This window comes from Pedobacter sp. MC2016-14, from assembly GCF_020991475.1.
In the GTDB taxonomy this organism is placed as follows: domain Bacteria; phylum Bacteroidota; class Bacteroidia; order Sphingobacteriales; family Sphingobacteriaceae; genus Pedobacter.
In genome coordinates this window covers 576,714-692,056 of record NZ_JAJMPA010000001.1, presented here as the reverse complement: position 1 = coordinate 692,056, position 115,343 = coordinate 576,714, and the positions used below count along the sequence as shown (strand labels likewise).

Genomic DNA, 115,343 nt, shown 5'->3' with positions numbered 1-115,343 from the left:
ACGTAGAACCACACGTCGGGTTTTTTGTTTTTAATCCACAATTTGCTTCTTTAATTAATTCATACAATGAACACTTACAAAATTAATACAACGTTTAAAAAGCAACTGGCAGATACCACAACGCCGGTAAGTATTTATTTAAGGTTGAGGGATGTGTTCCCAAATACCATCTTGCTGGAAAGTTCGGATTACCACAGTCGTGAAAATTCTGTAAGTTATGTTTGTGCAGAGCCTGTTGCGGGCATTATGCTTAAAGATGATCAGCTGACTGCTTATTTTCCGGACGGTACCACACTTGAAAAAGATAGTTTTGTGCTTTCAGAAGAAATAGAATCTTTTAAATCCAGATTTGTTCCGGACGTTGTTCCTGAGAAGCGGTACATTTCTAGTGGCTTGTTTGGTTATTTTACCTGGAATGCCGTGCAATATTTTGAAGATATTCAGTTTTCTGCAAAATCTCCCGAAGATCAGGAGATTCCATTGATGCAATACCATTTATATCGCTACATCATTGCTATCGATCACTTTAGAAATGAGGTTACGTTATTCAAAAATAACTTTAACGGTGAGGGGAACGGCGACCTGGAAAAAATTGAATACCTGATCCAGAACAAGAACTTTCCGCAGTACAGTTTTAAAATAAATGGAGAGGAGCAATCTAACTTAACGGACCTGCAGTTTACGGACATGGTTGTAAAGTTGAAAAAGCACATCTTAAGAGGTGATGTTTTTCAGATTGTACCTTCCAGGGCATTTAGCCAGGGCTTTTTGGGTGATGAGTTTAATGTGTACCGCTACCTCAGATCTATCAATCCATCTCCATACCTGTTTTATTTTGACTATGGCAGTTTTAAATTGTTTGGTTCATCGCCGGAAGCGCAAATCACCATTAAAAATAATGTTGCTAATATTTTTCCGATTGCAGGGACATTTAAGCGTACAGGAAATGACGAGGAAGATGCCGAACTGGCGAGGAAACTGGAGCAGGATCCTAAAGAAAGCGCAGAGCATGTAATGCTGGTAGATTTGGCAAGAAATGATTTGAGCAGGCACTGCAGTGGTGTGGAAGTAAAAGCTTTTAAAGAAGTGCAGTACTATTCTCATTTAATTCACCTGGTTTCTAAGGTGAGTGGTAATCTTCAGGAAAACGTACCACCATTTAAAGTTGTTGCAGATACCTATCCTGCGGGTACTTTAAGTGGGGCGCCAAAGTATCGGGCCATGCAGTTGATTGATGAAAATGAAGGACTTGGACGGAACTTTTATGCGGGAGCCATTGGTTATATGGGCTTTAATGATGAATTTAACCACGCCATTATGATCCGTACGTTTATGAGCAAGAACAATCAGTTGCACTACCGTGCGGGTGCGGGGATTGTGGCAGATTCTATTCCGGAGAATGAATTGAATGAAGTAAATAACAAAATAGCAGCCTTAAGAAGAGCTATTGAGATGGCTGAACAAATATAAGATGATGAAAGAAAAAGTATTAGTAATAGACAATTACGATTCATTTACGTATAATCTGGTGCATTTGGTAAACGAGCTTGACCGTGATGTGGTGGTGTGGCGTAATGATAAGTTTGCCCTGGAAGATGTGGCTGCTTTTGACAAGATCATTCTTTCTCCGGGGCCTGGGATTCCGGAAGAAGCGGGTTTGTTGCTGGATGTCATCAAGGCATATGCACCACATAAAAGTATTTTTGGTGTTTGTTTAGGGCAGCAGGCCATTGCCGAAGCTTTTGGGGGCAGTTTGCTGAATCTGGGTAAACCTATGCATGGTATTGCTACGCCAATTGAGGTATTGGATGCCTCTGAAATATTGTTTAAAGATTGTCCAACCGAAATTAAAGTTGGGCGCTACCATTCCTGGGTAGTTAACGGCGAAGGTTTGCCTGAATGTCTTACCATAACGGCTACAGATGCGGATAATGAGATTATGGCCTTGCGTCACAAGGAATTTGATGTAAGGGGGGTACAATTCCACCCCGAAAGTGTACTTACCGATTTTGGTAAACAAATGATGAAAAACTGGTTAGAAAAATAGACATGAATATTTTAGATAAAATTGTAGCCAGGAAAAGGCAGGAAGTAGAATTGGCAAAAGCTGCTGTATCCATTAAACAGCTGGAAAGCAAGGCTTATTTTAACCGTACACCTTTTCTTTTTGAAGATTTTTTACTGGACGAAGCGCGCAGCGGGATCATTGCCGAGTTTAAACGCAAATCTCCTTCTAAAGGGATCATTAACGATCGGGTTTCAGTTACAGAAATCACTAACGCTTATGCTGCGGCCGGTGCCTCGGCTTTATCTGTCTTAACAGATACTGATTTTTTTGGTGGTACACTCGCTGACCTTTTAGCCGCAAGAGCGGCAAATAACATTCCCATTTTACGTAAAGATTTTATAATTGATGAATACCAGATCATAGAATCCAAAGCAATGGGGGCCGATATTATTTTGCTCATCGCGGCAATTTTAACACCAGATGAAATTGAGAATTTTGCAGAATTGGCTAAGTCCCTTGGTTTAAATGTATTGCTGGAAGTACACAATCTTGATGAACTGCAGCAAAGTATAACACCAGACCTGGATGCTATAGGGGTAAATAACCGGAACCTTGGCGATTTTTCTGTAAATATTCAGACTTCCTTCGAGCTGGTGGATCAGATTCCTGATGAGTTTTTAAAAATCTCTGAAAGTGCAATCAGTCATCCAGATACCATAAACGAACTGGCCGAAGCAGGCTTTGATGGCTTTCTGATTGGCGAAAGTTTTATGAAAACAGAAGACCCAGGAGCGGCAATGCGGGAATTTGTCAGTAAATTGAGTTAATTGAACACGGTATAACTTTTGTACCTTTGTGTAATCTATGGGAAAGCAGAAATATTACGATACAGCGCTTAAACCCGAACGTGCGGTTCTGGTTGGCGTAGTTAGACCAGGAGAAACGCCTGAGGAAACGAAAGAATATTTGGATGAACTGGCATTTTTGGTGGATACTGCCGGAGGTGTGGTTGAACATTCTTTTACACAAAAAATGCTGCGCCCGGAGCGTGCTACATTTGTGGGGACAGGAAAATTGGAAGAAATAGCCGCCTATGTGAAATCTGAAGAGATTGATATGGTGGTGTTTGACGATGAGCTGTCGCCATCGCAATTGCGTAATATTGAGCGGGAATTACAGGTTAAAATTCTTGACCGTAGTAACCTGATCCTGGATATATTTGCCGGAAGGGCCCAAACTGCGCAAGCTAAAACACAGGTAGAGTTGGCACAGCTTCAATACCTGCTGCCGCGCTTAACCCGGTTATGGACCCACCTTGAGCGACAAAAGGGTGGGATTGGAATGCGCGGGCCTGGAGAAACGCAAATTGAAAGTGACCGTAGGATGATCCTTGAAAAAATCTCGCTGCTTAAGGGACGCTTAAAGTTGATTGACAAGCAAAATGAAACTCAGCGAAAAAACCGTACTGCCCTGGTTAGGGTTGCCTTGGTAGGTTATACCAACGTGGGCAAATCTACCATTATGAATATGGTGTCCAAGTCTGAGGTGTTTGCAGAAAATAAATTGTTTGCCACTCTGGATACAACAGTTAGGAAAGTGGTGATTGAGAATTTGCCATTTTTACTTTCAGACACGGTAGGGTTTATCCGCAAGCTTCCCCATCATCTTGTAGAATGCTTTAAATCTACACTGGATGAGGTTAGAGAGGCAGATATTTTGATTCATGTGGTGGATGTATCTCATACCAGCTTTGAGGACCAGATTGGCGTAGTTAATGAAACCTTAAAAGATTTAGGCGCATTGGATAAGCCAACCATAATGTTGTTCAATAAGATTGATGCGTATGTAAGTCCCGAACCCATTGCCGCGGATGAAGAAAAGGTAACCATGACGCTTGAGGAATTTAAACGGACCTGGATGGCCACTAATAATGCGCCGGCATTGTTTATATCCGCTTTGCACAAGGAGAATTTAGAAGAATTTAAACAGTTATTGTACGATAAAGTAATTGCTTTGCATACGGAGCGTTACCCTTATGATAAACTGCTATATTAATAAAAAAGATTATGGAAAGTAAACGTCAGCAAAAATTTGCCGGAGTGTTGCAAGAAGAATTGGCTGCAATTTTTCAGCGCGAAGCTGGGGCATATTTGCCCAATACACTGGTTACCATTACACGTGTTCGTGTGTCTCCGGATTTAGCGGTGGCTAAGGTTTATCTGAGTTTTTTAAGTACAAACAATACAGCGCTGTCTATTGCGACGGTAAATTCACATAGCAATGAAATCAGGTATAAGCTTGGCGCACGTATCCGTCATCAGGCACGTGTAGTTCCTAGTCTTACTTTTTTTGTGGATGATACCAATACCTATGTAGAACACATGGATAAGATCTTCGACAAGATTTCAAAAGACCGCGATGAAAATGGTGAACTTGATGAAAATGGAGAACGTGTGGAGCGTGTTATGCCTATAGCTGATAAAACAAATGATTAGGTAATACTCCTTGTTTTTTGTATATTGGGGCTATGAAAGGGCTAATAACTTCAGTATTTTTATTTATTGGGTTTTGTGTGCAGGGACAAGAGATCAAGGGGGGACTGGAATCTTTTATCACGCAAAACACAATTTACCCTCCATACTCTTTACAAAATTGTATACAGGGCATCGTTAACATCAGTTTTAAACTCAATGCTGCCGGAGAAGTTTACACTTCCAGGGTAAGTAGCGGAATTGGTACCGATTTGGACGATGAGGCTTTGCGGTTAATCCGTTTGAGTAGCGGAAAGTGGAAGATGCCCGAAGGATATGATACGGCAGTGGCGCTGTATGTTCCTGTAAACTTTCGTTTATCCGGATACAATTGTGACCTTAAAACCCCTCAGGATATTCAAAAGGCTATAGCGGCTTACAAAGCAAACGAAGGTTTAAGTAATGCGGTGCAAAATTTTTACCGCAACAAAGAAAAGGGAATTTACAATAAAGCTGACGAGCCGAAAATGGACTTGTTGAAACAACAGCTAGGTATTGACGAGGAATATCTTCAAAGTAAGATCAGTGATGGTAAAGCCAAATTGAAACAAAAAGACAGGCAGGGGGCTTGTGAGGACTTTTTGTTTGTTAAGCATATGGGTTCCACACTGGCAGATGAATTGCTGAGTCAATATTGTAAATAGTAGAGTTTAAACTATAATACTGATCGCATCAGGGATCAATTGAGCTTCTAACTGATTTACTTTGCCCATGTACTCGCCGTCTACTTGAAAATGTGCCCTGTGTTTCGTTTTAATCTTTAATGTATTCGTTTTAAAGGTTTCTATTTTCTCCGGATCAAAAGGAAGGTTGGTGAACCTGATTTTAAGGATCTCCAGGACGGAATATTTTTTAACCAGGATCACTTCAAACACATCATCGTCTAAAACCCCATCGGGATTAATTTTAACGCCAGTTCCGTACATCGTAGCGTTCGCAATCACTACCATTGCCGCTTCAGATTTGATCTTGTCTTGGCCTATCACGAATTCTACATTCATTTTATGATGGTTCCATATGGCATGCCAGGCTGCTTTGGCATAACCCAGCATTCCCCGTTGGGGCAGGTCGTCAAATTTTTTAACAATGTAAGCGTTGAAGCCTATGTCGGCCAGGTGAATGCACAATTCTCCATTGACCATTACTACGTGAATCTTTTTAGGAGTTCCATGAACTGCGGTGTGCAGGGCTTCTTCTGGAACTGTAGATATGCCCAGTTCTTTCGCCATCCCGTTGGCAGAACCGGCCGGAATGATGCCTATAGGAGTATTTGTATTGAGCAGGCAATCGGCCACAAGCTTTAAGGTCCCGTCGCCACCAACAGCAATAACCCTATCCGCCGCGGAACTTTGGATCTTCTCTTTTATTTTTTCTACTGAACAGTTTGCAGGTAATTCATAAATTTCAAATTCCTGTTTGCTTGCCGAAAAGTATTGCTGAATGATTTCACTATAATTGTCTTCCTTGCTTCCGGAGCCAGGATTGACCACAAATAACAACTTTATAGCTAGCGTATCTTCCATTTTTATTTACCTTACAAACAACTTAAGGTTAACACTGTTTGAATTAAGATGAATAATTCTACAAGTGTTAAAGTTTATCATGGTTACGGGCATACACACAACCTGGTGGTATATGGCCATGTATTTAAACATAAAGCTAAAACTAACCAGGTGTACAGCAATAATGTTGTGGTAAACACCGTGCATTTACTTAAATTATTCGTTTTAAGACCTTACCCCTTCGCCAAAGTACGCTTGTATTTTCATGAGCAGGTACTGGAGCAAACTGCAGAATATGATGGCTTTTTCAAATTTGAATGGGATGCTTCAAAAGCAGGCATGCAGGATAGGAATGTAGCGGCAGGCTGGCATGAAGTAAGGGTTGAGGCGATGGATGAAAATTCAGAGGTGTTGAGCGAAGGAAAAGGAATGGTGTATGTACCTCACATCACACAGTATGCCTTTATATCAGATGTAGACGATACCGTAATGGTTTCACATTCTGCTACCGTTTTACGGAGGCTAAGGTCATTGTTGTTTAAAAACCCACGTACGCGTAGAACCTTTAAATCTACCCAAAAGCATTATCAGCTCCTGGCTCAGGCGCATACGGAGGCCAATCAACCTAATCCTTTTTTCTATGTTTCCAGCAGCGAATGGAACCTGTATGATTATTTGGTGGAAATGTTCCGGTTTAATAAGTTGCCCGAAGGCGTGTTTTTATTGAATCAGATTAAGCGTTGGAAGAGTTTCTTCAAGACTGGTAAAACCGGACATGAAGGCAAGCTGTTGCGGGTGATGCGGATACTGGATGCTTTTCCAAATCAGAAGTTTGTTTTTTTTGGAGACAATTCGCAGCAGGACCCCGAGATTTATACATCTATTGCAGTTAAATATCCTAAAAATATAGTGGCGATCTATATTCGTAACATCAGGAAATCCAAGCAGGCCGAGACCCTCGTTACCCTTGCTAAAGCAGAAATTAGAGGGATTAGCACGCTTTTATTTAAGAATAGCGAAGAGGCGATTGCCCATTCCAGGGCGCTTGGCTTGATCGATGAGGTCTAAAATCGTTAATTTGTAAATGATATTTCAGCTTACAGAAGAACTCATCTTTCCAAACCCTTCGCTTTCTGAGCCTGATGGATTGCTGGCAATTGGCGGCGACCTGAGCAGGGAAAGGCTGATTCTTGCTTATCGGCATGGTATTTTTCCCTGGTTTAGTGAAGGTGATCCGGTTTGTTGGTATGCCCCTAAGGAACGTTGCGTGATCTACCCCAACAAGGTGAAGGTGAGTAAGAGTATGAAGAAGGTGTTAAAAGATAAGTCCTTTAGTGTCACTATGGATACCGCCTTTGAAGATGTGATTGTAAATTGTGCTGCAACTCCCCGCAAGGATCAGGATGGAACCTGGATCACCAATGAGATGCAGGAAGCCTATATCGATTTGTTCCATGCAGGCTGGGCACACAGTGTAGAAGTTTGGCAGGATGATGTTTTGGTGGGTGGTTTATATGGTCTGCAAATTAACCGTGTGTTTTGCGGCGAAAGTATGTTTAGCAGTGTTAGTAATGCTTCCAAAACCGCACTGATCTGGTTGTGTAAACATCTGGAATATGAATTAATAGACTGCCAGTTGCCCAATGAACATTTAATGAGCATGGGGGCAGAAATGATTTTAGCCGAGGATTTCCTGAATGTCCTCCTTGCTAAGTGATTTTATAAAGCTCTCTTCTGTGGTAATGAGTGAGCTGGCCAAGCGCTTCTTCCGGTTTTGCAGGGCAAGGATTTTCTCTTCTACCGTGTCTTTGGTGATAAACTTGTAAATGAATACTTTTTTGTTCTGGCCAATTCTGTGACTACGATCTATCGCCTGTTGCTCCACCGCAGGATTCCACCATGGATCCAGAATAAATACATAATCAGCCTGGGTAAGGTTTAAGCCCACCCCTCCGGCTTTTATAGAAATCAAAAAGACTTTAAGGTCAGTGTTTTCCTGGTACTCTGATACTACTTCTCCCCTTTCTTTGGTGCCTCCGTCCAGATAAGCATAAGGGATATTTTCGCTGTCAAAATACTTTCTGAAAATGGAAAGGTGTTTAACAAACTGAGAAAATACCAACACCTTATGGCCACCTTTAAGCACATTGTCTAAGGTATGGATAACATTCTCAAACTTACCAGAGTCTGATGCATACTCTTTATCTACCATAGCAGGATGGTTGGCCAGCTGGCGCAATGCCGTTAAACCCTGTAAAAGCTGCACTTGCTTTTTGGCAAAAGTGCCATCGTCCATACTGCTCAGCAAGTCATTACGGTAGGCCGATTTCGTTTTCTCATAAGTAGCGGCCTGGTCTTCGGTCATATTACAATAAATTACCTGTTCCGTTTTTGGAGGTAATTCTTCTGCTACCTGCTCTTTTGTCCTTCTAAGCACAAAAGGTTTAATAATGGCTTGCAATTTACGGGCTTTGTCTTCGTCTTTTCTTTTTTCTATGGCTTGTACATATTCTTCGTTAAAATAAGCCTGTGTGCCCAATAAACCAGGATTTAAAAAGGTAAGCTGCGTCCACAGATCACTTACAGAGTTTTCTACCGGGGTGCCGCTTAGCGCAAGGCGATGACGGGATTTTAGAATCCTTACCGCCTTAAAAGATTTAGAAGAAGGATTTTTAATGTTTTGGCTCTCGTCCAGAATGATGTAATTGAAATAGAAGGTACTTAAAATGTCTATGTCAACCCTGGTAATTCCATAAGTGGTAATTACGATGTCATAGTTGATAAAGTGGCTTATATTTTTATTTCGGTTGCTGCCTGTGTGAGCAAGGATTTTTAATTTGGGGCTAAACTTTTTTGCCTCGCTTAACCAGTTGTAAATTAAAGAAGTAGGCATAACAATAAGCGAGGTGCTGTGTGTAGCCGCTTCTTCATCCTCTTCCTTTATTTTTTGCAACATGGCCAGGGTTTGTATGGTTTTACCCAAACCCATATCATCGGCCAAACAGCCGCCAAAGTTGTATGTTCTTAAAAAGCTAAACCAGTTGTACCCCGCTTTTTGATAGCTCCGCAGCTCCCCTTTAAAATGTATGGGCATACTGGTCTCTTCAATGTTTTCAAAGTCGTTTAGTTTTTCCAGCTTCCTGGAGAGGGTAACATTGGTGATGCTATCCTCTGCAAGGTCATTGATCAGCCCGATATGGTGCTTTTTCAATTTTAGTGAATTTCCCCCTTCTGCAAGGCTAAACAGGCTTCCAAACTTGCTAAACCATTTGTCAGGAAGAATGGCAATGGCGCCGTTTGGTAAAATAAATTCCCTTTTTTTATGCAGGATGTGTTGCTTTAAGGCGATAAATGGAACCGCCTGATCGCCAAAATAAACTAAAGCATTGATGTCAAACCAGTCGTTCTGTTCCTTTACTTCGAAATCTATTTTTGCAGATGCAAACAGGAAACGTTTGTTTCCGCTACTTTGTTCTATTTCAAATCCTCTTCCGGTAAGCTCATCCAGGTATTCATTTACCCAGTTAATGATGCCATAAGAAAGGTCTGTGTCACCTTGTTTATCATTCAGCTCAAGGTTATGAAATAAAGGGCTTACTTTTTTGAGCCCCAGTTTAATGAGTTCTCCAAACTTATTCTTTTCCCAGTCTGCCGCCCGCCTGATGCGGGTAAAAATATAATTGTCCTCGTCTCTAGCCACCCTAACGGTCACTTTTTGATCATTGCCCATCCCAAAAGCATAGGCCCCATATTTAAAATAAAGTTGGATCTGAGAAATACCGCCTTCTACATAAATGACTTTTAGTACAGGAACAGGCTCGTGTTTTTCGGTATTAATGTCAAAGCCTTCTGCATACACATGATATTTTTCAATCAGTGGCGCTACAAATTTTTCAAAATAGGTCTCTTCTGTAGCTTTCGGAATGGTGATATAACGCTTGTTTAAAAAAGGGTTTAATTTTTTGCCCTCAATGTCCTGTTCAAAAAAGTAGAGTACATCGTTAAGTAATAACCAGGCAGGCTGGTTGCTGATTACCTGAGCATCTTTGAACATAAAGTCTATCCGTAAGCCCTGGTATTTTATGGTCGGGAAATACCTTGTTTCGGTTTCATTGCGCCTAAAATGAAATAAAATGGTGGCCGCTTCGTCAGCAATTTCAATTTTTCTTTCTGCCGGCCATCCGTCTTTATCCATCAGGTATAAGCCTTCCTTGATTTTCAGGTTGTTTATGACCTCTGAAAACTTCTTCTCTATCTTTGGCCTGATGGTATCGTAAAACTTTTCGTTGAAAAACTTGCTGAAAAACTCGGTGGGCCTTATGGGCTTTTTATGGTATTTCTTAATGATAAAATCCTGCTCGGTCTCGTCCAGTATTTTAATGAGCTTAAAATCTGTATCGGAAAGATGCTTTGCAAATTCTTTCGCCGTATGACTAAATAAACGCTGGTAGGTTAAGGAAAAATCTCCCTGGGGATTAAGTTGAACGATGTGTGGTTCAATTAAATAGCCGAAAAATTCATGTTTGCACAATGAATATACAATTTTGCAGGGTTTTGAACTGTCTACACGTAACATTAGTCAAATATTAAATTTGCGTTGGCTTCAGCTAGTAAAAACTTTAAACATACATCAATTTGGCCTGCTTTCAAAAAGATGAAGGCTTTATTACAAAAATTCTCTTCCTGTTTGTCGAAAACTTTTGGGCGTTTGTCGGATTTTAACTGTTTATGGTATAATAGGAAGTTTTCTGCTGCAACGTTTTTACTTTGACGATGTCTTATCTACAAACAATTTAAAAACTTAAATAAACTCAATATGAAAACTTTAGTACAAAATTTATTCGCCTCAAGCTTATTCGCCATTGTTATAGCTTCAACAGCATTTACTGCAAATGCGTCAACCTCTGCAGACCATTCTACTACACTTCGCACACCGGCAAACGGAATTTTAAAAGTAGTGGTTAAGGGTAATGCAAAAGTAACGTTGGTACAGAGCGAGAAGGAAAGTGTTAAAATTATAGACGCCTATAACGATGAGAAAACTTCGGTAAAAATGGAAGGCGGCACTTTGGTGATCAACTCTTATGAGGCTTACCCCATCAACATTACCGTTTTTGTAAAAAATCCCTTTAGGATTGAAGCTTCAAATACAGCATCGGTACAAACAAAAGGAACTTTTAACCTTCAGTTTTTGCAGGTGATTTTAAAAGATAAAGCAAGCGCCGACGTGAATGCCTGCACCAAAGGATTATATACCCAGGTGCGTGACAAAGCGAATCTAAAACTTGCAGGTTCTTCTGATGAGCACATCATCATCCGCAGTAAAGTGGCTAAATTACAAAAGGAAGCATTTGCCTGTGTAAAAACCAATGAATCTTACGATGAATTTGCTAACAGTAGCCTGGCAATTGATTCAGTTAAGACTGTAGCGGTAAGTACAGAAGTACTGAAAAGTAAATAAAAGCATTAGTTCCATAACAGGAAAAAGCTGATCATTTATTGCAGTCTGGCATCTGTTAGACGCGAAAAGCGCAAACAGCGCCTAGGCTTGCGACAAATGATCAGCTTTTTTTATGCGTGTTACAAATCAAACTTTATACCCTGGGCAAGGGGAAGCGTATTTGCATAATTTATCGTATTTGTTTGCCTGCGCATGTATCCCTTCCAGGCATCAGAGCCACTTTCTCTGCCTCCTCCAGTTTCTTTTTCGCCTCCAAAAGCACCACCTATTTCTGCTCCTGAAGTACCAATATTTACATTGGCAATACCGCAATCAGACCCAGAGGAAGATAGAAATTGTTCTGCTTCTCTGAGGTTTAAGGTCATGATGGCCGACGATAAGCCCTGGGGAACATCATTTTGTAAAGCAATGGCTTCATCAAGTGTTTTGTATTTGATCAGGTATAAGATTGGGGCAAAAGTTTCATGCTGCACAATTTCATAGCTATTGTCTACTTCTGCAATGCAGGGCTTAACATAACAGCCCGATGCATAGTCTGATCCGGTTAAAACGCCACCCTCAACCACAAAATTAGCACCTTCTTTTTTACCTTTTTCAATGGCCTCAACGTAAAGTTCTACAGCAGCTTTATCAATCAGCGGACCTACGTGGTTGTTTTGGTCTAAAGGATCGCCAATGCGTAATTGACTATAGGCCTTAACGAGGCGGTTTTTAAAATTCTCATAAATGTCTTCGTGTATAATTAGCCGGCGGGTAGAAGTACAACGCTGGCCAGCTGTACCCACTGCGCCAAAAACGGCGCCGATAATGGACATTTCCAGATCTGCATCTTTAGAGATGATAATGGCATTGTTGCCACCAAGCTCCAGGATGCTCTTGCCAAATCTGGAGGCTACGGAGCTAGATACAATTCTTCCAACTCTTGTAGAGCCCGTGAAGGATAGCAAGGCCACACGCTTGTCGTTACTCATCAGCTCACCAATAACGGCCTCACTAATTAGTAATGAACTTACACCCTCAGGAACATCATTTGCTTTAAGCACATCAGCAAGAATTTGCTGACAGGCAATTCCGCAAAGCGGGGTTTTAGCAGAAGGTTTCCAAACACAAACATTTCCACAAATTAAAGCTAATGCTGCATTCCAGCTCCATACTGCAACAGGGAAATTAAATGCAGAGATGATCCCTACTATTCCCAGCGGGTGCCATTGCTCATACATCCGATGGTTTGGCCGCTCAGAATGCATAGTTAATCCATACAATTGTCGGGACAGACCAACAGCAAAGTCGCAGATATCAATCATTTCCTGAACTTCTCCAAGTCCTTCCTGTAAGCTTTTACCCATTTCATAAGAAACCAGTGTGCCCAAATCCTGTTTTTTGATCCGCAATGCATCACCCAGCTGGCGTACAATGTCTCCCCTTTTGGGTGCAGGAAATTTGCTCCATATTTTAAAAGCCTGTTCCGCAGTTTTAATCACAACCTCGTAGTTATCACCATCGGCAAGGCAGATGTCAGCAATCTTTTTACCATCTACAGGAGAGTAGCTTTCAGATTTTTCTGCATTTTTTCCAGTGCCCCATTGGCTGCCTGTACTGTAAGCAGGATTCAAATCTTTGATTCCCAGGTTTTGTAAAATGGCAGTAATGTTGTTTTTCATGGTCTGTTTATTATTGTTATGCTGTGTGATTTACTAAAATAAAAGCTGTACAAATCAACACAAAATTAGCTAAAGTCCTGACCTGAATTTTACCATTGCTAACATTAAGTTTCGTTTCTTTGTAAAGAGGTTAAATTAAAACTGAGCATACAGGTAAGTTTTATACATTCTTGTTGCATGATTTTAATGGCGCTAAAATTAATATTATCAGGGTATTAAAGAGGTGAATGTTTGAATGTTGAAAATTATTTCTTTCGCATAGCTATAAATAACGTAAACTTATAGTATTGTAGTTTGAAATAGAGATCAATTATTAGGAATCGAGACATGGAAGAGGAATTTAACTTTGATTTTAATGAGGAAGAGGCTCAACAGAATGTTGACCGTTATGAAGAGATGGTGCGCAATCAGGATCAGTATTTCTTTGATGCCATGGCTTTTGAGAATATCATTGACTATTACATCGAAAAAAGCGACCCCATCAGGGCACTTCAGGTTGTTGATTATGCATTGAACCAGCATCCTTTTGCCGCAGTGTTTTTGATTAAACAGGCGCAATTGCTGTTTATTACCAATCAGCTGGACGGCGCATTCGCTGCCTTGGACAAAGCGGAAATGCTGGAGGCTTCTGAGCCCGAAATCTATGTGCTAAGGGGCAACATGTACAATGGACTTGACCGTTATCAGGAAGCGCTTGAAAACTTTCATAAGGCGCTAAGCCTGGCAGAGGTTACGGATGAGATTTTATTACAAATTGCCTTCGTTTACCAGAACATGCTGGACTACGAGAATGCAATAAAATACATCAAACAAAGCCTGGAACAAAATATGGAGAATAAAGACGGTTTGTATGAACTGGCTTTTTGCTATGACATTCTGGATAAACAGGAAGAAAGCATCCAGTTTTATACTGAATATATCGACAGCGATCCATATTCTTATGCCGCCTGGTACAATCTGGCCAACGCTTATCATAAACTGGAGCTTTTTGAGAAGGCAATAGATGCTTACGATTATGCAATTTTGATTAAAGACAATTTTGCTTCTGCTTATTACAATAAAGGCAACGCATTGGTACAGCTGGATAGGTATGCTGAGGCTATTGAAGTATATAAACAGACTTTTGAATATGAGCCACCTAATGCAGATACTTACTGCGCTATTGGAGAGTGCTACGAAAAGCTGGAGCTGATGGATACCGCAAGATCCTATTATAAAAAATCGGTAAAGATGGATCCTTCTCTGGCTGATGGCTGGTTTGGAATTGGTGTGACCCTCAATTTTGAAGAACGTTATTTTGAGTCGCTCCATTTTTACAACAAGGCTATAGAACTGGATGATGAGAATGCAGACTTTTGGTTCGCTACTGCAGATGCGTATTATAAGCTAGGGAAAATAGAGCTTTCCGTTCAAGCCTATGAAAAGGTGTTGGAATATAATCCACTTGATGTAGAAGCCTGGTTAGATTTTTCTACCGTTTTATATGAGCAGGGAAGGTTACTTGATGCTTCGGAAACTATTTCTGAGGCCATTAAGAGCAATCCTGATAGTGCTGAGCTTTATTATAGGATGGTAGCCTATTTATTTGCGCTTGGTCAGCATAAAGAAGCTTTGATCTATCTGGAAACGGCCTTGTCTACGGATCCTGATAAGCATCATATTTTATTTGAGTACCTGCCGCAGTTGCAGGACAATGCGGCAATTATTCAGGTTATCAGTAAATACATTAAGTAAACGGCATAAATTAGAGCGGAAAAACAAACCTTAAATTATTCCTGATTTTTTTCCACCTTTGCAGCATATATGAATTACCCTTTGAATAATATTCCTGAACGTCCATCAAAACCACGCCAGTCTGGCTTAACAATGGTGATGGACAAAGGACTTAGCTTGAGACAGACAGAAGATTTTATAGATGTTGCAGGTATCCATTCAGACATTGTTAAATTAGGTTGGGCAACTTCATTTGTTACCCCGAAGTTGAAAGAGAAACTGGATATATACCGTAGTGCCGGCATTCCTACTTATTTTGGAGGAACGCTTTTTGAAGCTTTTATAGTTAGAAACCAGTTTGAAGATTATATACGCGTACTAGAACAATATGGAATGGGCTATGCAGAAGTTTCTGATGGTTCTATCGAAATTGAGCATGATCTGAAATGTGAATATATCCACAAATTATCCAAATATGTTACCGTAATTTCTGAGGTAGGTTCTAAAGATGCCACAAAGATCTTTGCCCCTTATAAGTGGATTAAACTGATGAAGGCAGAGATTGAAGCCGGCTCATGGAAGGTAATTGCTGAAGCAAGAGAAGGTGGGAATGTAGGGATTTATCGTGGTTCTGGTGAGGTGAGAGAAGGTCTTGTAGATGAAATTTTAACAGAGATACCGGAAGAGACCATTATTTGGGAAGCCCCTCAAAAAGAGCAGCAGGTATGGTTTGTAAAATTAATTGGTACCAATGTTAACCTGGGCAATATTGCCCCTGCAGAAGTGATTCCATTGGAGACCATTCGTTTAGGGTTGAGAGGTGATACCTTCGACCACTTTCTTAACTTAAGTAAATAGCGGGTTTTGAGAATATTCGGATTAATTGGTTATCCTTTATCGCATTCTTTTTCTAAGAAGTATTTTAGCGATAAATTTGAAACAGAAGAAATTCCGGATTGTCAGTATGAACTTTATCCTCTCGCGCAGATCGCTGAAATAGAAAATCTTTTTTCTAATCCTTCTCTAAACGGACTTAATGTTACCATTCCTTATAAAGTTGCTGTGCTGCCATTTTTAAATGAACTTGAAGAGGCAGCGGAAGAAATTGGCGCGGTAAACTGCATTGCTGTCACTTATAAAGAAGGGAAACAATGGAGAAAGGGTTACAATACCGATGCCTATGGGTTTGAGGAATCTTTAAAGCCTTTTTTAAAGCCCAGTCATACCAAAGCTTTGATATTTGGTGATGGCGGTGCTGCAAAAGCTATAAAATACTGCCTCAGCAAGCTTGGGATAAGTTATTTAATTGTAGGCCGCAAACCTGCGCCAGGCGTATTGTTGTACAGCGAGGTAACGGAAGCGTTGCTGGAAACACACACCCTGCTCATCAATACCACCCCGGCAGGAATGTATCCTAATGAAGAAACTTTTCCTGAGATCCCTTATCATAGCCTGGGCGCACAACATTTAGCTTATGATCTCGTTTATAATCCCGAAGAAACTTTATTTTTACAAAAGGTAAGAATGCGTGGCGGCGCTGTTAAAAACGGATTGGAAATGTTGTATCTTCAGGCAGAACGCTCCTGGGAAATCTGGAACCCTTAAAATGAAAAATCGATACCTGGTTTTAGCGTTGTTATCAATAGCTGTATTTTATGCTTGCACCAACAACAGTTATACACCAAAACCAAGGGGTTATTTTAATATTGACTTCCCAAAAAAGGAATATGTGCCGTACAACAGCAATTGCCCTTTTACTTTTGATTACCCAAAATATACACGGATGGAAGCAGATAATGGCAAAGGTGGTGGTGATTGCTGGAATAATCTTAACTTTTACGGTTTTAATGCCAGGCTCCATTTAACCTACTACAATGTATTGTCTGCGAAAGAATATCAGGATCTGGTAGAAGATGCCCGTACACTGGCATTTAAACATACGGTTAAGGCGAGTGCTATAGATCAGAAACTGATCAATTATCCGGAAAAGAAGGTATATGGCATATATTATGCTATTGAAGGAAATACGGCCTCTTCTGTGCAGTTTTTTTTAACTGATAGTGCAAAACACTATTTTAGAGGTGCATTGTATTTTAATGAAAGGCCTCAGTACGATTCAGTTGCGCCAGTTATAAAATTCATAAAACAAGACATTGATACCATGATCAGGTCTTTTAAGTGGAAAAACTAAATTATAGTTATGATTAATATTAAGCAATTTACCTTTAATCCATTTCAGGAAAATACTTACGTCTTATACGATGAAAGCGGGGAATGTGTAATCATTGATCCGGGTATGTATGATGGGGCGGAACAAAATGAACTGGTTTCGTTCATCAAGGGAAATAACCTTAGTCCGGTATTGCTGCTGAATACCCATTGCCATATAGACCATGTATTTGGCAACAAGTTTGTATTTGACCAATGGGCTTTAAAACCTCAGTTCAACAAGGGAGAATTGTTGGTGTTGCAGGCTATTCCCGGATATGCTCCGCAGAGAGGATTAAAGTATGAATTGTCTCCGGAGCCTGAAGTGTTTTTAGGAGAAACGGGAAGTGTTACTTTTGGGAACTCAACATTGGAACTCATTTTTGCACCAGGGCATTCTCCCGCACATTTGTGCTTTTATGCAAGAGAGCAGAACTTCTTAATTGGCGGAGATGTATTGTTTTACAACAGTATTGGACGTACAGATTTGCCAGGTGGAAATCATGAACAGCTGATTAATAGTATCAAACAGAATTTGTTTGTACTGCCTGATGACTGTAAGGTTTATCCTGGTCATGGTCCTGCCACAAGTATCGGCTTTGAAAAGTTAAGCAATCCTTATTTAAGATAGTCTTTGAATACCCCATTTTATATCGCCCGAAGGTATCTTTTTGCTAAAAAATCTACCAATGCCATCAATATCATTTCTACCATTTCTGTAGTTGGGGTATTTGTTGGCAGCGCGGCTTTAATTATCATCTTATCTGTATTTAACGGCTTCGAAGAGGTAGTGTTAAAGATGTTTAATACCATTACCCCTCAGCTGGCTGTATCTCCGGCAACAGGAAAGACATTTAACCCGAATACGGCCTACTTTACCGAACTCAGGAAAAATCCTCAAGTTTATGCTTACACCGAAGTATTGGCAGAAAATGCGCTACTGAAATATGGCGACAGGCAGTCTGTTGCGATGATAAAAGGTGTAAGTGACGATTACCTGAAAAATGAGAAGTTAGACAGTACCATTGTGCAAGGTAAATTTATCCTTAGAAATAGTGCCGGCTCCTGTGCTATTATAGGCTCTGCTATACAAAATTCGTTATTGGTAAATGTCAATGATCCTTTTGTGCCATTGCAGGTTTTCTCGCCCAAAAAAGGCATAAAGGCAAGTTCTATAGATCCAACTAACGATTTTACCATTCTATCTATTCCTGTATCCGGCATATTTGAAGTCCAGCAGGATTTTGACAACATGACCATTGTTCCTTTGAGCTTCGCCAGGCAGTTGCTTGAGGAAGAAACAAATGTATCTGGCATAGAAATTAATCTAAAAAAAGGTGTGGATGCAGACGAGTTTAAGGAAGAGATGGAAGCAAAGCTGGGTGGTTCATTTTTAGTCAAGAACAGGATTCAGCAAAACAAAGTATTGTATAATATTTTAGGAAGCGAAAAATGGGCCGTCTACATCATCCTCACTTTTATTTTAATTATCGCCATTTTTAACATTATTGGCTCCTTAACCATGTTGGTGCTGGATAAATTGAAGGATATAGCCATTCTGAGCAGCTTGGGTGCAGGGAAACGGCTGATAAAAAATATCTTTTTGATTGAAGGGATGATGATCACCATGGCAGGCTGTGTATCTGGCTTGCTGATAGGTTTTGTATTCTGTCTGCTACAGCAAAAATTAGGGCTGGTAAAAATGTCAGAAGATAATCTGATGATGTCAAATGCTTATCCTATAGCACTTAAGTATGAAGATTTCTTACTCGTGTTTTTAACAGTTGGCGTATTTTCTTTTGTGGCATCAGCTTTGTCATCCAATCTCAGCGTGAAGAAGATAAATCAAATCAATCAAGACCTTTAATCATGAAATTTCTTAGAAGCAGTGTAGTATTATTATTTGTTGTTTCCATTTTAGCTGTTGCCTGTCAGCAAAAGCAAGAAGAAAGTAATCAGCGAAATACTACCCTGGTGAAGGGATTGTATAGCTATGGCCCCGAAATTAAATCCTTTACCGATTGTGGCGAGGGTAGAGAGTATTGGGTAGTTGACAGTGCCAAAACACTGGAGTTAGCCTATAATAAACTTAATTTCGAGAAGCCTTATGAGCCTGTTTACATTGAAGTAGAATGCCATATTGTCAAATCTGACAGTGTAAGGGTTGCGGCAGATTTTGATTCTACTATGGTGGTAACCAGGCTAATTAAGCTAACAAAGGAAATTCCTGACGGTCCCTGTAGCCAATAATTTAACCCAGGTAAATCTGGATGTCATTTTTTGGGATCAGGCCCTTTTCCTGCGCCATGCTAAATAACAGGTCTATCGCTTTTCGGCCTTCTGCACCGTGATCTACGGAGTATTTATTTACATAAAGATCTATGTGTTTATACATCACTTCTTCCTCCATTTCCTGCGCATGCTGACGGATAAAATCCAGGCCAGACTTCGGATTTTGAAAGGCAAATTCAACAGACTTCCGTATCAGTCGGTTTACTTTATGCTGAACTTCCAGGTCAATTTTTCTGTTGATGACAATGCCGCCCAGGGGGATAGCACAGCCCGTAAGTTTTTCCCAATAGTTACCCAGGTCCATTACCTTAAAAAGCCCCTTTTCCTGGTAGGTGAATCTGTTTTCATGGATAATTAACCCAAGGTCAATTTTATCGTCCAGTAAGGATTGCTCAATTTCAGAAAATACCAATTCCTGTTTTTCTGTTAAATGCGGAAAGGCTATGCCTAAAAGAAAGTTCGCTGTGGTTAACTTACCTGGAATGCCTACCCGCAGGTCTTTTGCAAGGTTGTCCGGATGGTTGGCCAGGTATTCATTTTTAGAGATGAGCAGCGGGCCGACACCAAATCCTAAAGCACTGCCCGCATCAAGTAAGGCATACTGGTTAAGCACATAGGCAAAAGCATGAAAGCTCAATTTGGTAATGTCCAGTTCGCCATTAACAGCCTTCTGGTTCAGCGTTTCAACATCGTGAAAGCATACGTCAAATTCCAGGCCTTCTGTATCTATCTTATGGTGTATGAGGGCATCAAAAATAAACGTATCATTAGGGCAGGGAGAAAATCCAAGTGTAAGTTTCATGGGGTAAAAATAAGGGCAAAACAGCGCAGCTTGGTTATGTGGTTGTCAAAAAATCGATAGCCCATTGGTTAAGGTTCTGAATTGCCAGTCCAATCTTCCAGCTTTCTTTATTTCGTTCTTCTACATAGTTGGAAATTGACCTTACCTGTAAACAAGGAATACTAAGTTGTGCGCAGGCATAAAATACAGCTGCGCCTTCCATACTCTCCGTATGTGGCTGTAGTCTCTCGTATATGGCTGCAATAGTTTTTTTATGGCCATGAACTGTATTTACGGTAATGCCCTTCGCAGGAATCAGTTGGGCAACTAAAGGAAGGTGCTGCGGGTTATTATTGCGATACATGCCTGCGCCAAAGCCAAGTTCGTCAATCGTTAAAAACTGGTCCTTATCTTCTGCACCAAGTTCAGCAAATGTATCTTCGGTAACATTAACAAGCTGCCCTAAGGCAAGCTCCTGTGTAAAAGCACCAGCGATCCCCAGGTTTAAAACAAGATCATAAGCGGCTGAGAGGTGCCTGCCTAAGGCAAAGGCGGTAGCTGTCATGCCTACGCCGGTAATTAGTACATCAATATCCTTAGTTTGTACAAAAGCTTCAATGGGCCAGTTAAAGTGCGCAAATAAGCCGGATATTTCCTGATAAGTGGCAGCCACTACTAATGTTTTCATGTGCTAAAGTTAACCTTTCTACTTTAACCTTTCTGCGTATATTTGCAGTCAATTCTATTATAATGATTTATATAACACGCAGAGAATCCTTTAATGCAGCGCATAAATTATCCCGGGCAGATTGGTCTGAAGATAAAAACGCAGAAGTATTTGGGAAATGTGCCAATCCAAACTGGCATGGTCATAATTACCAGCTTTACGTTACCGTGAAAGGCGAGATTAACCCTGAGACTGGATTTTTAGTTGACCTTAAATGGCTAAAAGTACTCATCAATACACACGTGGTGGATAAGCTGGATCATAGAAACCTGAACCTTGATGTAGATTTCATGGAAGGAAAACTGGCTTCTACAGAGAACCTGGCAATTGCCATTTGGGAGATCTTACAACCGCTTATTGAAGAAAGTGGTGCATATTTGCACAGCATAAAAATTCATGAGACCGAAAACAATATTATTGAGTATTTCGGATAACAGCTAAAACTAATGGAGAATCATACAAAAGATGCTTTTGACGAAGAAAAAGAAGGTTATGTTAAGATAGACCGGTACAACGGTGCTAAAACAGAACTTATTTCCAGTCATTATGCAGATATATTAAGCCAGCTTGGCGAAGATCCTGAGCGTGAAGGACTTTTAAAAACACCTGAACGCGTAGCTAAATCTCTGCAATACCTTACCCATGGGTATGATCTTAAACCTGCAGAAATACTTAAATCTGCGATGTTTAAAGAGGATTACAGCCAGATGGTGGTTGTCAAAGACATAGAAGTGTATTCTATGTGCGAACACCACATGCTGCCATTTTTTGGAAAAGCCCATGTTGCTTACATTCCAAACGGGCATATTGTTGGACTAAGTAAAATTCCACGTGTGGTAGATGCTTTTGCAAGAAGATTACAGGTACAGGAAAGACTGACCAATGAGATCAGAGATTGTATTCAGGAAACCTTAAATCCGGCCGGGGTTGCTGTGGTGATTGAGTGCCAGCATTTGTGTATGGCCATGAGGGGTATTCAGAAGCAAAATTCTGTAACCACTACCTCTGCTTTTACTGGTGGATTTGCAAGTGATAAAACAAGGGCCGAGTTTTTGCGGTTGATTACAGCAAAACTGCACTAGAAAGTCTATAAGGAATAAAGAGCAAAAAATAAAGATTAACAACGGGGTATCCCCCTTTAAGAAAACAATAAATTTGATTGAGTTGCGAGGTCTCATTGATCCTTGTTTCTTGATCTTTGATCAATAAGTATGAAAGCATATATATTTCCGGGGCAGGGTGCTCAATTTTCAGGAATGGGAAAAGAGTTGTATGAGAATGAACTGGCAAAAAGCCTTTTTGAAAAAGCAAATGAGATTATTGGCTTCAGGATTAGCGACATCATGTTTGGTGGAACTGAAGAGGAACTTAAACAAACTAAAGTAACACAACCAGCCGTTTTTTTGCATTCGGTAATTTTGGCTAAAACGCTGGGTGCGGAATTTCAGCCGGATATGGTTGCCGGACATTCATTAGGCGAGTTTTCTGCATTGGTAGCTGCAAATGCGCTATCTTTTGAAGACGGATTGAGGTTAGTGATTGCACGTGCCAATGCAATGCAAAAGGCCTGTGAATTGCAGCCATCTACTATGGCGGCTATTCTTGGTCTTGCCGATGAGGTAGTAGAAAACATTTGTAATGATATTAATGAAGTTGTGGTGGCGGCAAATTACAACTGCCCTGGCCAGTTGGTGATTTCGGGCAGTATTGAAGGCGTTGATCTGGCTTGCCAAAAACTTACTGAAGCGGGTGCTAAAAGAGCACTAAAGTTAAATGTTGGCGGTGCCTTCCATTCTCCGCTAATGGAGCCAGCAAGAGTTGAGTTACAAGAAGCTATTGAGCAAACCACCATACTTTCACCTGTATGTCCAATCTATCAGAATGTTGATCCTGTTCCCAATACAGATCCTGAAAAGATTAAATTAAACCTGATTAAGCAACTTACCGGCGCTGTACGCTGGACCCAAACTGTTGAAAAAATGCTGGCCGATGGTGCAACTGATTTTGTTGAGGTTGGACCAGGCAACGTACTACAGGGTCTGGTAAAAAAAGTAAGCAGAGAAGTTAAAACAAGCAGTGCAACTGTAGCTTAATGAGCATTGGAGGCAAAATAAGGTTTTTGTTGCTTATTTTAGGGATGTGCTGTATTGTAACCGCAATTTCCTTAAAACATTCCGTAACCAAAAAAGACTTATTGGCCCATGAAGCAGCACTGCTTCAAAAAAACCTGAATGCCAGCGAAAGGCTGGTTCATAATTTTCTTTCTAACAAAAGTCAGCTTACTATGGCAAAGCAGCTTCACGTAAATGAAGCTGCCGCCATGCAATTCATCAACAGTTATAGGGCTCAGGGTATCAATCTCCTGGTTTATGAGCATGGGGAGTTGCAGTTTTGGAGCAGTTATAAGGCTGTAATGCCCCTCCCTGATATGGTTAAGGAGGGTACTTCATTTTTACAGTTGGCCAATGGCTGGTATGAAGTCATCAAAAAAACTCAGGGTAATTTTGCTTTCATTTTTCTAATTGATGTTAAAAATCAGTTTGTAATTGAAAACAGGTACCTGAAAAATGAAATTGACACAAAACTGTCCCCTTCCGGGGCACTTACCATGGCCTCCTTTACAGACGATGAGGTATACGGCATTAAGAGCGCGGAAGGAAAATTGTTGTTTGAAGTAAAGCTGAATGCAGCTTATTCTACTAATTTATATGCTTCTGTCGAATTTTGGCTCTGGGTAGTCGGGCTTTTTAGTTTCTCTCTTTTTGTAAATTCTTTTTGTGCATGGCTTGCAAAAAGAGGGCATCATACGCTTGCTACCCTGCTAATGGCTGGTGTTTTTGTCCTCATCAGACTTACAGATTTGCAGTTTGGATGGTTCAATCACCAGTTTAACCTAGCAATCTTTAAGCCCTATATTTATGCAGAGAGCTTTTTTATGCCCTCCCTGGGAGATTTCTTGCTTAACGTTGTTGCCATAACCTGGATAACACTTTTTATGTATACCTATAAAGATGGTTACCGTTTGCCTCAAAGGTTAAGGGAAAGCAAAGTTGCCGCCTGGATAATCCAGCTTTTATTACTTATTGCGTTTAGTGGCCTTGCGTTTGTATTGGACAGCATATTTTTTGGTCTGGTGTATAATTCAAAGATCAATTTTGACATCACCAATATCATCAACCTGGACTGGATCAGCTGGGTCTGTATTGTTATTTTATGCCTGGTCTGGTTTAACATTTATCTTATTGCCAGCATCTTTTTGCAACTCTCGAAATCCTTGAACACGACGAACAGGGAACGGCTTATTTTGTTTTTGACGGCTTTTCTGGCCTATTTCATATATCGTATAAACACTGAGTTTACGGTGTTTTTTATTGCTTTTGCTTTGTTTATCTTATTAATGGGATACAACCGATATGTGAAGGAAGATAAGTTTTCTATAGGGGTTTATGCGGCTTTATTTTTCTGTATTGCTTTAATTTCTTCCATTAAATACCAACGGTATAACGATATTAAGGAAAGAAACCACCGGTATCTTATTGCCCAGAAGTTGCAATCCAGTGATGATCCTAAAATTATTAATTCTGTAGAGAGTTTAGAAAGGGGATTGTCTTCTGACCCCTTTATTGTCAGTTACTTTAAAAAGCCCCTTCCAAACAGGAACAGGGTATTGCAGAACTTTATAGACAAAAAGTTTTTAGATGGATACTTATCGCAGTTTGAGTACAATTTGTATGAGTTTAACAGTCAGGATTCTTCTATTAAAAATAATGAGAGAGTACCGCTGAGCCATTACAAAAGTTTAGTTAAGGCAGGATCAGTTAAGGTTTCCAATTTCTTTTATCGGCTAAATGATACGTTTGGATACCAAAATTATTTTGGTATTGTACCTGTATTTGAACATAACCGCGTGTTAGGAACAATGGTAATTGAATTTAAATCGCAGCAATACAATTACAATAGTCAGTTTCCGGAATTGTTAATGGATGGCAAAATAAAAAGCGATGAAGATTATGACAAGTATTCCCTGGCGTTTTATAATAACGGACGTTTAATAGGGCAATCAGGAAAGTTTACCTATAAGCTGGATAACACAGATTTTAAGCATACACCTGGCGAAGCTTTGTACCTTGACGATACTACCGGATATAATCATCTGGTTTACATGCCAAGTTCTACAAAGGTGATTGTGATCAGTAAAGAAAAAACCGATTATGTAGTGAGGTTAGCCACCTTATCATTCTTTTTTCTGGTGTTTACGCTGTTTTCCGTAGCCCTTTACATCTGTATCTGGCTAATGAGAAATATTGACGAAAGCTGGGGTGGTTGGTTTAACATCAACAGGTCTTTGATGATTAACGCAAATAAGATCCTGTATAAGACACGCATCCAGTTTTCTATTGTACTGTCTGTAGTGGCAACGCTTTTAATTGTTGGTTGGACTACTTTTTTCTACATTAGTTCAGAATACCGGAAGCAACAAGATGATTTGGTGAAGGAAAAAATAAGAAAGGTGCAGCTTTCGTATGAAAAACAAATCTTTAATACAGGAATCCCTGCAATCACGGAACAGTCAAAAGTAGATTTTAATCAGTTTGCTAATGTCAATGCCTCCTTTTTAAACCTGTTTGATATCAATGGTAATTTGCTGTACACCTCTTTGCCTAAAATGTTTGAATATGGCATTATATCACCTAAAATGGGTCCAAAAGCCTATGTGTACCTGCACCAGGTACAACGTTCAGATTACCTGAACCCTGCAGAGAAAATAGGCTCATTTATTTATTCTTCTGCCTATGCGCCGATTAGAAATGCACAAAACCAGACAGTAGCATATGTAGGCCTTGCCTATTATGGTAACGAGGCAGACTATCAGGCTAAAATTGGCTTATTTATCAATACCCTGATTAATATTTACGCCCTGGTATTTGTAGCTATTGGTGTACTGGCTGTGTTTCTGGCCAATCAAATTACCAATCCGCTTACTTTTATTCAGGAGAGCATCAGAAAGACTAAGCTCGGACAAAAGAACAAGCCTATCCAATGGGCACGCCATGATGAAATTGGTGCGCTGGTAAAGGAATATAATAAGATGATTGCTGCACTGGAGGAAAGTGCTGCTCGCCTTGCGCGGTCAGAGCGGGAAAGTGCCTGGCGTGAAATGGCTAAGCAGGTAGCGCATGAGATTAAAAATCCGCTTACACCGCTTAAACTTGGTGTGCAGCTGCTGGAAAAATCATGGCGGGAGAAGGATCCTAATTTTGAAAAGAAATTTGAACGCTTCAATAAGTCTTTTATTGAGCAGATTGATACCCTGGCTAATATTGCTTCGGAGTTTAGCAATTTTGCAAAGATGCCAGACGCAAAGCTTGAAAAACTCATGCTCCTGCCAATTATTTCCCGCTCTAAGGATTTGTTTGCAGATGAACCTGCGGAAATCAGGATACTCAATTTAACTGATCGTGTGCCACATATTTTAGGTGATAAGGATCAATTGGTGAGGAGTTTTAGTAACCTCCTCAAAAATGCAATTGAAGCTACAGTAGAAGGGGAAAGTATAATCTCTATCCGGATTAACAATGATAAGGACACCGTATGGGTGGAGATCAAAGACAATGGCAAGGGTATTGATCCGGATTTACAGGACAAAATCTTTGCACCTAATTTTACCACCAACTCTTCAGGCACTGGATTAGGTTTAGCATTTGTGAAACAGGCGATAGAAAATGCAGGAGGTACAATTGATTTTAAATCAGTACCCGAAGCAGGGACTACTTTTTACCTGAGTTTTCCCTTGGTCTAAACCTATTTTAAAATCACAGATGATTTGCCCATTGTAAATCCATCTGCATAAAGAATTACGGAATAGCTGCCTTTGATGAAAGGAATTGGGTTTACCCAATCTATTTTATAAGCCGTATTGTCATTGTTGTAAGAAATGCTAATCATATCGCTATACTGCATTTCCTGGCCATCTGCCACAAACATATTGTTCTCATTTGCAATCAGGTTACCCGCAGGGTCAAATACCCTGAGGTAAATGTTGTGGTAATCTTTTTCTGCCAGGGTATTGGCTGCAATGTTAAAGTAAACCGTAAGTTTTTTAGCAGTGCTGGCTTTGGTAACTTCCACATTTTTACCACTACTTTTAACTTTGTAAGCAGTAGTAATTACATTATAAGCCTTAAGGGCAGCGCCACTTTTTACTTTTGCGTTAAGCTCGGAGTTTTTTTGCGCAAGTTTTTCAGCGCGTTCATTTACCGCAGATACAGATTTGATCAGGCTGTCTCTCTCCGTTTTCAGGAACAGGTTCTCTTTGTTAAGCCTGGCTATTTCATCATTAAAGTTTTTTACAAATTCTTTGAGCTGTTTTACCTCATCCTGAGCTTTAACAAGCTCACCTTTTGTCAGCTGTCCCTTTTCAAGTGCAAGTTTTAACTCGGCTATTTTATCTCTGGCCAGTTTTTGATCACTGATGAGCTTCTCATTTAAAGAAACATTAATGATATTAACACGCTCTAGTTCAACTTCAATTTTCTCCACCTCAAGCTTAAGACGATCTTTTTCAGTATTGACCGTAACAAAGCGTTCACTTTCGTGTTTGTCTTTGAAAAACAAATACGCATTGGTACCTAATAAAGCAGCAATTACAACTATTAGAAAATATATTTTATTGCGATCACCTCTGTTTATAGCATCTTTTTTCTCTAGCATTTCAATCAAAATCAGTTATTACGCCTTAAATTCTTTATTTTTTCCTCCCTGAGGGGGGCGAACATAGTGTAAAAAAAATAATAATTAACAAAAAATCGTCTCAAATTGTATCAGACACTAAAAAAAATCGTTACTTGCTGTAGATACACAAATAATCCTATCGTTCACCAAACATCTTAAAATGTTTAAAAACATTGTTTATGCAGCTCTTGTTGCAACAATTTCTATCACGACTTCTTTGTATGGGCAAATGCCTGCAAAAATTAATCCAAAACGCGAATTCAGAGGCGTTTGGGTAGCAACCGTAGCAAATATAGACTGGCCTTCCAAGCCCGGCTTATCAGCTGATCAGCAAAAACAAGAATTAATTGGGCTGCTTGAACTGCACAAAAGCAATGGTATGAATGCCGTTATGCTGCAGGTTAGACCCACCGCTGATGCTTTTTACAGCAAATCCAGGGAGCCCTGGAGCAGGTATTTGATGGGTAAACAAGGTGTGGCCCCGGCTCCCGGTTATGATCCATTGGCTTTTGCAATTAAAGAAGCTCATTTCAGAGGGATGGAATTGCATGCCTGGTTTAATCCTTACAGGGCAACTATGGGTGCAAATGAAGTGGTAAGTCCGGACCACATGACCAATAAAAGGCCAGAGTTGTTCTTTACCTATGGTGGCAAAAAGCAATTTGATCCCGGATTGCCTGAAGTTAGGGAATATATTGTGCAGGTAGTATTGGATGTGGTAAAAGGTTACGACGTGGACGGGATCCATTTTGACGACTACTTTTATCCTTACCAGATTGCTGGACAGCGCATCAATGATGCAAATACCTTTAGTAAATATGGTGCTGATTTTGCAAATATCGCCGACTGGCGCAGGAACAATGTTGATGTGTTAATTAAAACGTTGGATGATAGTATCCATCACTATAAAAAGCATGTCAAATTCGGTATTAGTCCCTTTGGCATCTGGAGAAACTTTAGGGAGGATAGTCTGGGTTCAAAAACAAGCGGAATGTCTAATTATGAGGAATTATTTGCCGATTCAAGGAAATGGGTAAAAGAAGGATGGGTAGACTACATCAATCCGCAGGTATATTTTAGCTTTACCAGAAAAGCCGCTCCTTTTGATACTTTGGTAAACTGGTGGAGCAACAATACATTTGGAAGGCATTTATACATTGGGCAAGCTGCTTATCTGGTTAACCAGAAAGCGGAAGCAGCATGGCGTTTACCTGCTCAGATTCCAGACCAGATTCGTTACATCAGGAACAATAACCGGGTACAGGGAAGTGTGTTTTTTAGCTCAAAATCGTTTACCACAGTTGCCCGCGCACTAAATGACTCCTTAAAAAATAACCTTTATAAATACCCGGCACTGCCCCCTCAAATGCCCTGGCTGGATGATGTGGTCCCTAATGCACCGCAAAGCTTTAGCGCAGAAGTAATGAAGGATGGTGTTCATCTGAAATGGGACCAGCCTTTAAAAGCTAAAGATGGGGAAACTGCCTCCGGTTATGTAATTTATAGATTTAACGAGGGTGAAAAGCCTGGTATCTTAGACCCCAGGTATATTTTGAAAATTAGCTTTGAAGATTTTACGTCTTTTATAGATACCAGTGTAGAAAAAGGTAAAAGGTACAACTACCTTTTAACGGCATTAGACAGGTTAAAAAATGAGAGCGATCCAAGCGGCCCGGTTGGTGTACAGTTTTAAGTTTACTTAACAATATTGTATTCCAAACTTGCTTTATCAGGTAACAAATATATCATGTAATTAATAATTGCAACCGATTGCAATTCTAAAAAATTAATCCTACTTTAGGCGTACAAATATAGAACGGGGAAACTCTTGTGCGCATGCAAAAAAAGGAAATCACAATTTATGATCTGGCAGAGAAGCTGAATATCTCTGCCACTACCGTAAGCAGGGGTTTACAGGATCATCCTGCTATTAATAAAAAGACAAAGAAAAAGATCTTTGATCTGGCAACGGAACTGGGCTATCGCTCTAATAAATTTGCGAGTAATTTACGTAAGCAAAAAACAAATACAATAGGTGTAATTGTTCCACGCCTGGACAGTCTTTTTATCTCCTCTGTTTTATCAGGAATAGAAAAGCTTTTGAACAATTCAGGCTATAATCTCATCATTAGCCAGTCTTTTGAACATGAAACCAAGGAAAAGACAAATGCTTTGACCATGTTTAACAGTCGTGTAGATGGCCTTATTGTTTCTCTGGCTGCTGATACCAGAGATTATAGTCATTTTGATACGATGATCAGCAAAAACATTCCTGTTATTTTCTTTGATCGTATTGCAGAAGGACTTAAAGCAACTAAAGTTGTGATCGATAATTTCAAGGCTGGCTATAACGCAACTGCACATCTATTGGAGCAGGGTTGCAAATCTATCTTGCACCTTACCGGTAATGTAGAAAGGAATGTTTATAAAGATCGTTTTGAGGGCTATAAACGTGCTTTGCAAGATCACAATATTGCATTTGACCCGGAATTGTTTATCTCAAATGAACTAACGGAGCAGGCTGTACAAGAGGCGATATCGGAGGTGTTGAAACGTGATAAATTACCTGATGGCCTATTTACAACCAATGATTCTTCTGCTGCTTTTGCCTTAACTTTATTTAAGGCAGCCGGGCTAAGGGTTCCTGAAGATATTGCCATCATCGGTTTTAATAATGACCTGATTTCACGGGTTACAGAACCTGCCATCAGTACCATTAACTATCCCGGTAATGAAATGGGAGAAAATATCGCCAGAATTTTAATCAATCATTTAGATGGTCAGGGAGATTTGAGCTTTACCAGTACGGTTATTCTTAATACGGAACTTATAGTGAGGGCCTCTTCCAGCAGAAAAAAATAAATCATCATTAATTATTAGGAGATCCATGAGTACGCAAATTGCTATAGTAACAGGAGGTGGCGCAGGTTTAGGTCTTGCAATTACAAAAAAATTAGTGGAACAGGGTATCCAGGTTCTTGCTATTGGTAGAAATGAGGAAAAGCTAAAAGCAGCCGCAAATGAATTTGGAGAATTGTGCAGTTATAGGGTGGCGGATCTCCAGGATTTGTCTGCTATTCCGGCATTAATTGACGAGATTAAAGAAAACTATGGAAAAATAGACATCCTGGTTAACAATGCGGGGATCAACATGAAAAAAGCTTTTGTAGAGGTGACTGACGAGGATTTTTCCAGTGTTATACAAACAAATCTCTCTTCAGTATTTGCTGTAAGTCGGGAGGTTGTGAAACACATGCTGGTAGCCGGGAAAGGAAGTATCGTAAACATCAGCTCTATGGCGGCGCAATACGGCATTCCGAAGGTAATTGCCTATTCTGCCGCTAAAACGGCCATAGAGGGCATGACCAGGGCTATGGCAACGGAACTATCGCCATTAGGAATCCGCATCAATTGCGTAGCGCCTGGATTTATAAAAACAGCTATGTCTGCAAAAGCGCTGGATGCAGATCCTGAAAGAAAGAATAAGGTCTTTTCCAGGACCCCAATGGGTAAAATGGGGGAACCGGAAGACGTAGCCGAAGCAGTTTATTTTTTCTGCTCTCAGGCGTCAAAATATGTGACTGGCGTAGTGATGCCGGTTGATGGAGGGAACTCTATAGGATTTTAAAGATCAATAAGATGAAAAGAACCACCGTTACGGCAACTTTGCTGTTGGGGTATGTACTTAGCTTTGCAGCAGTAACGGACCCTTTTATCGCCAAAAAATACAGTTCAGGTAGTTTTACCGTAGCAACAAAAGGTAGGGTTAGCCCTATTGTGATTAGTGATAACGAGTGGCCTGGCGTTACCCGGGCTGTAAGGGATCTGCAAACAGATTTGCAGAAGGTTACCGGACTTACCCCAGAGCTTTTAGTAAACAAGAGTGCTGGCAAGGCCCTTATTATAGGAACCATTGGCCAAAGTAAGGTAATTGACCAGCTGGTTGCTAACCGTAAAATAGATGTTGCTGGCATTGCCGGAAGCTGGGAGCGTACTTTAATTGAAGTGGTTATAAATCCAATGCCCGGTGTAGATAGTGCCCTGGTAATTGCGGGCAGTGATAAGCGTGGAACAATTTATGGAATTTATGAGTTGTCTCATCAGGTTGGGGTATCACCCTGGTATTATTGGGCCGACGTACCGGTAAAAAAGAGCGAAAATTTATTCGTTATTGGCGGGAGACATGTCATTGCCTCGCCTGCGGTTAAATACCGGGGCATATTCTTAAACGATGAAGCGCCTGCTTTATCTGGATGGGCTAAAATGCAGTTTGGTGGCTTTAACCATCAGTTTTACGAAAAAGTATTTGAGTTGATCCTGCGTTTAAAAGGTAATTACTTATGGCCTGCCATGTGGGGAAGTGCATTTAATGATGATGATAAGTTGAATCCGGTAATGGCCGATGAATACGGAGTGGTTATGGGTACATCACATCATGAGCCGCTAAGCCGGGCGCATGACGAGTGGAAAAGATATAAGGGTGGAAAATGGAATTACGACCAGAACCCGGAGCAATTAAAGGCTTTTTGGGAAACTGGCTTAAAAAGAATAGCAGATAAAGAACAAATTATAACAGTGGGTATGCGTGGTGATGGCGATGAGCCAATGGCAGAAGGTACAGCTACCACCTTACTGGAAAAAATAGTTAAGGACCAACGCAGCATTATTGAAAAGGTGACTAAAAAACCAGCCTCGCAAACACCTCAGATTTGGGCATTATATAAAGAGGTTCAGGATTACTATGACAAAGGGATGCGTGTACCAGATGATGTTACCCTTTTACTTAGCGACGACAACTGGGGAAACATCCGTAAGCTGCCGAAACTTGGAGAACCTGCCAGAACTGGCGGATATGGTATTTATTACCACTTTGATTATGTGGGGGACCCAAGAAATTACAAATGGGTAAATACAAACCCTATTCAAAAGATTTGGGAGCAGATGAACCTGGCCTATGAACACAATGCAAACCAAATTTGGATTGTAAACGTGGGCGACCTTAAGCCGATGGAGTTTCCGATAGAATTTTTCCTGGATTATGCCTGGTCACCCGATGCCATTCCTGCGGAAAAGTTAAAACAATATGGTATAGATTGGGCAGCAAGACAATTTGGAGAAACCTATGCCATAGAGATAGCCGCAATTCAGGATTTATACCTCAAATACAATGCTAGAAGAAAGCCTGAGTTATTGGATGAAAATACGTATAGCTTGCTTAATTATCAAGAGTTTGAGCAGGTGGTTACAGATTTCAATGTATTGGAAGAGCGTGCGCGCTTAGTATATAACCGCATTCCTGCAGATCAGAAAGATGCGTTTTACCAGCTGATTATGCATCCTGTTGAAGCAAGTGCTAACTTAAATGCATTGTATTTGGCTGTCGCCAAAAATCACCTATATGCTAAACAGGGTAGAAGTGCAACAAATTTACTAGCTGAGAAGGCCAGAAATCTTTATCAAAGAGATGCGGAGATCAGCAACTATTACAATAAAGTAATGGCAAACGGTAAATGGAACCACATGATGGATCAGACGCATATCGGTTACACGTATTGGCAACAACCTGATTCCAATTCCATGCCTAAAATTTTTACCATTGCAGCTGGTAAAAATGCAATGGGATTATCTATAGAAGGAACTGATCTTGCCTGGTTTGGAAAAGCTAAGGTTAACATACCATTCCCAACTTTTAATTATTATTCCAATCAGTCACATTACCTTGAGCTCTTTCATACAGGGGTGGGCAAGCTAGGCTATGATATTAAAGCGCCGGCTTACGTTACATTAAATGCGTTAAAGGGTACTTTGGATACTGGAAAAAGGATTTGGTTGAAGGTTGACTGGCTGAAGGCTCCTCCAGGAAAAACAGAAACGTCAATTTTAGTAACCGGCAGTGATGGTTCTAAAATTACGCTGCCCGTAACGATAGACAACAATAGGTTTGCAGATCAAAAAATCAGCGGCTTTGTAGCTCAAAACGGATATGTTTCTATGGAGGCAGTACACTATTCAAAAGCGGTAAATTCAAGACCAGTATTTTGGAAAACTATTCCAGGTTATGGCAAGACCGAAGGGGGTATGATTGCAACGCCAGTTACTATACAGCCGCAAAAGCTTGATTCCAGTTCTGCACACCTGGAGTATGTTGTTTATTTAAATCAGACCGGGACATTTAAGCTGCATAGCTATATATCTCCAACAATTGATTTTACAAATACAGATGGATTAAAATTTGCCGTATCTGTAGACGATGCCACACCCATTATGATTAACATTAGTGCCGATTACAAAACCCCTGCAGCATGGGAGAAGTCGGTAGCCAATAGCATCAAAATATTTGAAACATCGTTGACAATTGATAAACCTGGGAAACATGTTCTCAAATACTGGATGGTTAATCCCGGTGTTGTTTTGCAGAAGCTGGTGCTGGATCTTGGTGGCTTGAAACCATCTTACTTGGGTCCGCCGGAAACCTTTTATACAGAAACCAATTATAATCCTTAATATATGATGAATCAATTGAAGCAATCTGGCATATGGATGGCCATGGCTATCGCCCTAACAAGTGCTTGTCAGCAAAGTAGCACTAAAACCGTGCAGACGGTTCAAAAAGATACTGTAGTTAAATCTAAGTTTCTTTCTGAGCCACTAATTAAAGAGATATATACCGCAGATCCATCTGCTCATGTTTTTGATGGCAAGATTTACATTTATCCATCGCATGACGTGGAATCTGGAATTACGGAAAATGATAACGGAGATCATTTTGACATGAAAGATTACCACATTCTTTCTATGGATAGTATTTCCGGAACCGTAAAGGATCATGGTGTAGCATTAAGTGTTAAGGATATTCCCTGGGCGGGTCGTCAGCTTTGGGCTCCGGATGCGGCTTATAAAAATGGTACGTATTACCTATATTTTCCCGTTAAGGATAAAAATGACGTATTTAGAATTGGCGTAGCTACAGCTAAAAATCCTGCAGGCCCATTTAAAGCGGAACCTAAACCTATGGAAGGTAGTTTAAGTATAGATCCGGCAGTGTTTACCGATACGGATGGCAATAGCTATATGTACTTTGGCGGTATCTGGGGCGGACAACTTCAGCGTTGGAATAATGGAAAATATGACGCGAATGGATCTAAAACAGATTCAGGAAAAGAAGAAGAGCCTGCAATTCCGGCTAAGGTGGCCAAGCTGAGTAAAGATATGTTAAGTTTTGACGGTGGCGTAAAAGACATTCAGATCCTGGATAAAGCTGGTAAACCATTGCTGACTAAAGATCATGACAGACGTTTTTTTGAGGGCAGCTGGATGCACAAGTACAATGGTAAATACTATTTTACATACTCTACAGGCGACACTCATTTTCTGGCTTCGGCAGTAGGAGATAGTCCTTACGGCCCTTTCACTTATCAGGGAACCTTTATGAATCCTGTGCAGGGCTGGACCACTCACCACTCCATCATAGAGGTAAAAGGCAAGTGGTATATTTTTTATCACGATACCGAGATCTCCAATAAAACACATTTAAGAAATATCAAAGTAACTGAATTATCGCACAATGGGGATGGCACGATCAAATTGATTGAACCAATAGTAAAATAATCTTTGCATTTTGTAGGCCTGACTAACTCACGTTAGTCAGGTTTTTTTATTTATAAATTATTCATCTCCACTGTAGTCAAGCCATTTAAAAGAAGCTTTATTTGTCGATGGTTGTCCAGATGAGGTGGCATACAACGCAAATAGGGAGCCAACAAAACCACCCGCCGTTTTGGTACTTAAAAATTTGCCATCAACTCCTTCTTTTAACGTTTTCCATTGCGTAGGTGCAGTTGCATAATAAAAATTGTACTTATCATTTTTGGCTTCAATTTTTAATTGAAGCTCCCCTATGTGTTTTTCAATGGCTAATTGACTCAGCAAGTCCATTGATTTGGTCTGCGGGCTTCCTTTATAAAGCTGCAATACCTCAAGTCCTTTGTCTACTGATTTGCAGAGGTAATAGAAATGATATTCATTCTGGAAGATGAGCATTCCTGCTTTTTCACTTTCGTTTTTTGGGCTAAAGTTCAATAAAGTGCTGGCTGTGCAAACCTGGTGTTGCTGGCGTTTTCCAATAAAGGCAGGATTTCCTGTACCCATGCAGGTTTCTGGCAATAGATTTAAAGTTAATCCATTACTTTTATCCAGCTTATACCAGCTGCTGTCTATGGTTCTTAAAAATAAAAGTGCAGGATCCAGGGACGATTTAAACTCAATCCTATAACTGAAATTCCCATTCTGCGGAGCTGTATTTTTTTGTTTTACTTCTTTAAATGGCATAGGATAACTGTACTGCAGTGCCTCGAAGTCGGGATTTATAACTGGCCATCCCTTTGTCCATTTTACTGGTGCAATAAATGTTTCTCTGCCTGTGTTGTAGAAGTCACCTTCATATGGTCTTACAGCTAAAAATAAGGCATAAGTTTTCCCATCCGGTCCTTCCACAAGTTCAGCATGACCAGCAGAAGTTATGGGGTTTTTACGGCTGGGATCTAAATTTCGCTGGGTTAGTATTGGGTTGTTTTCGTAGGGAACATATGGTCCTGTGGCTGATTTACTTCTAAAAATTACTTGCGAATGGTTTACGGATGTACCACCTTCTGCAGCACATAAATAATACCAGTCGGCTCTTTTGAAGATGTGTGGGCCTTCTATCCAAACAGGTTTTTTACTTAAGTCTACCCCACCATTTACCAACTGTTTTTCTTCGCCTTTAACTTTTAATGTTGTGAGGTCAAATTCATATGCCCTTATGGTGCGGTGTCCACTATATAGAGGCTTGTTATCTGGGGCGTCGCTGTTGTAAACAATGTATGCCGTGTTGGTGTCAAAAAACAAAGAGGGGTCAATTCCTTTTACCTGGGGCAGCCACACGGGATCACTCCAGGGACCAGCTGGATTTTTTGCGGTAACTACAAAATTGCCCTTGCGGTCAATCAGTGTACAGGTTACATAGTAAGTTCCGTTACGATAGTTGATGGAAGGTGCAAATAAGCCCCTGGTAACCGCATCGCCCAAAAAATTCATTTGTGTTGGCCGGTCTATAACGTTGCCAATCTGCTTCCAGTTTTTTAAGTCCTTACTATGGAAAACAGGAATGCCGGGAAAGTAGGAAAAGGTAGAGTTGACCAAATAGTAATCTGGGCCTACTTTGGTTACGCTCGGGTCTGGGTAGAACCCTGAAAGAACAGGATTTATAAATTTAGACTGTGCTGAAGTCTCAAATGTTAAGCAAATAAAAAATAGTAAAAAGCAGTTTCTCATGGTTGGAGATCATTTGGTTAGAAGCTGAAAGATAGAGAATCAAAATTAAAAATGCAACCGATTGCAATAACTATTATTTTTCCTATTTTAGTACTCTATTTTAATAGAAAACTGAGACCTAACCAAATAAGATCATGATAAAAAATTCTTTCCTTTTGTTCATCTTTCTGCTTTTTTCGGCAGCAAACTTATTCGCTCAACCCTATTTAAAAGTTCAGGGGAGTACCAGACAGCTTTACGTGGCAGACAAGCCCTATCTAATTTTGGCTGGTGAACTGGGAAACTCCAGTTCTTCTAATACAAATTACATGAAACCGATATGGGGCAAAGTAAAGAGCTTACACGCCAATACCATTTTGGCACCAGTTTACTGGGAACTGATAGAGCCGGAAGAAGGAAAATTCAATATGGATCTCGTTAATGATTTGATTGTAAATGCCAGGAAGAATGACATGAAGCTCATCTTTTTATGGTTTGGCGCCTGGAAAAATAGCATGTCTTGTTATGCGCCTTATTGGGTAAAAACAGATCAAAAAAGGTTTCCCCGGGCAACCGATAAAAATGGTATTGCACAAGATATATTGAGCCCGTTTTCTGAAAACAGTTTAAACTCGGATGTAAAGGCTTTTGAGGCGTTAATGAGTTTTATAAAAAAGGTGGACAGCAAAGAGCAGACGGTGTTGATGATTCAGGTAGAGAATGAAATAGGGATGTTACCGGAAGCCAGAGACCATAGTCCTCTGGCTGATGTTGCTTTCAAAAAGCCTGTACCCCCTGCTTTATTCGATTACCTCAAAAAGAACAGAACGGCCCTGATGCCTGAGTTTAATTCATTATGGGCAAAAAATGGATCCAAAACCGGGGGGACATGGGAAGAGGTATTTGGGAAAAGCCTGGCCACCGATGAAATTTTTATGGCCTGGTACTATGCTGATTTTATCAATAGGCTTGCGCAGGCAGGGAAGAGAAAATATAACTTACCCATGTATTTAAATGCTGCACTGAACTATAAAAGGGAAGCAAAACCTGGAGAGTACCCCAGTGCAGGACCGTTACCGCATTTAATGGATATTTGGAAGGCTGCGGCAAAAAGTATAGATATGTTATCCCCTGATTTTTATAATCCGGATTTTAAATATTGGAACGACCTCTATGTACGCGGAGGCAACACCTTATTTATTCCCGAGATTAGGTTTGAACAGGGTGTTGGAGCTAAGGCATTTTATGCCATTGGGCATTACGATTCCATGGGGTTTTCGCCTTTCTCCATTGAAAATGGCGATGAAAAAATGAATGCAGATATTTCTGGTGCTTATAAGCTTCTGGAGCAGTTGGCGCCAATTGTTCTTGAACACCAGGGTAAAGGAACAATTAACGGAGTGCTTTTCGATAAAACGAATACCAAACAAGAGCTTCGCTTAGGAGATTATATTTTTTCATTCTCCCACGATTTAAATTTGGGCTGGTCGGCCAAAGCTAAGGATGAGGTCTGGCCAATTACTGGCGGATTAATTATTCAACTTGCTGCCGATGAATTTATCATTGCCGGAACCGGTATTGTAGCCACTTTTAAGCCTTTAAAGGAAAAGTCCAGAGCTGGAATTGCCAGTATAGATGAAGGCGTTTTTGAAGAGGGAAAATGGATGCCAGGTTTAAGGATGAATGGCGACCAAAACCATCAGGGAAGACATTTGAGGATTCCTGAAGGAGATTATAGTATTCAAAAAATTAAACTTTATACCTATCAATAATGAAAATCTGGACATTAGCCGCTATTTTATTACTTAGTAACGCCATTAGCTTTGGACAAATAAAATTACCAAAACTGATCAGTAACGGAATGGTTTTACAGCGAAACGAAACCATTAAAATCTGGGGTTGGTCGGCACCAAACGAGCGGATTTCTTTAAAATTTAATAAAAAACAATACTTAAGTCAGGCTGATAGAAATGGCAGCTGGGTAATACAGCTTCCTCCTCAGAAAGCCGGCGGGCCATATGAAATGATTTTTCAAGCAAGCAATCAGCTTGTACTTAAAGATATTTTATTTGGAGATGTTTTTCTTTGCAGTGGTCAGTCTAATATGGAGTTGCCTATGGGGCGGTTAGCTGATCAATACCGGGATGTAATTGCCAGAAGTGAAAATACTAATATCAGACAGTTTTTGGTGCCAGATGAATATGATTTTAATGTACAACGAAAGGACCTTTCAAATGGTATCTGGCAGTCTGCAAACCCTCAATCGGTTTTAGAGTTCTCTGGGGTAGCGTACTTTTTTGCCTTAGAGATCAATAAAAAGTATCATATTCCGGTCGGGATTATTAATGCCGCATTGGGAGGCTCGCCTGCACAATCCTGGATGAGTGAAAATGCAGTTAAAAATTTTCCAGGTTATTATGCCGAACTTCAAAAGTTTAAGGACGATCGGGAAATAAAAAAGATTGACTCCACCGATCAGGCATTGTCCAGAGCCTGGTACAGAAATTTAAATACCAAAGACGAAGGCCTGAAAAAACATTGGAAAGCGGATGTAGATGATTTAGACTGGAAAGAAATGTCAGTTCCTGGCTATTGGGTAAACAGCACTTTGGGTAAAGCCAATGGTGTAGTTTGGTTTAAAAAGGATGTTAACGTTCCAAAATCCATGACCGGCAAACCTGTGAAATTGATTTTAGGAAGAATTGTGGATGCAGACTCTACATTTGTTAATGGTCAGTTTGTAGGTACAACCAGTTATCAATATCCTCCTCGAAGGTATCTCTTTAATCCAGGTATTTTAAAAGAAGGAAAAAATACAATTACAGTTAGGATCATTAACAATTCTGGAAATGGTGGTTTTGTAATGGACAAGGATTATCAGCTTATTGCGGATCGGGACACCATTGATTTAAAAGGGTCATGGAAATACATATTGGGCGCAAAAACGGAAGCTGCTCCATCGCCGACATTTGTAAGATGGAAACCTTCGGGCTTATACAATGCAATGATTGCCCCATTGAGGGATTATAAAATTAAAGCGGCGCTCTGGTATCAGGGAGAGGCGAATACGGGCAATTCAAAAGAATATTATGACCTGATGCAGGTGCTGGTTAAAGATTGGAGGACTACTTTCGGTATTGGTAAACTTCCTTTCATTTACGTTCAATTGCCTGGATTTATGGGCCTGAAGGCCATGCCTACGGAGAGTAGCTGGGCTGAACTGAGAGAACAACAGCGTAAACTGTTGGCACTTGAAAATACCGCCATGGCGGTAGCTATAGATTTAGGCGAATGGAATGACATTCATCCATTAAATAAACAAGATGTTGGGAAAAGAATAGCCTTACAAGCTGAATCTCTGGTTTACGGTGACCGTAAAATTGTGCCTACTGGTCCTTCGTTTAAATCGGTGACTTTAGATGGCAATAAATTAGTGTTGAGTTTTGCTGATGTAGGAAAAGGACTTGTAGCTAAAGGTGGTACTGAATTGAAATATTTTTCTGTTGCCGGTGCTGATAGAAAATTTGTATGGGCAAAAGCTGAAATTACCGGCAATAAAATTATGGTTTGGAATGCCGCCGTTCCAACACCTTTCTATGTTCGTTATGCCTGGGCAGATAATCCAGAAGGTGCCAATCTCTATAACGGTGAAGGGTTACCAGCCTCTCCGTTTGAGGCTGCGGTTAAATAAAATCTGCTGCAAAAAAAACGGGGGCAGCCAAAACTTTGGAAGCCCCCGTTTTCTTACTAAAAGAACATGGTTATTGACCTTTCAATCCCTTGGCAAAGCCAGAGAAGGCGGGTTTCTTTCCATAGGTAGCGTTAAATAACAATGGCGCATCATTCTGTGCCAGGCTAGTCGTTATCCAACTATCACTATCAGCAACTCCCCATACGGTGATTCCTCCGCGTTGCGCTTCCGGAACATATTTTAAATACGATTTAGCTACATAATTGTACATAGCTGCCTGGAGGTTTTGCAACGCAATTGATGCACCTACATTTCCAGTTTTGTTGGAAGGGTTTAGCCTGATGTCTAGCTCAGAAACCCTTACTTTTAATCCTGTTGCCGCCAGTTTTTGAAACATGTTGTCAATCTGGGTATATGATGTATTGATATTGCAATGCATCTGGGTTCCAACACCTGTTATACCCGTGTTGGCGGCTTTCAGTTCTTTAGCAAGTGTTACAAATGCATCTAACTTAGCTGTGCTTGCTTCCAGGTTATAGTCATTCATGTATAGGTCTGCTGTTGGATCTGAGGCCCTTGCATAGGTAAATGCTTTAGCGGCATAATCCCTGCCCAGATAGTTTTGCCAGACAAAAATGTCGGTTCTACCACTTGGTACTGGCGTATTCGTATTGTTTCTTAATTCTGCCGCATCACTAAATGGCTCATTAATAACATCCCAGGCCGTAATTTTCCCTACGTAGCGACTTACTACCTTTTGAATATGGTTTTTCATGGCGTTATCTACTATAGTAGCTAATGCTCCGCCACTTGGCGGTGCCACGATGGAAGCATCAGTTATGCTCACATCATCCAGATAAAGGGTATTTTGTGTTCCCCCTAAATCAAAAGCCAATTGCATTGCGGTTACGCCTACAGGTACCGCATAATCATATGACACCTTTGCGTAAGAAGTTGTAACCGGCTTACCACCCTGATAGTTTACTGAACCAGCAGTTGTGCCTGAGTAAGGCCTGATTTCAAATTGGACATTTTGCGCTGTTGCTCCTTTGATATAGTAAGAAATGGTATACGTTTTACCAGCGGTAACCGGAATCTGAGCTTTGGTAATCAGCTGGGTATTGTAGTTCTGTCCACCCGCAGGGACATTAACTTGCAGCGCTTTTGCACCCCCGTTAACATTCGTACCGGTACTTACAAATTGGCCAGCTCCGTTTAAGACCGACCATCCGTCTGCGGGTTCTGCTGTAGTTGCAACTGTTGTAGTTTCGAAACCGGGGTTAACTACCAAATTTGTAGGCCCAGAACCACTACCACCACCGCCAATTAAACTATTGTAGTAAGATGCTCTTTGTTGAGAATGCCAAACCAGGGTATGACCGAAGACCTTTATTCCCGCTGTTGTAGCCAGGTTTAAAAAATTGTCTGCTCTGGTAAAATCGTAAGTTCCGTCACTTTTAACAACTGCATCATTTTTGAGCTCGTTGCCAAAAGTAATCCAGCCCGCTTCTCTTTTAACAACTGACCAATAACTGTTATTTGTAGATGACAAGGGATATTCTGCAGCCATTCCTAATGGAAAAGACACTAAGGATTTTAAAACAGCTGTACTGTCCGTGAATTGCAGTTCTGCCAGACTATTAGCCCCGTTATAGATGTCTTTTTTGCAAGAACACATCCCTGCTGCTGTTAACAACAGCAAGCAAGATATAATTAGTTTATTTTTCATTTTAATCTTCTTAATCAATTTATCAATAATAACCAGGGTTTTGATACTTGTTTCTGTTTGGATCTCCAGTTGGATCTACTATACTGAATATCTGGTCTTGCGGTATTGGTCTTAAATTATGAAAGTCCTTGACGTTTGGTGCTCCATCTGGATTATGAGGAGTGCTTGTGCCTTGATTTAGCGTCTTAACTCTTTCTACTAGCTTTTTTCTAACAGCAAGATCCGGCCAGCGCACACTTTCTCCACATAGTTCTCTGCTTCGTTCATCTAGTATAAAATCAAGATTAATCTGCGCTAAAGTAATCGTCATCGCAGCCTTTCGTGTTGCGAGATCTGTTGCAGATATATTGGCACGAAAAGCTGCCCGCTCTCTTAATGTATTGATAAGAGGTACGGCATCAATTGGATGACCATCTTGCAAAGCTGCTTCAGCGGCTATGAGGTATACTTCTGATAGCTTAGCAACGATAAATGGCCTGCCTGAAGCATCTTGAAAGTTGTTGCGGACACTGTCATCATATTTTTTTAAATTTGGATATAACTGGTTGGTCTTATTCTGATTTGACCAAAATTCTGAGGGGCCTAAAATTTTATACTTTTTACCCGCATTTTTTAGTTGTGTAGCTCTGGCATCAGTTGGCGCTAAATAAATAGCTGTGTCCCCGATTGCAAAGCCTACAGTAGCTAATTTTGCTTTAAATGTTTCCAGGTCAGCTCCGGTACGCAATGTAGCTACACGCCACATCGTTCTGAAGCTGGCATCATAACGGCTATCGTTTAATTTATCAGCAAAAATATAGTTGACAAGAAACGAAGTTGGGGCCAATTGGCGTAATGGGCGTCCATACTGTAATGGTCTATCATCTATTAAAGAAACGCCACCTACGGTAGCTGCATTCTGGTAATTGCAATTAAACAAGTTATTGGCAATATTAGCCTTGTTTGCGAATTCCGTTCCCGGACTGGCAACTTCGTTATTCGCATTATTCAATGGCAAACGTTCTATTGAGAATAAAACCTCTCTATTATAATCATTTCCCTGCTTATGGATCTGGCTGTAGTCAGGAAGCAGATCTGTCCCGTACTTTGCTTTATTGTTAATTAACTCCATTGCCGTTTTGTAAGCATTATTAAAGTCGGATGATTCTTTGGCATCAGAATAGGCACGATACAAATACACTTTTGATAACAGATGTAATGCTGCGGACTGAGAAAGTTTGAAAGCTCCTGTGGGTCTAACAACAGGAAGGTTCTGACTCGCAAAAATCAAATCAGTGATCATCGCCTGGTAATCTTTTTTTAATACATCGCTAGTTGGTAGACGATTAAAACCAAAAAAAGCAACGTCTGTGAATACCAAGTCTCCGGAACCAAGGTCTAACGGTACGGCACCGAACTGCTCTACCAGTAAAAGGTAATAATGTGCCCGTAAGTACCTTGCTTCTGCCATGATGACATTCCTTGCCTGGTCGCCCATCGTTACATTAGGCGCAAATTGCAGAATGGCATTACAAAGGTTAATGTTTGAATAGTTCCTATTCCATGGAGTTAAGATTGAACCATTTGTAGGGGGAATTTGGTAGGTTCCCAACTCCAATGTCTGCCCGGAATTTCCCTGGTCACCAAAAGTGAATTCGTCTGTTCCCATATTTGCCAGCAAAACTGCTCCAATGGGTCCATAATCATAACGTAAGCCGGAATATGCAGAATTTATTGCAGATTGTATACCTTCCGCAGTCTTGAAATAGTCGGTAGTAAACACGGTATGTGGATTTTCCTCTAAAGCTTTTTTGCACCCTCCAAACATAATTAGTGCAGAAAATAATATGGCCTTAATAAAATATCTTGTTTTCATTTTCTTGAATTTAATTTGAACCATTAAAAAGTAACGTTTAATCCAGCCAAGAATGCTCTTGTTGGAGGGATGTTTGCGCCAATTGTAAGTGCTCTTGAAGTTATGTTTCCTGGATTCTGGACGCCTTGGTTGCCAGTTCCATTTGGCTCCGGATCTATACCGCCCGCTTTAACATAAGGGGAGTAAAGGATGAAAGGATTTTGCGCTGCTACATAGATTTTAAATTTCTGCGCGCCTAATTTCTTTGCTAAATCACTGCTAAAAGAATAGCCTAGGTTAATGCTTCTTACTTTAATAAAACTTGCGTCAAAGTAACCCAATGTGGTACCGGCATCACTAGTTAAAGGCGAGCTAATCAGTCCGCCCGCTACATTTGGAGATGGAAAGGAGTTTGTAGGATTTGTAGGTGTCCAATAGTCAACTGCGATCTGATTTCTACGTCCATCATTTATAGTCAGGTAGCCTGCTAAAGGTTGATGAACCTGACTAACTAGCGTTCCTCCAAAACGCGCATAAAGAACAAATGAGAAATCGAAACCTTTGAAGCTAAAACGGTTGGTCATTCCGCCTTGTATATCTGCCTGCCCACTTCCTATAACATATTTATCATCCACGGTTAATTTACCATCGCCATTGTGATCCTCTAACTTTAGCTGTCCTGGCACGAAACCATATTTTGCAGCTTCTGCTGCTTCGTCAGTTTGCCAGATACCTAACTTTTTATAATCATAAAGAGCAGATAAAGGCTGACCTATAAATAGCTGAGCATTTACTATTTGTGTTACATTTCCATATAAAGCATCAACCTTATTTCTATTAAAAGAAAAGTTTAAGTCTGTGCTCCAGGAAAAGCCATTTTCAGATTTTATATTTATGCTTGATAATGCAACTTCCAGACCTTTATTGCTTACATTTCCAGCGTTGGTTAGATAAGGCTCACTAACACCGGCAGTGGGAGGTAAAGGGATGTCGAATAAGAGTTTGTCAGTTTTTGCGGTATACCAATCAATACTACCGGTAATTCTATTGCTCAATATGCCAAAATCCAGACCAACATTTGTAGTTTTAGTATATTCCCAATCCAAATTCGGGTCAACTATTTTTGAAACATAATATCCTGTTTGTGAAGAATTTCCGTAATTGTAGCGAACCCCGTTAGATGTTACGCCGCCCAAGGTACTATAGGCTGGCACTGCCTGACTGGCGGTAATACCGTAACCTGCACGTAGCTTTAGGTTGGAAAAAGTTTTTAAGTTTTTCATAAACTCTTCGTCGGTAATACTCCAGCCTAACGAAATTGCAGGATATTGTTTCCATTTATTTCCTACTCCAAGACGGGAAGAACCATCGCTTCTGCCGGTTAAGGTAATCATGTATTTATCGTCGTATACATAATTTGCCCTTAGCATGGCAGCGATTAATGTAGAGGATACTTCACTTCCGCCTAAAACTGCGGTAGGGCCAACAGATGAAAGCCCCAAGTTATAAAATTGGACAAAGTCTGAAGTGATTGAGTCTTTCGTTATTGAAGTACTGTGAAATTGTTGTTTCTCAATTCCAAATAGTCCAGTTACGGATATTCTATGTTTCTCTGCAATGGTCTTTTCATAGGTAAGTAAATTATCTAGGGCATATTTTGTGCCGGTTCCATTGGTTACAGTAGCTGTGTTACCCAAACCAGGTCTAAAATAGCTGTCGGCTCCCCTAAACTGGCCCCCTTCTTCCTGATTGAAGTCTAAACCCACATTTAACCTGTATTTTAACCCGTCATAAATTTCCACTTCGCCAAATAAACTATTAAATGTCCTGAAACGACGTACCCGGTCTACCCATTGATTTTCGTTTGTTTTCAACAGCAGTGGATTGTATGTAGTATTTAAATCATCAAGATTACCCGCTGGTTTTTTGTTGATAGAGCCGTCGGGATTAAGAGGAGATGACAAAGGGCTTAAAGACAATAAAGGGAAAACATTAAGCCCAAATTGTGCACCATTGTTAATACTATAATTGGTAATGTTATTAAATCCGACTTTAATTCGCTTCCCTATTTTAAAATCACCAGTTGCCTTAAAAGAACCACGGCTAAAATCTTGACTGGGTAATACAGAGGTTTGCTTAAAATAACCCCCTCCGAATGAAAATTGACTCTGATCGCTTCCTCCGGATACCGTTATATTATTGTCGGTCATATAGCCGTTTTTATACAATAAATCTTGCCAGTCGGTATTTCTTCCTGAAGCAATACCTTGCTTTTCATCGGCCAAATAATCTTGATTGTAAATAGAGTAGTCTCTTAAAGCCCTGTATTGATCTGCATTGTAAACGTCATATTTTCTGGTAATTTCACTAAAACCATAGTAGCTATTGAGTGATACTCTGGTATCACCGGCAATTCCTCTTTTACTGGTAACTAAGATAACGCCATTTGCTCCTCTTGATCCATAAATCGCGGTGGCAGATGCATCTTTCAAGACATCAATAGTAGCTATATCATCAGGATTTATGTCGTTTAGTCCTCCGCCGTTATCGCTAAATGGGATTCCGTCGAGTACTACCAAAGGGTCGTTTAAGCCATATATTGACCTTTCTCCGCGAATCCTAATTCTAGAATTAGATCCCGGCCTTGTACCTGTAGATTGAACCTCAACACCTGCCAATCTTCCTTGTAAAGCTTGTTGAATATTTGCTACAGGGACATCTTTAATTGCCGAGCCGCTTAAGGAAACAATAGCACCCGTTACATCTTTCCGCTTTTGAGTTCCAAAGCCGATTACAACGACCTCATTAAGGTTCTTAGCATCGGGACTCAGTACTATATTATATAGTGTGGTACCACTTTTAATCTCAATTTCCTGGGATGGATAACCGATGAAGGAAATGATCAGGGTTTTTTCATTCTGCGGGGCAGAGATGGTAAAGTTACCGGCATTGTCGGTTACCGTAGCTTTTCCGGAAATTTTAAGCTTAATACCGGCGCCCGGCAAAGGCATGCCTTTTTCATCCAGTACCTTTCCTTTTAGGATGCTTTGGGCAAAAAGCAAGCTAGGTGCGAGGCCTAAAAGAAGTATCAATAGCGATACACTTCTTAAACAAAATTTTTGTTTGAGTTTTTTCATAAGGGTTTAATTTAATTTACAGTCTACCTGACAGCTTGCTAAATTAACCGCAGCCTATCTTCCTGACACTTAAGGGGGGAAGGCATGCGATATATTTGGTTATGATAAAAGTAGAATAAAAAAATATTAAATGCAACCGATTGCATAAAATATTTTTATTTATTTTTGAAATATGCTTCTCAGTACATTATAAGCCTTATTATTGTAGAATATCGATTGCACTTCTTTAAATACGTTTAATATGAACATGATTCAAACCATGCGCTGGTATGGACCCAATGATATCGTAAGTCTTCAGGACATAAAGCAGGCAGGCTGCTCTGGAGTTGTAACCGCACTTCACCAAATTCCAGTTGGAGAAGTTTGGACTCTCGACAAAATTCTGGTTAGAAAGGCGGAAGTTGAAAAATACAATATGAAATGGGAAGTGGTAGAAAGTTTACCCGTTCATGAAGACATCAAAAAGCGAAATGGAAACTACGCCTTATATATAGATAACTATAAAACCAGCCTGATTAATCTCGCAAAGTGTGGCATTTATGTTGTGACTTATAATTTTATGCCCGTGCTGGATTGGATGCGGACCGATTTAATGTTTAAAACAGATACAGGAGCCTTGGCTTTACGTTTTGAAAAAGCTGCCTTTATCGCATTTGATCTTTTTATGCTTAAAAGACCTGATGCAGAGAAGGATTATAGCGATGTGGAAATCTCCAAAGCAAGAAAACTCTTTGCTACACTAAGCGGAACTGCTAAGGAGAAGCTACTAAGCTCTTGCTTACAGGCCCTACCAGGTAGCACAACACATTTTACTACAGAAATGGTGTTGGCCTTACTTGAAGGCTATAAAGAGATAACGCCAGAAGTACTAAGGGCTAATCTGATTCTTTTTTTATCTGAAATTACCCCGACTGCAGATGCTTATGCTATACAGCTGGCTATTCACCCAGATGATCCCCCTTATCCTATTTTGGGTCTCCCCAGGATTATGAGTACTGAGACCGATGTACAAGCGATATTTGACGCTGTTCCTGCCAAGTCTAACGGACTTTGTTTTTGTAGTGGTTCTTTTGGTGCAAGACCAGACAATGACCTTCCCGGGATGCTTCAAAGGTTGGGGTCCAAAGTTTATTTTCTCCACTTGCGTAGTACTAAACGTGACGAAGAAGGTAATTTTTATGAGGCCAACCATTTGGAAGGCGACGCCAATATGTACGAAGTGGTGAAGGAGGTAGTTGCCTTGATGAAGAATGAGCAGAGGTCTATACCTATGCGGCCTGACCATGGACATCAGATGCTGGATGACCTCTCGAAAAATCCATATCCGGGTTATTCCGCAATTGGCAGGTTAAAAGGTTTAGCAGAACTTCGGGGATTGGAAATGGGGATTAGAAATAGCCTTTTTAGACTTTAATGATGATCTTCTTTTTGTACATGAACCAAAGGATAATCAAAAAGAACAATACAAAAACGATTGCCCAGGCTAAAGAAGCATTTAGGGGAGAGAAGTAAGGTTCAAAGAAAGACTGGTATAGCCAGGTATGGAAGCCAGTCTTGCCGCCATCAGGGGTGTTCATTTGAATAAGGTTCAGTGTTCGCGGAAGCATAGCTGAGGCAACGAATACGAAAATTGCGTTAACGCCATAAACCACAAATGCGGTAGTAAAACTCTGGTATTTTTGGACATCAATCATCCAATAACACAAAGAAAGAATAAGTGTGGCGATACCTCCTGCATATAAAACGTAAGAGCTTGTCCATAACGCCTTGTTGATTGGGAACTGAAGTCCCCAGGTTAACCCAAGAAAAACCGACAGCGTGCCAATAGAAAATAACCATGCAATTTTGGTTGCAGGCTCAACATCCCTGCGTTTCAAATAAATTCCGACCAATACGCCGAATAAACCAGTAGCTATGGCTGGAATTGTTCCCAAAATACCTTCAGGATCCCATGTTTTGGAGCTTTTCCATAAATGGGCTTCTGAAAGCAGCGTGCGGTCTAACCAGGCACCTAAGTTGGTTTCCTTTTCTAAATTTGGAAAACCCGTTCCCGGAACGGGAACAAAAGTTAGGAGCGCCCAATAGATAAGCAGACAAGCTAACATCATGCTCAAAATACTTTTGGGTGTGCCTTTGATGAAGATGACCGAGCAGATGAAAAATACGACTGCAATACGTTGTAAAACCCCGGGAATTCTTACTGTTTTAAGGGCTTCTATTGGATCTGTAAATAATTCTAAGCTTAATATTTTTCCATATAGTGCTAAGAATAAGCCAAGGCCAAACAAAATTAAGGCGCGTTTAAGCGCCTTAATGATGAGATGGCTATGTTGTGAAGGATCTTTCTTCTTACTGCCCATTGCGTAAGCAATAGATACACCGACAATAAATAAAAAAGAAGGGAATACAAGGTCTGTTGGTGTGCAGCCGTTCCAGCTGGCATGCTCAAGTGGTGCATAAATGTTGCCCCAGTCGCCCGGGTTATTCACCAATACCATACCTGCTACCGTAGCTCCCCTAAAAAAGTCGAGAGACAATAAACGTGTGCGTTTCTTTGTTGTCAGACCTTGCTGCATTTTGCTAAAATTTAAACCTTACAAAGGCTTCCATGGCTTCGTAGTCTGCCAGTCCCAGGTCGTCATACGATTTTGCTGTTTCCCTGTTCCTGTCTTCTGCTCTTTTATAGAATTCTCTGGCATCATCACCAGGGAAAACAGCACGGTCTTTTTGCGACTGGTGTTTAAAGATGGCAAATTTCTTTTTCTCTACTTCCTGTGGGCTCAATGGGACTGCCATTTCAATTTCGTGGGTTTCAAATTCTTTCCATGCACCGCGGTACATCCATACCCAGCAATCCTTAACCCAGCTTTCTGTCTTAGAAAGTCGTTGTAATGCTTCAATGATGATGTTAAAACACACCAGGTGGGTACCATGTGGATCTTCAAAATCTCCAGCAGCAAAAACCTGCTCTGGTTTAATTTTTTGCAGCAGTTCCATGGTTAATTCAACATCAGTGTTGGTAACCGGATTTTTCTGGCTCTTTCCGCTTTCATAAAATGGAAGTTCCATGAAGTGGATGTGGTCATCTTCCAAACCGCAAAAACGTGCGCCGGCAATAGCTTCACCTTTTCTGATTAATCCTTTTACCGTTTGAATTTCTGGTGTGTCTACCTGATTTGGTTGTTTTTTCTCAATAAATGTACGCATGTTCTGGTACATTGTTTTGAGCTCGGGCTTGTCTATGCCCATTTTATCAGCAAAGTCAATGCTAAACTCCATAAAGCGAAGCGCATCATCATCCCATACTGCGGTATTTCCAGATACCTGATAAGCTACATGCACATCGTGCTGCTGGTCTACCAGACGGATAAAAGTGCCCCCCATAGAAATTACGTCATCATCAGGATGAGGTGAGAAGATGATGACACGTTTTTTAGCAGGCTCGGCACGTTCCGGACGTTGTGAATCGTCTGCGTTCGGTTTGCCTCCAGGCCAGCCGGTTATGGTGTGTTGAAGTTTGTTAAAAATATGGATGTTGATGTTGTATACCGGGCCTTTTTCCAGCGCCAGTTGTGCCATCCCGTTGTTGTTGAAGTCATCTTCAGTCAATTTAAGCACCGGTTTTTTCAGGGTATTGGCCAGCCAAATCACCGCTTTTCTGCTTAGTACCTCATCCCAGATACAATCTTTAACTAACCACGGGGTGTCAAATCTGGTTAAAAGAGAAGCTGCATCTTTATCTAAAATGAATTCTACATTTTCAGACAGTTGCAGATAAGTAGCCGGTACTTCGCTTGAAATTTCACCTTCTACCGCTTTTTTAAGGATAGAGGCCTTTTTCTGGCTCCAGGCCATCAGGATAATTTCCCTGGCTTTGAAGATAGTTCCGATACCCATGGTAATTGCTTTTGTAGGTACAAAAGATTTACCACCGAAATCCCTTGCCGCATCACGACGGGTAAGGTCATCCAGGGTTACCAAACGGGTGCCGGAGTTAGGCGCCGATCCCGGCTCGTTAAAACCAATATGTCCGGTACGTCCTATACCCAGAATCTGAATATCGAGACCGCCAAGGTCACCTATTTTCTTTTCGTAGGCAAGGCAGAATGCTGGAATTTCTTCCAGACTTAATGTTCCGTCAGGGATATTGACATTGCTTTTGTCAATATCAATGTGGTCAAATAGATTGTCGTTCATGAATGATACATAACTCTGCGCAGCATCTGGCTGCATAGGGTAATACTCATCCAGGTTAAAGGTGATTACATTTTTAAAACTTAGTCCTTCTTCTTTATGAAGACGAACAAGTTCAGCATAAACAGAAATTGGTGTAGCTCCTGTTGCTAGCCCCAAAACAGCATTTTCATTTTTAGCTTGTTTTTGTTTAATGAGGTTTGCGATGCGATTTGCCACATTTAGTGAGGCCGCCCCCGGTGTTTCGAATACAGAAACGGGCAGTTTTTCAAAGCGCGTTTCTTCCAAAAGATTTAATCTTGCCATTTAGTTTTCTTAAAGGTTGGTACGGAGCAGTAAATATAGGGACTCTGTAGACTTTAACAAACTTAATCGGCAAATAGAGAGAAATGGGCGTAAAGCGTTGACAAACCTAAGTTGCCTTAGGATTACATAGCGGGTATTTTAATATTCCCCAGATACTGGCTGTTAGAAATTTCTTTTCTATCGTCGGATATAAAAGCGATGTAAGTTTCAAAATTCCTTTCCTTCGAGAACCGTTTAAGCTCCAAAAGTTGTTGTCCGTCACTTCTTCTGGCACCGCTTGGCAGAAAATAAGCAGAATCCTGACTTGTATAAGCCAATACAATTACCTGGTCCCGTTTCCTGTTGTATTCAAGTTTGTCGTCAATGTCCCAGCTAAACAGCAGGCCTTTTTCAGAAACTTCAACTTTAGGGTTAAGCGCTTCCATTAAATCACCTTGTGCAATACGAACTTTAGAAAAATCGATGCTGATATTTGGATATTCTCCCTGTGTAGCATTTTTTTTCAGGTAGGAAGTAGCGGCATTGTAAGCGTAATCTTTTTGTGTAAATTTCAAAGATTTAAAAGTTACGTCAATTAGTCCTTTAATTGGTCTAAGAAGTTTGGCTGTCAAACTTGTTCGCATTCTGTTGGCGAGCTGTGCATCAGTAGGTGGATGGTTGTTTTTTCCAATAGTACGAACAACATTTACGTCATTTAACATGTAAGAAACAGTGTTGGCAATCTTGCCTGAGGTTTCTCCTAAAATTCCATTTTTTAATATCCCCATATTTTAATTTTTTTAGTAAGTGTGCAATATACTAAGTATACCAGAGACTTATACTAGCCAAAGCCTCATGTAACAAGGATTTGACAAAGGTATGAAAGGGGGTTGGTAAGCATAATAGGTATACTAACCCCTTGTCAACCCCTTACCAACCCCTTGCCAACCCCTTGTTAGTTCAGGTTCTGTTTAAGTTGAAAACAATTAATGGTTTTTAGACGGAAAAGATTTTGGAGGCCAGTTTGGAGCAGGTAAAGATAAGCTTTGTTTGGATTTCCGGTACACCCAGAAATTTAAATACTTATCCTGCTTTGAACTCTGTTTTTTATTTGTAAATATTATTTGTACATTTGCGCTGTAATATAGGGAAAGAGGGGGCAGATGTCCCCTCTTTTCTGTTTACCGAAATTTGTTATGCAGGTAGAAAAGAGAGTTAAAGAACTGGTTGAAGAAAAGATTGCAGACAGGCCAGAGTTGTTTTTAGTGGAGGTTAAGATGCTTCCTAATAACAAGCTAATCATTCATGTAGATGGCGATCAGGGCATAAACATCCAGGATTGTGCAGACATCAGCCGGCATGTTGGATTTCATCTGGAAGAAGAGAACGTAGTTGCTGTAGCTTATAACCTGGAGGTTTCTTCTCCTGGAGTAGGCGAGCCGCTAAAACTAAAACGCCAGTATGAAAAGAATATTGGCCGGGATTTGAGTGTGAAACTGGATGGTGGTGATAAAAAAGAAGGTGAATTGCTTTCAGTAACCGAGAATGGAATCCTGATTGCAGAAAAAGTGAAAGAAAAAGGTAAAAAGGCACAACTGGTAGAAACAGGGATTGACTTTAGTAAGATAACAGAAACAAAGGTTTTAATTTCATTTAAATAAAAATGAGCAATATTAATTTAATCGATTCATTTCAGGAATTCAAAGAATTCAAGAATATCGACCGCCCTACAGTGATTAGTGTGCTGGAAGAGGTATTTCGCAGTATGTTGCGGAAAAAATATGGTACCGATGAGAATTGTGACGTCATTGTAAACCCAGACAATGGGGATTTGGAGATCTGGCGTACCAGAAAGGTGATGGAGGATGGTTTTTCAGAAGATGATGATCTTGAGATTGAACTTGCGGAAGTGCAGAAGATTGATCCGGATATGGAAGTTGGTGACGACTATATAGAACAGATCACACTGGAGAGCTTTGGCCGTAGGGCAATTCTTGCTGCCCGTCAGACTTTAGTGTCTAAAGTATTAGAACTGGAGAAAGACGAGATCTTTAAAAAATATAAAGACCGCGTGGGTGAAATGGTTACTGGTGAAGTTTACCAGGTTTGGAAAAAAGAAACTTTAGTACTGGATGATGAAGGTAATGAGTTGATGATGCCTAAATCAGAACAAATCCCGGCAGATTTCTTTAAAAAAGGAGATACTGTTCGTGCGGTAATTTCTAAAGTAGACATGGTAAATGCGACACCGAAAATTATCATTTCCAGAATTGCACCAGAATTTTTACAACGTTTGTTTGAAATTGAAGTTCCGGAGATTTTCGACGGTTTAATTACCATCAAGAAAATTGTACGTGAACCAGGCGAACGTGCCAAGGTTGCCGTTGAATCTTATGATGACAGGATCGATCCGGTAGGTGCCTGCGTTGGTATGAAAGGTTCAAGGATTCATGGTATTGTACGTGAGTTGAAAAATGAAAACATTGACGTAATTAACTTTACTCAAAATGTTTCCTTATATATCACCAGGGCTTTAAGTCCGGCAAAAATTACGTCCATTAAACTGGATGACGAAACTAAACATGCTGCTGTTTACCTTAAACCAGACCAGGTTTCCCTGGCGATTGGACGTGGTGGACACAACATCAAACTGGCTGGTAAATTGACTGGCTATGAAATTGATGTATACCGCGAAGCGGGTGAAGAAGATGAGGATGTAGATATTGAAGAATTCTCAGATGAAATTGACAGCTGGATTATTGATGAACTGAAAGCGATTGGCTGTGATACAGCGAAAAGTGTTTTGGGATTGTCAATTGATGAGCTGGTAAAACGTACTGACCTCGAAGAGGAGACAATTAAAGAAGTTGTAAGTATTTTAAAATCGGAATTTGAATAAATACATTCTTGAATTAAGCTAGTCTGAACGTTTTCTTAAAGGAAATGTTCAGGCATGCTAGTGAAAAACAAGAATAAACGTTACTTTTGTATAAAGAATTAGAAAATAATAGGATATCAATGTCAGACGACAAACCAATAATTTTATTTAAAGCAGTTAAGGAACTTAACGTCGGGATAGCTACGGCCGTTGAGTTTCTGGGTAAGAAAGGCTTTTCTGTTGAAAATAAACCCACTACTAAACTCTCCAGAGATATGTATGATGCATTATTGAAAGAGTTTCAGGGCGATAAGATCGTAAAAGAAGAAGCCAATCAAATTGTTATAGGTAAAATTCGTCGTGATGAGCCTGAAGTTACCGAGAGGGTTGCAGAGGCGCCAAAAAGAGACGTTGAATTTGAAAATGAGGGGGTTTTAATTAAGAACCTGAATGCTTACACACCTCCGGTTTCTACACCGAAAGTTGAAACTCCTGTGGTTAAGGCAGAGCCTGTGGCTCCTGCTCCAGCACCTGAAGTTGAGCCAAATAAGGCTCCTGAACCTGTTGCAACACCAGTTGTGCCTGCTGCAGTTTCAACTGAAAAAACTTCAGAAGAAAGCGGATTGCCTGGTGTGAAAATAGTTGGTAAGATTGATCTTAGCAATTTGAATTCAAAAACCCGTCCGGTTAAAAAAGAAGATGCTCCTGTAGAACAGGCTAAAATAGAAACTCCAGTAGTTGCTCCTGAAGCGCCAAAACCAAATCCGGTGGCGGAAGTTAAGGAAGTTGAAAAGACTGTAGCTCCTGTAGTGGAACCACAGTCTAAATTAGAAGTTAACGTGGAAGAAAAAGCCACCGCCCCTGCTGCACCAGTTGCAAATGAAACGCCAGTTGCAGAACCTGAACAGCCGAAAGTTGAAAAACCTGAAGAGGTTGAGGTGATTAAAGCACGTTCGGTGAAATTGTCTGGTCCAAATATCATTGGTAAAATTGTTTTACCTGTGGCACATGACCGCAAATCTCAACCTATAGCCTCTTCTGCCGACAGCAATGACGCGAAGAGAAAACGCAAGCGTAAAAAAACGCCGGGAGAACAAGGACAAGGTGGACAAGGACAAAACCATGGTCAGCAACAAGGACAAAGACCGCAAGGTCAGGGTACTGGTGCGCAACCCAATGCAGCTAAACCTGCTACGCCACCTACTTTTACCAACCGTCCGGATTTTAGAAACAATACGAACAATACAGCCAACAGGCCTAATTTTAGAAATGCTAAACCTGGAGCACCAGGCAGTGGCGGTTCTAAAGAGGAGCCTACGGAAAAAGAAATACAGGACCAGATCAAAGCTACGCTTGCACGTTTAAGCGGCGCAGGTAAATCTGGTAAGTTTGCACAGCGTGCTAAATTACGCCGTGGAAAACGTGATGATGTTGCATTGTCTGCGGAAGAAGCTGCAATGGATCTTGAAGCACAATCAAAAGTTTTAAAGGTTACGGAATTTGTAACGGCAAACGAACTGGCTACCATGATGGATGTACCTGTTACCAAAATTATTGGTACCTGTATGAGCCTTGGTATGTTTGTATCCATTAACCAACGTCTGGATGCAGAAACCCTGACTATTGTTGCCGATGAATTTGGTTACGAAATTCAATTCGTTAAACCGGATGATGAAAGCGACAGCATTATAGAAGAGGTAGATGCAGAAGAGGATTTGGTATCAAGAGCTCCTGTTGTAACCATCATGGGGCACGTAGATCATGGTAAAACATCTTTGCTGGATTATATCCGTAAAGCAAATGTTGTGGCTGGTGAGGCTGGTGGTATTACCCAGCACATTGGTGCTTATATGGTAACCACGTCAACAGGTAAAAAGGTTACTTTCCTGGATACGCCGGGTCACGAGGCTTTTACGGCCATGCGTGCACGTGGTGCCAAGGTAGCCGATATTGCCATTATCGTGGTTGCGGCGGATGATGCGGTGATGCCTCAAACTAAGGAAGCAATCAGTCATGCGCAGGCTGCTGGTGTTCCATTGGTATTTGCCTTCACTAAAATTGATAAACCAGGGGCTAATTCGGATAAGATCCGCGAGCAGCTTTCCATCATGAACATTCTTGTTGAGGACTGGGGCGGTAGCTTCCAATCGCAGGAAATTTCAGGTAAAAGCGGTCTGAACGTAGATTTGTTATTAGAGAAAGTTTTACTGGAAGCAGAATTGCTGGATTTAAAAGCCAATCCGGACAAACGTGCTACAGGTAGTGTAATTGAAGCAACATTGGATAAAGGACGTGGTATTGTAACTACAGTTCTTGTACAAGGCGGTACGCTTAAAGTTGGAGATCCAATTTTAGCAGGAAGCTATAGCGGTCGTGTTAAAGCATTGTTTAACGAACGTGGTCAAAAAGTTGATAAAGCAGGTCCATCGGTACCGGTACAGGTATTGGGTATGCAAGGCGCACCTACTGCAGGTGACAGATTCAACGCCATGGAAAGTGAAGTTGAAGCCAGAGAGATTGCCAACAAACGTTTACAATTGATGCGTGAACAGGGTCTGAGAACTCAGAAACACATTACTTTGGATGAGATTGGCCGTCGTTTGGCTATTGGTAACTTTAAAGAGCTGAACCTGATTGTTAAGGGTGATGTGGATGGTTCAATTGAAGCACTATCTGACTCCTTACTTAAACTTTCTACTCCTGAAATCCAGATCAACATTATTGGTAAAGCAGTGGGTCAGATCTCAGAGTCTGATGTATTACTTGCTTCGGCCTCAGATGCGATCATCATTGGTTTCCAGGTACGTCCTTCGCCGGGTGCCAGAAAGCTTGCTGAAGCGGAGCAAATTGACATTCGTTTGTATTCCATCATTTATGATGCAATCAACGAGATCAAAGCTGCGATGGAAGGTATGCTTGCGCCAGAGTTTGAAGAGAAAATCACGGCTAACGTGGAAATCAGGGATACCTTTAAAATCACCAAGGTGGGTACAATTGCCGGCTGTATGGTGTTAGATGGTACAATTACCCGTAATAGCAAAATCCGTATCGTAAGAGATGGTGTGGTTGTTTATACAGGTGAACTGGCTTCATTGAAACGTTATAAAGATGATGTGAAAGAAGTATCCAGAGGTTATGAATGCGGATTGAACATTCACAATTTCAATAACATTGAAGTTGGTGATATCGTTGAAGCATACGAACAAGTGGAAGTGAAAAGAAAACTGTAAAAGTTTAACATATTTATTGAAGCGCGATAGACTACGGTTTATCGCGCTTTTTTTATGTGTATAATATTATTGAGCCGCATTTGATATTTATATACAACCTCATATTCATTCTGCATGCCGTTTGTGATTCACAAATACATATATAACGATATGATTTATTTCATGGAATGGGTTAATAATGCTATGGTGCTGCCGATACATATACAGTCCTGCTGTTTTAAATACATATAATTTTAAACCGGCACAAAGCACTATACAGGGAACTTCAGGTTATATCGTCGGGGCGCCTCTACTTTAATAGTGATATTCTAATACTACAAAAACAAACTTTAACATATTTTAATAAAAAGAGCGGTCGTAAACCGCTCTTTTTTTATGACTTTTGCTTTTTATCAATTTTATGAATCCTGAACCTATTAGTGTTGCCCTAAAACCGGAGAAAAAGAATTTTGATTTTGTAGATACCATTAGATGTATATCTATGATGGGTATAGTGTATGAGCATTGTGTTGTAATAGGTGAGGATAACTATTCCAATTTTTATTCTACAATGTTTCAAGCATCTGCGATACAATTTTTTAAATTCGCAACGATTGCCTTTTTTATAATTGGAGGCTTTTTGATCAATCATAAATTTACTGAATATACACCCGGCGAGTACATAAAGAATAGATTCAAAAGTACCATTGGCCCTTGGTTTTTCTGGTTGAATGCATTTGTTTTAGTAGATGTTATTAGCTTCCTGTATAAAAAATTTTTTCTTTACAAAGGTGATTATGAACCTTCAAAAAGCATTTTAAACTATATTATTGAACGGTATGTAGATGTTATGTTTTTTACCAGCTTTTGGTTCATCTTAAATTTTTTAATTTGCATCTGTATACTTCTGTTGTTCAAAAAGTACCTGTATAACCTCTATTTTGGAATAACGCTGCTTGTAATATCTCTATTTTATAGTGTAAACCTTTACCACGGATGGATAATGACGCCTCACAATACAGCACTATTTGGATTTATATTTTATTTATGGTTAGGTGTTATTATGAATAAACATTATACTGATTTGAAGTTGTTTATACAGAAAACAAATTTTTGGTATTTCATTGTTATTACTGTTGTATTCTTTTTGCTGGCCGATTTTGAAATTGTTCATCTTAAGAATTTAGGAAATAAGGACGCATTTAATACACTTCGTATCACAAATATATTATACTCTTTAAGTTTCTTTCTACTGTTGCTAAAAATTGGTTCCATTTCTGCACTAAATAAATGGATCGCGCCAAGGAAAACTACCTTCGGTGTTTATTTAACACACCAAATTATAATTACGCTTTTGCTAGTGGAAATTTTAAGGCCATTTAAAATTCACATGGAAGAATTAACGCTTTTAGGTGGTGCGCTTCTTGGTATTCTGAGGTTTGTTATTACCTACTTTGTAGCCATGGTGGTGGTTCTACTCATTGCGAGAACAAAGTTTAAATGGTCTATAGGAATTTTCAATAACAAAAGCATTAAACAGTCACGGTAATCTGTATTTGATCAAAAATGGATATATTTGCTTTGATGGTTATTTCTCTACATATATTAATCGAAATATGAACGTTTCATTACTAGCCGGGTTAAAAAATAACTTAGAATACAGTAAAAACTTTTATCATAGTACCAGAGCTATATATAAAGAAGTTGAAATAGTTTTTGTTAGTTATAATAGCAATGATGGTACAAATGAATGGTTAGATTCATTGAGAGATTCTAATGTAATTTGTTTTTATTCAGATGAAGAGAAAACATTATCGGACACATTTAATAAATGTACGGAATTAGCTACGAAAGAGATAGCCATATTTGTGCACAACGACATGGTGCTAGCTCCAGGATTTATAGAAAATATTGAAAAACATTGTACGGATAGAAGTGTAGTGTGCTATACGACAGTGGAACCATCTATATTTGCAAAGGATGAAAGACCTGGTAAAGTAATTAAAGATCTGGGGAATGATTTGTCTTCTTTTGATATTGCCTCCTTTTATAACTTTGCAAAAGATTATGTCATAGAGCATGCAGGAGCTTACGATGATAGACATGGTGGGACTTTCTTTTTAGGAGTTAGACGGTCAATTCTGGTTGCGATAGGCGGCCTTGATCCAATTTTTAAACCCATGTTTCGTGAAGACGATGATTTGTTATTGAGACTTAAGTTATATGGCATGACCGTGATCACTAGTTTTGATGCAGTATGTTATCACTTTGTCAGTAAAACGTCGCGCTTTTCAGAGGAGTATAAAAATAAAACAGAGAGAATTGAGTTAAATTCCGACAGAAATTTTATTAGAAAATGGGGTTTTAGTGCGTTTTCTTCCGTAAAAAAAAGATATAACATTGGTCTAGTTCTTAGGCATGGTACTGATGATCTTCTGTTGAAGCTAGAGCCTTGGTTTACATCAGTTTATACTGATTTCTCTTCAAATAATTATATTCTTGAAGAACAAGAATTAACATCCGTTAATCTTAAAGATAAGATCAAGCCATATCACCATGCGAAGACTAATGATGTTCTCGTTTATATAGATGGTCTTAAATTTACAAAACGTGCTTATGATAAAATTAAGATGTTGCCTGAGCTTATAGATCATCAACTTCACCATAAAACTATTTCATTTTTTGACAGGTTGATAGGTAAAAATGAAAGAAAGATTAGGTGGAAAATGATTAAAATAGATATCTTAAATGATCAATCATATGAGGGCGAACTTATAAATAACTCAAGAAGGTTGATATAGTCGCGTGGTTTTATGAATTGATCAGGACAGATTTTCATAAAATGAATTTTGTTTTTCCTGTCTTCGAATATCTTTTATGTGTATCAGACAGAATGTTTCATCATCAGAGGGCAGTTCTGTGATGCATTGGTATCCGGTAAAGACTTCGTGAACTTTATTTATCCATTTTATTCCAGCCTTTAACTTTACGATGCGGGGTTGGTAGTCAGGAAAGTTAATATAGTTTTTATCGTTTATGTTCCAATTCCACCGTTTGACATGTGCATCTGTATAACCGTTAACGACATTAACTCTAGGCACCAAAAAACAGTCGCTCTTCTTATTTTTCTTAAGCACAGGTTTAATCTTTTTTATTAAAGTAGCCTGAGGGACTTCATCCGCATCGATCTGGAATAGAAAGTCTCCTTTGGCTAACTTAAAAAAATTGTTTTTGAAAGTAGCAAAATCGCCATTTAGCTTGGTCTCAATTATGTTAATGTTTTTTCTGTGATTGTTTAGTACAGCAGATACAGACTCGTTTCTATGAGTAACGTCTTGTAAAACAATAATTTCATCCCTTTTGTCAATTATTGGGATAAGAGTAGAAAGCAAAAGTTCTATTTCTTTTGCTTCATTACAAACTGTGATACCGTAAGATATAGAAATTCTTTTGAAGAGGCTGAACATTCGTTTTGTGTTTGAATTACTGAGTTTGGTAAAGTTAATGGTAATAATTTAATAATATTTGCTTTGATTGTTAAGTTTAGGTAAGATATTCAGATTAATAAATAGAGGGGTGATGCTATAGGTTTGATTTGAATTTTATCATCTTGAATATATTTTATTAGTTAGAATTATAACTGTATTTTTGGCGTCTTAGTGTATTTTAAATGTAACTTGTTTTTGACTCATTTGAGCTAAAAAAAACTAAACTAGATCGTAAAAGTGGATAATAAGATAATTAAGGTGTTGGTGGTTGGTGACGTGATGATTGATCATTACATCTATGGAAGTTGTAATAGGATATCCCCGGAAGCACCAGTTCAGGTTGTTGAAGTTGGAAGGGAAGAATATACACTTGGAGGTGCCGGCAATGTTTTAAAAAATCTAGTTGCTTTTAATTGTAAAGTTGATCTTATTTCGGTTGTAGGAAATGATGAACAGGGGAAATTGGTTTTGCAACATCTATCTGATCTTGGTGTAGCGGGTGATGGACTGATATCAGATGATACCAGATGTACTACTGTTAAGTCTCGGGTTCTTGCTTCTAATCACCATCTCATACGATTGGATAGGGAGAACATAACCGCCATCGAAAAATCGATAGAAGATAATGTTCTCGAAATTTTCAAAAATAAGATAGGTGACTTCGACATTGTGCTTGTATCGGATTATAATAAAGGTTTGTTAACTAAAAATTTGTTGCTAGAATTATTCGCAATTAGCAAAGCCCATGGTAAAACGACGTTGGTGGACCCTAAAGGTTTGGATTTTGCAAAATATAATGGAGTTAATGTTATTAAACCTAACAAAAAGGAAGCAGCATTGGCGACCGGCATATCTATTAAGGATGAGGAAAGCCTTACTGCTGCTTGCGCAGCCTTAAAGGACATTACAAATTGCGATGAAGTAATTGTTACGCTGTCAGAAGATGGTATTGCCTACTATGTCGGTAACCAACTTACGTTGATACCTACTAAAGCGCTTGATGTAATAGATGTGACCGGCGCTGGAGATACTGTTTTGGCTTCTCTGGGTGTATCATTAGCCGCTGGCAAATCTTTGCATAGTGCGTGTGATTTTGCGAATCATGCTGCAGCTATTGTGGTTAGTAAGGTAGGTAGTGCTGTGGCCACTTATGATGAAATTAATAACAAATTTTTTGATTGTAACTAGAATGACAAATCAGATTAAGGCTATTTTTAAGGAGCATATGGAAGTTGCAAATGCTTCGACGAATGGTATTTCCGAGGATATCTCGACAGCCTGCTCAATTATCGTAGATTGTTTAAAACAGGGAAATAAAGTATTATTATTTGGCAATGGTGGCAGTGCTGGTGATGCGCAGCATATTGCAGCCGAGTTTGTAGGCCGTTTTGTAAAGGAACGTCGGTCGCTACCGGCAATTGCATTAACAACGGATACATCTGCCATTACAGCTATTGGGAATGACTACGGCTTTGAGCACATCTTTAAACGGCAGGTGGAAGGACTTGCTGTTGGCGGAGATGTTTTAATTGGTATTTCTACAAGTGGTAATAGCGCGAACGTTATTAAGGCTTTAGCATATGGAGCACAATTGGGTTGTAAAACAATTGGTTTGACTGGCCGAGATGGCGGAAAAATGAATGACTGTTGTGATTTGAATATCGTTGTCCCATCCGATGTTACTGCCAGGATCCAGGAAATGCACATTCTTATCGGGCACATGATTTGTAGTGTTGTAGATGATTCTTATGAATAAGGTATGATAGATAGTTTAGAGGAACTCGCAATATCAAAAATTTTGCACCAGGACAACCTTAAGCAAACCATTGCAAAATGGAAAGCAGAAGGACAAAAAATTGTTTTTACAAATGGGTGTTTTGATCTTTTGCACATTGGCCATATCAGTTATTTACTTAAGGCTGCCTCACTTGGCGACAAGCTTGTGATTGGATTAAACTCTGATGCTTCTGTAAAGCGTTTAAAGGGGCCGTCAAGGCCAATAAATCTGGAAGCTAACAGAGCATTGATATTGGCTGCCATGTTCTTTGTAGACGCTGTAATTCAGTTTGAAGAGGATACTCCTTTGACGCTGATAACTAATGTTTTGCCAGATGTTCTTGTAAAAGGAGGTGATTACGTTATTGAAAATATCGTAGGTGCTGCCGAAGTTCAAGCCAATGGAGGAGATGTTAGGGTAGTCAGTTTTATAGATGGACATTCCTCTACCGCACTAATTGAAAAGATTTCGTCTGGTAATTAGCTGCGATGGCGCTGGTTTAAATTTTCTACATGCCACTCAAAATGCTCTTGTAATAGAAAGTCAAAGCCATTATCACCATCTGGAATCACATTTGGTGCTTCAAAACTGGTTTCTAGGATTCTAGGCACTTTTAGTGCTTCAGCAATCGAAAATGGAAAGGATTGGTTTCCTATAAAAAAAGCGGCACCAGCAATGATTTCTGCCATCTGCAGGAAATTTGAAACTTCAACAAACTCAATTTTTGGGATGCATTGAACAATTTCTTCGTATTCTGATTTAACACCTATAAAGCACAAGTTTTTATATTTATTAAGGAAATTATAATCGATGTGTGGGTTCCGGTACCGCTGGCTACGTGCAATTACAATTTTATCTGAAAAGTTTTGACTAGGCGTAGCTTTTAACCACGGAGTAGCTACCTCAGGCAAAATACCTGTTGTATAATTGTACCATCTGATGATATTACCTTTATCGAGGAGGAGGGGCAATTCTCTAAAAAGGTCCAACTTGATATCAATTTCTTCACTTTGATAAGGGAGGCAGGAATTTATATATTCCAACTGATCAATCAGAGGCGTCAGCATATTTGCCATTTGAAGATTTAAGGTTACATTGCCCAAAGGATGTGTGTACATAGGATCTAATCCATGGGGCTGATCTAGCAATAAGTAAAGATTAATTGGTACACCTGTAAGTTTATAGATTGCTTTTAAAGTAGGCAAGGCATATATAATATCTCCAGCATTACCAGCATGAATGAAGTTTATCTTGCCTTTGACTTTGGCGAGCGCCTTAATTTTATCTGGATTGGTAATAGTTTTTTGAGCTAATACAGCATTCAGTTTAATAGTTCTATTAAGGTCGATTTTATAGTATATAACCTGTCTTTTATATTTAATGTACTTAGCCTTGTCGGTGATTTTAAGGTATAGTTTGCTAATTTTGTTAAGTGGTCTAAATGGCATTTCCATATATTTGAGTGTTAATTGTTTGCAATTTGTTCTACTAAGGATTCAAAATGGTCTTGAAATAATACATCATATCCGCCAGGGCCTTCAGGTACAACATTGATAATGTCAGTTGGAAGCTCTAGAATTCTTGAGACCTTTAGTCCTTCAGCTATAGAAAATGGAAAAGACTGGTTGCCAATAAAGAATTTGCAGCCTGCAATGATTTCTGCAAGTTCTAAAAAATCATTAACCTGTACCCATTCCAGCTGGGGGATAATTTTTTGCATTTCTACGAATTCAGAAGATACGCCTACAAATTTAATATTTTGATAATTTTTAAGAAAAGAAAAATCTAGTTCAACGTTTTGGTATCTTCCACTTCGTGCCAGTATAATAGTTTCTGCATATTTTTCATTGGGTGTAACATCCAACCATTTCTTCCAAAGGTCAGCGCTTACACCAGTAGTGTAACCACACCATCTGGCTATATTTCCACGGTCTAGAGGGAATACTCCGGATCTAAAATAATCAAGATCTATATGTATGCTTTGGTCGGCATAAGGCTCAACTAAGTTGATATATTCTTGTTTTGAAATTAGTGGACTGAGCTGATCCGTCATTTTCTGGTTTAACATCACATTGCCAAGGGGATGGGATAAAGCGTTAGACAATATCAATGGCTGATTCAGCCTCAGGTAAAGATTTATTTGTGCGCCTGTTAGCTCGTGTAATTTTTTAAGTGTTGGCAATGCGTAAATAATATCGCCTGCATTACCACTATGATTTACGTTTAAATGGCCTTCTGTTTTGAGTATTTCCTTTATTTTAGGAAGACTGTTTAGGCGTTTACTACCCTTGAAATTATAGTGAAATGCCTGTTGGTAGTAGTTCTTTAATTCCCACTTGTATTGTTTGTAGTCATTTTTATTGGTGAATTTGAGCCACAATTTGCTCAAAGGATTTCTTTTTTTGAACATAGGATTAGTCAGTAAAGGCCTGCATATCAATTAAACGTTTGTACAATCCGGATGTGTTGCTCATCAGTTCCTGGTGACTGCCTGTTTCTCGTACCTGACCTTTGTCAATAACCACGATCATATCAGCATGTTGTATGGTGCTCAAACGGTGGGCTATGACAATGGAAGTCCTGTTTTTCATTAGGTTATTAAGTGCTTCCTGTACCAGCTTTTCAGATTCGGTATCTAAAGCAGAGGTTGCTTCATCCAGCAACATAATTGGAGGGTTGGCAAGAACCGCTCTGGCGATACAAATCCTTTGTTTTTGGCCACCGGACAAGCGGTTACCTCTATCACCTACAAAAGTTTGGTAACCACTTTCCGTATGCAGAATAAACTCATGGGCATTGGCAATTTTGGCCGCAGCGATCACTTCTTCTTCCGACGCCTCTGGTTTTGCAAAGGCAATGTTGTTAAATATGGTATCGTTAAATAACAAAGATTCCTGGTTTACCGTACCCATTTGTTCACGGATGCTCTCTATAGTTAAGTCTCGATAGTCATGCCCATCAATTTTAATGGTACCTGATAAAGGATCATGAAAGCGCGGGATCAGGTCCATCATGGTGCTTTTTCCACCGCCTGAAGGGCCAACCAATGCTACAGTTTTACCTTTTTGAATGGTTAAATTAATACCTTTCAGCACTTCTTTTGAACCATAGCTAAATGATACATTGTCAAAAACCAGTGCATTATTGAAAGTTTGCAATGGTTCTGCCCCAATTTTATTGATCATTTCTGGTTTGGTATCAATCAGGTCTAATACACGTTCTCCAGCTGCGATACCGGAATGAATCCCACTAAATGCATCTGTTAATGCTTTAGCCGGACGCATTACCTGCGAAAATATAGCGATATAAGCAATGAACTGTCCAACAGTCAGCGCATCGGATGCTTTATTCATAATCAGGGATGCACCGTACCATACGATAAAAGTAACCATTAAGACGCCTAAAAATTCTGATACCGGGGAGCCTAACTGTTGCCGTCTTACCATTTTGCGGTTTAGATTGGAATAAAAAACGTTCTCAGCATGGAATTTATCTTTGATCCTTTCAGTTGCGTTAAATGCTTTGATGATTTTTACCGCACCAAGGGCTTCATCTAAAAAGCCAATCATTTTCGCGAAAGATTCATGGGATTCTTTGGCCTGCTGTTTTAATCTTTTTACGATTTTACTAATGATAAATGCAGAAACCGGAATGACCATCAATGAAAATAAGGTAAGTTTTACAGAGATGGACAATAAAGCAACAATGTAAAAAATAAGTGTCAGGGGCTCCTTAAAAACTACTTGTAGGGTATTGGTTACCGTAAACTGAACCACCTGGACATCAGAAGAAACTTTAGCAATAATATCTCCTTTACGTTCATTGTTAAAATAGCCTACATGAAGGTTCATGACGTTATTGAATACCGTTTTGCGAAGATTAAGCAAGGTATGTACCCGCAAATCTTCCATGGTTCTTTGAGAAAAGTATTTGAAGATATTGGAGAGCAACACAGAAACCACAATGACAAGGCACATATAAGTCAGGGTTTTTTCCGGCCCGTTTGCGGTCATAGAGTGATTTACAAACTCTTGAAATTTACCTGTGATGTCAAAATTAGAAGCCGCAGTTTTTGTGATGCTGGTTTGTTTTGTTTTTTCATCTGACATCATTACCCCAAATAATGGAGATAACAAGGTAAGGTTTAACACGCCAAAAAGAACAGCAAGTAAGGTAGTGATGATATAAGGTATCGCAAATTTTTCTATTGGCTTTGCGAAAGACAACAATCTGAAATAGGTTTTCATTAAAATATTTTAGGTTGTAAAGTTACACATTTTGAACAATCGATATGTAGGACTAAAAAGTTTGCCTTTGCCGCTAAGCGAGCGAACAATTTGAATCATCAACTTTAAATACTATTTTTGAATTAAAGATACTTATGGGGCAGTCGCAAATTTTGGACAAAATAAAAAAGATACCTGTTGCCTATCAGCAAGAGGTAGAAGATTTTATTGATTTTATTATTGAGAAGAAAAGTAATATGAAATTACTTCCAAATCAAGGTAGGAAACTAGGTTTGTTGAAAGGCAGAATGAAAATGAGTCCTGATTTTGACGAGCCTTTAGATGATTTTAAAGACTACATATAGTGCAGCAATATCTATTAGATACACACACCTTACTTTGGATGCAAGATGATAATGATGCATTATCTCTATATGCTAAACAAGTCTTGAATGATACAAATAATGATTTATATGTTAGTATAGCAACTTTTTGGGAAATAACCATAAAACAATCCATTGGTAAGCTGCAATTGGATTATACAATAGACGAACTCATAAAATCTTGCGTCATAAATAATATTTTTATTCTTCCAATTCAGATAGAATATCTTAAAGTTTTAAAAGATTTACCTCTAATACATCGGGATCCCTTTGACAGAATCATTGTAGCTACAGCAATCGATATGAATTATAAACTAATTTCCCGGGATAGCAATGTTAGCAAATATGCAATAGATGTAATTTGGTAATCCCGGTAGTTAATTTCCTTTTGGGACCTTCGTCAGCCCGAGTTGTTTAGCTGCGGTCGATAAGTGTTTTACAACTTGTTTTAAGGAAACATTTGGCCAGGATACATAAACTGCAAAACTGTTTTTACTTTCAATGATAGCCGGCATCATTTTCCAGAAATTAAGGTAAGCTTTAATTTTATATGCCTTAAAAGAGAGCAGGCTAAAAAGGAAATCTGTAAAAAAGAGTTGGAGGTGCAACAAGATCAGGTTAAATCCATTCCAATGCAGGTGGTAAAAAATATACCGGTTACGGAAGTAGACCATCTTGATGTATTTTGCTTTCTGAAGGTTTTTAGTCGTGGAAGAAATTTGATGCCTGCATATTGCATTGTGGTGGTAATAGCAAGTCCAGCCGTTACGCCAGGCCCTTAGGCCCAGGTCCAGGTCTTCTCCATAAAAAGGCGAAAAGATTTCATTAAAGCCTTCCAAAGCCTGCAATTTTTCTGTAGCTATTAATGCATTAGCGCCCGAGAGATATAACGTAGGTACTTTAACGGTAGGGTCTTCTGCGTAATAAAAGCGGCTGGGTTGTATTTTAAAACCGCTCAATCCGGGAATTCTAGCTGCATCTTGAATGAACTCATCTTCCATGCCTATAATCCGCCCCATAACGCCGAAAGTTTCAGGGTGGTCAAAATAGGAAATTAAGCCTTCAAAGTAATCAGGACTTAATTTTACATCTGTATTCAATAGTAAAGTAAGAGATTTATTGGCGGCTATGATCCCTGCATTGCAGGTTTTGGAGAAACCAACATTCTGCTCATTCTGTAATACCATAACATCTGGATATTCAGTCTCTAAGAAATTTACAGAATCATCGGTGGAACAATCATCTACAACAATTAGCTCATAGTCCATCCCACTTCTATTTAAAGCTGCATAGGTATAAGGCAGGTATGTTGCCAAAAGCTGTCTGCCATTATAGTTTGGCAAAACTACAGATATGCCTGTATTCATTACTTTACGAGCGTATAATTGCGGTATTCAAAAAGTCGTCGTCCTGTTTTGTCTTCTATCCATTGTAAAACTTTTCTTCTTGGGCTGAGCTTTTTATTTACGCCTGTGGGGTCAATTGGTAATGTCCAGTTGGTAGAAAGAATTTTATCCTGAATTACCTTAGGATGCGTGCCGGCAAAATGAATAAGACGGTCAGCATTGCCAAAGTCGAAGGTGTTCTGCTGAGGGTAGTTTTCCTCAATCCATTCTTCTGTCTGGTAATATTTATTGAAATTTCGCACTTTTTTATTGAGCCCTTCCGGCGGTTTAACCCATCCGTAGTGGTAAATGTAGGCATCAATTAATTTTACTTTAATCTTTTCTCCATTCTTTCTAAAGCCTTGCGCATCTCTGTAGGAATGGATGCCCGGTTGGTATTTGAGGAGCCTGATTTCTCTTCTGTACCATCTCCTGGATTCAGCAATATAATCGTAAGAACCATAAAAATGAAGGTACTTAAATAGCAATCCTTCAATTTTTGGGTCCTGAAGATTGTCTTTCATCTCCTTAACCAGCGTATCATGGTATTTTTCATGAACGCATTCATCACCTTGTATATAGAAAGCCCAGTCGGTATCTTTAGATATTGCTGCATAAGCTTTATCTGTTTCTGCTGCAAATACACGACCTCCTTCTTTCAAACGCTCATCCCACACGGTTTCTATGATTTTTATCTTAGCAGAGCCAATGTTTTTAATCAGATTCAAAGTATCATCGTCAGATTTGCCCACTGCAATCACAAACTCATCGCATATTGGCAGTATAGAGGTAATGGCTTGTACTATCGGATAGTCGTTAATCATTGCATTTTTGATGAAAGAGAAACCTGCTATCTTCATTGTGGTTATGGTATAGTATAATATTGAGTATAAATTCTATTTCTTTGTAGCAAAGATAGTCTATTGTATGGAAACCCACGATTCGCTTTTGCAAGCAATTGAGCAAGGAAGTTTTATGGCCTTAGCCCGGGCGCTAACCCTGGTAGAGAATGATATTTATCCTGCTAAGGCGCTTTTACGTTCCCTGAAGATTAAGGGAGATGTTCCTGTAATTGGCATTACAGGCCCTCCAGGTGCAGGTAAAAGTACGCTGGTCAACGAGATAGCTTCATATTTTGTAGCGAAGAAGATGAAGATTGCCATCCTGGCTGTAGACCCAACTTCTCCATTTAATTTTGGCTCTTTACTTGGCGACCGAATCAGGATGTCCAGCCATTTTAATAATCCGGGTATATATATAAGGTCTGTTGCCACCCGGGGTGCATTAGGTGGAATTTCTGCCAAAACGATTGAAATGGTTGATGTGATGAAATCCGCTGATTTTGACCTGATTTTGGTGGAAACTGTTGGTGTTGGGCAATCGGAGTTAGAAATAGCGGGTTTGGCAGATCGAACGGTTGTTGTGTTGGTTCCGGAGTCTGGTGACGAGATCCAGAACATTAAATCCGGCCTGATGGAAATAGCGGATGGATTTGTGGTCAATAAATCGGATAGAGATGGCGCTGCATTGTTTGCGGCCAATCTTAAGAAACTGGTACAGGACAAACCAATTCCTGTTTTTGAAACAGTTGCTGATCAAGGTGCTGGAATTACGGAATTGTGTGAATGGTTGACAGCACCCGGAGATTTTAACCGGGAACGTAAATCTTACCTTATGGCAGAAAAGGCATTTAAGATAATCCAGGACTACAGAATGAAGGATGTTGACCGGGCTAAATTGCGCGCCGATCTGGCAATTGCACTGACTTTGCCGGAATTTAATGTCTATAAATTTATTGACAAGTGGCTTTAGCTGGCTGACAAAACAGGTTGTTTTAGGCGTTTTTCATGCCATTGTCTCAAAAAAAGGACTTGATTTAATAAGTGTTAACAATTATTAACACTTATTTTGCGCTTATTTCGGCGTATTATCGAGCTCAAATAGGGCTAAAATGCTGCTAATGTATGGCTAAATTAAATCTTTTAAAAAAAATACCGACAAGTCTATAAGTTTAGTAATGTGCTAAAGGATAGTGTATTGCCACTGTATTTGTGGTGTTAGCTTTTTTGTACACCCTCTGGTTTTGGTTAAAATATGCTGCGTTTTTCACTATTTTCTGGTGAGGTTTAAGTTTGGAACGGTGTTTGCACACGTGTTTGAGAATTTAAAAATTTGTTTAATTTTGCTACACAAAAAAAATTAGACGATTAAAATTTGTTTAACCTTAAAAAAGAAAATTATGAATTATTCTACTTTAAAAAAGGGGCTTGCAGTTTCTTTTGTAGCATTAATGGGAGCTACGACTCTTGCTAATGCTCAGGATTCTACAGCAACTTCTTCTTCAGCCAAAGTATTTGGTGGAAGAGGGCAGTACAGAACCTGGTCAATTGGTGTAAATGCGGGTGTTTTATCTCCATTTGTTGCTATTGGCGGTTCAAATGATTTCAACAGCCAGGATGTAAATTTAGGTTATGGAATCTCCATTAAAAAACAATTAGGTCATGCTTTTGGCTTGGAACTGAACGGTATCCGTGGTAAAGTTTCTGGATCTAACAAAAATGCACCAGGTGGTGTTGAGTTTGGTTACAGAGATTTCGAAACTCAAATTCAATATGCTGTTGATTTAAGAGGTGTTGTTAACGTAGCAACTGTTGACTTCTTGCGTCGTGAGAACTCAGTAAACTTCTTCGTAACTGCTGGTTACGGTTTAATGGCTTCTTCTTCTAAAACTACTGCTGCTAACGGTACTGTTACTGATAACAAAGGTACTTACATTGGTAGCCAGTACGATCGTCATGATGCTAAAGACTACAGAAAAGATGTTTACATCCCTGTAGGAGCTGGTGTTAAATTCAAAGTTTCTGACCGTGTTGCTTTTAACTTAGGTTATACTATGCACTTCACTGATGCTGACGGATTTGATGGAGCTACTAACGTAAAAACAACTACTAAAGATAAATTTGCTTATGGTTACGGTGGTTTAGAATTCTCTTTAGGATCTAAATCTAAACCAGACTTAAACTGGGTTAACCCTTTAGCTTTAATGTATGATGAATTGAAAGACCCTTCATTACGTCAAGAAGTTGAAGCGCTTAAAAACCGTGTTTCTAACGTAGAGAAATCTATTGAAGATTTGAAAAAAGATTCAGATGGTGACGGTGTTGCTGATCAGTTTGACAAATGCCCAGGAACTCCTGCAGGTACTGCTGTTGACGGTTCAGGTTGCCCACTTCCAGTTGCTCCGGTAGCTGTAGCTGCAACTGCATCTGGTTTTGAGCCAATCCAATTCGAATTCAACTCTTCAGTTTTGAAAACTGAGTCTTACCCTATCTTAGATCAATTGTCTTCAGGTTTACGTTCAAACGGTGGTAAAGTAACCCTTAAAGGTTATGCTTCTAGCGAAGGTACTGCTGCTTACAACTTGAAACTGTCTAAAGACAGAGCTAACTCAGTAAAAACTTACTTAGTAAACTCTGGTGTTAGTTCTAGCCAAGTTTCTGCTAAAGGTTTAGGTGAAGCTAATCCAATTGCTTCTAACGATACTGAAGAAGGTCGTATTCAAAACCGTCGTGTTGAGTCTTCAAGAAACTAGTATTTCTTAACAACATAAAAAATGGGCTTCGTTAATTCGGAGCCCATTTTTTTTGCAATATGTTCTGCTCATAATTTTTTACATTTGTGTATTATGAAGCAGATTATTAATACTACAGAAGCACCTGCACCAATTGGTCCGTACAGTCAGGCTGTCCTTGCAAATGGTTTTCTTTACCTTTCTGGTCAGGTTGCCATCAATCCTTCTACGGGAGAACTGAACATCACTTCTCTTAAAGAAGAAACACATCAGGTTATGCGCAACTTAAAGGCGGTACTGTTGGAAGCAGGTTTCGATTTCAATGATATAATTAAAGTAACCATCTTTCTGTCTGATATGGCTTTGTTTGCCGAAGTGAACGAAATTTATGGTTCTTACTTTACACGTGATTTTCCTGCCCGCGAAACTGTGGCTGTAAAAGGCTTGCCAAAGGGTGTAAATGTGGAAATCTCTGGCATTGCTTTCAAAGGATAAATTACAGATCATCCTACCATAAATACCCGATATTTTGTTTGCTTCTGATTTAGATACTACAATTGAATTTCTAAAAGGAGTAGGGCCTAAACGTGCTGAAATTTTACAGAAGGAGCTGGGCATATATACCTATGCCCAGCTTTTAAATCATTACCCCTTTAGGTACATAGACAGGACCCGGTTTTATAAAATTAATGAACTTAATCCTGAATTGCCTTTTGTTCAGGTTCTTGGCAGAATTACCAGTAAGGAAACCATTGGTGAAAAGCATAAAAAGAGGATTGTTGCTAAATTCACGGATGATACCGGAACCATTGAACTGGTGTGGTTTCAAAGTTTAAAGTGGGTGGATGAACATGTGATGCGCGGAAAAGTATACATTGCCTTTGGGAAACCTACGGTTTTCAATGGCAGTTACAGCATCTCTCATCCTGAACTTGAAAACTATCCTAGGGTAGCAACGGCTACCGGAAACCTAACCTTGCAACCCGTATATAATTCTACGGAGAAGCTTAAGAAGTTCAATTTAGATAGTAAGGGGATTCAGAAATTACAGTCTTACATTATTGATCAATACCTTAGCGAGGTAAAGGAAACCATGCCTGCCTATGTGTTGGAAAAATATAAACTGGTCAATCGCCGTGAGGCTATATTAAACATACATTTTCCTAAAGATGTAATTTCTTTGCAGCATGCGGAGCGCAGGTTAAAATTTGAAGAATTGTTTTTTATTCAGCTGCAGTTGTTGAGTAACAAGCAGTTCAGAGAACTAAAATTTAAGGGACAGGTTTTTGGTACCGTTGGTGAAAAGGTAAATACTTTCTACAAGGAGATTCTTCCATTTGCCTTAACAGGTGCACAAAAGCGGGTAATTAAAGAAATAAGAACGGATACGCAGCGTGGTGTACAAATGAACCGTTTGGTTCAGGGTGATGTAGGCAGTGGAAAAACTGTTGTGGCCCTGATGAGTATGTTGCTGGCCAACGATAACGGCTTTCAAGCTTGTATGATGGCCCCTACCGAGATCCTGGCACGTCAACATTACCATTCGATAGTTTCTTTATTGAATGATGACCTGGTTAAGGTAGCCATTCTTACAGGTAACAGTACAAAGAAAGAGCGGGTAATTTTACATCAGCAATTGGAAAGTGGGGAGATTGATATTCTGGTAGGTACGCATGCACTTATTGAAGATAAGGTTATTTTTAAGAGTTTGGGCCTTGTGGTGATTGATGAGCAACATCGTTTTGGCGTTGAGCAAAGAGCTAAGCTATGGCGTAAGAACAGCATCCCCCCTCATATCTTAGTGATGACGGCTACACCGATCCCCAGAACGCTTGCAATGACCCTATACGGGGATTTGGATGTATCTATGATAGATGAGCTTCCTGTGGGCAGAAAACCGATTGAAACGAAGCACTTGTTTGAGGGGCAACGCTTGCGCATGTTTGGTTTTATGAAAACTGAAATTGCCAAAGGAAGGCAGGTTTATGTGGTCTATCCTTTAATTAAGGAAAGTGAAAAGTTAGATCTCTTGCATTTAGAGGCAGGCATTGAACAAATGCGCTATCAGTTTCCCTTGCCTGATTTTCAAATCAGTATTGTGCATGGAAAAATGCTGAATAAAGACAAGCAATACGAAATGCAGCGTTTTATTGATGGCAAAACGCAAATCATGGTGGCCACCACGGTAATTGAAGTAGGTGTGAATGTGCCTAATGCGTCTGTGATGATTATTGAAAATGCAGAACGCTTTGGTTTATCTCAGCTTCATCAGCTCCGTGGCAGGGTTGGCAGGGGTGCAGAACAATCTTATTGCATCCTGATGTCTGGGCAGAAACTGAGTAAGGAGGGGAAGGTAAGGCTGGAAACAATGGTGAGGACCAATAATGGCTTTGAAATTTCGGAAATAGACCTGGAACTACGTGGCCCTGGAGATCTTTCTGGTACGCAGCAGAGTGGTGTGCTGGATTTAAAACTTGCCAATTTGGTTAAGGATCAGCAAATTTTATATGAAGCCAGAAATACGGTAATTGAGATTTTTCAGGAAGATCCAACACTCACATTACCTAAAAATGCAATGCTTAAGCGCTTTATTGATAAAAAGGCCAGAGGCATTGCATTAGATAAAATATCTTAATCTTCGTCACTGCCGGGCATAGATCCAGAGCCAGTATAAGCTCCTTTTCTGATCACAGGTACACCGAGGTGTTTGTACAGGTCATCCAGATGAAGTAAGCTTCCGTTGGTGAGGTTACCCAAAAAGATAATCACGATGTTTTTGTTCAGGTCACGCACGTAGATGTGGCGGAAACCATGCCACCAGCCTGTATGGTAAACTACTTTTCTGTTGTTCTCCCCATCAAACATTCGCCAGCCATATCCATAGTTGAAATGGCCATTAACCGCCTTATTGTGTCCGGTATAAGCAGAATCCAGGCTTGGTTTGGTCAGTAACCTGCCATTCCTTAAGGCATGATCATATAATACCAGATCATGCAAAGTACTATAGATTCCTTTATCTCCAACCGGACCGTCTAAAAAGTTTTGTACTACAGAATATCGCCAGGTACGGTCATGGCCAACCACGTCTACCGGAATTTTAGGATAAACGGTAGTTGAATATACATGCGTATTTTTCATGCCTGCTGGTTTAAAGACATTGGTCATCATGTAATCTGCGTAGGTTTTACCAGTTACTTTTTCAATGATGGCGGCAAGTACCATGAAATTAGAATTGTTGTAGTGAAACCTCGTATCTGGTGCGGCATATCTTGCTGGTTTATGTTCCGCAATAAGGTTCATCACGTCCAGATTACTCATGGGTTTTCTCTTTTCCTTCCAGATGCCATCGGTAAAATATACGTAATTCATCATTCCGCTGCGGTGAGTCAGCAGAAGCTTTACAGTTATGCCTTCATAGGGGAAATTGGGATAGAATTTCTTAACGTTGTCATTTAAAGAGAGCTTGCCTTTCTCTACCAATTGCATAATCGCCACCCCGGTAAAGGTTTTGGTTACAGAGGCCAGTTCAAATTCCGAACTGATCTTCAGGCTGTCGCGGTGCAGGTAGTCGGCCCAGCCAATTGCCTGCTCGTATAGTATTTTACCGTCTTTCGCAACCAGCATATTGCCGTTAAAGCCATATTTTTTATGGAGATTCTGAACGAAACCCGCAATCCATTGATCGCCTTTCTTGGGGTTGTATACCAGGAGCAGACTATCTTTTTTGTCGTCATCTGCTGTACGTTCTGTACTTGGTACCGTTACAGGTGTATCTTTTTTAGAATTGGAGCAGGCAGTAAAGGACAAAGCCGCCATTGTGGCCACCGATAATAGGTTACGAAAGGTCATGTATTATAAAATTCTTTTAAAAAGCCCGAAAATTAAGAAATATTACCCCTTTTAACGTAAAAGAGTTTTAAACATTATCATTTACTTTACAATCATATAAGAGTATAAAGCTTAAATTTGTCCAAAAAACCAGTATACAATGAATTTTAGAACTGAACACGATACCATGGGTGAGGTGCAGGTGCCTGCTGATAAATATTGGGGAGCACAAACTGAACGTTCACGAAACAATTTTAAAATAGGTCCTGAGGCATCTATGCCTAAAGAGATTATTCATGCGTTTGGCTATTTGAAAAAAGCTGCTGCTTTAGCCAATACGGAACTTGGGGTATTGAGTGCTGAAAAAGCGGAATTAATTGCAAAGGCATGTGATGAAGTTATTGCCGGAAAGCTTGATGAAGAGTTTCCATTGGTAATTTGGCAAACAGGTTCTGGTACACAAAGTAATATGAATGCCAATGAGGTTATTGCCAATCGTGCGCATGTTATGAACGGTGGAAGCCTTGTTGATGATCAAAAAGTATTGCATCCTAATGATGACGTAAATAAATCGCAATCTTCTAATGATACTTATCCTACGGCGATGCACATTGCAGCCTACAAGCAGGCTGTAGAGATTACCATTCCGGGTTTGGAGAAACTACGCAATACGCTGAACTTAAAAGTATCTGAATTTGCAGATATTGTTAAAACCGGTCGTACCCATTTTATGGACGCCACACCCTTAACGCTTGGACAAGAGTTTTCTGGCTATGTACAAATGATTGATAATGGCTTAAGAGCGGTTAAAAATGCGCTGGTGATGATTAGTGAACTTGCACTTGGTGGTACTGCTGTAGGCACGGGATTGAATACGCCTAAGGGTTATGATGTACTGGTTGCGGCAAAAATTGCTGAACTAACCGGATTACCTTTTGTAACTGCGCCTAATAAATTTGAGGCATTGGCGGCACATGATGCCATGGTGGAACTGTCGGGTGCGTATAAACGCTTAGCGGTTTCTTTAATGAAAATAGCAAACGATATCAGAATGTTAAGCTCAGGCCCTCGTTGTGGAATTGGGGAGATCATTATTCCTGATAATGAGCCCGGATCTTCTATTATGCCAGGTAAGGTAAATCCTACGCAGCCTGAAGCTTTAACTATGGTTTGTGCGCAGGTAATGGGTAATGATGTTACGGTTGGTATTGGTGGCAGTAACGGACATTTTGAGTTGAATGTATTTAAACCTGTCATTGCAGCTAACGTATTGCAATCCGGACGCTTACTTGGTGATGCTTGTGTGTCGTTTAATGATAAATGTGCTGAGGGTATTTTGCCAAACTTGCCCGAGATTCAAAAACACCTTGAAAACTCACTGATGCTGGTAACAGCATTGAACCCTCATGTGGGTTATGAAAATGCGGCAAAAATTGCTAAAAAAGCACATAAGGAAAATAAAACGTTGAAAGCTGCGGCTGTTGAGCTCGGCTTGTTAAGCAGCGAGGAATTTGATGCATGGGTAAAACCTGCTGATATGGTTGGCAGTTTAAAATAAAACTGGTGGCCAAATATCCATTATCTATACTGTTATTATACTGTTTGATGGCGTCTCTTGGTTGTGAGAGACGCCCAAACATTCAGGGTAATGGAGAACAATTTTTGCAGGGTGCCTGGAAAGAAGAGGCACTTGCTGATTCGGCCGCTTTGCTGACTTACACCATGTACCAGTTTAAGTTTACCTGTGATTCCTTTTATGTACAACTTACTACACATGCTAAAGTTAATTATTATGAAGAGTCTTGCTTTAACGGGGGGCTCTGGAAGGAATATGCAAAAGGTGTGTATAGTGTAAGGAAAGACAGCCTTTTTTTAGATGGGCTATACACCAAATCTAATTACAAACAAAAAGTTTCCGGCTGTTACCAAAGCGGCAGGTTCCTAAAGTCTTTTATAGTGGAGCGTTCAAAACCGGATACTTTGCTTTTAAAAAACACGATAGACCAGCGGCAAAGCCGGCTGGCGTTAATACAAAAAATCATTTGCATCCCTAAAGCTTTATAAGATGAATTTATCCCTTAAAATAAAAGTGTGTGCCTTGCTTGCAGTGGCCCTTTATATCCCTTCTAATGTGTTTGCCTGGGGCATTACTGGTCATAGGGTAGTAGGCAAAGTTGCAGAGTATTACTTGAGCGCTAAAGCTCGTAAAGCAGTAAAGGGTATTTTGGGTAATGAAGATATGGCAATGGCCAGTAACTGGATGGATTTTATAAAATCTGATACTTCATTTAACTATCTCAATTCATGGCATTATGTAAATCTTGCTGCTGGTTTGGATCAGAATGGTGTATTTGGCTATTTAGATTCTTTTAATGAGGCTAGTTTATATTCTAAAATTCCGGAGCAAATTGCCGTTTTAAAAAATGAAAAAAGCTCTGCAGGACAGAAATTAATGGCATTAAGGATTCTGATTCATTTAATGGGCGACCTTCACCAACCTATGCATACGGCAAGAAAAGAAGATCTTGGCGGTAACAAGGTTAATGTAACCTGGTTTGGACAACGCTCTAATCTGCACCGTGTTTGGGATGAGGGACTGGTAGATTATCAGCAGTTGAGTTATACGGAATATGCGACCGCTATAAATCATCCCGCTAAGGAGCAACTTAGCAAATGGAAGGCAGGCACATTAAAAGATTATATTTATGAATCATATGTTGCCTGCAATAAAATTTACGCCTTTACCAAAGCAGAGGACAAATTAAGCTATAACTATAATTTTGAGTTTGTGGGCCTGCTGAATGAGCAATTGCTTAAGGGAGGCATCCGCCTGGCTGTGGTATTGAATGACATCTACAGGTAATAACTGTCTGAAGAAAAATATTGTAAAACCTTTTTTTAGATAGGCTGTTGTCTTCGTACATCAAATCTATAAAAAATGGAAACTACAACAGTAAATACCGAAGTATTAAACGACCTGATCCTAATTAATAACGACAGGATTGAAGGTTATACAAGAGCTATTGAAGAATTAAAGCCTGAAGACAGCGATCTTAAAGCTTTATTTGTTAAAATGATTGGTGAAAGCCATAAATATAAATTGGCTTTGGCTACCGAAGTACAGACTTTAGGTGTGGACGCAGAGTCTGGAACAACTAATTCGGGTAAAATATACCGTGCCTGGATGGATGTTAAAGCTTTGTTTACCGGACATGACCGCAAGACTGTTTTGAACAATTGTGAAGCAGGTGAAGATGCGGCGCAACGAGCTTATAAATCTGCTTTAAATGAAGAAGATTTGTCTGCCAACCTAAGAAGCCTGATCTCTGATCAAAAAGCAACCTTAAGGGTATCTCATGATGAGATCAAAGCCTTGCGCGACGCACAGGCCTAGGTCTTAAAAATTTTTGTTAAATAAACAGGCCCCTGAGTTTTATTCAGGGGCCTGTTTATTTTATATGCCAAATTCCTTGTCCAGGTACTCGGTTACTTTATCAATGGCATTGTCAATGGTATTGCTTAAAATGGTAATATAGGAACCAGATTTAGCTGTGGCGATGAGAAACTGCAAGGCCTCTGCACCATTGTTATTGATGATGACTTCCATATCTGGTTTGATCTCTCTGATCCCAGCCAGCAGTAAGTCGATCAATTCCTGTTGATCACGACCGCGTAAGTATTTTTCCTGGCAAATAATAATTTTGTCAAACATTTGCGCGGCAATGCGGGCTGTTTCTTTAATGTCTTCGTCCCTTCTATCGCCGGTGCCAGAAATTACACCAATATGTTCCGTTGCCTCTACAGTTTTCAGATAATCTTTGATGCCGTTAAAGCCATCTGGATTGTGTGCAAAATCAACCAGAATTTTAAACTCTTTAAATTTAAAGATATTCATTCTTCCTGGTGTTTGTGCCGCTGAGGGAATGAAGGTTTGTAACGACATCCTGATATCTTCAATTTTATAACCATATAAAAAGGTAGCCAGGGTTGCTGCCAATACATTCTGGATCATGAAATCAACACTGCCGCCAAAAGTGAGTGGAATGTGAGTAACCTTATCCACCCTGATTTTCCAGTCGCCTTTCTTGATGGTGATGTAACCATTTTCGTATATGGCCGCTGTGCCGCCTTTTTTACAATGCTCCACAATTACAGGATTATTTTCATCCATGCTAAAGTAGGCGACTTTGCAATCTGCTTTGCCTGCTATTTTAACGCAATATTTGTTATCTGCATTTAATACTGCCCAGCCATCTCTTTTTACAGCGCCTATTACTACGCCTTTAACACGTGCAAGATCAGACAGGTTATGGATATCTGAGATACCTAAGTGATCTTCTTGTATATTGGTTACTACACCAATATCGCACCTGTTAAAGCCTAATCCGGCTCTTAATATTCCTCCCCTTGCTGTCTCCAGAACTGCGAATTCTACGGTGGGATCTCTTAATATAAATTCTGTACTTACCGGTCCAGTGGTGTCGCCTTTCATCAGCAGGGTATTTTGCACATAAATACCATCTGATGTGGTGTACCCCACTCTTGTACCATTACTTTTTACAATATGGGCAATAAGTCTTGTTGTGGTGGTTTTACCATTTGTACCCGTAACAGCAATGATTGGGATGCGGAAAGATTTGCCGGGAGGATATAACATTTCAATAACAGGAGCGGCAACGTTTCTTGGCAATCCCTCGCTCGGGGCAAGGTGCATCCTAAAACCAGGTGCAGCGTTTACCTCCAAAATTACCCCGCCATTTTCTGTTAAAGGTTGGGTTAAGTTTTGCGCCATAATGTCTATTCCACAAATATCAAGGCCAATAATCCTCGCAATACGTTCGCTCATGAAAACATTTTGAGGATGCACCAGGTCTGTGACATCAATAGAAGTTCCGCCAGTACTCAGGTTTGCGGTCGATTTAAGATATACCACTTCTCCATTTGGCACTACGGTATCCAGGGTGTATGCTTTTTTGCTCAGTAAGTCAAGCGTGTCCCGATCTACAAGGATTTCTGTGAGCACATTTTCATGGCCATAACCCCTTCTTGGGTCTTCGTTTTCTTTATCAATCAGTTCCTGCACGGTTGCTTGCCCGTTGCCGGTAATATGCGCAGGTACGCGCAATGCTGCCGCCACCATTTGGTTATCTATCACCAGGATTCTGAAGTCGTAGCCGGTAATAAAGCGTTCAACAATGATTTTACGGGAATATTGCTTTGCATATTCGAAAGCAAGTTTAGCCGCTTCTTCTGTTTGTACATTGATGGATGCCCCTTTACCGTGGTTGCCGTCAAGAGGTTTAAATACCATAGGAAAGCCAACATGGCTAATGGCCTCTTTTAATTCTGATAGTTCGGTAATGGTTATGCCTTTTGCAACAGGTATTGCAGAGTCTTTAAGGATGCGTTTCGTTTCATCTTTATTTCCTGCAATATCTACAGCGATACTATTGGTTCTTTCGGTCATGGTAGCCCTAAAGCGCACCTGGTTCTTTCCATAGCCCAATTGCACCAATGAACTTTTATTTAACCTGATCCATGGAATGTCTCTTGCAATGGCTTCATCAACGATAGAAGCAGTACTGGGGCCAAGTCGTTCCATCTGTCTGAGTTCGCGCAGTCGTTGAATGTCGGCTTCCAGATCGTAGTCTTCATTGTTAATGAGTGCCTGGGCAATTTTTACGGATGCTTCGGCAGCGTAAATTCCAGCTTTTTCCTCAAGATAACTAAATACAACATTGTACGTGCCGCTGGTTTTAGTTTCTCTTGTACGGCCAAAGCCTGTTTCCATGCCTGCCAGCGTTTGAATTTCGAGTGCGATATGTTCAATCACATGCCCCATCCAGGTACCTTCCGCTACGCGTTCGAAGAAGCCACCCGGAGCACCTTTAGAACAGCGGTGACTTTGCATGCTTGGCAGGAGTTTTTGAAGGCGGGCTCCAAAACCATCTATTAAATTGGTTGGACTTTGTTCAAGCTCTTCCAAATCCAGGCGCATTTGAATGAGTTTTTTTCTGTTAACAGACCAAATATTGGGTCCTCTTAGTGCTTGTATGCCTAATATTTTCATTGGGTTATATGTTTATCTTTTAGTGGTAATGAAGCGATCAAGATTTGGTTATTCATTATTTGTGATTGAATAATCATGACGGTTTCATTGGGTTATATGTTTATCTTTTAGTGGTAATGAAGCGATCAAGATTTGGTTATTCATTATTTATAGTTGAATAATCATGACGGGTTCATTAGTTTATATATTTATTTTTTAATGTAATGAAGCGGTCATGGTTCTGCTTATTCTTCCTATTGCAATGAGAATAACCATGATGGGCTTTATCAGTGTATGTATTTATTTTTATAGTTGGAAGCGATCATGAGTTGTGCATTCATGGTATGGTGGCGCAAATAATCATGGTGGTTTCCGGAGGCTTTCAGTATTGGTCTGATTTGTTCATAAAACTAGTAAAAGAATGTGAATTTACATAGGTGAGGTTAATTTAAGGTGTAGAATTCATAAAAAAATCGTTATTTTGAATTTGTTGGATTTCTAAAATGATCATATGGCTCCAAAAGGAAAGTTAATTATTATAGGGGGGGCAATAAATACCGGAAGTTTTACGGAAACTCAATTCGGATTGCCTCAAAATATGAATTTTTTTGAGAGAGGTATTCTTAAAAGAATCACGACTGAGTCTGTAAAAAACACGGAATCCAGATTTGAAATTATCACTACTGCTTCCCTCATCCCTGAAAAGGTTGGTGAAGAATACATTAAAGCTTTCTCACAACTGGATGTGCACAATGTTGGTGTATTACACATTAACAGTCGTGAGCAGGCTAATAATCCAGAGAATGTTGCCCGTGTAAAAGCTGCGGAGGTAATTATTTTTACGGGTGGTGATCAGTTGCGCTTGTCATCTATTTTTGGTGGGACTGCTATACATGATATTTTGCTTTACAATTATCATAATGAGGAAGTAGTGATTGCCGGAACTTCTGCGGGTGCGGCAGCGAGCTCTAAAAATATGATTTACCAGGGGAGTAGTAAAGACGCCTTGTTGAAGGGGGAAGTTAAGATTACGGGTGGTTTGGGTTTTATAGACGGTGTAATAGTAGATACTCATTTTGTGCAGCGAGGGCGTATTGGTCGTTTGTTGTATGCTGCTGCCAGTAATCCGGGTATATTAGGAATAGGCCTTGGAGAGGATACTGGGTTATACATTTCTGAAGGTCATAAAATGGAAGCTATTGGTTCTGGAATGGTGATCCTTGTAGATGGGCGCACCATGGCAGATACTAACCTGACCGATGTAGAGATGGGACAGCCGGTATCTATAAAAAATATGATTGTACATGTAATGTGTGATGGTGATGTTTATGATTTAACGGAGCATCAGTTAACCATTCATCATCCTAAAGCTGTTTCTGTTTTATAATATGAAGTTAATTATTCATGGTGGATTTTTTAGCGAATCGTTAACGAATCAGGAAACCAAAAAGGCGAAACAAGATGCTTTGTCTGCAATTGTTACCGAGGGATATGAGTACCTGAAAACGCATACGGCATTGGAAACAGTGATATATGTGGTGAGTTTGTTGGAAGATAATGAACTTTTTAATGCAGGTTGGGGCTCACAGATTCAGAGTGACGGGAAAGTAAGGTTAAGTGCTTCGGTAATGGATGGCAAGAGCCATCGTTTTAGTGGCGTTATCAATGTTGAAAGGATTAAAAATCCGATAAAGGTTGCCGAATTGTTGCTGGATTATGAGGATAAGGTACTCAGTGGTCCGGGTGCACTATCTTTTGCCCGCAAAAATAAGTTTGGCTATTTTGATTCCATTTCGCCTCAAAGGCAAAAAGAGTTTCTGGCTAAACTGGATGTAGAATCCAGAAAAGGAACTGTAGGCTGCGTGGCCCTGGATAGCGCTGGAAGCCTTGCGGCGGCAACTTCTACCGGGGGAAAGGGGCTTGAGATGGTTGGCAGGGTAAGTGATTCTGCGACTGTTGCCGGTAATTTTGCAAATAAATTTGCCGGGGTATCCTGTACAGGTATTGGAGAAGACATTGTGGGTGCTGCTTTGGCTGCTAAAATTGTAACCAGGGTTACAGATGGCGCATCCCTCAAAGAAGCCACGGATAAATCGTTTAAGGAATTAGCGGAAACAGGTGGCTTTGCCGGTATCATTGGTATTAGCGCGCAGGGAGAAATTTACCATGCAGATTCTCATCCATACATGGTGTGGGCTGCTTTTGATGGTAGTTTACAGGTGTTTAACTAAATTGTTGTACCTTTGTTTTCATGTATAGAATTTATTTGACCATTGTTGTTCTTTTTTGTGGCAACTTCGCTTTTGCTCAAAATAATTTTCTATCTCTGGAGGAGTCTGCTGCTGGCAGCGGAGCCATTACCATTGCCGTTTCTGGATTGGATGAGGAAGATGGAAACAACTATTTTTCTGAAGCGGACAAAAATGAAAAACGTGGCGATTTGAATGATGCACTTACATTATTTGGAAAGGCTGCATTTGAATATAACAGTTCTAAAAAATTTGCGCTTTATGGTTCGGCACTGATGCGTTTAAGTCACGTTCATTTTTTAATGGAACATTACACCGAGGCAGAGCAGGTGGTATTAAATGTTGCACTTAAAAATTATTCGAAAATTGGAAGCCGTAATGGGCAGATGAATGCCTATAGCCAACTTGGTAAAATCTATTTTGCTTCTAATAAACTTACGCAATCATTATGGTTTTACACCCAGCAGGGGATACTTGCACAGCAACTGAAAGATTATACGAGTTATATTGCCTCGCTATTGGGGATTATGAACGTAAAAATTAAGCGGAAGGAGTATAAGCTGGCTACAAAAGATATCAACCGGATAGAACTACTGGCAAAAAATTCTAATATCAATCAATTTAAACGGGAGATTAGAGATGCAAGAAGTTTAATTAGTGGGAAGCAGTCTTTTAAAAAGTAGCATTTTTTGAGTAGCTTTGATAAGTTTACAGAAAAGAGACAGTAATAATACTGTCTCTTTTCTGTTTATTGAGAAATTGGTATCATATTCGTTGTTTATAAAAAAATGGATTTCAAATTGTTTAAAGAGATGTTGAAAAGAATATTATTGGTAACCTTTACAGCGGCTGTATTAGCATGTACTGCTGCACCCAAACCACAACCTGTTGTGGATGGCATTCCGAATATTATGCCTGATGTACAACAAGGGCTGGTATGTAAGGAAGTGGTAGCACTTATCGAAAATTACAATTACAAAAGGATAAAAATCAACGATTCTATATCTTCTGTAATCCTTGATAAGTATATTAAATCTCTTGATCCATCCAGGTCTTACTTTTTAAATTCAGATATTACATCTTTTGAGAAATACAGGACTACACTTGACGATGATTTTAGAAATGGTGACCTCAGTGCTGTATTTTATATTTTTAACGTTTATTTAAAACGCTACAACCAGGGTATTGATTATTCGCTGGTACAGGTAAAAGGTAAATATGATTTTAACCAAAATGATTCTTATGTGTATGACCGTGAAAAAATGCCCTGGGCAGCTTCTCAGGCCGCGCTAAACGATCTTTGGAAGAAAAGGGTTAAATATGAGCTGGTAAATCTTCAGATTGCCGGAACTTCGGCAGCTAAGAATGTTGAAACCTTGACTAAGCGATACAATAACCTGAAATCGCAACTTGCTAAGCTAAATAATCAGGATGTTTTTCAAAGCGTGATGGACGCTTTCACAGAAAGTATTGATCCGCATACCAATTATTTTGTGCCTGCAAAAGCACAGGAGTTTAACGAGGAAATGTCCCGTTCATTTGAGGGAATTGGTGCCAGGTTGCAACTGGAAAATGAGGTCATTAAGATTGCAGAAGTAATTCCGGGTGGCCCTGCTTTTAAAAGCAAGCTTTTGAGTGCTGGAGACAGGATTGTTGCTGTTGCACAGGGAAATGGTGATTTTGAAGATATTGTTGGCTGGAGACTGGAAAATTCGGTTTCTAAAATAAAAGGTCCAAAAGGTACTACGGTACGCTTAAAGATCATCCCATCTGGTCAGGAACTGTCTGCAAAACCAGTAATTATTGCACTGGTTCGTGAAAAAATCATCATGGAAGACCAGTCTGCTAAAAAAGAGGTTAAAACAATTCAGTCTAATGGTAAGCCTTACAAAATAGGGATCATTAGCGTTCCTGCATTTTATGCTGATTTTAAAGCTGCAAACGCTGGAGATCCTAATTATAAAAGTACAACGAGAGATGTCCGTTTGCTGATTGACACTTTAAAAAGTGTGGATAAGGTAGATGCCATTGTAATGGACCTTCGCTCAAACGGTGGCGGCTCTTTAATGGAGGCCATTGATTTGACAGGGTTATTTATTGATAAAGGTCCAGTAGTTCAGGTAAGGGATATGCAGGGAAAAGTTGACGTGAGCGAGGATACAAACGCAGGTGTGGCCTGGGATGGTCCTTTTGGTGTCATGGTAGATCGCTTGAGTGCTTCGGCTTCGGAAATTTTTGCTGGTGCTATTCAGGACTACGGACGTGGAATCATTTTGGGTACTCAAACGTATGGTAAAGGTACTGTTCAATCTTCTATTGACTTAAACAGATTGGTTAATCCAACGGTTCTGGAAAGACTGGCTGCATTAGTTAGAGGTAAAGTTGGTGCTGCTGGTGCTGGCAAAGAGGGTACTACGCCACAGCTTGGACAGATTAACCTGACTATGGCTAAGTTTTATCGCATTAACGGAAGCAGTACGCAGCATAAAGGAGTGATACCTGATATTACGTTCCCTTCTGTATATCCAATGGACAAGATTGGTGAAGATACAGAAGTTTCTGCCCTTCCATGGGATACTATTGCTGCATCAGATTTTGTTAAAGTAAGCAACCTTGATCCTGTTAAAGCTAACTTGCTTAAGCTTCATAATGAGCGGATGGCAAATTCTTTAGCCTATAAAATTCTACAACAGGATATTATTGAATTGAAGGAAAAAGATAGTGAGACTTCTGTTTCTTTAAATGAGGCTAAACTTAAAGCAGAACGGGATGCAGCGGAAGCGAAAAACCTGGCTAAAACTAACGAGCTTAGAAAAGTAAGGGGTTTGGCACCTGTTAAAAAAGGAGATAAAATCACCAAGGAAGAGGGTTATGATTTTGTGGAAGATGAGAGCTTAAAAGTAATGGCAGATTTGATGCAAATGAGTAAGAAATAAATTGTGTAAAGCATAAAAAAAAGCAGGACATCCATAGGCGGCCCTGCTTTTTTTATGTCCTTTTATCAGGAAGATTTTTTTGTATTCTTTTCAATTTGCATGGACATCATCTCTTTCATGGTTTTGTTCATACCCTCTGTTGATCCGTCCAGAAAAATTACGTTACCATCACTGTTTTCTGCAAAATGTTTGATGGATTCTGTCCACATGGTAAAGAGGATTACCGAAATATCAAGATTGGCTTGTTCCATTTCCTGTGCGGCCTTGGTCATACCGTGCGCAACTTCGGCACGAAACAGGGCAATACCCTGACCACGCAGTTGGGCGGCTTCTCTTTCGGCTGCTGCGGCAATTTTGATGGCATTACCATCCGCTTCTGCTCCTTTTGTTTTGGTAATTAATAAAGCCTGTCCTTCATTCTCCGCTGCTGCTTTCAAATTATTTGATGCAACTACCCTGCTCATGGAGCGCATGATTTCTTCATCGAAGGTAATGTCATTCAGTTGCAAATCTTGAAGGTGATACCCCCAGCTTTCTAAAACCAGGTCTATTTGTTCCTTTACATGTAGTACAATTTCATTTCTCTGGGCCAGTACATTGGCCTGTTTTTGAGTAGCCACATATGCCCGGATTGAACCCTCAATAGTACGGATCAGTGCCTGCATTAGATTGTTGGAGTCTACAAACTTAAATGCTACGTTTTTGATGGTTTCCTCATCATGGTTTAATACTGAGTAAAGCAGCATGGCTTTAAAGTAAACATTTGCCTGGTCTTGTGTTACTGCCTGAAAGGAAAGTTCTACTGATCTGTTTTGTATGGAAATTCTGGAGTAAATCAGCTCTACAAGTGGAATTTTAAGGTTTAAACCAGGACTTAGCTGACGGTTGTATTTTCCGAAAATGGTAGTCACGGCAATGGTTCCCTGCTTTACGGTTACAAATGAGCTGATCAGGACGATGACCGCAATAACTAGTAGAATAATAAGGAGATTGTTCATAAGAGTTGTTTTTTGAATGAAGGTATGGAAAATTGTAGGTTTATCCTTAAATAATAATTGCGTAATGCGGCATAGATATTGTTTATATCATAGTATATAAAACAACTATCATGAATGTAAAACGTACTTTTGGAACTATCCTGACTATTTTAGGGATTATTGGGCTTATTTATGCCGGTTATGGCTTCACTAAACAGCAGGTTAGTTATACGCCATTAATTGTTTACGGAATAATTGGGTTAATCTTTTTCTTTACCGGTGTAGGCCTGGTTAAAAACACAAAAGATGAGGCTTAATTTTCTTGGATTTTTATAAACCTGTTCTCGGTAAATGTAAGCCCGTGATTGGGGAAATCTGCATTGGTCAAATCAGTTATCTTTTTAAAGGCGGTAAATCCGGGATCTAAAGTGAGGTGGTTGATCTTATCCTGTTTTACGGAGATCACTTCGGCAGAAATGAAGTCGCCTTTTGTATTGATTTTCAATTGTAGCAAAGGTGCAAATCCGTTAGCGCCTTTAAGGCTAAACATCCCATAAGTGCAAAAGTTACCCATGCTGTAAGTGATAAATTTCTTTTTATAAACCTCTACGGCACGGGTAACGTGTGGGCCATGCCCTAGTACTACATCTGCACCAGCATCTATTACCGCATGTGCAAAAGCGTAAACGTTACCACGGTTTTCCTGGTAAAATATTTCCTTTTTGCGGGTTACGTGTTCATATTTCGCTCCTTCTGCACCTCCATGAAAAGAAACGATGACAATATCTGCCTGCTGTTTAAGAAAGGATACGATTTTTGTTGCGCTGTCCAGGTTATTAATGCTTACGGTATTTTCATTAGGTGCAAAAGCACAGAAACCATACCTCACGCTGTCTATCGTAAATAATATATAAGGATGGCTCACCAGCCCAGCATAGTTAATATTTAAAGAGTCTAGTATTTCTGTACTGCGTTTACGCCCCTTGAGGCCGAAATCACCTACATGGTTATTGGCAACACTTAGCACATTAAACCCGGCTGCCTTGTATATGCCAGCGTAATGCTCGGGCATGCGGAAGGCAAAACAGCTGTTGCCTAGTGTGTCTTTACATTTGGTGGATTTACCCTGATTGAGAAAACAACCTTCAAGATTTCCGAAAACGATATCACCCGTTAAATAGGAGGCTACATTTTTAAAACTGCCTGCCGCATCTTTGGGTAGGTTTGATTTGGAAGGGTATGCCGAACCGATCATGATGTCACCAACTGCGGTGATAGAAAGGGTATCGTTAGTTAGTGAGTCTTTGGCTTGTGGAAACGGAACTTCTGCTGAAGATACATTTGCAGTGCTTCCGGCACAGCGCAGCAAAATAATGAGGGTAATAAAACCCAATATGCCCAGGCTGTACAATTTCATATAAAAAGGGTTTTTAACTACCTATTCTTCTATCAGCTCTTTCTTTACGCCGTCAAGAATTCGTCCGCCTTTATAAAAATAGCGCGAATAATAAGGCTCATTAAGGTTGCTGATCACTACTCCCCTTGAAGAGGATGCATGCGCAAAGCGATTATCGCCAAGGTAAATACCGATATGCGTAATGCTGCGACTTTTGATTTTGAAAAATACCAGGTCTCCTTCTTTCAACTCATCTTTAGGTAATGGATCTACCATGCTGAAGATATCTCTGGAATTACGAAGGATGGTAGTGTTGAAAACTTTATCATATATAGCTTTGGTAAATGCCGAACAATCAACCCCTTGTTTGGTGTTTCCACCAAAACGGTAAGGTGTTCCTATCCATTCGTATATAAATTTGTAAAGCTTAAGGTTTGATGTTGCGTCTACTGCAACGCCCATTACCTGGGAGAAATATTGAGAGGCTAAGTTGTCAGGATCTTCTAATTTATTGGTTTCTTTTGATTTGTTTTGGGCTTGTAGGGCACTTAGGCTGCACAAAACGATGAATGTAGAAAACAAAAACTTTTTTATCATGTTATACTATTAAGTTTGGGTAATAGGCACTTACACTTAAACGTACGCCCCTAAGGCTTATTGTTCGTTTTCAAAACTATGTAAATTTGTAGTGTATTCCAAATGTCATTCTGCTATTTTCTAAAGTTTTCCACAATTTTTAGCGCTATTTGAGTGGCATGTTAAATCTCTTCGTAAAGATACCATGCATTTTACAGGTATTTCTTCCATATATTACAATAAAAAACTAGATTTGCTCTCATAAAATAAATCAACACCCAAAAATGAGTGCAGTAGAAATTAATAAAGATACCTATCTAAAGTGGTTTGAGTCGATGTTGCTGATGCGCAAGTTCGAAGAGAAAACAGGACAACTATACGGACAACAAAAAATCCGTGGGTTTTGTCACTTATATATTGGCCAGGAAGCTGTTGTTGCGGGAGCAATCTCTGCATTGCAACCTGAAGATTCTATGATTACTGCATATCGCGATCATGCTCATGCTTTAGCAAAGGGAGTAAGTGCAAATAGTATCATGGCAGAGATGTATGGTAAAGCTACTGGTTGCTCTAAGGGTAAAGGTGGTTCTATGCACATGTTTAGCAAAGAGTTTAACTTTTATGGCGGACATGGTATTGTTGGCGGTCAAATTCCTCTGGGTGCTGGTATTGCTTTCGCTGAAAAATATAAGGGTACCAAAAATCTTAATGTATGTTACATGGGTGATGGTGCTGTTCGTCAGGGCGCGCTCAATGAAGCATTTAACATGGCGATGTTATGGAAGTTGCCAGTGATTTTTGTTTGCGAAAACAATGGTTATGCAATGGGTACTTCTGTTGAGCGTACTACAAACATGACAGATATTTATAAAATTGGTTTAGGTTTTGACATGCCTTGTGCTGCTGTAGACGGAATGGATCCGGTTGCTGTTCACAATGCAATGGATGAAGCTGCGCAACGTGCACGTAATGGCGAAGGACCAACCTTTTTGGAAATGAGAACTTACCGTTACCGCGGTCACTCTATGTCTGATCCTGCTAAATACAGAACTAAAGAGGAGCTGGAAGAATACAAAGCTAAAGATCCTATTGAACTTGTTAGAGAAGTTATACTTCAGGAAAAATATGCTGATCAGGCATGGATTGAAGAAATTGAGGCTAAAGTTAAACAGATTGTTGATGAGTCTGTGAAATTTGCTGAAGAGTCTCCATGGCCTGAAGCTGCTGAATTGTACAAAGATGTTTACGTACAAACAGACTATCCATATATATTAGATTAATATTAACCGTATTCAATAGATATTATTAGCATGGCTGATGTAGTTAAAATGCCCAAAATGAGCGATACCATGACCGAAGGGGTGATGGCAAAATGGCACAAAAAAGTGGGCGATAAAGTTAAAAGTGGTGATGTAATGGCTGAAGTGGAAACCGATAAGGCGACCATGGATCTTGAATCTTACTGGGATGGTACTGTTTTATACATTGGTGTAGAAGAAGGTAAAGCTGTTCCTGTAGATGCTGTTATTGCTGTGATAGGTAAAGAAGGCGAAGATTATAAAGCTGCGCTGGATGCGGAAGGCGGCGCTGAAAGTGCTGCTCCTGCAGCAGAAAAAGCGGAAGCTAAAGCAGAGCCAAAAGCTGATGCTCCTGCACAAGGGGCTGGTTTATCTGAGGATGAACTTGCTAAAAAAGGTGTTACTGTAATTAGAATGCCTTTATTGAGCGACACCATGACTGAAGGTGTGATTGCTGAATGGCATAAAAAAGTTGGTGATAAAGTGAAAGATGATGATATTCTTGCTGATGTAGAAACCGATAAGGCTACTATGGAAGTAATGGGATACGCTACTGGTACTTTATTGCATATTGGTGTGGAAAAAGGTGCTGCTGCTAAAGTAAATGGTATCATTGCCATTGTTGGTCCTGAAGGAACTGACATTAGCGGTATTTTAAATCAAGGCGATGCACCAGCTAAACCAGCAGCAGATAAAAAATCTGATGCCCCGGTTGAAGAAAAGTCTGCTCCAGTTGCTGAAACCCCAGCTGAAGAAAGTGTATCTTCTGATGGCAGTCGTGTTAAAGCTTCTCCGTTGGCTAAGAAACTTGCCAAAGAAAAAGGTATTGATCTTTCAAAAGTATCGGGTAGTGCTGATGGCGGAAGAATCATTAAAAAAGATATTGAAAACTTTAAACCTGCTGCTGCCGCTGCTAAAACAGAATCTGCTTCAGCTCCTGCTGCAGATAAAGCTGCTCCGGTTATCCCTCAATATGTAGGGGAAGAGCGTTTCACAGAGAAACCGGTATCGCAGATGCGTAAAGTAATTGCTAAACGTTTAGGCGAAAGCTTATTCACTGCTCCTCATTTCTATCTGACCATCAGCATAGATATGGACAATGCAATGTCTGCACGTACGGCTATCAACACGGTTGCGCCAGTTAAAGTTTCTTTCAATGATATTGTAATTAAAGCGGTTGCTGTTGCCTTGAAACAACATCCTGCAGTTAATTCTTCCTGGGGTGGAGATAAAATCCGCTTCAATGAGCACACCAACATTGGTGTAGCCATGGCTGTAGAAGATGGTTTGTTGGTTCCTGTGGTTCGTTTTGCTGATGGTAAATCGTTGTCGCATATCTCTGCTGAGGTTAAGGAATATGGCCAGAAAGCAAAAGCAAAAAAACTTCAACCTGCAGATTGGGAAGGTTCTACCTTTACTGTATCTAACCTGGGTATGTTTGGTATTGATGAATTTACATCTATCATCAATTCTCCTGATGGGGCAATCCTTTCGGTAGGTGCCATTCAGCAAGTGCCTGTGGTTAAAAATGGTGCAGTTGTACCAGGTAACGTTATGAAGCTTACTTTAGGTTGCGATCACCGCGTGGTGGACGGCGCTACTGGAGCTGCATTCTTGCAAACACTTAAAGGTTTGTTGGAAGAGCCAATCCGGTTACTGGCTTAAGCCAATTTTAAATATTATATGGAGGTTGCCTGCTGATAAAGCAGGCAACCTTTTTTATGCCTGTTACTTTTTGTACTTTTGCGGCATGTCAAGCATCAAACCGTCTTTAGCAAAAGGAACACGTGATTTTTCTCCACAGGAAATGGTAAAACGTAATTATATTTTTGATACCATTAAAACGGTATTTAAGAAATTTGGTTACGCGGAAATCCAGACCCCTGCCATGGAGAACTTGTCTACGCTAACCGGAAAATATGGAGACGAGGGCGACAAGCTGATCTTTAAAATTCTCAACTCTGGTGATTATTTGTCTAAAGCGAATGCAGGTTATCTGGCTGAGCTAAATTCTAATGCACTAATTTCTTCTATTAGTGAGAAAGCATTAAGATATGACTTAACTGTACCCTTTGCCCGTTACGTGGTGATGCATCAAAATGACATTACACTTCCTTTTAAAAGGTTTCAGGTACAGCCGGTTTGGCGTGCCGATCGCCCACAGAAGGGACGCTATCGCGAGTTCTATCAATGTGATGTTGATGTTGTAGGGTCTGAAAGCTTATTAAATGAAGCGGAATTTGTCTTGATTTACCAGGAGGGATTGACTAATCTTGGGATGAAAGACTTTACCATAAAAATCAATAACCGTAAAATCCTTTCTGGAATTGCTGAAATTATCGGCAAGCCCGAACTGATAGTCGATATGACGGTGGCCATTGATAAGCTGGATAAGATAGGACTGGATGGTGTGACTAAAGAATTACTGGAAAGAGGATTTACGGACAGCGACATTGAGCTGTTAAAACCAGTTATTCTCTTAGAAGGTACGAACACAGAAAAATTAGCGCGTTTAAAAAATGTTTTGGCAGCTTCTGCTGTTGGCTTAAAAGGAATTGCTGAACTGGAAACAGTATTTGGCTATGTTAAAGCTTTATTGGTAAATAGCAGTTTAAAGCAACCAGATTTAGAATTGGACATCACGCTTGCACGTGGCTTAAACTATTATACCGGGTGTATTTTTGAAGTTAAAACCAATGAAGCGAAAATGGGTAGCATCTGCGGTGGTGGGCGTTATGATGACCTTACCGGAATGTTTGGTTTGAAGGGTTTAACCGGTGTGGGAATTTCATTTGGTGCCGACCGGATTTATGATGTGCTGGAAGAATTAAATCTATTTCCGGAATCGACTGCTTCTGGCACTAAGGTGCTAATTAGTAATTTTGATGCAACAGCCGAATTATATGCTTTGCCGCTCTTACAGCAGCTAAGGGAGGTTGGAGTTGCTGCCGAACTTTATCCTTCATCAGCGAAGCTTAAAAAGCAAATGAGTTATGCTGATGATAAAGCTATACCTTATGTAGTTTTAATTGGTGGAGATGAGATGGAAAGTGGACTACTCACTTTGAAAAATATGCAATCCGGCGATCAGCAGAAACTAACCGCCGGATCTATTGTAAATTTATTGAGCAAATAACTCGTTTAAGAACAACTTCATGTGTTCCCAGGATCTTTTGGCTGCAAGTTCATTGTAGGCAGCGCCTTTAGAATTGTCGTTACCTGCTTCTGGTTCTGTAAATGCATGAACAGCGTTTGCATAGTAAACCATTTGCCAATCTGCTTTTGCATCTCTCATTTCCTGCTGGAAAGACAGTACTTGAGCTGCAGGTACCGAAGGGTCATCGGCACCGTGTAAAACCAGTACTTTAGGCTGAATAGGTTGGATAGTTCGTGTTGCATCTCTGCTTAGGCCTCCATGAAATGACACCACACCTTGTACAGGGAAATTCATCCTTGCAGCTTCTAAGGCGCCGGTGCCTCCAAAACAATAGCCTATAACAGCAATTTTTGCAGGATCTGCTCCCGCTTTAATTAGTTCCTGCATTGCTAACTTAATCCTTTGCTGGTATTCATTAACGTTCTTTTTATAGTAACCGGCTTTCTGACCAGCACTTGAATTGTCGGTAGGATAGTTACCTTCTCCATAAATGTCTGCTATAAATGCGAAGTACCCGAGTTTAGATAAATCTTCTGCTACAATTTTTGAGTGTTTGTCAATTCCTTTCCACGCAGGCAGAATTAAAATGCCTGCTTTCTTTAAGTTTTTTTTGGATGGTGCAATGGAAAAGCCCTTGAGGTTTTGTGTTCCATCTTTATAAGCAACGGGTTTAAGCTGTGCAAATGTATACGAGGCCATTAAAATGAGGGCAATGGTAAGTAATTGTTTCATGTTCTGATTTTAAATAATTAACAAATTTGAGGACTGAAAGTTTAATGACTATTCATGTATAACTTAAGCTTGTTTTGAGCTGTATTGCGTATTTTGTTTTTTAAAAAGCTTGTCCAGCCCAGCAACATTCCTGGAAGTCCCAGCGCTTGCCTTGCCCATGTATAAAAATTGAAATGATCGTGGTGCCGGCTTATTTTTCCATCCTTAAATATGAAGGAAGCCTTGACGCGGTTAACGACTTTTTTCCCGGTAGTAGAAAATGTGTAACGAGCTACCCATTCTGCGCTGCCCTCCAGTTCATTTGCCGAAACTTTACTAAATTCTATGTGCATATCCTTCCCACTTTTAATGAGCATTTCCCACATGCTCCTGACCTGTGCAGTATTTAGGTTTTTGAAAACCGGATCATTAAAGACAGCTTCTTCTGCGTAAGAATCCTGCATGCCTTTGATGTTTTTGTTTTTAAAAGAAGTATAGAAATGATGGATTAGCTTTTCATTGGGGTTCATGGAAGCAATTTACTCAAAAACAATCAAACTGCTTTGTTGTTAGGGTTATAAAGTCAATGTATTATGCGATCAATCTGGAAAGGTTCAATTGGATTTGGACTGGTAAATATACCGGTTAAGCTATATTCTGCTGTTCAGAATAGCGGACTTGATCTGGATATGCTGGATTCAAAAGATCATTCCAGAATCAAATTTCAGCGCATTAATGAGCATACGCGTAAGGAGGTCCCTTTCAATAAAATTGTAAAGGGATATTTAATGGATGATAAATATGTGATCCTTGATGACCATGATTTTGAAGATGCCAGTCCGGAGAAAACTAAAATGATTGAGTTGGAGAACTTTGTAGATATAGGAGAAATTAATCCTATTTACTACGAGACTTCTTATTATGCAGAGCCGGAAAAGCAAGGTAGAAAAGCGTATGGATTACTATTAAAGGCATTGATACAGTCTAAAAAGGCGGGGATTGCCAGATTTGTATTGCGCAGCACAGAGAACTTATGCGTTATTCATCCTTTGGATGACGTGCTGGTTGTTACTAAAATAAGATTTCCTGAAGAAATCCGTTCCTTTCAGGAAATAGAAACCCCTGATACGGCTAAAGTAACGAAAAAGGAGCTGGATGTTGGCTTGGCGTTAATTAAACAATATACCTCCGATTTTGACATCGAAGGCTTCAAAGATGAATATACGAAGGAGTTGCTGCGCATTATTAAGGCGAAGGCAAAGGGTAAAAGGGCGACTGTTAAAAAATTGAAGCCCAGAGAAGAAAGTGATGATGATTTGTATAGCCAGTTGATGAAAAGCCTTGGTAAAAAAGGGGCTTGAGGTTCTTAATAGGTTTTTCCTTCTAAAATACCTTCTATTTTATCAAGTAAGTCATCAATGTCAAATGGTTTAGCTAAAAATCCATTTGGTTTAAATTCTCCATGCTGAACATTTTCGGCAGTATAACGTGCAGAAATCATTAATACCGGGATATGTGCTGTTTTTGGGTCTGACCTCAACTCCTGAAGTAAGATACGGCCATCGCCGTCAGGCAGCATAATGTCTAGAATGATTAAATGGGGCTTGAACTGTTCTACGTGCAGCATCATTTCTGCACTTTTGTTTAAACCTGTTACCTTATAAGCTTCACTTTGCAGAATAAGTGTAATCACATCCAGTATGGCGTGATTGTCTTCGATAACAAGAATGTTTTTATAGAACCCAGAACCTCTAGCCAAAACTTTATCAATTAATTGCCTGCAAATATATTAAGTTTGAATCTTTATGTTTACTTTTTTTTGAAATTAAATAAACAAAGATGTTTTACAGGGACTGAAATTTATGTATTAACTAGATCTGCAAGTAATTTGTAAAAAAAGAGTCTATGGTCAAACCTTTTCTAAAATTAGATGTCTTATAGTCAGTAAGTTTTAGGTTAAATAGAGAGGTGCAGTTGTGGCGACTGTACCTCTTTTTATGCATTTAGTCTAAGCTTCTGTTATACTTTGGGCTGGTAAGTGTCCGTTTGTACCACGGCCTTTAGTTCATGAAGGATGGAATAGAGGCCGAAGTTAGTGCGGTTAACATAAATAAAGTGCTTTACACCACGTGCTTGCTTAAATTCTGGCATCTTTGCAATCGTCTCTCCATAGGCATACAATTGCTCAAAAAACGCTGGTTTACTAAAGTCAAAAGTTTTACTCGTGTAAGGCCTCGCAAATAATTCAATCATTTCACGGTATGCTTTATAGTAAAATTCGATCTGACTGGCATTGTCTTTTTCCTGAATCATGTCCAATTGTCTGAAGGCAGCGATTGTCTTTTGCTTATCCTTAATCACATCACTAGAGATTAAAGAGAAAAATGGGACGTAAAAATCATCAGGTAGTTCTTTGATACAGCCAAAATCTATGATACCTAATTTTTCATCAGGGGTGATTAGAAAGTTACCCGGATGTGGATCTGCATGTACGGCCCTGAGTTCATGTTGTTGGAAATTATAAAAATCCCACATGGCCTGACCAATTTTATTGCAAAGCTGCTGCGAAGGCTGAGTCTTTAAAAACTCTTTAAGGTGCAAGCCCTCAATCCAATCCATGGTAATGATTCTTTTTCCCGAATATTCCGGATAATACACCGGGAAAACAATGTTGTGTAAATCCTTGCAGGCGTTAGAAAATTGTATAGACCGGCGTACTTCAAGTTCGTAATCCGTTTCTTCCAATAAGCGCTCTTCCACCTCTTTGATGTAGATGTTCAATTCCTTTTCACTCATGCCAAGTAGGCGGAAAGCAAAAGGCTTCACTAACTTTAGATCTGAAGAAATACTATCGCCTACACCAGGATACTGGATTTTTACTGCCAGTTTTTTTCCATTGAGTTGGGCCTCATGCACCTGTCCAATTGATGCGGCATTTGTGGATTGCAGTTTAAAGGTATCAAAGATTTGAGTTGGCGACTTACCAAAGTTTTTGGTAAAGGTTTGTACAATGAGTGGGCCTGATAATGGAGGGGCATTGTATTGCGACTGGGTGAATTTGTCTACATAAGATTTTGGGAGCATGTTTTTATCCATGCTCAACATTTGCGCAATTTTTAAGGCACTTCCTTTTAGCTCACTTAAAGAATTATAAATGTCATTTGCATTATCTTCATTCAACTCATCCCTGCTAAGGTCTGGATTAAACAGCTTTTTTGAATAGTGTTTGATGTAGTTTCCGCCGATTTGAAAACCTGTTTTTACAAATTTAGCTGAGCGTTCTGTTTTGGTAGTCGGAATATTTTTTTGTTCTTTCATGAGGTTAGAACTTCATCTTTTCTTTTAGCGGGCCATTTCTGGAAAGGAATTTCCCGTACTCAAAAAGATTATCGATAGGGGATCTTTGGAAAAGATCAAATGTTACATTTATTCCCTTCTCAATGGCTTCATCAGTTTTTTCAAAACCATCGCTGTCATCAGTGAGCCAGAAGTTTACGATAAATGCAAATTGAAGCCACAAGGCATCTTTGTATCTTTTGCTGAAAAACTTACGGTCGGCAAGTTCCCCGCTTTCCAGCCCTTCATTGATGGTTTCTTCAGCAAAATGCTCAAAAATTGGTTTTACACCAGAAAGCGCAGCAGGGGTAGAGAAACTTCCTTTTGCGTGTTTTAAGGTATAGGTGATGAAACTCCGCTGTCTTTTTAGTACTTCTATATAGCTGTAAAAAAAGGCTAGTATACGGTCTCTCGAAGAATACGCTGCCCAGACTTCCTCTTGTTGTAGCGTGTTAATCGTTTCTACGGTAAGTTCTACCCAAATATTTTTCTCTATACTTTCAAATGAAGTAAAAAATGTATAGAATTCGGCTTCGCTGATTTTTAACTTTTTTACAAAAGCATATACAGATTTAGGCTTTTCATCATGTGTAAGTACATAGTCAATGTAGCCGTTTTTAATTTGCTGAGCTGTGGCCATAATAAAAGTTTTGGTTAAAATTATAACGTTAAATTTACGAATATAGTTTCCAGAAAGCGGGCAATTGTCTTACGTTTTGAATCATGGTAGTGTAATTTAAGTGTTTTTTAATGCGTACACAGTAGAAATGTGTAATTTTGCAGGGCGTTGAAAAATAGAGTTCCACATATTCATCAAATTCTGGCGGTATTTCTGCTTTGGGTATTTGCCCTTGCATTAACACCCTGGAGTTCTTTTCATCATCATCATGAAGAAGTTATTTGTACGAAAGATGGAAAGGTCTGTGCGCACAAAACACATGTGGGCAATGAATCTCATAATTGTTTAATTTGTTCTGCACATTTTGAAAAGGACTATTATACCAACGATGTTATTTATCATGCCCTTTTAAAAAGTACTGCAGTACTGGAAAACTTTAGGCTGGTTAGCGCAACCTATGTTGAATTAATCGCCACTTCGCTTCGCGGTCCACCCGCTACCTGTTAGTTTTTATTTTTATTCAATTCTAACAATTCTTAACCGGGCATGCTGTGCCCTGAACTCATTATATATGAAATATCTACATCTATTTGTAGCTGTAATACTATCTGCATTTTTATTTACCAGCACTTTTGCTGCTGATGTTGCCGAAATTACCGGCAAAATTACTGATGCGACTACCGGCGCTGCCCTGCCTGGCGCAACGGTTTCCATTCCCGACCTTCGTAAATCTGCAGTGGCAAATGCGAATGGAGAATTTATTTTAAAAAATCTTCCTCTTCGTGGTCGTTTCCTTGTGCAGGTAAGTTATGTTGGCTATACCTCCATTACCCGTGTTATTGATTTCTCAAATCAGGAAAGCCTCAATTTCGCATTACAAGCTAGTGTTATTGAGGGTAGGGAAGTGGTAATTACCGGTTCCCCTGCAAGTTCTGATAACCGTAAAAATAGCACTTCCGTAACTACCGTCAGCAAAGCTGATCTTTTATACCGGCCCTCAACTAATCTTATAGATGCGCTGTCAAGGGTCCCTGGTGTTTCTCAAATTACTACGGGCCCTGCAATATCAAAGCCGGTGATCCGCGGTTTAAGTTATAACCGGGTAGTAACTTTAAGCAATGGCGTTAAGCAACAAGGCCAGCAATGGGGAGACGAGCACGGGATCGAAATAGATCAGTATAGTGCAGATCGGGTTGAGGTATTAAAAGGGCCTGCAAGTTTAATGTACGGATCTGACGCCCTTGGTGGGGTAATTAATATTATAGATGGATTGCCAGCCCCGGATGGAATAATAAGGGGTGAGTTTTTAACAAATTATGCCACCAACAACGGTTTAACAGGTAGTTCGTTGATGCTTCAGGGAAATGATAATGGATTGATTTATAAAGTGAGAGGCTCTTATAAAAATGCGTATTCTTATAAAACCCCTACGGAGTATGTTCCAAATTCAGGATTTAACGAAACGAACATTGGGGGGCAAATTGGCTTAAACAAAAAATGGGGTTATGCCCATTTAGATGCCTCTGTTTTCAAAACCAATATCGGATTTTTTGACGCTGCGGGAAGAAATGCGGCTGGGGAGCTCATTGATGAAGATGGAAATATTTTTTCAAGCCATCAGAAAACCAGGACCCTGGATTATGCTAAGCAAGACATTCGCCATTATAAAATTGCCTTAAACACCAATATTCTTTTGGGTGATGGCAGTTTAAAGGGAACTTTAGGCTATCAGCATAACTTACGGAAAGAGCTTGAAGCCGCAGGTTCTGATGGTTTAGCGCTCTTTTTAAATAGTTATACCTACAGTTACGATCTGAGGTATTCTTTTAAACAGGTTAATGGTTGGGCACCGGTTTTGGGTTTCTCCGGAGAAATTGTACACAGTTTAAATACTACTGGTGCAGAGCAGTTGATTCCGGATTATGACTCGCAGGCATTTGGCGGATTTGCCTTTGTTAAAAAAACCTGGAACAATGATACTTTTAATGCTGGTGCACGTTTCGATTACAGGAAAATGACAGGCAAGGCCTTTAATGGGGACACAGAATTTGATGCCTTCAGCAACAAGTTTTCCCATGTAACTGCTGCATTGGGGTATACCCATGAATTTAATGATGCCTTTAGCTTTAAAGCGAATGCCGGAAGTGCATTCAGGGCACCAAACATCGCGGAACTGTCTTCAAATGGCGTGCATGAAGGAGTTTTCCGTTATGAGGTTGGTAATCCAAACTTAAAGCCTGAACAGAGCTACCAGTTTGACGCTTCTTTTGACTATAGCAACCAGTACTTAAGCGCAAGCATTGGTGGGTTTGCCAATACCATCAACAATTACATTTATTACAATACGGATGGGACAACAAAAGAGGTAGAAGATGAGGATGGGGGGCTCACTGATTTTCCTGTATATAACTTTGTGCAAGACAACGCGTTTTTACGTGGTATTGAAGCGGCGCTAACTTTGCATCCTGTGAGCTTTCTTCATTTTGAAAATGGGTTTTCATATACCAGGGCCACAAACAGGACTACCAAACAGTCATTACCTTTTATCCCTGCTGCTACATTGCGTAATGAATTACGCTTTGAACCAAAAATTGCGGGAACCGCTAATTCTTATGTGTCGGTTGGCATCGATAACTTTTTTAAACAGACAAAAACAGACAGTTTTGAAATTGCCACCGCTGGTTATACTTTGCTAAACGCAAGTGTAGGTACCACGTTAAGGATCGGAAAAAGTCAGGACATTACTATTTATGCTGCCGGAAAAAACCTGTTAAATAAATCCTATTATGATCATTTAAGTCGTTTTAAACCAGGGCGGCTAAGTGATGAAGATACCTCATTTGGCATTTATAACCAGGGCCGGAACGTTACGTTTGGCGTAAATATACCCTTTACACTAAAAAAGTAATTCGGTAAAATTAGAGCTACAAAAGCCCATTCCTTAGTCCGGAATGGGCTTTTTGCTTAAATATTGGCTAGCTTTACAACTTTCAATGGCTACTGTTGTTTTGTTTACTTAATCAGTTGATGATATGTTCAAAAAAAGTATTGCGCTTGTAATTCCAATTTTCTTATTGTTGTGTTCGGTTGCTTTTGCACAAAAATCCGATACATTATCTATTACGCTTGAAAACGTCAAATATGCATATCCGGTAAAATATTTCCCTATTCAAACGGAAGGGCAGGATGTTCGCATGGCCTATATGGATGTAGCCCCCTCAAAAAAGGCAAACGGGCGTACAGTAGTATTGTTTCATGGAAAAAACTTTGGAGGGTATTATTGGACAGAAGTAATTAAGGCGCTTACAAGTCGTGGCTTTAGGGTAATTGTTCCAGATCAAATCGGGTTTGGTAAATCCTCAAAACCATTTATACATTACAGTTTCCATCAAATGGCCAGCTGGAATAAAGCTTTGCTGGATACCCTTGGTATTCAAAAGGCCAGTATTCTTGGTCATTCAATGGGCGGAATGCTGGCAACCCGGTTTGCCTTAATGTTCCCTTTAAACACAGAGAAATTACTGCTTGAAGATCCTATAGGTTTAGAAGATTACAGGCAGTTTGTACCTTATGTAAATACAGAAACCCAGTATAAAACAGAGTTAAAATCTACTGCCGAAAGCATCAAAAAATACTATCAGGGCTCTTATTTTGTTTCCTGGAAGCCCCAATATGATGAATTGGTTCGTATTGGAGGTGGCGTTACCTTTAGTGCAGATTATCCTCGCTGGGCAAAGGTTGCCGCCATGACTTTCACTATGATTTATGAGCAGCCGGTAGTTTATGAATTTGCCAGTTTGCGCGTACCCACTGTTCTTTTTATTGGCAAACAAGACCGTACCATTGTAGGTAAGGGCTTGCTGAGTCCGGAACAGCAGGCTTTACATGGCCAGTATCAATTATTAGGCAAGCAAACTGCTGCAAAAATACCAGGTTCCAAACTTATTGAATTTGATGGATGTGGACATATCCCTCATATGGAGATTCAAACGGAATTTCTGGTAGCGTTACTCGGTAGTTTATAGCAATTTAGCAGGCCTAAACTTTAGCCGGATTTTGCGAAAAAATAGTGGAAAGCACCTGATAAAGTTCAGGGTGTTTATTTTTTAGAAGGTCGGGTTTTTCAAAAAAATATTCTGAAACTACCGCCAGAAATTCTGCTTCGTTGGTGATTGCGTAAGGGTTAATGTCTGATTTGCCTTTCTCTATTCTTGTCATCTCCTGGTGGATCATTTTTATCCAGGGAATTACATATTGATGAGGCATTAAATTTTCAGGAATGCCATCGGTAGCGCCGTCAGATTTATCCAGCAGGTGTACAAACTCATGTATGGCCGTGTTTTCCTTGCCGGCTGATTCCGAAAATCCTTGCCGCAGTGCGGAACGGGATAGGACCATTTGACCGTTCATATATCCCGTACCTACCATGCCCATGATGTTTCGGTCGCCACCTTCAAACTGGAAATCCTTATTAAAGGTATCCGGATACAAAAGCACATTGCTTAGATTTTGATATTTCCATTGGCCAAATCCAAATATAGGAATGATGGCACTGCTTGCAACCAGTAAAAAATCTAAAGGTTCTAAAGTCATTCCTACACCTTCAATATGCACATCGCTCAAAAAGCTTTTTAACAAACCCTCAAAATTTTGGCGGTCCTTACTATTCAAGCGCTGATAATAAGCAACATGTTGAAGCAGCAGGTCCTTCTCGGTGTTGGTCAGTGCCGATTCTTCATTTTTTGCACTACGTTTTTTAAAAATAAAGTAAAGTGCTATAAAGAATGCTACAGCTATGATTAAATAGGGACTGATCATTAAGAAGATAGAATTTCAAGTTGGCTAATGATTTCTTGTTCCTTTACTGGATACGGTTGTTCGTTAACAATTGCCTGATAAAGTGATTCAAACAGTTGAAGATAGTTTGCCGGTTCTGATGAAAGTTTTTGCTGTATTTTATTTCCGTCGCTGTCAACCAGCGTCAACAAACCCTCATTTTCCGGAGCTTCAATTCCGTATTCCTCATCTTTTGGTGTTACTCCTTTTACCAGTTGATCTTCCTGTACATCTGCACGATTTTTAACAAAGCTGCCATTTGTTCCATGAAGAACAAAAGCAGGCTGTACGTCTGCTACCAGCATGTTGGCATGTACAAATACATTTACATCATTAGGGTATTTTAGGTGGATGCTAAAATAGTCGTCAACTTTTGTGTTTTCCCTGTTTTTACCAAGTACTTTATAAAAACTTAAGGGTTTGCCAAACACGCTAATCACCTGATCCAATAAATGTGGGCCAAGGTCGTATTGCAAACCAGTTGCGGCAACCAGCTCTTCTTTAAAGCTTTTTACACCTATGGCATTGCGGTAACGGTCAAAGCGGAAATGAACTTCGTTGAGTTTTCCTAAAATTTCTTCTTTAATGAGCTTTTTTACGGTCAAAAAGTCACTATCCCACCTTCTGTTCTGGTACACAAATACCTTTTTACCCATGTCCAGAGCAAGTTCAAATAACTCTTGGGCTTCGCTGCTGGTTGCCGCAAATGGTTTTTCGACCAAAATGTGTTTTCCCGCAAGCAATGCTTTTTTAGCATAGTCGAAATGTGTAAAGTTAGGTGTGTTCACGATAACCAGTTCGATATTCTTGTCGCCAAGCAGCTCTTCTATCGTATTGTAACTTTTAATTTCTGGATAATCAGTGTGCGCTTTTTTATCGTGACGTTCAGTTACAGCAAGAAGTTCAAAGCCCGGGTGCGCGGCTATAAATGGAGCATGAAATACTTTGCCGGACATTCCATAGGCAAGTAAACCTGTTTTTATCGTTCTATCCATTAGGCTAAATTAGCAAAATCTATTTTTAATGCTTATATTATTGTTGTTATATAGCGTTTGTTGTAACGTATATTTGCAGTATGAAACCAGCAGAAATAAATGCTAAATGGAAAGTTTTACAGGAAAGGATTGCGAAAGAGTTTGATTCTGATCTTCCGGATCTGAAAGTAACGCTTTTCCTTATTGGTGTACAGGAATTAGGGAAAGGACCTGGTAAATACAGCAAACGGCAAAAAGAAGAATTGATGCATATTGCTACCTGTCGTTTGTTAAGTGAAATGGGCTTTTATGAGCTGGAGGGCCTGGATCAGGATGGCTGGCCACATTGGAAACTAGTAAAAGCTGTACCATCTTTTGCCATGATGGAGCAGGAACTTTTGCTTAAGTCACTGGCAGTTCAATACTTTGAAGATATTTATGGCGATGAACAATAAAAAAGCCCGAACGTTAATTTCGGGCTTTAACAATATAGGGATTGGTAAATGTTTTAGACAATTGTTGTCTTAGATTAACCTTGTGTTTTTGCTTCTGATTTCAATTGATCATTTGCCATAATTACAATCTCCACTCTACGGTTGGCAGCTCTTCCTGCATCTGTTGAGTTGTCTGCAATTGGCTCGCTAAAGCCTTTACCTACAGTGATCAGTCTTGAAGAGGGTACACCCTGACCAACTGCATAAGCTTTCACTGCTGCTGCTCTTTTTTCTGAAAATGTCATGTTAACCGCTTCGGATCCTACATTATCTGTATGGCCTATTACCCTAACATCTGTTCCTGGGTATTGGTTCAGTGAGTTTGCCAGTGTTTTGATGTTATCTTTTGCTGCCTCTTTTAAAATGGCACTGTTAAAATCAAATAAGATACCACTGTCAAATTTTACAATAATACCTTCACCTTCGCGAATTACTTCTGCATTAGGTATTGCGGTTTGAATCTCTGCAGCCTGCTTGTCCATTCTTTTACCAATAAACGCACCAGCTGTACCACCTACAGCACCACCTATCAATGCACCTACAGCTGTGTTACCTGCTTTTTTACCTATTAATGCGCCAATTACACCACCTGCTGCAGCGCCTATACCAGCACCTTTTTGTGTTTTTGTTAAGCTATCGCAACTTTGAAGCATCATTGCACTTACTGCCAAGGCGATACTTAGGGTCGCTATTTTAAATTTAGAAGTCATCATAATAATTTTTTGTTATAAATAGTGCTTGTCAAACAGGATGCCAAATCTTATCCTGAGTCGTTTAATCCAAATTAGGCTGATTGTTAGTATCCTATGGAGTGTTATATTTTGTGCTGCCTCCGCACACCCCCCAAAGTGACCATTATTGTCTACAATGTTACCCGGAAAAATACGTTTCAAGTTCCTTTAAGGTGTTTTCATCTTTTTTAAAGTCTTTAATAACTATCCCTTTTTCCAATAAAATGATCCGGTCACAAACCTCAGTTATGTGGTTCAAATCATGACTTGAAATCAGCGTGGTCAAATTAGCATTACCTTTAAGGTCTTTTAATAAGGTTTTTAATCTAATTTGTGTAGTTGGGTCTAAATTAGCAAAGGGTTCGTCAAGGATAAGTAATTCAGGGTTTTGCATTAATGCAGCTGCAATACCTACTTTATTTTGATTGCCTTTGCTAAAATCACGGATGTATTTGCCGCTATTTAAAATCTCATCATTAAAAAATTCTGAATAGGCCGTCAGGTCTTGCTGTACTTGTAGTGCATTTTTGTCCTGCAAACTGCCAATAAAAACAAAGTATTCCTCTGGTGTCAGGTAGTCAATCAGGAAACCTTCATCTAAAAAAGAACTGGTGTAATCTTTCCATTCATCATTGGTTGAAACATTGCGTCCTTTTGATACTATTTCTCCTTCATCAGGTCTAATCAGATCTAGCAGCATTCTAAAAAGCGTAGTTTTTCCTGCGCCATTATTACCTACAAGACCAATCATTTCGCCAGCGTTAATGGTTAAATGCTCAATATTTACTACCGTTCTGGTAGCATAGTATTTCTTTAGCGATTTTATTTCCAACATGAGTAATCTAAATTTAATGTTCTCTAAAACCTGCTGCAATTTTATATTTCCTTTTGTTAAACTGCCTAACTAAAAAGTTTACCCAAAAACTACGTGTTATAATGCCTGCAAGGCCCAGTAATGCCAACGCAAAAAGACCCCAATATGGATTTGCGTAATGACTAACAGGTAAATAAATGATAAAAGGTAGTATGAAGACAGGCAGGCCCATAATCATGGTAGAAGCACCCACTCCCTGCCAGTTAAAGCCAGAGCTTTTACTTAGATCAATATACTTATAGTTTAGTGTTGCCAAATAAAGCACTATCACAGCACCAATTCCAATGCTGTAGAGGTAAGCAGCAAATTGAATTAACAACAGCTTCCAGCTCATAAATCCGTACAGACTTACCATAATAACCAGAAAGGTAGAGGATAAGTTGAAGAGTAGAAATTTCGCTTTGATGAAATTTTTAACACTCATTTTATTGGCCAGCATGCCGTCAAATTCTGCAGCCTGCCAACCAAACATAAATTGGCCATATAGAAGAACCATGTTTCCCGTCATAAAAACGGCGGCAAAAAGCATCATGCCAAATTCGTTTCTTTCCAGGTAGTTTTGCTTGTACAATAATAGGCCGTAAAATAGAAACAAAAGACCTTTGGCAACTGTAGATTTTGATCTTTTGTTTCTGAGGATGAGTTTAATTTCCAGGGCTGCCAAGACACCAACTGCGCCAAACCGTTCTAAAAAAGGATAATCTGTATTGGATTTTTTTTCAATACCAGCGCTCAGCTCTTCAATATATAGGTTTTTTTTTAAGTAAAGGGTATTTAACCGATAGCTCAGTATAGCTATAAATGGGAAAAGAAGAGAGATTAGAGGATATGCCGTAACTTGTTTAAAAACCAAACCAGATACTGCTGCTATAGAAAAAACCTTTAAATATTCCAGTAAGCCCAAGGCAATAATCAAGATGAGTCCCGCCAGTACTATTTTTAAGTTTGTTGTGGACAGGCGTTTTACATAAAGCGCAAAATAATTGTTAAAAATAGCCAGTGAAATGATGGCAATTAGATAGGCTGCTGTAACTCCTGCACCATATATTTCTTTGAGCTGAAGAAAGCAAAAGGGCGTAAAAATGAGCAGTGGTAGGTAATTAAAAACAGAAAACAGGGCCCTTATATTTAAAAAGCTTACCAATTTATGCTTTGGAATATTTAGATGCAGGTAGGGAACAATGGCCAGGGTTGGTAATTCCTGCATTTGAAGTCTGATTAAAAAATCAGTGGCAAAATAATAAAGGATTAAGCCATTAAATATATCAATCATGTCTTTTTGGGGAAAGAAATGTGGAATTAACATGCTCATGTAAACTCCAGTAAAAACAGCACAGGCAACTAAATAGAGTACTAAAATCCCCATTATAATTTGGACTGCAATATTGCCTCCTTTACTTTTAGACCTCCAGAAACTTTGCCACTGATGTTTTAAAAATATACCAAGCATTAATAGTTGTATTTATCTTTCCAGTTCTGTTTCAGTTTCTCTCTAAGTTTTTCTTCAGCGGGGTTTTTTCCTGGATCGTATAATTTAGTTCCACTGATTTCTTCAGGTAGATATTCTTGAGGGGAGAAATTCCCTTCATAACTATGCGAATATTGATAATCTTTTCCGTAGCCAATATTTTTCATCAGTTTGGTAGGTGCATTTCTAATGGATAGTGGCACAGGTAAATTTCCTGTCTGTTTTACCAGAGACTGGGCCTTATTTATGGCTTCATAAGATGCGTTGCTCTTTGCTGAAGAAGCAAGGTAGGTAACTGCTTGTGCGAGGATAATTCTAGCCTCAGGGTAGCCGATCACATTAACCGCCTGGAAACAGTTATTTGCCAATAACAGTGCGTTTGGATTGGCATTTCCTATATCCTCAGAAGATAGGATTAATAGTCGCCGGGCGATGAACAAGGGATCTTCTCCTCCTTCAATCATCCTGGCAAGCCAATACACTGCTGCATTAGGATCGCTTCCGCGAATAGATTTGATAAAGGCTGAAATGATGTCGTAATGCTGTTCTCCTGCCTTATCGTACAAGGCCAGATTCTGTTGGGCATGTTGAAGTACATTTTCATTGGTTAAAACAATTTTTGACCCGCCTATGCCATTCACTGCAATTTCCAATACATTTAGCAGTTTTCGGGCATCTCCACCAGATAACCTGATTAAGGCCTCATGCTCTTTTATGGTGATTTTCTTTTCTTTGAGGATGATATCTTCTTTGATGGCAGTTTGTAAAAGCCCAGACAGCTCTGCTTCATCCAGGGATTTTAATATGTAAACCTGACATCGGGAAAGTAAGGCGGATATGACTTCAAATGAAGGATTTTCAGTTGTTGCTCCAATAAGTGTTACTAAACCACGCTCTACTGCACCCAGCAAACTGTCTTGCTGTGATTTGCTGAAACGGTGAATTTCATCTATGAATAAAATAGGTAAACCTAGAAAACTATCTTTTAATGCAGCGGCCTTGTCTATAACCTCTCTGATGTCTTTTACCCCAGAATTGATGGCACTGAGATTGAAAAACGGGCGGTCCAAAGCTTCGGAAATGATATAAGCGAGCGTGGTTTTGCCTACACCTGGTGGCCCCCAGAAAATCATGGATGGTAGCTGACTGCTTTGAATTGCCTTCCGCAATACAGCATCTGGTCCAACCAGATGTTTTTGTCCCACATATTCGTCCAGATTCTGAGGACGCATTCTTTCAGCTAATGGAGGATGATTCTGCATATACTAAAGTAAAAATAGGGTACAACAATTATTGCACCAAGGCAATTATTGGGCTTCCTGAGTACCGGAAATTCCAGATGGCTTTGCGCTGGGTTTTTTCTTCTTCCAAACTTTTTTCTTTCCAGGCTGGTTCTTCTTTTCTACATGTGGCCTGTGTACCATTTCTATTGCTGATATCGCTTCAGATAGTGGCATCACCTCAATTTTACGCTCTATTAGCTTTTCTATGCTATCTAATTTGCGCTTATCTCTTGAGTTTACCAATGTAATTGCAGTTCCTTTAGTTGCCGCTCTCGCAGTTCGTCCAATGCGGTGTACATAGTCTTCTGCATCATGTGGTACATCAAAATTTACCACAAGGTCTATGCCTTCAACATCTATCCCTCTGCTCAGTACATCGGTTCCAATTATAATTGGCAATTGCCTGTTTTTAAAGCTCAGTAAGATGCTTTCTCTTTCTTTTTGATCAAGATCTGAGTGAAAGGCTTCGGCTTTTAGGCCTAATCTTCTGAATACCTTACCAAGGTCCTTTACTTTATCCTTAGTGGAAGCAAATACTATGATGCTTTTATACGTTCCTGTCTTTAAGATTTCGGTAAGTAAGGGAACTTTTTGCTCATCATGAACCTGATAAATTTGTTGAGAAATTCCTTCAGCAGGTTTGGAGATCGAAAGGCTGATTTGTTCCGGGTTTTTTAACAGGCTTCCTGCAAGTTTCCTGATTTTAGGCGGCATTGTAGCGGAGAACAACACAGTTTGCCGCTGCTCAGGTAAAAAGCTAACAATGCGCATAATGTCATCATAAAAACCCATATCCAGCATTCGGTCGGCTTCGTCCAATACCAAATGTTGTAATTGATCCAGTTTTAACGCTCCGGATGAAAGGTGAGAAATTAACCTGCCTGGTGTGGCAATGATAATATCCACTCCATCGCGCATAGAACGCTTTTGTTGTTCGTATGCAACTCCATCTCCTCCGCCATATACAGTTAAAGAACTGATATTCGTGAAGTAAGAAAGTGCCTCAACCTGAATATCTATTTGCTGTGCAAGCTCACGAGTTGGCGCAAGAATGAGCGTATTGTTGTGTCTTTCCTTTGTATTACTAATCATATTCATGACCGGTAAAAGGTAAGCACCTGTTTTGCCGGTGCCAGTTTGCGCACAGGCTATCAAGTCTTTTTTAGCTAATATCAATGGAATGGCTTGTTCTTGAATAGGCGTTGCATTGCGGAAGCCCATCGCCATTAAACCCTCTAATAAATCGGGGTTAAAATTAAAATCTTTAAAATCCAATATTTTAATTTGTTAGTATGTATTGCATAAAAGTAACCATTTATAACGGAAATAAATATTTTTCTGCTGTTCTTTCTAAAGCTTGTTAAAAGCCTGCAGAGGTAACTCTATTTACTTGGCCTTGTCTGCATAGCCAAAAACCTTTTGCAAGAGGGTTGTGGACCGTGCACCAACATTGCTCCTTATCTTTAATTCTTCCTGCGCAATTTCAACAAACATACCCTCAATTGCTTTTTGAGCCACGTAGGTAGATAGGTCCGTATTTACCGGTTTTACCAATGGCAATTTATTATATTGACCAGCGGCATCTGTCCAGTATTTCGTTGCATTTACTTTGTTTAAACTGTTGGCAATTACAGGGCTAAATTTGGCCATAAGCTGTGAGGTTGTAACTCTTTTAAAATACTCGGTTGCAGCATCTTTGTTGCCCAGCAAAATGTTGGTGGCGTCCGTGATGGTCATTTGTTTTACGGCCGATACAAATATTGGTTTTGCTTCTTTCGCGGCATCTTCTGCAGCCCGGTTTAAACTCAGGATTACATTATCGGCCAATGAACTTAGTCCGATGGTTCTTAATGTCTTTTCTACTTTCTGCGCTTCTGGGGGAAATAGAATTTTAACTGCCAGGTTGCCTAAAAAACCATCCTTTGCAGAGAGTCTGTCTGCTCCTGCACTGGTGCCAATCTCCAATGCCTGTTTTAATCCTTGTCCAATCTCCAATGCAGAAGGAGTGCCCAGGTTAGTTGGGATTTGTTTTAATATGTTGCCCAGCTTAGACTGACTTTGAACATCGCAACTGTTGAAGAATAGGGAAATGGTAAGGGAAAGACAAAGCAGCTTTAAAAATCTCATTTTGTGGGGTTATTTTGATGAAGGTAATAAAATCGTAGGGAGTATCAAAAAATATTTTTATACTTGATCATTAATAACGCCTATTTCTTTTGAAGTTTATAAAAAATAAAACTGGCCAACCTGACCAGGACGATGCTGCACTGGTATTACGCTACAAAAGTAGCGGGGATATTGAGGTATTGGGGCTATTGTACAGCAGGTATATGCATCTTGTTTTTGGGGTTTGCCTAAATTACTTAAAGGATGAGGAGCAAAGCAAAGATGCTGTAATGCAGATTTTTGAAGAGCTTGTGGTAAAATTAAAAATTCATGAGGTGCAAAACTTTAAAAGCTGGCTTCATGTACTTACCAGAAATTATTGTTTGATGTCTTTACGCAAATCTTCCAGGAATAATGTGGTGTCTCTTGATGATCCATTTATGGAAAACACGGAGTTTTTGCATCAGGATATAGATAGCACTAAGGAAGTGCAATTAACTGTGATGGAGAAATGTATGGAAAGCTTGCCTGTTGAGCAGCGAAAATGTGTGGATTTATTTTATTTGCAGGAGAAATGTTATAAAGAAGTAGCAGAAATTACCGGATATGAGCTGGTAAAAGTGAAGAGCTATATTCAAAATGGGAAAAGAAATTTGAAAATTTGCATAGATAAAAATAGCGGTGAATAGAAATTGGGCTGATATAGAAGTTTTGGAGGAGTACCTGGATGGTAAGCTTGACAGCAAAACGATGAATAAGGTGGAACGTGAAGCACTGGAAGACCCTTTTGTAGCTGAAGCGCTTGCTGGCTTAAGCATGTCTCCTAAGCGTTCCCTGCAGTCCATCTCCCTTTTGCAAAAGCAGCTAAATGCACGTATGGTGGAGCAGGAGACCACTAAAAGAACAGCTATAATTACCTGGCAACGATTAAGTATTGCCGCCGCTGCCGCAGTATTGTTTATTGCCATCAGTGTGATGTTTTGGATGCGGGAGCAGAATAAGCACGAGCTTAACCATAAACCCGTTAAAAAGGTAGAAGTAAATTTGGCGCCAAAACCTGCAAATGTACCTGTACAACCTAAGCTTAAAGACAGTGCCGCTAAAAAACAAAAGCCGCTTAAATAAGCAGCTTCGTTAAATTTTATGGTTTTTGTATTTAAAAGAAAACTTTGTCTACCAGAAAAAAGACAATAGCAGCCAGGGTTGCCGATACCGGAATGGTAAGTACCCATGCCCACAATAAACTAACAGTAACGCCCCATCTTACAGCCGAAACTCTTTTTAGAAGTCCTACACCAACAATAGATCCTGTTATGGTATGCGTTGTAGAAACCGGGATACCAAAATGTTCTGTAATGCCCAGGGTTACAGCACCTGCGGTTTCAGCAGCTACACCTTCAAATGCATTAACCTTGGTGATTTTTGAGCCCATTGTTTTAACAATTTTCCATCCGCCACTCATTGTGCCCAATGCAATCGCAGCGTAGCAGATAATTGGAATCCATTCTGGCATTGTTGAATTTGCCATGTTTGGATTAACAGAAATAATGGCTACAAATATAATTCCCATAACTTTTTGGGCATCATTACCACCATGGGTAAAACTAAGTGCCGCAGATGAAATTAATTGTAATCTTTTAAACCATTTTTCCGCAACTGAAGGTCGGGCATTCTTGGAAATGTGCAGAATGATAATGGATATAATTACGGAAATTACCATACCTATTACAGGGGCAAGCACAATAAAGGCCACCACTTTCAAGATAGGAGCTAAGTTAATTGCAGACATCATGCTTGAGCCCATAGTGAAAGCCTTTGCCATACCTGCACCCGCAAATCCACCAATTAATGTATGTGAAGAACTTGAAGGTATACCAAACCACCAGGTGAACAAATTCCATGAAATGGCGGCAATCAATCCCGCTAAAATAACTTCTAGTGTAATGTAGTTTTCTACAACTGTTTTGGCAATAGTGTTTGCCACTTTGTGATCTGTAAAATAGAAATATGCAGCAAAGTTGAATAAGGCCGCCCAAAGTACAGCCTGAAAAGGCGTTAGTACTTTTGTTGAAACAATTGTTGCAATAGAATTGGCAGCATCGTGAAAGCCATTAATAAAGTCAAAGCCAATTGCAAGGACAATCACAACAACCAATAAGGTAGTTATTACCATTTTTTTACTTGTTAAGCGTTCTTTACTAAAATAGATTCCAGCACATTTGCTGCATCCTCACATTTGTCTGTCGCCATTTCCAGCGTTTGCAGTACTTCTTTCTGTTTAATAAGTTCTATCGCGTTGGTTTCAAATTCAAACAAGCGTGCAATAGCCAGGTTACAAACGTAATCTGCCTGGTTTTCACCACTATTGATCCTTACGCATGCATCAGCAATTACACGGATATTTTTAAAACTTCTCAGTTCTTTAATTGCTTTCTCAAGGTCAGTACACATTTCTACCAATAACTCCGCAAGTTTAACCATTGCATCGCCAATATTGGTAACGCTGTACAGTTCAATGTTTGAAGCCGAAGCATGAATGTAATCAGCAATATCATCAACGGCACTTGCCAGGGCGTGAATATCTTCACGGTCAAATGGCGTAATGAAGTTTTTACTTAGTTCAAGAAAAATGGAATGGGTAATGTCATCCCCTACATGTTCTAAACGCTCAATTTCTTTGATATGCTCCTTTCTTTTTTCAAGGTCGCTGGAGCTTAAAGCAAGTAATAATACCTCAGAGATTTGCTTAAT

Annotated in this window: 99 protein-coding genes and 1 pseudogene (1 of these 100 only partly in view); 61 read left to right on the top strand and 39 right to left on the bottom strand. The window is 39.7% G+C overall.

The features are described 5' to 3' along the window. The first annotated feature begins 66 nt into the window (after window positions 1-66). The 6 genes from LPB86_RS02845 to LPB86_RS02820 are packed head-to-tail and all read left to right on the top strand — an operon-like array spanning window position 67 to window position 5,183. Window positions 67-1,470 carry an anthranilate synthase component I family protein gene (locus LPB86_RS02845; RefSeq protein WP_230641033.1) on the top strand — a complete coding sequence of 468 codons (1,404 nt, stop codon included), beginning with the start codon at window positions 67-69 and terminating at the stop codon, window positions 1,468-1,470. Window positions 1,471-1,474: 4 nt separating this feature from the next. After that, entirely contained in the window at window positions 1,475-2,047 is a 573-nt protein-coding gene (locus LPB86_RS02840) for an aminodeoxychorismate/anthranilate synthase component II (RefSeq protein WP_230644279.1), read from the top strand. Between the two features lie 2 nt (window positions 2,048-2,049). Then, the gene (gene trpC / locus LPB86_RS02835; protein ID WP_230641032.1) at window positions 2,050-2,835 is read left to right on the top strand and encodes an indole-3-glycerol phosphate synthase TrpC; all 786 of its coding nucleotides are present in this window, start codon (window positions 2,050-2,052) and stop codon (window positions 2,833-2,835) included. 37 nt (window positions 2,836-2,872) lie between these two features. After that, entirely contained in the window at window positions 2,873-4,063 is a 1,191-nt protein-coding gene (hflX, locus tag LPB86_RS02830) for a GTPase HflX (RefSeq protein ID WP_230641031.1), read from the top strand. Between the two features lie 11 nt (window positions 4,064-4,074). Then, window positions 4,075-4,503 carry a ribosome-binding factor A gene (locus tag LPB86_RS02825; RefSeq protein WP_230641030.1) on the top strand — a complete coding sequence of 143 codons (429 nt, stop codon included), beginning with the start codon at window positions 4,075-4,077 and terminating at the stop codon, window positions 4,501-4,503. A gap of 32 nt (window positions 4,504-4,535) precedes the next feature. Beyond that, complete coding sequence (locus LPB86_RS02820; RefSeq protein WP_230641029.1) at window positions 4,536-5,183, top strand: TonB family protein; 648 nt, start codon at window positions 4,536-4,538, stop codon at window positions 5,181-5,183. A gap of 6 nt (window positions 5,184-5,189) precedes the next feature. Here LPB86_RS02820 and LPB86_RS02815 read toward each other — a convergent pair whose 3' ends face one another. Then, window positions 5,190-6,062 carry a diacylglycerol kinase family protein gene (locus LPB86_RS02815; RefSeq protein WP_230641028.1) on the bottom strand — a complete coding sequence of 291 codons (873 nt, stop codon included), beginning with the start codon at window positions 6,060-6,062 and terminating at the stop codon, window positions 5,190-5,192. Between the two features lie 48 nt (window positions 6,063-6,110). Here LPB86_RS02815 and LPB86_RS02810 point away from each other — a divergent pair, with 48 nt between their 5' ends. Beyond that, entirely contained in the window at window positions 6,111-7,109 is a 999-nt protein-coding gene (locus LPB86_RS02810) for an App1 family protein (RefSeq protein WP_230641027.1), read from the top strand. Between the two features lie 16 nt (window positions 7,110-7,125). Then, window positions 7,126-7,758 (top strand): leucyl/phenylalanyl-tRNA--protein transferase, encoded by a 633-nt coding sequence (aat, locus tag LPB86_RS02805; protein WP_230641026.1) that lies wholly within the window; start codon window positions 7,126-7,128, stop codon window positions 7,756-7,758. Here the strand turns inward: aat and LPB86_RS02800 are convergent. Further along, a complete protein-coding gene (locus LPB86_RS02800) occupies window positions 7,720-10,617 on the bottom strand; it encodes a DEAD/DEAH box helicase (RefSeq protein WP_230641025.1) in 2,898 nt (965 codons plus the stop codon). The genes aat and LPB86_RS02800 overlap by 39 nt on opposite strands. Before the next feature lie 240 nt (window positions 10,618-10,857). On the opposite strand from LPB86_RS02800, the gene LPB86_RS02795 reads away from it, so the two are divergent. Further along, a complete protein-coding gene (locus tag LPB86_RS02795) occupies window positions 10,858-11,502 on the top strand; it encodes a GIN domain-containing protein (protein WP_230641024.1) in 645 nt (214 codons plus the stop codon). Between the two features lie 119 nt (window positions 11,503-11,621). On the opposite strand, the gene LPB86_RS02790 is transcribed toward LPB86_RS02795, so the two are convergent. Next, entirely contained in the window at window positions 11,622-13,163 is a 1,542-nt protein-coding gene (locus LPB86_RS02790; RefSeq protein ID WP_230641023.1) for an aldehyde dehydrogenase family protein, read from the bottom strand. Between the two features lie 327 nt (window positions 13,164-13,490). Here LPB86_RS02790 and LPB86_RS02785 point away from each other — a divergent pair, with 327 nt between their 5' ends. The 7 genes from LPB86_RS02785 (at window position 13,491) to LPB86_RS02755 (ending at window position 19,334) form a co-directional block, all read left to right on the top strand. Beyond that, window positions 13,491-14,897, top strand: a complete 1,407-nt coding sequence (locus LPB86_RS02785; RefSeq protein ID WP_230641022.1) for a lipopolysaccharide assembly protein LapB — start codon at window positions 13,491-13,493, stop codon at window positions 14,895-14,897. 69 nt (window positions 14,898-14,966) lie between these two features. Continuing rightward, entirely contained in the window at window positions 14,967-15,734 is a 768-nt protein-coding gene (locus LPB86_RS02780) for a phosphosulfolactate synthase (RefSeq protein ID WP_230641021.1), read from the top strand. 6 nt (window positions 15,735-15,740) lie between these two features. Continuing rightward, the gene (locus LPB86_RS02775; RefSeq protein WP_230641020.1) at window positions 15,741-16,481 is read left to right on the top strand and encodes a shikimate dehydrogenase; all 741 of its coding nucleotides are present in this window, start codon (window positions 15,741-15,743) and stop codon (window positions 16,479-16,481) included. 1 nt (window position 16,482) lies between these two features. Beyond that, entirely contained in the window at window positions 16,483-17,067 is a 585-nt protein-coding gene (locus tag LPB86_RS02770) for a gliding motility lipoprotein GldD (protein WP_230641019.1), read from the top strand. A gap of 9 nt (window positions 17,068-17,076) precedes the next feature. Continuing rightward, window positions 17,077-17,715: an MBL fold metallo-hydrolase gene (locus LPB86_RS02765; protein WP_230641018.1), complete on the top strand. Its 639-nt coding sequence runs from the start codon at window positions 17,077-17,079 to the stop codon at window positions 17,713-17,715. 3 nt (window positions 17,716-17,718) lie between these two features. Beyond that, window positions 17,719-18,951, top strand: coding sequence for an ABC transporter permease (locus LPB86_RS02760; protein WP_230641017.1), 1,233 nt, complete (start codon window positions 17,719-17,721; stop codon window positions 18,949-18,951). A gap of 2 nt (window positions 18,952-18,953) precedes the next feature. Continuing rightward, on the top strand, window positions 18,954-19,334 hold the full coding sequence (locus tag LPB86_RS02755; protein WP_230641016.1) for a hypothetical protein: 381 nt from the start codon (window positions 18,954-18,956) through the stop codon (window positions 19,332-19,334). A 1-nt stretch (window position 19,335) separates the two neighbouring features. On the opposite strand, the gene LPB86_RS02750 is transcribed toward LPB86_RS02755, so the two are convergent. Together LPB86_RS02750 and mqnB are read right to left on the bottom strand one after the other, a co-directional pair. Then, complete coding sequence (locus tag LPB86_RS02750) at window positions 19,336-20,178, bottom strand: menaquinone biosynthesis family protein (RefSeq protein ID WP_230641015.1); 843 nt, start codon at window positions 20,176-20,178, stop codon at window positions 19,336-19,338. 34 nt (window positions 20,179-20,212) lie between these two features. Further along, window positions 20,213-20,845, bottom strand: a complete 633-nt coding sequence (gene mqnB, locus LPB86_RS02745; protein ID WP_230641014.1) for a futalosine hydrolase — start codon at window positions 20,843-20,845, stop codon at window positions 20,213-20,215. A gap of 62 nt (window positions 20,846-20,907) precedes the next feature. Between mqnB and LPB86_RS02740 the strand changes: the two genes are divergently transcribed. The 4 genes from LPB86_RS02740 to LPB86_RS02725 all read left to right on the top strand — a co-directional run bounded on the left by LPB86_RS02740 (window position 20,908) and on the right by LPB86_RS02725 (window position 26,684). Next, complete coding sequence (locus tag LPB86_RS02740) at window positions 20,908-21,318, top strand: 6-carboxytetrahydropterin synthase (RefSeq protein ID WP_230641013.1); 411 nt, start codon at window positions 20,908-20,910, stop codon at window positions 21,316-21,318. Window positions 21,319-21,330: 12 nt separating this feature from the next. Next, the gene (folE, locus tag LPB86_RS02735) at window positions 21,331-21,966 is read left to right on the top strand and encodes a GTP cyclohydrolase I FolE (RefSeq protein ID WP_230641012.1); all 636 of its coding nucleotides are present in this window, start codon (window positions 21,331-21,333) and stop codon (window positions 21,964-21,966) included. Between the two features lie 129 nt (window positions 21,967-22,095). Then, entirely contained in the window at window positions 22,096-22,977 is an 882-nt protein-coding gene (gene fabD / locus LPB86_RS02730; RefSeq protein ID WP_230641011.1) for an ACP S-malonyltransferase, read from the top strand. Continuing rightward, window positions 22,977-26,684, top strand: a complete 3,708-nt coding sequence (locus LPB86_RS02725; protein WP_230641010.1) for a HAMP domain-containing sensor histidine kinase — start codon at window positions 22,977-22,979, stop codon at window positions 26,682-26,684. The genes fabD and LPB86_RS02725 overlap by 1 nt, the downstream gene beginning before the upstream one ends. A gap of 2 nt (window positions 26,685-26,686) precedes the next feature. On the opposite strand, the gene LPB86_RS02720 is transcribed toward LPB86_RS02725, so the two are convergent. Next, window positions 26,687-27,595 (bottom strand): hypothetical protein, encoded by a 909-nt coding sequence (locus LPB86_RS02720; protein WP_230641009.1) that lies wholly within the window; start codon window positions 27,593-27,595, stop codon window positions 26,687-26,689. A gap of 181 nt (window positions 27,596-27,776) precedes the next feature. On the opposite strand from LPB86_RS02720, the gene LPB86_RS02715 reads away from it, so the two are divergent. From LPB86_RS02715 to LPB86_RS02695, 5 genes and pseudogenes are all read left to right on the top strand, one after another. After that, the gene (locus LPB86_RS02715) at window positions 27,777-29,309 is read left to right on the top strand and encodes a glycoside hydrolase family 10 protein (protein WP_230641008.1); all 1,533 of its coding nucleotides are present in this window, start codon (window positions 27,777-27,779) and stop codon (window positions 29,307-29,309) included. Between the two features lie 143 nt (window positions 29,310-29,452). Beyond that, window positions 29,453-30,478 carry a LacI family DNA-binding transcriptional regulator gene (locus LPB86_RS02710; protein ID WP_230641007.1) on the top strand — a complete coding sequence of 342 codons (1,026 nt, stop codon included), beginning with the start codon at window positions 29,453-29,455 and terminating at the stop codon, window positions 30,476-30,478. A gap of 7 nt (window positions 30,479-30,485) precedes the next feature. Next, window positions 30,486-31,244, top strand: a pseudogene (locus LPB86_RS02705) (SDR family NAD(P)-dependent oxidoreductase); the annotation flags it as partial. Window positions 31,245-31,255: 11 nt separating this feature from the next. Continuing rightward, window positions 31,256-34,120, top strand: a complete 2,865-nt coding sequence (locus LPB86_RS02700; RefSeq protein WP_230641005.1) for a glycosyl hydrolase 115 family protein — start codon at window positions 31,256-31,258, stop codon at window positions 34,118-34,120. 3 nt (window positions 34,121-34,123) lie between these two features. Continuing rightward, window positions 34,124-35,224 (top strand): glycoside hydrolase family 43 protein, encoded by a 1,101-nt coding sequence (locus LPB86_RS02695; RefSeq protein ID WP_230641004.1) that lies wholly within the window; start codon window positions 34,124-34,126, stop codon window positions 35,222-35,224. Window positions 35,225-35,281: 57 nt separating this feature from the next. Here LPB86_RS02695 and LPB86_RS02690 read toward each other — a convergent pair whose 3' ends face one another. Continuing rightward, entirely contained in the window at window positions 35,282-36,928 is a 1,647-nt protein-coding gene (locus LPB86_RS02690; RefSeq protein ID WP_230641003.1) for a glycoside hydrolase family 43 protein, read from the bottom strand. Between the two features lie 134 nt (window positions 36,929-37,062). Here LPB86_RS02690 and LPB86_RS02685 point away from each other — a divergent pair, with 134 nt between their 5' ends. Further along, window positions 37,063-38,679, top strand: coding sequence for a DUF5597 domain-containing protein (locus LPB86_RS02685; protein ID WP_230641002.1), 1,617 nt, complete (start codon window positions 37,063-37,065; stop codon window positions 38,677-38,679). Beyond that, on the top strand, window positions 38,679-40,598 hold the full coding sequence (locus tag LPB86_RS02680) for a sialate O-acetylesterase (protein ID WP_230641001.1): 1,920 nt from the start codon (window positions 38,679-38,681) through the stop codon (window positions 40,596-40,598). The genes LPB86_RS02685 and LPB86_RS02680 overlap by 1 nt, the downstream gene beginning before the upstream one ends. Before the next feature lie 70 nt (window positions 40,599-40,668). Here LPB86_RS02680 and LPB86_RS02675 read toward each other — a convergent pair whose 3' ends face one another. The 3 genes from LPB86_RS02675 to LPB86_RS02665 are packed head-to-tail and all read right to left on the bottom strand — an operon-like array spanning window position 40,669 to window position 47,298. Beyond that, entirely contained in the window at window positions 40,669-42,327 is a 1,659-nt protein-coding gene (locus LPB86_RS02675) for an endo-1,4-beta-xylanase (RefSeq protein ID WP_230641000.1), read from the bottom strand. A gap of 22 nt (window positions 42,328-42,349) precedes the next feature. Then, window positions 42,350-44,182, bottom strand: coding sequence for a RagB/SusD family nutrient uptake outer membrane protein (locus LPB86_RS02670; protein WP_230640999.1), 1,833 nt, complete (start codon window positions 44,180-44,182; stop codon window positions 42,350-42,352). A 23-nt stretch (window positions 44,183-44,205) separates the two neighbouring features. Further along, window positions 44,206-47,298 (bottom strand): TonB-dependent receptor, encoded by a 3,093-nt coding sequence (locus tag LPB86_RS02665; RefSeq protein WP_230640998.1) that lies wholly within the window; start codon window positions 47,296-47,298, stop codon window positions 44,206-44,208. 241 nt (window positions 47,299-47,539) lie between these two features. On the opposite strand from LPB86_RS02665, the gene uxuA reads away from it, so the two are divergent. Further along, window positions 47,540-48,712: a mannonate dehydratase gene (uxuA, locus tag LPB86_RS02660; RefSeq protein WP_230640997.1), complete on the top strand. Its 1,173-nt coding sequence runs from the start codon at window positions 47,540-47,542 to the stop codon at window positions 48,710-48,712. Here uxuA and LPB86_RS02655 read toward each other — a convergent pair. From LPB86_RS02655 to LPB86_RS02645, 3 genes are all read right to left on the bottom strand, one after another. Beyond that, a complete protein-coding gene (locus tag LPB86_RS02655; RefSeq protein WP_230640996.1) occupies window positions 48,702-49,874 on the bottom strand; it encodes an acyltransferase family protein in 1,173 nt (390 codons plus the stop codon). The genes uxuA and LPB86_RS02655 overlap by 11 nt on opposite strands. 4 nt (window positions 49,875-49,878) lie before the next feature. Further along, entirely contained in the window at window positions 49,879-51,798 is a 1,920-nt protein-coding gene (gene nagB / locus LPB86_RS02650; protein WP_230640995.1) for a glucosamine-6-phosphate deaminase, read from the bottom strand. Window positions 51,799-51,920: 122 nt separating this feature from the next. Beyond that, a complete protein-coding gene (locus tag LPB86_RS02645; protein ID WP_230640994.1) occupies window positions 51,921-52,565 on the bottom strand; it encodes a DUF6266 family protein in 645 nt (214 codons plus the stop codon). 408 nt (window positions 52,566-52,973) lie between these two features. On the opposite strand from LPB86_RS02645, the gene rimP reads away from it, so the two are divergent. The 5 genes from rimP (at window position 52,974) to LPB86_RS02620 (ending at window position 60,665) form a co-directional block, all read left to right on the top strand. After that, window positions 52,974-53,438 (top strand): ribosome assembly cofactor RimP, encoded by a 465-nt coding sequence (rimP, locus tag LPB86_RS02640; protein ID WP_230640993.1) that lies wholly within the window; start codon window positions 52,974-52,976, stop codon window positions 53,436-53,438. Between the two features lie 2 nt (window positions 53,439-53,440). Further along, entirely contained in the window at window positions 53,441-54,676 is a 1,236-nt protein-coding gene (gene nusA / locus LPB86_RS02635) for a transcription termination factor NusA (RefSeq protein WP_230640992.1), read from the top strand. A 119-nt stretch (window positions 54,677-54,795) separates the two neighbouring features. Further along, complete coding sequence (infB, locus tag LPB86_RS02630) at window positions 54,796-57,885, top strand: translation initiation factor IF-2 (RefSeq protein ID WP_230640991.1); 3,090 nt, start codon at window positions 54,796-54,798, stop codon at window positions 57,883-57,885. A 400-nt stretch (window positions 57,886-58,285) separates the two neighbouring features. Then, the gene (locus LPB86_RS02625; RefSeq protein ID WP_230640990.1) at window positions 58,286-59,413 is read left to right on the top strand and encodes an acyltransferase; all 1,128 of its coding nucleotides are present in this window, start codon (window positions 58,286-58,288) and stop codon (window positions 59,411-59,413) included. A gap of 67 nt (window positions 59,414-59,480) precedes the next feature. Then, the gene (locus tag LPB86_RS02620; RefSeq protein WP_230640989.1) at window positions 59,481-60,665 is read left to right on the top strand and encodes a glycosyltransferase family 2 protein; all 1,185 of its coding nucleotides are present in this window, start codon (window positions 59,481-59,483) and stop codon (window positions 60,663-60,665) included. A 21-nt stretch (window positions 60,666-60,686) separates the two neighbouring features. Here LPB86_RS02620 and LPB86_RS02615 read toward each other — a convergent pair whose 3' ends face one another. Beyond that, window positions 60,687-61,331 (bottom strand): glycosyltransferase, encoded by a 645-nt coding sequence (locus LPB86_RS02615; protein WP_230640988.1) that lies wholly within the window; start codon window positions 61,329-61,331, stop codon window positions 60,687-60,689. A gap of 258 nt (window positions 61,332-61,589) precedes the next feature. Here LPB86_RS02615 and rfaE1 point away from each other — a divergent pair, with 258 nt between their 5' ends. From rfaE1 to rfaE2, 3 genes are read left to right on the top strand one after another with little or no spacing between them, the layout of a single operon-like run. Beyond that, window positions 61,590-62,540, top strand: a complete 951-nt coding sequence (gene rfaE1, locus LPB86_RS02610; RefSeq protein ID WP_230640987.1) for a D-glycero-beta-D-manno-heptose-7-phosphate kinase — start codon at window positions 61,590-61,592, stop codon at window positions 62,538-62,540. Window position 62,541: 1 nt separating this feature from the next. After that, complete coding sequence (locus LPB86_RS02605) at window positions 62,542-63,108, top strand: D-sedoheptulose 7-phosphate isomerase (RefSeq protein WP_304622678.1); 567 nt, start codon at window positions 62,542-62,544, stop codon at window positions 63,106-63,108. A gap of 3 nt (window positions 63,109-63,111) precedes the next feature. Further along, complete coding sequence (rfaE2, locus tag LPB86_RS02600) at window positions 63,112-63,612, top strand: D-glycero-beta-D-manno-heptose 1-phosphate adenylyltransferase (protein WP_230640986.1); 501 nt, start codon at window positions 63,112-63,114, stop codon at window positions 63,610-63,612. Here rfaE2 and LPB86_RS02595 read toward each other — a convergent pair. From LPB86_RS02595 to LPB86_RS02585, 3 genes are read right to left on the bottom strand one after another with little or no spacing between them, the layout of a single operon-like run. Next, a complete protein-coding gene (locus tag LPB86_RS02595) occupies window positions 63,609-64,583 on the bottom strand; it encodes a hypothetical protein (RefSeq protein WP_230640985.1) in 975 nt (324 codons plus the stop codon). The genes rfaE2 and LPB86_RS02595 overlap by 4 nt on opposite strands. A gap of 11 nt (window positions 64,584-64,594) precedes the next feature. Then, the gene (locus tag LPB86_RS02590) at window positions 64,595-65,539 is read right to left on the bottom strand and encodes a hypothetical protein (protein ID WP_230640984.1); all 945 of its coding nucleotides are present in this window, start codon (window positions 65,537-65,539) and stop codon (window positions 64,595-64,597) included. 4 nt (window positions 65,540-65,543) lie between these two features. Next, window positions 65,544-67,376: an ABC transporter ATP-binding protein gene (locus LPB86_RS02585; protein WP_230640983.1), complete on the bottom strand. Its 1,833-nt coding sequence runs from the start codon at window positions 67,374-67,376 to the stop codon at window positions 65,544-65,546. Window positions 67,377-67,510: 134 nt separating this feature from the next. Between LPB86_RS02585 and LPB86_RS02580 the strand changes: the two genes are divergently transcribed. After that, a complete protein-coding gene (locus LPB86_RS02580) occupies window positions 67,511-67,720 on the top strand; it encodes a DUF2281 domain-containing protein (protein ID WP_230640982.1) in 210 nt (69 codons plus the stop codon). Continuing rightward, a complete protein-coding gene (locus LPB86_RS02575; protein WP_370632792.1) occupies window positions 67,720-68,106 on the top strand; it encodes a type II toxin-antitoxin system VapC family toxin in 387 nt (128 codons plus the stop codon). The genes LPB86_RS02580 and LPB86_RS02575 overlap by 1 nt, the downstream gene beginning before the upstream one ends. A 9-nt stretch (window positions 68,107-68,115) precedes the next feature. Here the strand turns inward: LPB86_RS02575 and LPB86_RS02570 are convergent, their stop codons facing one another. Continuing rightward, complete coding sequence (locus LPB86_RS02570; protein WP_230640980.1) at window positions 68,116-69,105, bottom strand: glycosyltransferase family 2 protein; 990 nt, start codon at window positions 69,103-69,105, stop codon at window positions 68,116-68,118. Beyond that, entirely contained in the window at window positions 69,105-69,983 is an 879-nt protein-coding gene (locus LPB86_RS02565) for a glycosyltransferase family 2 protein (protein WP_230640979.1), read from the bottom strand. The genes LPB86_RS02570 and LPB86_RS02565 overlap by 1 nt, the downstream gene beginning before the upstream one ends. Window positions 69,984-70,050: 67 nt before the next feature. Between LPB86_RS02565 and meaB the strand changes: the two genes are divergently transcribed. From meaB to recG, 4 genes are all read left to right on the top strand, one after another. After that, complete coding sequence (gene meaB, locus LPB86_RS02560; RefSeq protein WP_230640978.1) at window positions 70,051-70,935, top strand: methylmalonyl Co-A mutase-associated GTPase MeaB; 885 nt, start codon at window positions 70,051-70,053, stop codon at window positions 70,933-70,935. A 427-nt stretch (window positions 70,936-71,362) separates the two neighbouring features. Beyond that, complete coding sequence (locus LPB86_RS02555; protein WP_230640977.1) at window positions 71,363-72,715, top strand: OmpA family protein; 1,353 nt, start codon at window positions 71,363-71,365, stop codon at window positions 72,713-72,715. Between the two features lie 93 nt (window positions 72,716-72,808). Further along, window positions 72,809-73,189 (top strand): RidA family protein, encoded by a 381-nt coding sequence (locus LPB86_RS02550; RefSeq protein ID WP_230640976.1) that lies wholly within the window; start codon window positions 72,809-72,811, stop codon window positions 73,187-73,189. 34 nt (window positions 73,190-73,223) lie between these two features. After that, entirely contained in the window at window positions 73,224-75,329 is a 2,106-nt protein-coding gene (recG, locus tag LPB86_RS02545; RefSeq protein ID WP_230640975.1) for an ATP-dependent DNA helicase RecG, read from the top strand. Here recG and LPB86_RS02540 read toward each other — a convergent pair. Continuing rightward, entirely contained in the window at window positions 75,326-76,543 is a 1,218-nt protein-coding gene (locus tag LPB86_RS02540; protein ID WP_230640974.1) for a serine hydrolase, read from the bottom strand. The genes recG and LPB86_RS02540 overlap by 4 nt on opposite strands. A gap of 139 nt (window positions 76,544-76,682) precedes the next feature. Between LPB86_RS02540 and fumC the strand changes: the two genes are divergently transcribed. The 4 genes from fumC (at window position 76,683) to LPB86_RS02520 (ending at window position 79,916) form a co-directional block, all read left to right on the top strand. Beyond that, window positions 76,683-78,080, top strand: a complete 1,398-nt coding sequence (fumC, locus tag LPB86_RS02535) for a class II fumarate hydratase (protein WP_230640973.1) — start codon at window positions 76,683-76,685, stop codon at window positions 78,078-78,080. A 47-nt stretch (window positions 78,081-78,127) separates the two neighbouring features. After that, complete coding sequence (locus LPB86_RS02530; protein ID WP_230644277.1) at window positions 78,128-78,586, top strand: fumarate hydratase; 459 nt, start codon at window positions 78,128-78,130, stop codon at window positions 78,584-78,586. Between the two features lies 1 nt (window position 78,587). Beyond that, a complete protein-coding gene (locus tag LPB86_RS02525; RefSeq protein ID WP_230640972.1) occupies window positions 78,588-79,385 on the top strand; it encodes a S1/P1 nuclease in 798 nt (265 codons plus the stop codon). 75 nt (window positions 79,386-79,460) lie between these two features. Then, window positions 79,461-79,916 carry a PA2169 family four-helix-bundle protein gene (locus LPB86_RS02520; protein WP_230640971.1) on the top strand — a complete coding sequence of 152 codons (456 nt, stop codon included), beginning with the start codon at window positions 79,461-79,463 and terminating at the stop codon, window positions 79,914-79,916. A 60-nt stretch (window positions 79,917-79,976) separates the two neighbouring features. Here LPB86_RS02520 and cphA read toward each other — a convergent pair whose 3' ends face one another. Then, window positions 79,977-82,592 carry a cyanophycin synthetase gene (cphA, locus tag LPB86_RS02515; RefSeq protein WP_230640970.1) on the bottom strand — a complete coding sequence of 872 codons (2,616 nt, stop codon included), beginning with the start codon at window positions 82,590-82,592 and terminating at the stop codon, window positions 79,977-79,979. Window positions 82,593-83,082: 490 nt separating this feature from the next. On the opposite strand from cphA, the gene LPB86_RS02510 reads away from it, so the two are divergent. The 4 genes from LPB86_RS02510 to LPB86_RS02495 all read left to right on the top strand — a co-directional run bounded on the left by LPB86_RS02510 (window position 83,083) and on the right by LPB86_RS02495 (window position 87,756). After that, the gene (locus LPB86_RS02510; RefSeq protein ID WP_230640969.1) at window positions 83,083-83,958 is read left to right on the top strand and encodes a cyanophycinase; all 876 of its coding nucleotides are present in this window, start codon (window positions 83,083-83,085) and stop codon (window positions 83,956-83,958) included. Between the two features lies 1 nt (window position 83,959). Continuing rightward, a complete protein-coding gene (locus LPB86_RS02505; protein ID WP_230640968.1) occupies window positions 83,960-84,802 on the top strand; it encodes an isoaspartyl peptidase/L-asparaginase in 843 nt (280 codons plus the stop codon). Window positions 84,803-84,822: 20 nt separating this feature from the next. Further along, on the top strand, window positions 84,823-85,503 hold the full coding sequence (locus tag LPB86_RS02500; RefSeq protein WP_230640967.1) for a hypothetical protein: 681 nt from the start codon (window positions 84,823-84,825) through the stop codon (window positions 85,501-85,503). A 129-nt stretch (window positions 85,504-85,632) separates the two neighbouring features. Beyond that, a complete protein-coding gene (locus LPB86_RS02495; protein WP_230640966.1) occupies window positions 85,633-87,756 on the top strand; it encodes a carboxy terminal-processing peptidase in 2,124 nt (707 codons plus the stop codon). A 65-nt stretch (window positions 87,757-87,821) separates the two neighbouring features. Here LPB86_RS02495 and LPB86_RS02490 read toward each other — a convergent pair whose 3' ends face one another. Beyond that, window positions 87,822-88,754 (bottom strand): SPFH domain-containing protein, encoded by a 933-nt coding sequence (locus tag LPB86_RS02490; protein WP_230640965.1) that lies wholly within the window; start codon window positions 88,752-88,754, stop codon window positions 87,822-87,824. Between the two features lie 110 nt (window positions 88,755-88,864). Here LPB86_RS02490 and LPB86_RS02485 point away from each other — a divergent pair, with 110 nt between their 5' ends. Further along, on the top strand, window positions 88,865-89,050 hold the full coding sequence (locus LPB86_RS02485; protein WP_230640964.1) for a hypothetical protein: 186 nt from the start codon (window positions 88,865-88,867) through the stop codon (window positions 89,048-89,050). Here LPB86_RS02485 and LPB86_RS02480 read toward each other — a convergent pair. Both LPB86_RS02480 and LPB86_RS02475 read right to left on the bottom strand, forming a co-directional pair. Beyond that, window positions 89,047-90,150, bottom strand: coding sequence for a CapA family protein (locus LPB86_RS02480; RefSeq protein ID WP_230640963.1), 1,104 nt, complete (start codon window positions 90,148-90,150; stop codon window positions 89,047-89,049). The two genes, LPB86_RS02485 and LPB86_RS02480, sit on opposite strands and share 4 nt — an antisense overlap. A gap of 21 nt (window positions 90,151-90,171) precedes the next feature. Next, window positions 90,172-90,726 carry a C40 family peptidase gene (locus LPB86_RS02475; RefSeq protein ID WP_230640962.1) on the bottom strand — a complete coding sequence of 185 codons (555 nt, stop codon included), beginning with the start codon at window positions 90,724-90,726 and terminating at the stop codon, window positions 90,172-90,174. A 263-nt stretch (window positions 90,727-90,989) separates the two neighbouring features. On the opposite strand from LPB86_RS02475, the gene pdhA reads away from it, so the two are divergent. The 3 genes from pdhA (at window position 90,990) to hisS (ending at window position 95,139) form a co-directional block, all read left to right on the top strand. Further along, entirely contained in the window at window positions 90,990-91,985 is a 996-nt protein-coding gene (gene pdhA, locus LPB86_RS02470; RefSeq protein WP_230640961.1) for a pyruvate dehydrogenase (acetyl-transferring) E1 component subunit alpha, read from the top strand. A gap of 30 nt (window positions 91,986-92,015) precedes the next feature. After that, a complete protein-coding gene (locus LPB86_RS02465) occupies window positions 92,016-93,668 on the top strand; it encodes a pyruvate dehydrogenase complex dihydrolipoamide acetyltransferase (protein ID WP_230640960.1) in 1,653 nt (550 codons plus the stop codon). Window positions 93,669-93,753: 85 nt separating this feature from the next. After that, window positions 93,754-95,139: a histidine--tRNA ligase gene (hisS, locus tag LPB86_RS02460; RefSeq protein WP_230640959.1), complete on the top strand. Its 1,386-nt coding sequence runs from the start codon at window positions 93,754-93,756 to the stop codon at window positions 95,137-95,139. Here the strand turns inward: hisS and LPB86_RS02455 are convergent. Together LPB86_RS02455 and LPB86_RS02450 are read right to left on the bottom strand one after the other, a co-directional pair. Then, window positions 95,125-95,892, bottom strand: a complete 768-nt coding sequence (locus tag LPB86_RS02455) for a dienelactone hydrolase family protein (RefSeq protein ID WP_230640958.1) — start codon at window positions 95,890-95,892, stop codon at window positions 95,125-95,127. The genes hisS and LPB86_RS02455 overlap by 15 nt on opposite strands. A gap of 41 nt (window positions 95,893-95,933) precedes the next feature. Next, complete coding sequence (locus LPB86_RS02450) at window positions 95,934-96,401, bottom strand: nuclear transport factor 2 family protein (RefSeq protein ID WP_230640957.1); 468 nt, start codon at window positions 96,399-96,401, stop codon at window positions 95,934-95,936. A 63-nt stretch (window positions 96,402-96,464) separates the two neighbouring features. Here LPB86_RS02450 and LPB86_RS02445 point away from each other — a divergent pair, with 63 nt between their 5' ends. After that, window positions 96,465-97,232, top strand: a complete 768-nt coding sequence (locus LPB86_RS02445; RefSeq protein WP_230640956.1) for a Ku protein — start codon at window positions 96,465-96,467, stop codon at window positions 97,230-97,232. A 5-nt stretch (window positions 97,233-97,237) separates the two neighbouring features. Here the strand turns inward: LPB86_RS02445 and LPB86_RS02440 are convergent, their stop codons facing one another. The 3 genes from LPB86_RS02440 to LPB86_RS02430 form a co-directional block, all read right to left on the bottom strand. Beyond that, window positions 97,238-97,630, bottom strand: coding sequence for a response regulator transcription factor (locus LPB86_RS02440; RefSeq protein ID WP_230640955.1), 393 nt, complete (start codon window positions 97,628-97,630; stop codon window positions 97,238-97,240). Window positions 97,631-97,890: 260 nt separating this feature from the next. Further along, window positions 97,891-99,189 (bottom strand): AarF/ABC1/UbiB kinase family protein, encoded by a 1,299-nt coding sequence (locus tag LPB86_RS02435; protein WP_230640954.1) that lies wholly within the window; start codon window positions 99,187-99,189, stop codon window positions 97,891-97,893. Window positions 99,190-99,193: 4 nt separating this feature from the next. Continuing rightward, the gene (locus LPB86_RS02430) at window positions 99,194-99,847 is read right to left on the bottom strand and encodes a TetR family transcriptional regulator C-terminal domain-containing protein (RefSeq protein ID WP_230640953.1); all 654 of its coding nucleotides are present in this window, start codon (window positions 99,845-99,847) and stop codon (window positions 99,194-99,196) included. A 147-nt stretch (window positions 99,848-99,994) separates the two neighbouring features. Here LPB86_RS02430 and LPB86_RS02425 point away from each other — a divergent pair, with 147 nt between their 5' ends. The 3 genes from LPB86_RS02425 (at window position 99,995) to LPB86_RS02415 (ending at window position 103,851) form a co-directional block, all read left to right on the top strand. Then, a complete protein-coding gene (locus LPB86_RS02425; RefSeq protein ID WP_230640952.1) occupies window positions 99,995-100,333 on the top strand; it encodes a hypothetical protein in 339 nt (112 codons plus the stop codon). 64 nt (window positions 100,334-100,397) lie between these two features. After that, complete coding sequence (locus tag LPB86_RS02420) at window positions 100,398-102,734, top strand: TonB-dependent receptor (protein WP_230640951.1); 2,337 nt, start codon at window positions 100,398-100,400, stop codon at window positions 102,732-102,734. Between the two features lie 124 nt (window positions 102,735-102,858). Continuing rightward, window positions 102,859-103,851: an alpha/beta fold hydrolase gene (locus LPB86_RS02415; protein WP_230640950.1), complete on the top strand. Its 993-nt coding sequence runs from the start codon at window positions 102,859-102,861 to the stop codon at window positions 103,849-103,851. 13 nt (window positions 103,852-103,864) lie between these two features. Here the strand turns inward: LPB86_RS02415 and LPB86_RS02410 are convergent, their stop codons facing one another. Further along, a complete protein-coding gene (locus tag LPB86_RS02410) occupies window positions 103,865-104,644 on the bottom strand; it encodes a zinc-dependent peptidase (protein ID WP_230640949.1) in 780 nt (259 codons plus the stop codon). Beyond that, on the bottom strand, window positions 104,644-105,657 hold the full coding sequence (locus LPB86_RS02405; protein WP_230640948.1) for a Gfo/Idh/MocA family oxidoreductase: 1,014 nt from the start codon (window positions 105,655-105,657) through the stop codon (window positions 104,644-104,646). Before LPB86_RS02405 ends, LPB86_RS02410 begins: the two co-directional genes overlap by 1 nt. Window positions 105,658-105,737: 80 nt before the next feature. Here LPB86_RS02405 and LPB86_RS02400 point away from each other — a divergent pair, with 80 nt between their 5' ends. Further along, window positions 105,738-106,091 carry a hypothetical protein gene (locus tag LPB86_RS02400; protein ID WP_230640947.1) on the top strand — a complete coding sequence of 118 codons (354 nt, stop codon included), beginning with the start codon at window positions 105,738-105,740 and terminating at the stop codon, window positions 106,089-106,091. 74 nt (window positions 106,092-106,165) lie between these two features. On the opposite strand, the gene LPB86_RS02395 is transcribed toward LPB86_RS02400, so the two are convergent. The 6 genes from LPB86_RS02395 to LPB86_RS02370 all read right to left on the bottom strand — a co-directional run bounded on the left by LPB86_RS02395 (window position 106,166) and on the right by LPB86_RS02370 (window position 112,613). Next, entirely contained in the window at window positions 106,166-106,843 is a 678-nt protein-coding gene (locus tag LPB86_RS02395; RefSeq protein ID WP_230640946.1) for an OmpA family protein, read from the bottom strand. 157 nt (window positions 106,844-107,000) lie between these two features. Continuing rightward, window positions 107,001-107,696, bottom strand: a complete 696-nt coding sequence (locus LPB86_RS02390) for an ABC transporter ATP-binding protein (protein ID WP_230640945.1) — start codon at window positions 107,694-107,696, stop codon at window positions 107,001-107,003. 13 nt (window positions 107,697-107,709) lie between these two features. Continuing rightward, on the bottom strand, window positions 107,710-109,185 hold the full coding sequence (locus tag LPB86_RS02385; RefSeq protein WP_230640944.1) for a DUF5687 family protein: 1,476 nt from the start codon (window positions 109,183-109,185) through the stop codon (window positions 107,710-107,712). Next, a complete protein-coding gene (locus LPB86_RS02380) occupies window positions 109,185-110,465 on the bottom strand; it encodes a replication-associated recombination protein A (RefSeq protein ID WP_230640943.1) in 1,281 nt (426 codons plus the stop codon). Before LPB86_RS02380 ends, LPB86_RS02385 begins: the two co-directional genes overlap by 1 nt. A gap of 45 nt (window positions 110,466-110,510) precedes the next feature. Beyond that, complete coding sequence (locus tag LPB86_RS02375; protein ID WP_230640942.1) at window positions 110,511-111,761, bottom strand: DEAD/DEAH box helicase; 1,251 nt, start codon at window positions 111,759-111,761, stop codon at window positions 110,511-110,513. Between the two features lie 111 nt (window positions 111,762-111,872). Further along, window positions 111,873-112,613 (bottom strand): DUF4197 domain-containing protein, encoded by a 741-nt coding sequence (locus LPB86_RS02370; protein WP_230640941.1) that lies wholly within the window; start codon window positions 112,611-112,613, stop codon window positions 111,873-111,875. A gap of 89 nt (window positions 112,614-112,702) precedes the next feature. Between LPB86_RS02370 and LPB86_RS02365 the strand changes: the two genes are divergently transcribed. After that, window positions 112,703-113,281: an RNA polymerase sigma factor gene (locus LPB86_RS02365; protein ID WP_230640940.1), complete on the top strand. Its 579-nt coding sequence runs from the start codon at window positions 112,703-112,705 to the stop codon at window positions 113,279-113,281. After that, window positions 113,274-113,717: a hypothetical protein gene (locus tag LPB86_RS02360; RefSeq protein ID WP_230640939.1), complete on the top strand. Its 444-nt coding sequence runs from the start codon at window positions 113,274-113,276 to the stop codon at window positions 113,715-113,717. The genes LPB86_RS02365 and LPB86_RS02360 overlap by 8 nt, the downstream gene beginning before the upstream one ends. Window positions 113,718-113,748: 31 nt before the next feature. On the opposite strand, the gene LPB86_RS02355 is transcribed toward LPB86_RS02360, so the two are convergent. Beyond that, entirely contained in the window at window positions 113,749-114,765 is a 1,017-nt protein-coding gene (locus LPB86_RS02355) for an inorganic phosphate transporter (protein WP_230640938.1), read from the bottom strand. A gap of 11 nt (window positions 114,766-114,776) precedes the next feature. Beyond that, window positions 114,777-115,343, bottom strand: the 3' portion of a protein-coding gene (locus tag LPB86_RS02350; protein WP_230640937.1) for a DUF47 domain-containing protein. It continues 75 nt past the right edge of the window; 567 of the gene's 642 nt are visible here — the last part of the coding sequence; its start codon lies off the right edge, out of view — the gene reads right to left on this strand; the stop codon is at window positions 114,777-114,779.

Coding starts and splice junctions, on each gene's coding strand:
- LPB86_RS02380 (WP_230640943.1), bottom strand. CDS start 110,465: ATGCAGAATCATCCTCCATTAGCTGAAAGAATGCGTCCTCAGAATCTG.
- LPB86_RS02770 (WP_230641019.1), top strand. CDS start 16,483: ATGAAAAATCGATACCTGGTTTTAGCGTTGTTATCAATAGCTGTATTT.
- LPB86_RS02655 (WP_230640996.1), bottom strand. CDS start 49,874: ATGCAGCAAGGTCTGACAACAAAGAAACGCACACGTTTATTGTCTCTC.
- LPB86_RS02530 (WP_230644277.1), top strand. CDS start 78,128: ATGGCGTCTCTTGGTTGTGAGAGACGCCCAAACATTCAGGGTAATGGA.
- LPB86_RS02680 (WP_230641001.1), top strand. CDS start 38,679: ATGAAAATCTGGACATTAGCCGCTATTTTATTACTTAGTAACGCCATT.
- LPB86_RS02490 (WP_230640965.1), bottom strand. CDS start 88,754: ATGAACAATCTCCTTATTATTCTACTAGTTATTGCGGTCATCGTCCTG.
- LPB86_RS02715 (WP_230641008.1), top strand. CDS start 27,777: ATGTTTAAAAACATTGTTTATGCAGCTCTTGTTGCAACAATTTCTATC.
- LPB86_RS02435 (WP_230640954.1), bottom strand. CDS start 99,189: ATGAAAGAACAAAAAAATATTCCGACTACCAAAACAGAACGCTCAGCT.
- LPB86_RS02625 (WP_230640990.1), top strand. CDS start 58,286: ATGAATCCTGAACCTATTAGTGTTGCCCTAAAACCGGAGAAAAAGAAT.
- meaB (WP_230640978.1), top strand. CDS start 70,051: ATGGAAACCCACGATTCGCTTTTGCAAGCAATTGAGCAAGGAAGTTTT.
- LPB86_RS02540 (WP_230640974.1), bottom strand. CDS start 76,543: ATGACCTTTCGTAACCTATTATCGGTGGCCACAATGGCGGCTTTGTCC.
- LPB86_RS02400 (WP_230640947.1), top strand. CDS start 105,738: ATGAAACCAGCAGAAATAAATGCTAAATGGAAAGTTTTACAGGAAAGG.
- uxuA (WP_230640997.1), top strand. CDS start 47,540: ATGAACATGATTCAAACCATGCGCTGGTATGGACCCAATGATATCGTA.
- aat (WP_230641026.1), top strand. CDS start 7,126: ATGATATTTCAGCTTACAGAAGAACTCATCTTTCCAAACCCTTCGCTT.
- LPB86_RS02595 (WP_230640985.1), bottom strand. CDS start 64,583: ATGGAAATGCCATTTAGACCACTTAACAAAATTAGCAAACTATACCTT.
- LPB86_RS02750 (WP_230641015.1), bottom strand. CDS start 20,178: ATGAAACTTACACTTGGATTTTCTCCCTGCCCTAATGATACGTTTATT.
- cphA (WP_230640970.1), bottom strand. CDS start 82,592: ATGAAAATATTAGGCATACAAGCACTAAGAGGACCCAATATTTGGTCT.
- hisS (WP_230640959.1), top strand. CDS start 93,754: ATGTCAAGCATCAAACCGTCTTTAGCAAAAGGAACACGTGATTTTTCT.
- LPB86_RS02500 (WP_230640967.1), top strand. CDS start 84,823: ATGTATAGAATTTATTTGACCATTGTTGTTCTTTTTTGTGGCAACTTC.
- fabD (WP_230641011.1), top strand. CDS start 22,096: ATGAAAGCATATATATTTCCGGGGCAGGGTGCTCAATTTTCAGGAATG.
- LPB86_RS02710 (WP_230641007.1), top strand. CDS start 29,453: ATGCAAAAAAAGGAAATCACAATTTATGATCTGGCAGAGAAGCTGAAT.
- LPB86_RS02570 (WP_230640980.1), bottom strand. CDS start 69,105: ATGAATACAGGCATATCTGTAGTTTTGCCAAACTATAATGGCAGACAG.
- folE (WP_230641012.1), top strand. CDS start 21,331: ATGGAGAATCATACAAAAGATGCTTTTGACGAAGAAAAAGAAGGTTAT.
- LPB86_RS02685 (WP_230641002.1), top strand. CDS start 37,063: ATGATAAAAAATTCTTTCCTTTTGTTCATCTTTCTGCTTTTTTCGGCA.
- LPB86_RS02450 (WP_230640957.1), bottom strand. CDS start 96,401: ATGAACCCCAATGAAAAGCTAATCCATCATTTCTATACTTCTTTTAAA.
- LPB86_RS02620 (WP_230640989.1), top strand. CDS start 59,481: ATGAACGTTTCATTACTAGCCGGGTTAAAAAATAACTTAGAATACAGT.
- LPB86_RS02475 (WP_230640962.1), bottom strand. CDS start 90,726: ATGATAAAAAAGTTTTTGTTTTCTACATTCATCGTTTTGTGCAGCCTA.
- LPB86_RS02390 (WP_230640945.1), bottom strand. CDS start 107,696: ATGTTGGAAATAAAATCGCTAAAGAAATACTATGCTACCAGAACGGTA.
- LPB86_RS02795 (WP_230641024.1), top strand. CDS start 10,858: ATGAAAACTTTAGTACAAAATTTATTCGCCTCAAGCTTATTCGCCATT.
- LPB86_RS02585 (WP_230640983.1), bottom strand. CDS start 67,376: ATGAAAACCTATTTCAGATTGTTGTCTTTCGCAAAGCCAATAGAAAAA.
- LPB86_RS02590 (WP_230640984.1), bottom strand. CDS start 65,539: ATGTTCAAAAAAAGAAATCCTTTGAGCAAATTGTGGCTCAAATTCACC.
- LPB86_RS02810 (WP_230641027.1), top strand. CDS start 6,111: ATGAATAATTCTACAAGTGTTAAAGTTTATCATGGTTACGGGCATACA.
- LPB86_RS02505 (WP_230640968.1), top strand. CDS start 83,960: ATGAAGTTAATTATTCATGGTGGATTTTTTAGCGAATCGTTAACGAAT.
- LPB86_RS02665 (WP_230640998.1), bottom strand. CDS start 47,298: ATGAAAAAACTCAAACAAAAATTTTGTTTAAGAAGTGTATCGCTATTG.
- LPB86_RS02815 (WP_230641028.1), bottom strand. CDS start 6,062: ATGGAAGATACGCTAGCTATAAAGTTGTTATTTGTGGTCAATCCTGGC.
- LPB86_RS02525 (WP_230640972.1), top strand. CDS start 78,588: ATGAATTTATCCCTTAAAATAAAAGTGTGTGCCTTGCTTGCAGTGGCC.
- LPB86_RS02410 (WP_230640949.1), bottom strand. CDS start 104,644: ATGATCAGTCCCTATTTAATCATAGCTGTAGCATTCTTTATAGCACTT.
- LPB86_RS02430 (WP_230640953.1), bottom strand. CDS start 99,847: ATGGCCACAGCTCAGCAAATTAAAAACGGCTACATTGACTATGTACTT.
- hflX (WP_230641031.1), top strand. CDS start 2,873: ATGGGAAAGCAGAAATATTACGATACAGCGCTTAAACCCGAACGTGCG.
- nagB (WP_230640995.1), bottom strand. CDS start 51,798: ATGGCAAGATTAAATCTTTTGGAAGAAACGCGCTTTGAAAAACTGCCC.
- LPB86_RS02355 (WP_230640938.1), bottom strand. CDS start 114,765: ATGGTAATAACTACCTTATTGGTTGTTGTGATTGTCCTTGCAATTGGC.
- trpC (WP_230641032.1), top strand. CDS start 2,050: ATGAATATTTTAGATAAAATTGTAGCCAGGAAAAGGCAGGAAGTAGAA.
- LPB86_RS02700 (WP_230641005.1), top strand. CDS start 31,256: ATGAAAAGAACCACCGTTACGGCAACTTTGCTGTTGGGGTATGTACTT.
- LPB86_RS02445 (WP_230640956.1), top strand. CDS start 96,465: ATGCGATCAATCTGGAAAGGTTCAATTGGATTTGGACTGGTAAATATA.
- LPB86_RS02370 (WP_230640941.1), bottom strand. CDS start 112,613: ATGAGATTTTTAAAGCTGCTTTGTCTTTCCCTTACCATTTCCCTATTC.
- LPB86_RS02690 (WP_230641003.1), bottom strand. CDS start 36,928: ATGAGAAACTGCTTTTTACTATTTTTTATTTGCTTAACATTTGAGACT.
- LPB86_RS02780 (WP_230641021.1), top strand. CDS start 14,967: ATGAATTACCCTTTGAATAATATTCCTGAACGTCCATCAAAACCACGC.
- LPB86_RS02465 (WP_230640960.1), top strand. CDS start 92,016: ATGGCTGATGTAGTTAAAATGCCCAAAATGAGCGATACCATGACCGAA.
- LPB86_RS02480 (WP_230640963.1), bottom strand. CDS start 90,150: ATGAAATTGTACAGCCTGGGCATATTGGGTTTTATTACCCTCATTATT.
- LPB86_RS02565 (WP_230640979.1), bottom strand. CDS start 69,983: ATGAAGATAGCAGGTTTCTCTTTCATCAAAAATGCAATGATTAACGAC.
- LPB86_RS02395 (WP_230640946.1), bottom strand. CDS start 106,843: ATGATGACTTCTAAATTTAAAATAGCGACCCTAAGTATCGCCTTGGCA.
- LPB86_RS02800 (WP_230641025.1), bottom strand. CDS start 10,617: ATGTTACGTGTAGACAGTTCAAAACCCTGCAAAATTGTATATTCATTG.
- LPB86_RS02785 (WP_230641022.1), top strand. CDS start 13,491: ATGGAAGAGGAATTTAACTTTGATTTTAATGAGGAAGAGGCTCAACAG.
- nusA (WP_230640992.1), top strand. CDS start 53,441: ATGAGCAATATTAATTTAATCGATTCATTTCAGGAATTCAAAGAATTC.
- LPB86_RS02580 (WP_230640982.1), top strand. CDS start 67,511: ATGGGGCAGTCGCAAATTTTGGACAAAATAAAAAAGATACCTGTTGCC.
- LPB86_RS02755 (WP_230641016.1), top strand. CDS start 18,954: ATGAAATTTCTTAGAAGCAGTGTAGTATTATTATTTGTTGTTTCCATT.
- LPB86_RS02820 (WP_230641029.1), top strand. CDS start 4,536: ATGAAAGGGCTAATAACTTCAGTATTTTTATTTATTGGGTTTTGTGTG.
- LPB86_RS02670 (WP_230640999.1), bottom strand. CDS start 44,182: ATGAAAACAAGATATTTTATTAAGGCCATATTATTTTCTGCACTAATT.
- rimP (WP_230640993.1), top strand. CDS start 52,974: ATGCAGGTAGAAAAGAGAGTTAAAGAACTGGTTGAAGAAAAGATTGCA.
- LPB86_RS02840 (WP_230644279.1), top strand. CDS start 1,475: ATGAAAGAAAAAGTATTAGTAATAGACAATTACGATTCATTTACGTAT.
- LPB86_RS02405 (WP_230640948.1), bottom strand. CDS start 105,657: ATGGATAGAACGATAAAAACAGGTTTACTTGCCTATGGAATGTCCGGC.
- LPB86_RS02725 (WP_230641010.1), top strand. CDS start 22,977: ATGAGCATTGGAGGCAAAATAAGGTTTTTGTTGCTTATTTTAGGGATG.
- LPB86_RS02695 (WP_230641004.1), top strand. CDS start 34,124: ATGATGAATCAATTGAAGCAATCTGGCATATGGATGGCCATGGCTATC.
- fumC (WP_230640973.1), top strand. CDS start 76,683: ATGAATTTTAGAACTGAACACGATACCATGGGTGAGGTGCAGGTGCCT.
- LPB86_RS02740 (WP_230641013.1), top strand. CDS start 20,908: ATGATTTATATAACACGCAGAGAATCCTTTAATGCAGCGCATAAATTA.
- LPB86_RS02495 (WP_230640966.1), top strand. CDS start 85,633: ATGTTGAAAAGAATATTATTGGTAACCTTTACAGCGGCTGTATTAGCA.
- LPB86_RS02825 (WP_230641030.1), top strand. CDS start 4,075: ATGGAAAGTAAACGTCAGCAAAAATTTGCCGGAGTGTTGCAAGAAGAA.
- LPB86_RS02550 (WP_230640976.1), top strand. CDS start 72,809: ATGAAGCAGATTATTAATACTACAGAAGCACCTGCACCAATTGGTCCG.
- pdhA (WP_230640961.1), top strand. CDS start 90,990: ATGAGTGCAGTAGAAATTAATAAAGATACCTATCTAAAGTGGTTTGAG.
- LPB86_RS02485 (WP_230640964.1), top strand. CDS start 88,865: ATGAATGTAAAACGTACTTTTGGAACTATCCTGACTATTTTAGGGATT.
- LPB86_RS02520 (WP_230640971.1), top strand. CDS start 79,461: ATGGAAACTACAACAGTAAATACCGAAGTATTAAACGACCTGATCCTA.
- LPB86_RS02765 (WP_230641018.1), top strand. CDS start 17,077: ATGATTAATATTAAGCAATTTACCTTTAATCCATTTCAGGAAAATACT.
- LPB86_RS02555 (WP_230640977.1), top strand. CDS start 71,363: ATGAATTATTCTACTTTAAAAAAGGGGCTTGCAGTTTCTTTTGTAGCA.
- LPB86_RS02645 (WP_230640994.1), bottom strand. CDS start 52,565: ATGGGGATATTAAAAAATGGAATTTTAGGAGAAACCTCAGGCAAGATT.
- LPB86_RS02415 (WP_230640950.1), top strand. CDS start 102,859: ATGTTCAAAAAAAGTATTGCGCTTGTAATTCCAATTTTCTTATTGTTG.
- LPB86_RS02845 (WP_230641033.1), top strand. CDS start 67: ATGAACACTTACAAAATTAATACAACGTTTAAAAAGCAACTGGCAGAT.
- LPB86_RS02720 (WP_230641009.1), bottom strand. CDS start 27,595: ATGCTAGAGAAAAAAGATGCTATAAACAGAGGTGATCGCAATAAAATA.
- LPB86_RS02510 (WP_230640969.1), top strand. CDS start 83,083: ATGGCTCCAAAAGGAAAGTTAATTATTATAGGGGGGGCAATAAATACC.
- LPB86_RS02605 (WP_304622678.1), top strand. CDS start 62,542: ATGACAAATCAGATTAAGGCTATTTTTAAGGAGCATATGGAAGTTGCA.
- rfaE2 (WP_230640986.1), top strand. CDS start 63,112: ATGATAGATAGTTTAGAGGAACTCGCAATATCAAAAATTTTGCACCAG.
- LPB86_RS02455 (WP_230640958.1), bottom strand. CDS start 95,892: ATGAAACAATTACTTACCATTGCCCTCATTTTAATGGCCTCGTATACA.
- LPB86_RS02385 (WP_230640944.1), bottom strand. CDS start 109,185: ATGCTTGGTATATTTTTAAAACATCAGTGGCAAAGTTTCTGGAGGTCT.
- infB (WP_230640991.1), top strand. CDS start 54,796: ATGTCAGACGACAAACCAATAATTTTATTTAAAGCAGTTAAGGAACTT.
- LPB86_RS02675 (WP_230641000.1), bottom strand. CDS start 42,327: ATGAAAAATAAACTAATTATATCTTGCTTGCTGTTGTTAACAGCAGCA.
- LPB86_RS02790 (WP_230641023.1), bottom strand. CDS start 13,163: ATGAAAAACAACATTACTGCCATTTTACAAAACCTGGGAATCAAAGAT.
- LPB86_RS02420 (WP_230640951.1), top strand. CDS start 100,398: ATGAAATATCTACATCTATTTGTAGCTGTAATACTATCTGCATTTTTA.
- mqnB (WP_230641014.1), bottom strand. CDS start 20,845: ATGAAAACATTAGTAGTGGCTGCCACTTATCAGGAAATATCCGGCTTA.
- LPB86_RS02615 (WP_230640988.1), bottom strand. CDS start 61,331: ATGTTCAGCCTCTTCAAAAGAATTTCTATATCTTACGGTATCACAGTT.